The following is a 109,885-nucleotide window of genomic DNA, read 5'->3' as shown; positions in this document are numbered from 1 at the left end:
GACGCCGGACGGGATCACGGTCGCCGATCTCGTCGCCCGCGGACGCCATCCTCATGGCGGATTGTTCAAGCGCTGGTCGGCGGGTGATGAGACTGCCGTTGCCGGAGCCATGGCGGCCGCCGGCGTCACCGCTCTGGCAGCACGGCGCCTCGACGAACTGTCGGGCGGCCAGCGCCAGAAGGCCTGGATCGCCATGGCGCTCGCCCAGGAGACCGATCTGCTGCTGCTCGACGAGCCGACGACCTTCCTCGACCTCGCCCATCAGATCGAGGTGCTTGAGCTCTGCCGGGCCTTGAACCGGGCGGGCAAGACCATCATCGCCGTGCTGCACGACCTCAACCAGGCCTGCCGCTATGCCGGCCATCTCGTCGCGATGAAGGATGGGATGGTCCATGCCCAGGGCAGACCCAGCGAGATCGTCGACAGCGCCTTGATCGAGGCGGTCTTCGAGGTTCCGTGTGTGGTCATCCCGGATCCGGTCGCCGGGACGCCGATGATCGTGCCGGCGTTTGGCGGACATGCTCCGTCGCAACCGTAGACCCCGCTGATCTACAGCCGCTCCGCCGCGCCACGGCGCCAGGCGGCCGGCGTCTCGCCGACCATGCGGCGGAAGACGCGGGTGAAATGCGCCTGGTCGGAGAAGCCGGCATCGGCCGCGATCTCGGTCAAGGGCCGGTCGCCCGCTGCGAGCAGGCGCTGGCCACGCTCGATCCGCGCCTTGAGCTGCCATTGATGCGGCGGCAGGCCGGTCGAGGCCTTGAAGGCGTGGCTGAAATGCGATTGCGACATGCCGACGAGCTCGGCGAGATCCTGCAGCCGGATCGTGCCTGCCGCATGCTCGCTGATGTAATCGGTCACCGCCTTGAGCTGCCAGCTGCTCAGCGGCGTGCGCTGGCGTGGTGCGTTGGCGCGCACGCCGAAGAGATCGATCAGGATCGCGAGGACCAGACCGTCGCCATACAGATCGTGCCGTGCATCCGGTTCGGCGCATTCGCCGGCGATCAATCGCGCCAACGTCAGGATGCGCTCGTTCGAGAAGGCGATGCGCGGCTGCGCCAGCCGCTCGGGTGACAAGGCTTCCCCGAGCCGCTCGCTGACGGTGGCGGCATCGAAGTGCAGGTCGAGATGGCGGATGCGCATGCGCTGCTGCGTCCGTCCCCAGACCGGCAAGCCGGCCGGCATGAAGCTGATGGCGTTGGCGCGGGCCCGGCTGGAAATCCCCGGTTCGTTCGGGTTGAGCCGCGTCTCGAAATTGCCGCCGACCTTGTCGAGCACCACGAACAGGCGCGGGTGCTCGGAGACGTATTCGCCGCTGGCGCCGGCCTGGCATTCGGCCTGCCAGAGATCGGCGACGACGCCGTTCCAGACACGGTATTTGAGCGAGCCGATGACGCTGATGCCTTCGCGGACCGAGCGCATGCGCGGCTGGAAACCCATCTTTAGCCTCCGCAGTGCCGGATGACCGCGCCTCGACGCGTGTTCAAAATGCAACGTGATCAGCGCAATTGTAGACGCGCGCCCAAGAACGTTCAATGCATGACAGGAATGATCAATCCTGCCTCGCGCGATGCTGATATTGCCCAACGGAAAGCTGAGCGCTGCCTTTGAACAGTTCTAAATTTGATCAGTTCTGACGTGGCGGTAATTATTGGGGCCGGGATCGAAAATGTGCTACTCGCTGGTGATGAAGACTGGATTTCTTCTTGGCTCCACTGCGTCGCTCGCTCTGCTTTGCGCCGGGACTGCCTGGGCGCAAGGGCAGCCCGCTCCCACGGTCCAGCTCGACACGATCACGGTCGAGGGGGAGGGCGGCGCCACCGGGCCGGTCAACGGCTATGTCGCGACGCGCTCTACCGCAGGCTCGAAGGCGAACACGCCGATCACCGCGATCCCGCAGGCGGTCTCCGTGCTTGGCCGCGACGAGATCGACGACCGCAAGGCGCTCAAGGTCGACGAGGCGCTGCGCTATACCGCGGGCGTCGCTGCCCAGGCCTTCGGGCCCGATCCCGACACCGACTGGCTCTTCATCCGCGGCTTCCAGGCGACGCAGACCGGCGTCTTCATGGATGGACTGCAGCTCTACGGCTACGGCTTCGGCGGCTTCCAGATCGACCCCTTCCTGCTCGAGCGTGTCGAGGTGCTGAAAGGCCCCGCTTCGGTGCTCTATGGCGGCTCGACCCCCGGCGGCATCGTCAATCTCGTCAGCAGGCGCCCGAACGGTCGGAACTTCGGCTATGTCGAGGCCGGCATCAACAATTGGGGCAATGCCTATCTCGGCCTCGATGTCGGCGTCAGTGACAAGCAGGGCGTCTGGAGCACGCGCCTGACCGGCAAGCTTTCAGGCGGCGACCAGTACACCGACTATTCCAAGGATTTCCGCGGCGTGATCATGCCGCAGATCAGCTACCAGCCCAACGGTGCCACCCGGTTCACCGCCTATGGCATGTATGCGGCGCTCGACCAGGTCCATGTCGGCGGCGGCTTCCTGCCCTATGTCGGCACGGTGGCGAACGCGCCCTTCGGCAAGATCCGCCGCGAGGCCTTCCTCGGCGAGCCCTCGATCGACGATCAGGAGCGCACCGAGACGCTTCTCGGCTACGAGTTCCAGCATCAGTTCGCCAACAACTGGAACTTCAGCCAGAACCTGCGCTACGGCGTGATGAAGGGCTCGCAGCTCGGTCCCTATGGCTTCGGCTATGCCGGCCCCGATGCGCCCTTCGGCGACCGGCTGCAGCCGGTCGGACCCGACTACCAGCTCTACCGCATCGGCTTCCAGGAGAGGACGCGGGTCAGGACCTTCACGATCGACAACCGCATCGACGGCAAGGTCGTCACCGGCCCGCTAGAGCACTCGCTGCTGTTCGGCATCGACTACAAGTACTTCAATATCGACCACACCCAGGCCTCGGGCGGCGCGACCACGATCAGCGTCACCAATCCCGCCTATGGCGCGCAGCAGGGCCCGACCGGCGTCTATCTCAACCAGGACCTGAAGCATCACCAGATCGGTTTCTACGCCCAGGACCAGATCCGCTTCGGCGGCGGCTTCCTGCTGACGCTGAACGGCCGCTACGACTATGTCGACAAGAAGTCGGTCAGCCCGGACGGCCTGCTGTTCTCACCGACCTATGACAAGAAGGAAGCGTCGTGGAGCGGCCGCGCCGGCCTCGGCTACGAGTTCGCCAACGGGCTGACGCCCTATGTCAGCGCCGCGACCTTCTTCACCCCGGTCTTCGATGCCGTGCCCAACCTGCTCGGCGGACCCGGCCAACCCTTCCGGCCGGAGGAGGGCCGGCAGTTCGAGGCGGGCGTCAAGTACAAGCCGACCTTCATGGACGCGCTGCTGACGGCTTCGGTCTTCCACATCACCAAGCAGAACGTCCTGAACCCGGCCCCGACCGCGCTCAACCCGTTCGCGCAGCAGCAGCTCGGCGAGGTCACCTCGCGCGGCTTCGAGTTCGAGGCCAAGGCCAACATCACCAAGGATTTGAAGCTGCTCGCCTCCTTCACCGCCTTCGACCTGAAGACGACCAGGGATACCCGCCCGCTGCTGGTCGGCAGGACGCCGGTCGTCGTGCCTGAAGTCACCGCCTCGGCCTGGCTCGATTACACCGTGCCGGAAGGCGTCTTCAAAGGCGTCGGACTCGGTGCCGGCGTGCGCTATGTCGGCAGTTCCTATGCCAATGCGGAGAATACGTTGAAAGTGCCGTCGGCGACCGTCGTCGATGCCGCGATCCGCTATCAGATCGGCAATTGGGGCATGGCGCTCAACGTCACCAACCTCTTCGACAAGGCCTATGTGAAGAGCTGCAACGGCCAGTCCGGCTGTGGTTATGGCGATGCCCGCACCGTCACCGTCTCGGCCAATTATCGCTGGTAGAGGCGTTGCACCCAGTACGAAGGCCGAAGCGCCTGCTGCGGCCATCGCCTGTGATAGACCGCTGATATGACCGACCCGATGGCGTTCCCGACCCGACGCTCCGCGCTCGCCATGCTGGCGGCGGTGGCGCTGCCGCGACCGGCGCAGGCGGCGGGTCTTCGCATCGCGACCGTCGACTGGTCGGTACTGGAAACGCTGCTCGCGCTCGGCATAGCCCCCGTCGCCGCCCCTGAGCTCCTGCAGTTCCGCGAGGTCGCGGTCGAGCCGAAGGTGCCGGGAACGGTCACCGATCTCGGCCTGCGCGGCACGGTCAATTTCGAGTTGTTGCTGCTCTCCCGGCCGGAGCTGATCTATTCGTCGAGCTTCTATGCCAGCTCGGAGCCGCGGCTGCTGCGGATCGCGCCGGTGGAGCGCTTCTCGATCTATGCGCCGGGCCGGCCACCCTTCGAGCCGGCGGCCGCAATGATGCGCAGCATCGGCGCGCGCCTCGGCATCGTTGGTGTCGCCGAGCGCTATCTCGCCGAGACCGAAGCCGAGTTCGCTCTCCTGCGCGAACGCCTGAAGCTGCATGCGGGGCGCCCGGTGATCCCGATCAATCTCGGCGATGCCAGGCATTTCCGTGTCTTCGGCGCCGACAGCATGTTCGGCGAGGTGCTGACGCGGCTCGGCCTCGCCAATGCCTGGACCGACGATACCAGCTACTCCGCCATGGCGCCGGTCGGCCTCGAGGCGCTGGCGCGTGTGCCCGACGCCTGGATCGCCTTGATCCCGCCGGTGCCACCCGGCGCATTGGAGGTGCTCTCTGCCAGCGCCTTCTGGAACACGCTGCCCAATCTGCGCGGAGGCCGGCTGCTACGGCTCGCCTCGATCAATCCCTATGGCGGCCTGCCGGCGGCGCGGCGGTTCGCCCGGCTCCTGACCGAAGCATTGCTGGCGGCGGAGGCGAGCCGTGGCTGATACCGCTCTGCCGTTGCGGCGGCTGCCCCATCGCGATCTCGGCCTCTGGTTCCTCGCCGCGCTGGCGGCCGTGATGCTCTTTGCTGCCGTGGTGGCGACACGCCCGCCGCTGCCGGCTTCGGGCGAACTCGCCCGGACACTTGAATCCATCCTCCTTTGGCACAGCCTGGTGCCGCGCAGCGTCACCGCGCTGATCTGCGGTGCAACGCTCGGCCTCGCCGGTGTCCTGCTGCAGCGTGTCCTGCGCAACCCAGTCGCAGATGCGTCGACGCTCGGTATCGTCTCCGGCGCGCAGCTCGCCTTGACTGCCGCGACTGCCTACGCCCCGGCGCTGATCGTCTTGTCGCGCGAAGGTGTCGCGCTGGCGGGGGCCATCGCCGCGGTCGCGCTCGTGCTCGGACTGAGCTGGCGGCGTGGGCTCGATCCGATGACGGTGATCCTTTCCGGCATGGTCGTCGCGCTGATCGCGGCGGCGCTGAGCGCGACCGTCATCCTCGCCAAGGGCGACTATGTGCTCTCGCTCTTCATCTGGGGCGCCGGCTCGCTCAACCAGCAGAGCTGGGATGCCGCGCTGTCGCTCGGCCCGCGCCTGCTGCTCGGTGGCATCGCGGCAGCGCTGCTGCTGCGCCCGCTCGGCCTGCTCGGTCTCGGAGACGATGTCGCCCGCAGTCTCGGCCTTACCTTGCACGCCGTGCGCTTCGCCGTCCTCGGCGTCGCGGTCTGGCTTGCGGCCAGCGTCACCGCCGAGGTCGGCGTCATCGGTTTCGTCGGCCTTGCCGCGCCGACATTGGCGCGCGAGTTCGGCGCGCGCACGCAGCGCCAGCTGCTGCTGGCGGCACCGGCGCTCGGCGCGCTCCTGCTCTCGATTACCGACAGCGCGGTGCAACTGCTCGGATCCGGCTTCAACGACTTTGCTCCCACCGGCGCCGCCACCGCGCTGTTCGGCGGGCCGCTGCTGCTCTGGCTGATGCGCCGCGTGCCCCCGGCTCCGCCCGCGCAGACCGTCGATGCGATGGCCCTGACGCGCCGCATCGCATGGCCATTCCTGGCGCTTGCCGTGCTCGCGGTGGTGATTGCGATCGTGGCCATGCTCGGCCTTGTCCTCGGTCGCGGGCCGCAGGGCTGGGGGCTGGCGACCGGCGCGCTCTTCGCCGACCTGCTGCCCTTCCGCGGGCCGCGCCTCGTCGCAGCCGGCGCGGCCGGCGCCCTGCTCGGCGCCGCCGGCTGCCTGATGCAGCGCCTCACCGCCAACCCCTTGGCCGGGCCGGAAGTGCTCGGCGTCAGCGCCGGTGGCGGGGTCGGGCTGACGCTTGCGCTCGCATTATTGCCCTTCAGCCCGTTCTCGATGCTCGCCGGCATCGCCGGTGGCTCGCTCACCGTGCTCCTCGTCATGCTGATGCTGGCGGGCCGTCCGGGCATCGGCTCGCAACGCCTGCTGCTTGCCGGCATCGCCATGGGCGCGCTCTGCATGGCGCTGGTCTCGACCGCGCTCGCGAAGGGCGATCTGCGGGCCTATGTGCTGCTGACCTGGCTGTCGGGCTCGACCAACCGTGCCGGCGAGTTCGAGGTCTGGATCGGCCTGATCGGCGGCCTCGTCCTGATCGCGCCGCTGTTTCTCGCGGCTCGCTGGCTCGATCTGATGCCGCTTGGCGAGGCGACGAGCCGCGGCCTTGGCCTTGGCGTCGAGCGCAGCCGTCTCGTTCTCGCTGCCGTCGCGGCCTTGGCGACGGCGGTCGCGTCGCTGCTGACTGGGCCGCTCAGCCTGGTCGGGCTAGTCGCGCCGCATCTGTCTCGTCTCGTCGGCTTCGCGCGCGGCCGCGACCAGCTTGCCGCCTCGGCCCTGATCGGCTGCGGCGTCATGATTCTGGCCGATTGGCTCGCGCGCCTCGTCGCTTTCCCCTATCAGGTGCCGACGGGGCTGTTTGCGGCATTGATCGGCGGACCCTATCTGATCTGGCTCTTGAACCGCACAGGGAACCGGCATGGCTGACGAGACCGAGCTGCATCGCGCGGGCGCGCCGGCGGGCTCGACCGACCTGCTGACGCAGGCGGTGCGCGGCATCGCCCTGCCGGAGCATGGCAGCCCGTTCGTCTTCGCCGGCGGCGAGCAGGCGACTGCTCGCGCGATCCGCAAACACCTGCGCGGTGAGCGCCAGCTGCCGAAGGATCGGCATCTCGTCGCAGCCTACTGGCGCAAGGGCCACGCCGATGTGCACGACCATGGTGATTGATGCAGACTGATATCATGTCCAGCCCAGCCGACCTCATCGACATCGCATCGCCTGATCGCGCAGCCGACAACGCGCCTCGCGCAAGCGAGCCGCTCTTCACGCTGGAGGGCGTCGGCTTCTCTGTCGGCGACCGTGTCCTGCTCGAGCCGCTGACGCTCGATCTCGGCGCCGGCAAGGTGATCGGCATCCTCGGCCATAACGGCTCGGGCAAGTCGACGCTGCTGAAGCTGCTGGCACGCCAGCAGCGGCCCTCGCGCGGCGCGCTGAGTTTTGCCGGTCGCCCGATCGAGAGCTGGGACAGTCGCGCCTTCGCATGCAAGCTCGCCTACTTGCCGCAGCAGACGCCGCCCGCGGCCGGAATGCTGGTCAAGGAGCTGGTCGCGCTCGGCCGCTATCCCTGGCACGGCGCACTCGGCCGCTTCGGGCAGCGCGACCGCGACAAGGTCGTGCAGGCGATGGCGCTGACCGATATCGAGCCCTTCGCCGATCGCCTGGCCGACAGTCTCTCGGGCGGCGAGCGTCAGCGTGCCTGGCTGGCGATGCTCGTCGCGCAGGATGCGCAATGCCTCCTGCTCGACGAGCCGATCGCGGCGCTCGATCTCTCCCATCAGGTCGAGGTGCTGACGCTGGTGCGCCAGCTCTCGCATGAGGCGGGTCTCGGCATCGTCGTCGTGCTGCACGACGTCAACATGGCCGCCCGCTTCTGTGACGAGATCGTCGCGCTCCACTCCGGCCGGCTGGTGGCGCGGGGCACGCCCGAGCAGATCGTACGGCCCGATATCCTGCGTGCGATCTATGGCATCGAGGTCGGCGTGATGCCCCATCCCGATGGCGGCCGGCCGCTCGCCTTCGTGTGAGGTTGCGCTCAGAACCGTCCTGCGTAGCACTTCGTCGCTTGCAGGCTCACTCGAAGAAACAGCTCACGGTACCGAGCGGCCCGTAATCGGCCGTGATCGTGTCGCCATGGCGGGCTTCGACGGGCCGGATGAAGGACCCCGCCAGCACGATCTGCCCCGCCTTGATCTCACCGCCATAGCTCGCGAGCCGGTTGGCCAGCCAGGCGATGCCGCGCGTCGGGTCGTTGAGCACGCCGGCGCCGAGACCGGTCTCCTCGACCTGGCCGTTGCGCGAAACGATGGCGCCGACCCAGCGCAGATCGACTTGATCCGGGCGCATCGCGCGCCCGCCGGTGACGATGCCGGCATTGGCGGCATTGTCCGAAATCGTGTCGACGATGGTGCGGGCCTTCTTCGTCTGCGGATCGACGCGCAGGATGCGGGTGTCGAGGATCTCGAGCGCCGGGACGACGTAGTCGGTCGCGTTCAGCACGTCGAAGACCGTGACCTCCGGCCCTTTCAGGTCGCCCTTCATGACGAAGGCGATCTCGGCCTCGATACGCGGCTGGATGAAGCGGTCCTTGGGAATGTTGCTGCCGTCGTCGAAGCGCATGTCGTCGAACAGCACGCCGGAATCTGGCGTGTCGATGTCGAGCGCATACTGCATTGCCTTCGAGGTCAGGCCGATCTTCCAGCCGATGATCGTGCGACCGGCCGCGCGCTTGCGCTCGACCCAGGCGGCCTGGACCGCATAGGCGTCATCCATCGTCATCTGCGGAAAGCGCAGCGACATCAGGCCGGTCTGCTGGCGTGTCCTCTCGGCCTCGTCGAGGCTGAGGGCGGCAGCGGAGATTTCGTCGGGGGACAGCATCGCTCAGGCCTCGTCGGAAATGGTGTTGCGAAGGAGGCCGATACCCTCGGCCTCGACCTCGACGACGTCGCCCGGCTTCAGCCAGATCGGCGGGTCGAACCGCGCGCCCGCGCCGGTCGGGGTCCCGGTGATCAGGATGTCGCCCGGAACGAGCGTGGTGAAGGTCGAGATGTAGCTGATGATCTTCCTGAACGAGAAGATCATGCGGCTGGTCCGGTCGCTCTGGCGCAGCTCGCCATTGACCTTCGTGGTCAAGGCGATATCGGCGATCTGCGCCTCGTCGGTGAAGGGTACCAGCCAGGGGCCGATCGAGCCGGAGCGATCGAAGTTCTTGCCCTGGGTGACGTTGAACTTGGCATGGCGCACCCAGTCGCGGAGCGTCCCTTCATTCGATAGCGTCAGCGCCGCGATATGACCGAGCGCGTCACGCTCGGCGATGCGGCGCCCGGCCTTGCCGATCACGATCGCGATCTCGCCTTCATAGTCGAGCTGCTCGCTCTCCGGCGGCCTGATCAGCGGCTGCTCATGGGCTGTGAACGAGCGCAGGAACCGCGGAAACAGCGACGGGTTCGGCGGCGCTTCCTGCCCGTCCTTGTACTCGGCATTGCGGTCGGGGAAGTTCACGCCGACGCAGATGATCTTCTCGGGCGCGAGGCTCGGAATCTCGTAGCGGAGACCGTCGAGCGGCAGATCGGGGGGCAGCGCCGCGCCCTTCTCCGCCAGGGTCTCGAAAGCCCCGTCGACGACGACGTGCTGCAGCGTCGGCCACTGCGTCCGATATCGGGCAGACAGGTCGACGACGCCGTTCGGAACAACCAGGCCGTAACGCGCGTCGGCGTCATGACCGAAACTGACGAACTTCGGGATCAAGGATCGCGTCCTCATGTTTGGCGAGGCGATGAGCCGCTGAATTTACGCATGGCGCCCGCTCTCAGGGCTTTTGGATGGAAGCCCACGGGCGCTGCGCTATATCAATTAATTATCATGTTAATCAGTTTCCATGGCGCGGTGTCAATCGGCGGGCTCAAAGCCTCGGCAGCTCGACCCTGATGTGCTCGCCCAGGGCCTTCGCGGCCGCCGATGGTCGCTGATCCGCGAATTCAACTGCGATGCCGATCGAGGGAAGCGGTGGTAGCCCGGTGCGCACGACATGGAGATCGGGCGGCACGGCCGTCTCGGTCAGCACGCTGATGGCATGTCCGGAGCGGGCGATTGCGATCAGCCCGGCAAGGCTGTTGCTGGCGAAGGCGATCCGGTAGCGCCGGCCGACCGTTTCCATCGCGTCGCAGGCAGCCCGATGATCGAGGGTCATCGGCGCGGACAGCGCCAAAGGCAGGCTGGTGCTGTGGAGGATGGCGGGCTGCGCCTCATTGGCGACCCAGACGAAGCGCTCCTGCCGAATGACTTCCTTGCTTGTGGCATCGGCGAGCGAGACGAGCGCCATCTCGATCTGGCGGCGATGCAGCAGCGGCCGCAATTCCGAGGTCGGCGCACAAACCATGCGCAATTCGACATCCGGGTGAAGGGCGCAGAAGCCGCGCAGCAGATCCGGCAGGAAGGCGATCGAATAGTCCTCCGGGCAGCCCAGATTCAACGCGCCCTTGAGCCCTGTCCCGCGCATGTCGGCGAGAACGTCATCATGGGCGGCAAGCAGGGCTTCAGCCTGCGCCAGGAGCTTGTGGCCCGCTGTGGTCAGGTGCACGCCAGAGCCGCTTCGATGCAGAAGCGATTGGCCGATCTGATTTTCGAGGCGCTGCATCTGCATGCTCAGCGCCGACTGCGTGCGTCCGATCTGAAGCGAGGCGAGGCTGATCGAGCCGGTGCGCGCGATGACTGCGAAGTTCCTGAGCAATACGAGGTCGAGCATCGACGCACCATCAACTCAATCGATATCGGATTGAAGAAGTATCAATTTGCCTGCTGAGGCAAGCATCGGTAGCGCTCTGGAATGGCAATTGCTGGAAGACTGCCAAAAAGGGGAACCTGATGTCGCTCAATGCCGATCCCGCCTTCTGGGCTGTCGCGAACAAGCACCTGACGCGCTATGGGCCCAGCTTCGAATCGATCATCGTCGAACGGGCCGAGGGCTCCTTCGTCTACGATGCCGATGGTCGCGGCATTCTCGACTTCACCTCCGGCCAGATGAGCGCTGTGCTCGGCCATACTCATCCCGACATCGTCTCGACGGTTAACCGGCAGATGGCGTCGGTGGCGCATCTGTTCAGCGGCATGCTCTCGCGTCCGGTCGCGGCACTGGCCGAGCGGCTGGCTGCGCTCGCGCCCGGGCTCGACCGCGTGCAATTGCTGACCACGGGGGCCGAGTCGAACGAAGCCGCCATCCGCATGGCGAAATTGGTCACCGGCGGCCACGAGGTCGTCGCCTTCGCCCAGAGCTGGCATGGCATGACCGGTGCGGCGGCATCGGCGACCTACAGCGCCGGCCGACGCGGCTATGGGCCTGCCGCAGCGGGCTCCTTTGTCATCCCCGCGCCAAACTCCTACCGCCCGCGCTTCAAGCATCCTGACGGCAGCAATGACTGGCAGGCCGAGCTCGACGATGCCTTCGAGCTGATCGATCGGCAGTCGACGGGCAATCTGGCAGCCTTCATCGCCGAGCCGATTCTGTCGAGCGGCGGCATTCTCGAGCTGCCGCCCGGCTACCTCGCTGCGCTCAAGCGCAAATGCGAGGAGCGCGGCATGCTTCTGGTTCTCGACGAGGCGCAGACCGGTGTCGGCCGGACCGGGCACATGTTCGCCTTCCAGCGCGACGGGGTGACGCCGCACATCCTGACGCTGTCCAAGACACTCGGCTCCGGCCTGCCGCTGGCGGCGGTGATGACGACGGAGGCGATCGAGCAGAAAGCCTTCGAACGTGGCTTCCTGTTCTACACCACGCATGTCTCCGATCCGCTCACGGCGGCGGTCGGCGTTACGGTTCTCGATGTGGTCGAGCGCGACGGCCTCGTCGCCCAGGCCCGCGAGCGCGGCGAGCGGCTGAAGCAGGGGCTGCTCGCCCTCCAGCAGAAATACGAATGCGTCGGCGACGTGCGCGGGCGAGGGCTGCTGCTCGGGCTCGAGGTCGTGAGCGACCGGCAGACCAAGGCGCCGGGTTTCGAGCTGGGGGCGCGGATCATGGAAGAAGCCATGCAACGCGGCCTGAGCATGAACATCGTCAAGCTTCCCGGCATGGGCGGTGTCTTTCGCATCGCACCACCGCTGACGGTTTCGGACGCCGAGATCGACCACGGCCTCGCAATCATGTCGGATGCGATCGAGACCGCTGCCAGAGCGCAATGAGCCTGGCGGACTGTTCGGCCGCGTCGATTACCAGCGCAGGAAACGCGGCAGGACGAGTGCCGCCAGGCCTGAAACCAGGACCATCGCGATCGTGTACCAGGTCGCCAGGAACGGCGCCGCATCATCCGGGCAGTGCAGGGCATAGGCGACCGTCGCGAGCCCGGCTGAGGCAAGGCCGGCGGAGGCGCCGGTGAGCGTGCTGTCGACCGGGGCGCCGCGGCGCGCCAGCAGCAGCAAGCCGAGCAGTGGGATCATCGAATAGGCGAAGACATAGACTAGGCAGCTATCCCAGTAGCGACCGAAGGTCAGCGTGCCCCATTGTGCGGTCGGGGCCTGAGCCAGCGTGAAGGCCGCCCACGTCACGACCAACGCGACCGGGATAGCCACCGCAGGCAGCCGCCGCCTCGGCTTCAGCCCTGGCCGCAAGCTCTGCTGGAACAGGATGAGCGAGACGACGGCGATGCTGCCGCCGAACAGCAGTTTGGCGATGACCGGCATCGTCACGATCGCCTGCGCCAAGTCGGGGCGGGCGCCGAGCGTATTGACGAGCAGCACCGCGGTGGCGGCGAGCGCGACCAAGGTCGTCAGCCAGGTCGCGCGGCGCAGCTGGCCGGTGTCGACCGGCTGGTGGCCCGCGGCCATGAGGGTGATCAGCTCGTCGGTCTTCATGTCCAATTCCGCCCAGGGGCTGGTTCAGGGGAGTTCGTCGCAAGCCGGCGAAAGGTTACGCTGCCGCCGATCTTCGAGCCGGTCATGGCGAGCGCCCGCGTCGCGACAGGAACTTGGCCATCGCCTGAAGGCCGCGATGGATCGCGACCTTGGCGGCCGTCTCGGTCATCCCCTCGACACCCGCCGCCTCGGCGATGCTGGCGCCCTGGAGCTTGACCTGCTCGACCAAGCGGCGCGTGCGCTCCGGCAGCGCCTGCATGGCGCGTTCGAGATCGAGCCTGGCGTCGGCTGCACCGCTTTCCGGCGCTGCGAGCCGATAGACTTCGTCGTCGAGCGGCAGATTCCCGGCGTGGCGGCCGGTCCGGCGCAAATGGTCGACGAGCTTGTAGCGCGCGATCGCATGGGCCCAGGCCGTCACGGGGCTCGACGGCTCATAGGTATGGCGGGAGAGATGCAGCGCCAGTAGCGTTTCCTGCAGCACATCCTCGGCCTCGCTCGGCTCGCTGCGGCCGGCGCGCGCCAGCAGCCGGCGCAGGTAACCGCGCAGACGGGCGCTGATCGCATCGAGGAAGACCTTGTAGGCCGCGGCGTCGCCGGCGAGCGCGGCGAGGAAGATGGGCCGAAGCTCGGTTTCAAGGTCGTCCAGCGACAAGGCTTGCTTTTCCAGAATGGCGCGAACTCGCCAATGCGTGGCATGGCGCGGGCCGGCTCACAAGCCGTCGCCGCCTTTCGGCGCTTTGGCCGGGCCCCTATCCAAAGAGCCTGTAACCAAAACCCCTCCGATTGCGATCTCCTCTGCAAGCCGCTGCAGCGGCAGGCGGAGAGACCGTATGCGGCAGGACCTCGAGCGAAGCGAGACAAGGGCAAGCGATAGCCTGCAGCTCATGGTGACGGGTGCGGATCTGCTGGCGGCGCGGCTGCGGGCCGCCGGCGCGACCCATGCCTTCGGCATTCCCGGCGGCGAAGTGCTGGCCCTCGTCGATGCGCTGGAGCGGGCCGGCATCCGCTTCGAGCTCGCCAAGCACGAGAACGCCGCCGGCTTCATGGCCGAGGGGCTCTGGCATGCGACCGGCGCATTGCCCGTCCTGGTCGCGACGCTGGGGCCGGGCGTCGCCAATGCGGTCAACGTCGTCGCCAATGCCCAGCAGGACCGGGTACCGCTGATCTTCGTCACCGGCTGCGTCGATCAGGCCCTGGCCGAGAGCTACACCCATCAGGTCTTCGACCATCAGGCTGTGCTGCGCCCGCTGGTCAAGGCGAGCTTCCGTGCCGCGTCCGGCACCGAGGATCTGGTCGCCGAGAAGGCCGTCGCGCTCGCCAGACGCGGCCGCCCGGGCCCGGTGCATATCGACCTGCCGATCTCGGTCGCCGAAGCGCGCACGTCCTGGCGAACACCGCCGGTGACACCGGTCACACAGCCTTCAGTCCCGGCCGATCTGAGCTTCGCCCGGGGTTTGCTGGCGCAGGCGCAGAGGCCGCTGGTCATCGCCGGGCTCGACCTCGTCAATCAGGGTGGTGCCGCCGCGCTCGATCGCTGTCTTCAGCGGATCGGCGCGCCCCTGCTGACGACCTATAAGGCCAAGGGACTCGTGCCGGAGGACGACGCGCGCGTCATCGGCGGTGTCGGACTGTCCCCGAAAGCCGATGCGATCGTCCGGCCGCTGATCGACGCGGCCGACCTGATCGTGCTCGCCGGCTATGATCCGATCGAGATGCGGCAGGGCTGGCGCAATCCCTGGCCGGCCGGGAAATGCGTCATCGATATCGTCGCCGAGGACATGCCGCACGGCATGCATGCGGCGACGCTGCGGCTCGAAGGCGATGTCGGCGCGATCCTGGATGCGTTGACCGATGGCCACGCCGCCAGGGCGACATGGCCGGAGGGAGAGCCGGCGGAACACCGCTCGCGCTTTCGCGCCGCCTTCGCCGCGCCGTCCGCTTGGGGGCCGCATGCCGTCTTCGAGACCCTGCGCGAGGTCGCTCCGGCCGGCACCGTCGCGACCGCCGATTCCGGGGCTCACCGCATCCTGCTCAGCCAGATCTGGCGCTGCGACGGCCCGCGCCACCTGCTGCAATCGACCGGGCTGTGCACCATGGGCTGCGCGCTGCCGCTCGCCACTGGCGCGGCGCTCGGTTCGGACAAGCCGGTGCTCTGCTTCGTCGGCGACGCCGGGCTCGAGATGGCGCTCGGCGAACTCGCCACGCTGCGCGACCTGAAGCTTCCGGTGGTGATCATCGTCCTGGTCGATGAAAGCCTCGGCCTGATCGCGCTAAAGCAGCGCCAGCTCGGCCTGAAGCGCGCCGGAGTCGATTTCGGTGCGACCGATTTCGCTGCGGTCGCCCGGGCGATGGGCGGGCATGGCGTCACGGTCGGCGATCGCCAAGGCTTGCGGCGCGAAGCCGAAGCCGCCTTCGGGCGCGAAGGCTTCAGCCTGCTTGCCTGCCGCATCGACGCCACCAGCTATGACGGGGCGTTCTGATGAGACAGGCTCTCCAGCAACCGGAGAAGCGGCGGCGCGACGAACGGCTCGATGTCTTCCGCGGGCTGACCATGCTGATCATCTTCGTGGCGCATCTGCCGCAGAACAGCTGGAACGCCTTCATCCCGGCCCGCTTCGGCTTCTCCTCCGGGGCGGAGCTCTTCGTCTTTTGTTCGGGCTTTGCCAGTGCGCTCGCCTTCGGCAGCGTCTTCGTTCGGCGCGGCCTGCTGCTCGGCAGCGCGCGCATCGCCTACCGGATCTGGCAGGTCTACTGGGCCCAGCTCGGCCTCGTGCTGGCTGTCATCGCGCTCGCTGGCCTGCTGGACCATATCTTCGGGATGGCCGAGCTCCCCAAGCAGTTCGCGCCGCTCGTCGCCGATCCCGCCCGCGCGATCGTCGGTCTCGTCACCCTGACCTGGCAGCCGGACTATCTCGACATCCTGCCGATGTATCTCGTCATCCTGGCATTGGTGCCGGTGATGATGGCGCTGCGCCGCCTGCAACCCGCACTGCCCTTTGCGCTCTCCGGATTGCTCTATGCGCTGGCCTGGACCAGCGATCTCAACCTCACCGGCAATCCCTGGAATGGCGCCGGCTGGTTCCTCAATCCCTTCGCCTGGCAGCTGATCTTCTTCATCGGCTTCTTCCTCGGGATGGGCTGGCTGCCGGCGCCGCACCTGCGCGACCGGCGGCTGATGCTGGCTTGCGCAGCGATCCTGGCGCTCTCGGTGCCGCTGACCTTCTGGGGTGTCCTCGAACACTGGCCAGCCGCGCAGGCGCTGCGCGATCTCGTCCTGCCTGCGAGCGAGAAGAGCAATCTGCATCTCCTGCGTCCGCTGCACTTCCTCGCTCTGGCCTATCTCGTGCTGGGCCTGATCGAGCCGGTGCGTGACCGGCTGGACAAGGGCGTGGGCCATCTCCTCGTCCTGATCGGCCGGCAATCACTCGCCGCCTTCCTCGCCAGCGTCGTCCTCGCCCGGCTCGCCGGCAGCATCGCCGAACTCGCCGGGCACAGCGAGCCCGTGGTCGCGGCGCTCAACCTCGCCGGCTTCGCCCTGATCCTCGCCACGGCGGTGGTGGTCGGCTGGTTCAAGCGCGCGCCCTGGGCCGGGCCGGCACCCAAGCCCGAGGCCAAGCCGCTGCCCGAGCCGGCAATGACAGGTGTGCCCGTGCCTACACGCGTCCGTGAAGCGAGTTGATCGCCGTTTGATCGCCTGCCTGCGAACTCCCCGATGAGCGCTTGTCACAGGCGCTGCAAAGGAGCCTGCCATGTACCACGACCTTTCCGGCGACCGCGTCACCGTCGCGAACGATGCCGCCAGGCTCGCCTGGAACGACACGCTCGAAGCGGTGCTGGCGCATGCCGCTGCGGCGCCGGACCACCTTGCCCGCACGCTTGCCGCCGATTCCGATTTCGCGCTGGCCCATGCCGCCAAGGGGCTGATGCTGATGTCCCTCGCCCGCGCCGATCTGCTCGGCCCGGCGCGCGACTGTCTCGCCGAGGCGCGCGCTGCCATCGCGCAGCGGCCGGTGACGCCGCGTGAGCGCATGGTCATCGAGGCGCTTGCGCTTTGGCTTGGCGAAGCGCCGCGGCGAGCAGCCGAACAACTCGAAGCGATCCTGAAGAAGCACCCTCACGACGTGCTGGCGTTGAAGCTCTCGCATGGCATTCGCTTCATGCTCGGCGACCAGCGCGAGATGCTGGCGACCTTGCACCGCATCGCGCCTGGCTTCGGCGAGCACCACCCGCTCGCCGGCTATGTCCATGGTTGCTACGCCTTCGCCCTGGAGGAGCGCGGCCTCTACGCCGAGGCCGAACGGGTCGGCCGCCGCGCCGTTTCCCTGACCCCCCGCGACGCCTGGGGCCGCCATGCCGTCGCTCATGTCCTGGAGATGACGGGCCGCGTCGACGAGGGCATCGCCTGGCTCGGCGACAGCCGCACCTTCGCTCATGCCAACAATCTGCGCTTCCACATTTTCTGGCACCTCGCGCTGTTCCATCTCGAGCGCGGCGAGACCACCGAGGTGCTGCGCCTCTACGACGAGGAAATTCGGGCCGAGCAGACCGACGATTATCGCGACATCGCCAATGGCGCCTCGCTTCTCGCGCGGCTGACCTATGCCGGCGTCAATGTCGGCGCGCGCTGGGAGGAGCTTGCCGCCAAGGCGGAGGGCCACGCCCGGGACGGTCGCCTCGTCTTCGCCGACCTGCATTATGCGCTCTCGCTGCTTGGCGCCGGCCGTCCCGATGGCGCCGAGGCGATCGCCCGCAGCCTCGTTCTCGATGCGCGCTCCCATCCCAGTGAAGAGCGTGCCGAGGCCGCCTATGCCGGCGCGCTCGCCGCCCTGGGCCTGATCGCGTTCAACGAGGGTGACCATGCCGAAGCGGCTCGCCGTCTCGGCACCGCTCGCGATCATCTCCTGGCCATCGGCGGCAGCCACGCCCAGCGCGACCTGTTCGAACAGGCCTATGTCGAGAGCCTGATCCGCTCCGGCAATCACGATCGCGCTGCGGCCGTCCTGCGGCAACGCCTGGCTGGGCGTGGGGGCCATAACCGCTTCGCCAGCCGAAGGCTCGCAATACTCGGAAAGTCCGCAGGCAGTCTGATCGCCGCGCTCGCTGTCGCGTCGACCCCGCTCGCCATCGCCCATTGAACCCTGAAAACCAAGGAGCCCGACGTCATGACCACCACCGCCACTATGTCCCGCAGCCTCGCGCTACCCTCGGCCCGCACCGTGCTCAATCTCGCGCTTGGCGGCTTCGTCGGGCTCGGCTTCTGGGAGCTGTTCTCGGCCGTGCCGACCGCCTGGTTCGCCGAGTACCCGCTCGAGCCGCCGGAACTGGTCAAGTCGCTGTTCTCGCATCAGTTCGGCCTGGCGCTGTCGACGCCGGTCGCCAAGCTGCTGCATTTCCTCACCGGCTTCCTGTTCTACCCGCTCGGCTACTGGCTGCTGACCCGCTGGGTAAAGAGCTTTGGCATGCCGGCCGATGGCTGGATCTGGGGCGTGATCACCTATGTCATCGCGCTCGGCTTCTTCGCCCCGCTCGCCGGCCAGCAGTTCCTGCTCATCGACGTGCCGCGGCTCTCGCTGATGAGCCTGCTCGGCCACGCCATCTATGGCTATCTCGCAGCGTACGTCTTCGAAGCGCTCGAAGCGCGCTCGGCCTGACCGTCATCACAGGGAGAAACGCCATGTTCGACAGGCGCAGCCTCATCCTGACCGCTGCCGCGGCCCTCGCGACGACGGTCATCGCACATGATGTCCATGCCGACGCCCCCAGCCCCGTCAACACGCTCGGCTCATCCGACGGTACTGCGATCCGCGGCTACGACCCGGTTGCCTATTTCCGCCAGGGCGGTCCGCGCCTCGGCAAGGCGGAGTTCTCGGTCAGTCACGGCGGCGCGACTTGGCGCTTCGCCAGTGCGGATAACAAGGCGGCGTTCGAGGCCGAGCCGGCGCGCTACCTGCCGGCCTATGGCGGCTTCTGCGCCTATGGCACCTCGCGCGGCTACCTGGTCAAGATCGAGCCGGAGGCCTGGTCGATCGTCGATGGCAGGCTCTACCTCAACTACGACCTCGGCGTCCGCAAGACATGGCTCGGCAAGCCGAAGACCTACATCGCCCGCGCCGACGGCAACTGGCCGCGCCTGGACAAGGCGGATATTCGCTAGCGAGCAAGAGCGTCCGCCGGCGTTCGTTGCGTGCCAATTGCGGATACAGTCCGACGTGGGCCGGCGAACCCAAGCGTTGCACGAATTGACCGCTAGTCCCGCGGCAGGCTACGGGCGGTGAAATCGCAGGATTGCTGGGCGATCGTGGCGACGCGTTCGGCGAGCGGCGAGATGTCGCCCTTGCGGTGCACGGCATAGTAGCGCAGCGGCGGAATCGACGGCTCGGTCTTGATGACGCGCAGCCGGCCACGGGCGATTTCCGGCCCGAAATAGCTCGCCGTCAGGAAGGTGACCCCCAATCCGGCTGCGGCGAGGCCAGCCAGCACGTTCAGGCTGTTGCACTGGACGACACGGTTGATCTGGAGCCCGTTGGCGACCGCCCAGTCGAGCACCAGCTTCTGCAGGCCGGAGCCTTGGGTCTGGCTCAGGATCGGGTAGCGCGCCATCTCGCCAAGCGGAATCGTATCCAACTCAGGACCGAAGCCCGGCGCCGACACCCATTCGAGCTGAACCGTGTCGAGCGGCAAGCTCGCGAAATCGGCGCGCTGCGGTGGGTCCAGCCCGATGACGAGATCGAGTTCATTGGTGGCGAGCTTGCCGAACAGGTCGACGCTGGCCGCGACCTCCGGCACAGGCACGACGTTGGGATAGTCGCGCTTCATCGCGACGATCAGCTTGGGCAGCCAGGTCAGGGCGACGAGCTCCGTCGCGCCGAACCGGAACGGGCCTGCGAAGGTCGCGGCCCCGCCCGCTGCCTCGCGGAAGCGTGGCTCCAGCGCCAGCAACTCGGCTGCGATCGGCAGGCTCGCTTCTCCGGCCCGGGTCAGGCGCAAGGCGTGGTTGGAGCGGTCGAAGAGCGGGCCGGCGACGACGCTCTCGAGCTCGATGATCCGCTTCGACACTGTCGATTGCGCGAGGTTGAGATGGTGCGCAGCCTCGGTGAAGCCGCCGAGCCGGGCCGTCCAGTAGAATGCCTCGATCTGCTTGAGGCTGGCCGATCTCATGATGCGTTCCCCGCGCTCAGCAATCGGCTCACTATGAAAAAAAGCGATGACTAGCGAGAAATATATTCGCTTTCTGGCATCGACGCCATGTCACATAATTTTCGCAAAGGCGTCATCCGGGACAGAATCTTCCATGCCGTTGATCGGTCATCGCACTAATCCGAGCTCTCCTGCCGTTCCTGGCGCGGTCCTCGACGGGTTCCGCAACGCCGCAGTCTCGCTCATCTCCGATGTGATGAACCGGCTGCACGGGACGAAGGCGTTGCGGCCCTATCATCGCTCCGGCGTACTGGTCGGCACGGCGGTGACGGTCAAGACGCGCCCCGGCGACAACCAGACCCTGCACCGCGCCTATGAGCTGCTGCGCGCCGGCGATGTCCTCGTGGTCGATGGCGGCGGCGACCTGGCCCAGGCTCTGGTCGGCGAGATCATGATGAGCCGGGCTCGCGCCATGGGCGTGGCCGGCTTCGTCATCGACGGCGCAATCCGCGACGTCGATGCCTTCCTGCAGTCCGATTTCCCCTGCTACGCCCGCGGCGTCACCCATCGCGGCCCCTATAAGAGCGGGCCGGGCGAGATCAACGTGCCGGTCTCGATCGACGGCATGGTGGTGATGCCGGGCGACGTCGTGGTCGGCGATGCCGACGGCATCGTCGCCTTCGACCGCGCCGACGCCGCCGAGCTCCTCGCTTTGGTGCACCAGCAGGAAGAGCGCGAGGCGAACGCGCTCGCCGCGATCGCCGAGGGCCGGATCGACACGTTCTACATGGCTGCCGGAAAGGCTGCGTCGTGACCGTTTCCGCAATACCTCTCTCGGCCCGCGTCGGCCGGATCAAGCCTTCGCCCAGCATGATGGCACGCCTGCGCGCCCAGGAGCTCAAGGCGCAGGGTCGCGATATCATCGACCTCACCACCGGCGAGCCCGATTTCGACACGCCCGCCCATATCCGGGAGGCGACCACCGCGGCGATGGCCGCTGGCGAGACGCGTTATGCTCCCGTCAACGGCACGCCGCGGCTGCGCAAGGCGATCATCGCCAAACTCGCCCGCGAGAACGGCGTCATCTACACCGCCGACGAGATCGTCGTCGGCAGCGGCGCCAAGCAGGTGATCTTCAACGCCCTTGCAGCGACCGTGGGCGAGGGCGACGAGGTCATCGTGCCGGCGCCCTATTGGGTCTCCTACCCCGACATGGTGCTGGCCTGCGACGGCACGCCGGTGATCGTCGCTTGTGGGGAGAATGCCGGCTTCAAGCTCACCGCCGAGGCGCTCGAAGGCGCGATCACGCCGCGCACGCGCTGGCTAGTCCTGAATACGCCGTCGAACCCGACCGGCGCCTTCTATTCCGCTGCCGAGATGACGGCGCTGACCGAGGTCCTGAAGCGGCACCCGCAGGTGGCGCTGATGACCGACGACATCTACGAGCACATCCGCTTCGACGGCGGCGAGCCGGTCTGTCCGGTCGCGCTCGCCCCCGAGTTGCGCGAGCGCACCTTGCTCGTCAACGGCGTCTCCAAGACCTATGCGATGACCGGCTTCCGGATCGGCTATGGCGCCGGCCCCAAGGCCCTGGTCAAGGCGATCAACATCATCCAGTCACAGACGACGTCGGGCGCCGCCTCGATGTGCATGGCGGCGGCCGCGGCGGCGCTCGAAGGCGACCAGAGCTTCGTCGGCGAGGCGCGCGCCGCCTACCGCCAGCGGCGCGACCGCGCGGTCGAGCTGCTCGATGCCATCGACGGGATGAGCTGTCTCAAGCCCGACGGCGCCTTCTACGTCTATCCGAGCTGCGCCGGGCTGATCGGCCGGCGCCGGCCGGACGGGCGGATGCTCGAGAGCGACCTCGACGTCGCCCTCTATTTCCTCGAGGAGGCCGGCGTTGCCGTCCTCGACGGCTCGGCCTACGGGCTTTCGCCCTATCTGCGCCTGTCGATAGCGACCTCGCTCGGCGCGATCGAGGAGGCCTGCGCCCGCATCAGGCGGGCGAGCGAAGCACTGCAACGATCATAACAACAGGGGATGACGATGAAGCTCTTCTCGGTTCTCGGCCTGACGGCCGTTCTCGCCACCGGCCTCTCTTGCGCCGCTCATGCCGATCAGCTCGCCGACATCAAGGCGCGCGGCAAGCTGATCTGCGGCACGCTCGGCACCTCCGAGCCGTTCTCCTTCCAGCATCCGCAGACCCGCGAGATCGTCGGCTATGACGTCGACATCTGCAAGAAGGTCGCGGACGCGGTCGGGGTGCCGCTCGAGCTCAAGACCATCGCCGTCGAGGCTCGCATCCCGGAGCTGCTGCAGGGCCGCGTCGACATCCTCGCCGCCAATCTTGGCTACACGCCCGAGCGCGCTCAGCAGATCGACTTCTCCTACTCTTATTTCGTCAGCCAGCAGAAGCTGCTGACCACCAAGGAAGTGGGCATCACCACGGCCGAGGGGCTCGCCGGCAAGAAGATCACGGCGATCAAGGGGTCTTCATCCGAGCAGGGCGTGCGCCGGTTGATTCCGACGGCGGAGACCGTGACCTTCCAGGACACCTCCTCCGCCTTCCTCGCTTTGGCCCAGGACAAGGTCGACGCTTTCTGCGCCTCCGAGCTGATCCTGGTGAAGCTCGCCAAGCAGTCCAAGGTACCGATGGTCGTGATCGAGAAGTCGCTCTTCGTCGAGCCCTGGGGGCTCGGCCTGCGCAAGGGCGAGGCAGCCTTCAAGACGCTGGTCAACGAGACGCTGGCCAAGGCGGCCGGCTCGGGCGAGCTCGACAAGACCTTCTCGAAGTGGTTCGGCCCCGGCACGGCCTTCGACATCAAGCGCGACTACAAGATCGAAGAGATCAAGGGCTGATCTGAGGGCAGGGCATCGGGGGAGCCGGTCGATGGGTTATGTCTTCGATCTCGGCAGCGTGCTGAACGGGAAATATCTCGACTGGTTCCTGATCGGCCTGGCCACCACGCTGGCGCTGACGGCGGTGGCCTGGTGCCTCGCCATGGCGATGGGGATCATCCTGACGCTGGTCCGGATGATCCCGTTCCCGCCGCTCGGCTGGTTCGTGGCGCTCTATGTCGAATATCACCGCAACGTCCCGCTGCTGGTCCAGATCTTCATCTGGTATTTCGGCGTGCCCTCGCTGCTGCCGCGCCCGGCGCGGCAATGGCTCAACGCCCATCACGGCGAATTCCTGCTGGCGGCGATCGCCCTCGGCCTCGCCGCTGCGGCCTATGTCGCCGAGGACATCCGCAGCGGCATCCGCTCCATTCCCAAGGCCCAGTACGAGTCGGCCCGCTCGATCGGCTTCGGCTATCTCGGCGCCATGGGCTATGTCGTGCTGCCGCAAGCGATGCGCATCGCCGTGCCGCCGCTGATCAACCAGACCTTGCTGCTGTTCAAGAACACCAGCCTCGCCATGGCGATCGGCGTGGGCGAGCTGACCTACCGCACGCGCGAGGTCGAGAGCTACACCTTCAAGACCTTCGAGGCCTTCGCGGTCGCGACCGCGGTCTATCTCGCCATCTCCTTCGGCATCATGGCGATCGGCAGCTGGTCCGGCCACCGCCTCAAGCTCGAGACGCGCTGATGCTCGAGGTCCTGCAGGACAACTGGCTGCTCTTCCTCGTCGGGCAGTACCCGCACGGGCCGATCGGCGGCCTCGCCATGACGCTGTTCATGGCCTCGATCTCGCTGGCGCTGTGCTTCCCCTTCGCCATCGCGCTGGCGCTGGCGCGCCTCAGCCCCTATCGCTGGCTGCGGCTGCCGGCCACCGCGATCGTGCACACGGTGCGCGGCCTGCCGCTGATCATGTTCATCTTCTGGACCTATTTCTTCTCGCCACTGGTCATCGGCCGGGCGGTCGGCGGGGTCGAGACGCTGGTGATCGCCCTCGTCATCTACGAAGCGGCCTATCTCTCGGAGATCATCCGCGCCGGCATCGAGGGCCTGCCCAAGGGCCAGGTCGAGGCCGCGACCTCGCTCGGCCTGCGCTATTGGCCGACGACAATCAAGGTCGTGCTGCCGCAGGCGCTGCACAACATGCTGCCGAGCATGGTCAGCCAGTTCGTCTCGACCATCAAGGAAACCTCGCTCGGCTATGTCATCAGCGCCCATGAGCTGACCTTCGCCGCGGCCCAGGTCAACAATGTGCTGCTGACCCAGCCCTTCGAGGTCTACGGCATCCTGGCGCTGACCTATTTCGCGCTCTGCTTCGCGCTGACCTCGCTGGCCCGCTTCATCGAGCGGCGTATCTCGGGCGACCGTGGCGGCACGCCCGGCGTCACCATCGCGGCATGAGGTTGGCATGATCCGCTTCGAGAACGTCGACAAATGGTTTGGAACTCTGCAGGTGCTGGCCGACGTCTCCGGCGAGGTCCGGCGCGGCGAGGTCAAGGTCCTGGTCGGCCCCTCGGGCTCGGGCAAGTCGACCCTGATCCGCACCGTGACGCGGCTGGAGAAAATCCAAAGCGGGCGCGTCTCGGTTGACGGCGCTGACGTCGCCGCGCGCGGGCTCGACATCAACCGCCTGCGCCAGCGCGTCGGCTTCGTCTTCCAGGCCTATAACCTGTTTCCGCATCTCACCGCGCTCGACAACATCATGCTCGGCCTGACCAAGTTGCGCGGCCTGTCGAAGACGGCGGCGCGCGAGCGCGCCATGGAGGAACTCGCCCGCGTCGGGCTGACCGAGAAGGCGCACGAGATGCCCGGCCTGCTCTCCGGCGGCCAGCGGCAGCGTGTCGCCATCGCCCGCTCGCTGGCGATGGACCCCGAGGTGATGCTGTTCGACGAACCGACCTCGGCTCTCGATCCGGAGATGGTCGGCGAGGTTCTGGCTGCGATGAAACGGCTCGCCGCTGGCGGCATGACCATGATCTGCGTCACCCATGAGATCGGCTTCGCCCGCGAGGTCGCCGACGAGATCTGGTTCATGGAGGCGGGCAGGGTGATCGAGCGCGGCAAGCCGGCGGAGCTCGGCGATGGTGCGGCTTGTCCGCGACTTGCGGACTTCCTGCGCAGGGTCGGTCACCACCGGTAGGTTCTGGCAGAGAGACAAAGACCTTGTCGCGCACGACCGAGGCGTTGTCGGCACCAATCGGCAGCCTGACCTTCCGGCCGAAGGCGCAGGGGCGACGGCCTACGGAAGGCCGACGTCGAGGCCGTAGAATCCCAGCTTGGTAGCGATGGGAAGGGCATCGAAAGGGCCCGCAAGCCCTTGTCAATGCTGAACTCTTTGACGCAAAAGCGAGAAAGAGTGGTGCCCAGGAGAGGACTCGAACCTCCACGCCCTTGCGAGCGCCAGCACCTGAAGCTGGTGCGTCTACCAATTCCGCCACCTGGGCAACGGCGGTTCGTTTACGGGGGCCGAACGCACCTGTCAACGGGCGAAGCCGGCTTTATTGACAACACCGCCTCTGCCCGTCCTCCGGCGACGCCTCGCTGCCTTCACAGTCGCGTTGCGATGCACTAGGACAGGCGCAGAGATCCCAGTTTTCAGCGCTTCCAAACGGAGCTTTGCGTCATCATGACGGTCCTGCCTCCCGCTTCGCAACTCGTCACGGTCTTCGGCGGCTCGGGCTTCCTCGGGCGGCATGTCGTGCGGGCGCTGGCGCGGCGCGGCTATCGTGTCCGGGCCGCAGTTCGCCGCCCGGATCTCGCCGGCTTCCTGCAGCCGCTCGGCATCGTTGGCCAGGTCACCGCGGTGCAAGCCAATCTGCGCTATCCCGATTCGGTTGCGGCCGCGGTGAAGGGCGCCGATGCGGTGATCAACCTCGTCGGCATCATGCAGGAGAAGGGCCGGCAGAACTTCTCGTCCGCACAGGCGCAGGGCGCGCGCACGGTTGCACAGGCCTGCGCCAATTTCGGCGTCGACCGGCTGGTCCAGGTTTCCGCGCTCGGCGCCAGCGCCGATTCGAAGTCGGCCTATGCCCGCAGCAAGGCCGAGGGCGAGGCCGCGGTCCACGCCTTGGTCAGGCAGGCGGTCGTCATGCGCCCCTCGGTGATGTTCGGTCCGGAGGACACTTTCTTCAATCGGTTCGCCTCGCTGGTACGCATGCTGCCGGTGCTGCCGCTCGCCGGCGCACAAACGAAATTCCAGCCGGTCTTCGTCGGCGACGTCGCCGAGGCGATCGCCCGCGTCGTCGATGGCAAGGTCGAGGGCGGCAAGATCTATGAGCTCGGTGGTCCCGAGGTGAAGACGCTGCGGGAGCTGATCGACTATGTCTGCGAGGTCACCGGCCGCAAGCGCCTGATCGCGCCGGTGCCGTTCGGGCTCGCCCGCCTGCAGGGCCAAATCCTCGAGATCGCGGACATGCTGACGCTCGGCCTGTTGCCGAAGGAACTCATCCTGACGCGCGACCAGGTCAACCTGCTCGAGAGCGACAATATCGTGTCCGCGACTGCCGAGAAGGAAGGCCGGACCCTGCGCGGGCTCGGCATCGCTCCGGTCTCGGCCGAAGCCGAGGTGCCGGGCTATCTCTGGCGCTTCCGCAAGTCCGGCCAGTTCGACACCGCCCGCGCCGGCGGCTGAGCCCGGTCACGGCACCAGCACCAGCTTGCCGGCTGTCTGCCGACTTTCCAGCGCGGCATGGGCGGCGCTCGCCTGTGCCAGCGGGAAGCTGCCGCCGGGCAGGAGCTTGAGCTCGCCAGCGGTCGCCAGTGCGAACAGCTCGCCGAGATCCTGCGCGAGGCGCCCCGGCGTCAGATGCGGCAGCAGCGAGAAGCCGGCGATCGCGCGGTTGCCGAAGATCAGGGTCTTCAGCGCCTCGGCATCCGGCCGGAAATCGGCGATCGAGAGCGGGCCATAGAGCACGAGGCGGCCGAACGGGGCGAGCAAGGCGAGGCATTGCGCCGGGATGTCGCCGCCGGACGCATCGAAGATCAGGTCCGGACCTGCGCCATCGGTCAGGGCTCGGACCTGCTCCGGCCAGTCGGGGCGTGTGTAGTCGACTCCCGCATCGGCGCCGATGCCCTGTGCCAGCGCGAGTTTCTCGGGGGTACTCGCCATGGCGATGACCCGCTTCGCACCGGCCCGCTTCGCCAGCTGGACCAGAAAGCTGCCGACACCGCCGGCCGCGGCGCTGATCAGGACATTGCGCCCGGCCGCGGGATTGCTGCGCAGCAGGTGCAGCGCGGTCAGGCCCTGTACTTGCAGCGCGGTAGCGGCCGCGAAAGGTAGCGCTTCCGGCAGGCGCACGACCACATCGGCGCTGACCGCGACATATTCGGCATAGCCGCCGCTCTGCACGCCCGCGACATAGAGAGCCGCGGCGACGCGCTCGCCGACCGAAAACGCCGTGACGCCTTCCCCCAGCGCCGCGATCGTGCCGGCAATCTCGACACCGGGAACGAAGGGCAGTGCGGGTGTGACGACATAGCGATCCTGCCGCATCAGCACCTCGAAGAAATTGACGCCGACGGCGCCGACCGCGATCAGCACCTCACCCGGGCCGGGGGAGGGCTGGTCGGTTTCGATGATCTCGAGCACTTCGGGACCGCCGAAGCGGCTGTACTGGATGGCTTTCATGGCGGGCCTCACGCGAAGGGGATGAGCGTGAGGCGGGTTCTGGGCTAGGATGCCGGCTGGTGGCTACACACCGATTTGTTCGCTGCAGACCGAGAGGTGAGCATGGCCGACCCGATGAAGCGCTTGCCGATGCTGCCGGTCGAGCGGGCGCTCAAGGTGATCTCCGGCCGCTGGAAGGCCGTGATCCTCTATCAGCTCTTCGACGGCCCCAAGCGCCTGACCGAGCTGCAGAAGCGCATTCCGCCGATCACGCAGAAGGTGCTGATCCAGCAATTGCGCGAGATGGAGGAGCACGGCCTCGTCAGCCGCGAGATCTTCCGGCAGGTGCCGGCGCGCGTCGACTATGCCGCGACGCCGCTCGGCTTGAGCCTCGCCCCGGTGATCGCGACGCTCTGCGATTGGGGGCGCCGCCACGCCGCCGATCTCGGCGAGCTCGACACCCTGTCGGAGTGCCGTTACCGGCCCGGAGAGCAGTCCGAGGCGGCCTGAACGAGGATACGCCTGGCGGTGGAGACTTCGCCGGGGCGGGATGACTGACGTGGCCGTCGAGAACCGGAGCGGAGCATACATAAGGACGTGAGCACCAGAAGCGCAGACGGCCGCCCCGGTAGACGCCTCAGAGCATGCTGGGCAGGACGCGGTCCGGCGGCTTGTGCCCGTCCATGAAGGTCTTGATGTTGACGATGACCTTCTCGCCCATGTCGGCGCGGCCCTCATGGGTCGCCGAGCCCATATGCGGCAGCACGACGACGCGGTGCTGGCGCGCGAGCTTGAGCAGGCGCGGGTTGACCGCCGGCTCGTGCTCGAACACGTCGAGGCCGGCGCCGGCGAGCTCGCCGGCTTCCAGCATGCGCGACAGCGCCGTCTCGTCGACGATCTCGCCGCGCGCCGTGTTCACCAGGATGGCGTCCGGCTTCATCAGCTTGAGGCGGCGGGCCGAGAGCAGGTGATAGGTCGCCGGCGTATGCGGGCAGTTGACCGAGACGACGTCCATCCGCGCCAGCATCTGGTCGAGCGAATCCCAATAGGTCGCGTCGAGCGCCTCCTCGATACGAGCGTCGAGCCGGCGGCGGTTGTGGTAGTGGATCGAGAGGCCGAAGGCGGCGGCCCGCTTTGCCAGCGCCTGACCGATCCGGCCCATGCCGACGATGCCGAGGCGCTTGCCGGTGATGCGACGGCCGAGCATCCAGTTCGGCGACCAGCCACCCCATTCGTCGTCGGTGATGATGCGTGCGCCTTCGGCGATGCGGCGCGCCACGGCGAGGATCAGCGCCATCGTCATGTCGGCGGTGTCGTCGGTCAGCACGCCCGGCGTGTTGGTCACGGTGATGCCGCGCTGCACCGCGCTGGCGACGTCGATATTGTCGACGCCATTGCCGAAATTGGCGATCAGGCGCAGTTGCTCGCCGGCCTGGGCGATCAGCCCGGCATCGATCTTGTCGGTGACGGTCGGGACCAGCACGTCGGCGGTCTTCATCGCCTCGACCAGCGCGGCCTGGCTCATCGGCGTGTCGTCGAGATTGAGCCTCGCGTCGAAGAGCTCGCGCATCCGTGTCTCGACCACGGCCGGCAGCTTGCGCGTGACGACGACCAGGGGCTTCTTCTTCGACATGGACGGCTCCCTAACAGGCCCCTCGGGCTCCGATATTGCTGGCGTGCGCCGACTGGGCGCGACCAGAGCCGGATCTGATCAGGTTGAAGCAACCTGATCAGTGAATCCGTCTCTAACCCAATAATAGAGAACGCGTGATCCGATCAGATTGCGGTGCAATCTGATCGGCGCGTGCTCTAGTGGCCGCTTCGTCGCCATTCCGCCTCAACCCGCCATTAACCGAGGCGCTTCAGGAATGAGTCGGTTGGTTTCGGCGGTCAGCCGCCGTTTCGTTGTCTAGCAGCGTTGCGGCGGAACACAACCTGACCCATTGGCGTGTAGTGGCGCCGGGCAGGTCGAGGAGTAGGTTGAATGACGGTTCAGACGATGCGCGGCGCTGCCGGCGTTCTGCTCGCAGCGGGCCTGGCCCTGCTGGCGACGCGGAGCATGGCGCAGGAGGTCGCCGCCGGCCCCGTCTCCGGCTTGCCGTTGCCGCGTTATGTCAGCCTGAAGTCGGACCGGGTCAATCTGCGCGAGGGCCCGTCGAAGGAGCATCGCACCAGCTGGGTCTTCCAGCGCGCCGGCCTACCCGTCGAGATCACCGCCGAATTCGAGACCTGGCGACGCGTGCGCGACGCCGACGGCACCGAGGGCTGGGTGCTGCACAGCCTGCTCTCGGGACGGCGGACCGTGCTGGTCTCGCCCTGGTCGAAGAACAAGAGCGAGACCTTCTCGCTGCGCGATTCCGCGAACGAGAGCGGGGCCGTGATCGCGACACTCGAGCCCGGTGTCATCGCCAATGTACAGTCCTGCCAGAACGCCTGGTGCCGCGTCACGGTCAGCAAGATGTTGGGGTATATCCGGCAGGATCGACTCTGGGGGGTCTATCCAAACGAGACCGTGCAGTAGCGCTTCGATCCGCGAAGCGCCGAGCGGTCGGATCCGCCCTGAACGAGGAAGCTTCAGTCGGCGATCTTGCGCAGCCGGACGACGACATCGACCCGGCTGATCTCGTAGCCTTCGGGCGCGGGTGGCAGCTCGGCGACGTCGACCGCCGAAGCCGGGATGTCGATCACCTTGTCCTCGCCGTCGACGACGAAATGGTGATGGTCGCTGTTGTCGGTGTCGAAGAAGGTCTTGGCGCCGTCGATGGCGAGCTCGCGCAGCAGACCAGCCTCGGTGAACTGGTGCAGCGTGTTGTAGACGGTCGCGAGCGAAACCGGCACGCGCGCCTTCATCGCCTCCTCGTAGAGGATCTCGGCGCTGACATGCCGATCACCCTTGGCGAAGAGCAGCCAGCCGAGCGAGACGCGTTGGCGGGTCGGTCTCAGGCCAACCCGGCGCAGCTTCTGGCGCACATCGTGGAAGGGGCAGCCCTGCCGCGCATCCGCTCCATTGCCCTCGTCCTGCGTCAGGCGGTCCATACCTCGTGTCAGCTCCTCATGTCTTTCCCGGAATGGGAAAGCGCCAGCTTAGATTCGATGTAAGGCTTTGATCCCCTGGCCGCAAGCATCGCGCGCCGCCGCCAGGACTGCCAGAGACTAACACAATGTCGCCGGCTGACCATCCACGGCGCAGCCGGCCTTGCGCCCTTCCGTTCCGCAGCGACGCTGTGTTAGGCACATTGCATCGGGGGTTGGCCGCCGAACGTATGGCGGCCGGGATGGAGTAAAGTCGGATATGGAGCGGCAATCGTCATTCAGCTACGAGGAAATCCTCGCTTGCGGGCGCGGTGAACTCTTCGGGCCGGGCAATGCGCAGCTGCCGCTGCCGCCGATGCTGATGTTCGATCGCATCGCCGAAATCAGCGAGGATGGCGGTCCACACGGCAAGGGTCTCGTCCGTGCCGAGTTCGACATTCGGCCGGACCTCTGGTTCTTCGATTGCCATTTCAAGGGCGATCCGGTCATGCCGGGCTGCCTCGGGCTCGACGCGCTCTGGCAGCTCACCGGTTTCTTCCTGGGCTGGCTCGGCCTGCCGGGCCGGGGCCGAGCGCTGGGTGTCGGCGAGGTCAAGTTCGCCGACCAGGTGCTGCCATCGGTCAAGCGCGTCGTCTACGGCGTCGACTTCAAGCGCGTCTTCAAGTCCAAGCTCGTGCTCGGCATCGCCGATGGCTGGCTCGAAGCTGACGGCAAGCGTATCTATACGGTCTCGGATATGCGCGTCGGCTTGTTCAAGCCGGAGACGGCCTGAGCAAAACCAGCCCGAGCGGGATGCGAAAAAGTAGGAGCCGCTTTTCCGCAGGGATCCCGCTCTAAAATATTAGAATCGATCACGTTCATGGTTTTGGACCGTTTCCGTCCAGAACCTTCGTGACCGAGGTGCCTTGCGTTCGTCGTCGGCGCGGTCCATTTGCGCAGGAGTCGACTGAACGAAGGTCCGGGCTGGTCCTCCCTGCCCGTCACCAAAGAGCCGGAGAAGCAGCATGAGACGCGTTGTGGTCACAGGGATGGGCATTGTCTCGTCCATCGGCAACAATACGCAGGAAGTGCTGGCCTCGCTGCACGAAGCCAAGTCCGGCATCTCCTATGTGCCGGATTTCGCCGAACATGGCTTCCGCAGCCGGGTCGCCGGCGTGCCTTCGCTCGATCCCGCGACTGTGCTCGACCGCCGCGCCATGCGCTTCCATGGCGGTGGCTCGGCCTGGAACCAGGTCGCGATGGAGCAGGCCATCCGCGACGCCGGCCTGGAAGAAAAAGAAATCAGCCATGAGCGCACCGGCATCATCATGGGCTCGGGCGGCCCCTCGACCCGGGCGCTGATCGATGCCTATGACAAGGCCCGCGAGAGCGGTTCGTCCAAGAAGGTCGGCCCGTTCGCTGTGCCCAAGGGCATGTCCTCGACCGCCTCGGCGACGCTCGCGACCTGGTTCAAGATCAAGGGCGTCAATTATTCGATCTCCTCGGCCTGTGCGACCTCGAACCATTGCATCGGCAACGCCTATGAGCTGATCCAGTGGGGCAAGCAGGATGTGATCTTCGCCGGCGGCTGCGAGGAACTCGACTGGACGCTCTCCGTGCTGTTCGACGCGATGGGCGCGATGTCGTCCGACTTCAACGAGACGCCTGCTGTCGCCTCGCGCGCTTATGACGCGAAGCGCGACGGCTTCGTCATCGCCGGTGGCGCCGGCGTCGTCGTGCTCGAGGAACTGGAGCACGCCAAGGCCCGCGGCGCCCGCATCTATGGCGAGGTCGTCGGCTATGGCGCGACCTCGGACGGCTACGATATGGTCGCCCCCTCGGGCGAGGGTGCCGAGCGCTGCATGCGCATGGCGCTTGATGGCGTGAAGGCCAAGATCGACTACATCAACCCGCACGGCACCTCGACCCCGGTCGGCGACGCCAAGGAGATCGAGGCGATCCGCGCGGTCTTCGGCGCAGGCGAGAAGAGCCCGCCGATCTCAGCGACCAAGTCGCTGACCGGCCATTCGCTCGGTGCGACCGGCGTGCAGGAGGCGATCTATTCGCTGCTGATGCTCAACAACGACTTCATCGCCGAGAGCGCCCATATCGAGGAGCTCGACCCGGCCTTCGCCGACATGCCGATCGTGCGCAAGCGCATCGACAATGCCGGCCTCGGCTGCGTGCTCTCCAACTCGTTCGGCTTCGGCGGCACCAACGCGACCATCGTGATGAAGCGGCTGGAGGCCTGAGTCCGCCATGCTCTTCATGGTGATCGAACACTTCGATCAGGCGCGGGTGAAGGAGATCTATGCCCGCTTCCATGAGCGCGGCCGGATGATGCCGGACGGCCTGACCTATATCGATAGCTGGATCTCGGCCGATTTCGCGCGCTGTTTCCAGGTGATGCAGTGCGACGATGTCACCAAGCTGCAGGAATGGGTGCTGGCCTGGGGCGACCTCGCCCGCTTCGAGATCGTGCCGCTCGCGGCCTCGAAGGATACGGCGGCGGCGGTGAAGAAGCATTTGTAGCGTGACGGGTCGCGTCTAGACGGCTATACGGATCGTCTAGACTAAGGAGGCGGGCATGGCGTTCCATATTCGCGACGATCGCGCGGACGAGGCTGTCCGCAAGCTGGCCGCCCGGCGCAATCTGAGCATCACGGAGGCCGTGCGCATTGCCGCCGAGAATGAACTTAAGCGCGACGATGCGGAAGACGCAGCCTTCATGGATCGCATCCGTGAGATTCAACGGCAGGCTGCGGCCTACCCGAAGACCGGTTTGAAAGCCGACAAGGCCTTCTACGACGAATTATCGGGCGAGGCCTGATGTATATCGACGCTTCCGCGCTGGTGGCGATCATTGTCGACGAGCCAGATTCCGATGCTTTAGGGTTTGCCATGCGCGGCTCGAAGACGGGCCGGGTCACGTCGCCGGTCGCGATCTACGAAGCGACCCTGGGCGTCGCGCGTGTCTTGGCCTGTCCCGTGCCCCGGGCACGGCAATTGGTGGTCGGGCTTTTGAAGGCGACGTCGATCAGCGTCGCGGCTATCGGTGAGCGCCATGCCGATGCAGCTCTGGAAGCGTTTTCCCGGTTCGGCAAAGGATATCATGCCGCGAAATTGAACATGGGCGATTGCTTTGCCTATGCGGTAGCAGCCGAAGCAGCGCTGCCGATCCTGTTTAAGGGCGACGACTTCAGCCAGACTGACCTGCCCTCCGCCCTTTCAGCCCCTTGAACGACGAACCGAAACGGTCCTCATGCCCCCCCTGATGCACAACAAGCGCGGCCTCGTCATGGGCGTCGCCAATCAGAATTCGATCGCCTGGGGCATTGCCCGGACCCTGCATGCGCATGGGGCCGAGATGGCCTTCACCTATCAGGGCGAGGCCCTCGGCAAGCGCGTCAAGCCGCTCGCCGAGAGCATAGGTTCGAAGCTGGTGCTTCCCTGCGATGTGGAGGACGTCTCGACGCTCGACGCCACCTTCTCCGCGATCGACGAAGCCTGGGGCGGCGATCCAGAGCGCAACACGCTCGATTTCCTGATCCACGCCATCGGCTTCTCCGACAAGAACGAGCTCAAGGGACTCTATGCCGACACCACCCGCGAGAATTTTTCGCGGACCATGGTGATCTCGTGCTTCTCCTTCACCGAGGCGGCCAAGCGTGCCGCCGAGCGCATGCCGCAGGGCGGCAGCATGATCACACTGACCTATAGCGGCTCGACCCGCGTGATGCCGAACTACAACGTCATGGGTGTCGCCAAGGCGGCGCTGGAAGCGAGCATGCGTTATCTCGCCGCCGATTTCGGACCGAAGGGCATCCGTGTGAATGCGCTCTCGCCCGGACCCGTCCGCACCCTCGCCGGCGCCGGCATTTCCGATGCGCGGGCGATGTATTCCTGGCAGCGTGCCAACTCGCCGCTGCGCAAATCGGTGACGCTGGAGCAGATCGGCGGCTCGGCGCTCTATTATCTGTCCGACCTCTCGGGCGGGGTGACCGGCGAAGTCCACCATATCGATGCAGGCTATCACATCACCTCGATGCCGGTGCTGGAAGGCCTGCGCGCTGCCGATACCGGCAACGGCGACTGAGGTCAGCCGAGGTCTTCCGCCGACCGCGCGGCGGGGCTATCTTCCTGGGCGGTGGAACCCGGCGTGTGTCCCGCCGGTTCGACCATTGAGCCACGGAGGACGCTCATGGTCATGGTCAAATACGAAATCGTCCAGCACGATGGCGGCTGGGCCTACAAGGTCGGCGATGCCCTGTCCGAGACCTTCCGCTCGCATGATGCGGCGCTCAAGGCGGCCAACAAGGCTGCCGCTCGCCAGAAGCGGCCGGGTGTCACCGACGGCATCGTCTATCAGGATGCGAAGGGCGAGTGGCACGAAGAGCTCGCCGACGGCCGTGACCGGCCCAATACCCGCATCGTCGACGGCGGCTGAGGCTGCGCCTCACCTCTGCGTGAAGAAGGTCAGCAGCACTTTGCCTTTCTCGCCGATGAGGCAGAGGAAGCGGCGCGGCTTGTCGGATTTGTCGGTCTTCAGATAGGCCTCGCCCATCAGGATGCGCGTGATCGGCGTCGTCTCGACCTTCGTCTCCGCGACGGCGATCGTCAGCCCATCCTCGTCGATGAAGATGTCCTTGATCTCCGGCTCGCGTGCCGTCAGCGCCGCCATCGCGGTCGACTTGCAGGCGGCAAGCTCGGGTGAGGCCGGCTTCTCGACCGGCGTAGGAGAAGTCGGTGAGGCGTCCTGGGCGAGCGCCGGGGCGGCCAGGAAAGCGAGCAGCGCAGTCGTGCAGGCGGTTTTGCGGAGCATGTGAACCTCGGTTGTTGCCGAGGTTCAAACGCGCGGTCGCGGTTCTGGTTCAGATCAGGCCGCCAGCGCCTGCTTCAGGTCGGCGATCAGGTCGTCGGCATGCTCTAAGCCGATCGACAGGCGGATCAGCCCGTCGCTGACGCCCATGCTGGCGCGGACCTCCGGCGTGAAGCGCTGATGCGTCGTCGTCGCCGGATGCACGATCAGGCTCTTGGCGTCGCCGAGATTGTTGGAGATGCGGATCAGCTTGAGCTTATTGAGGAAGCGGAAGGCGCCGTCCTTGCCGCCCGCGGCCTCGAAGGCGATCAGCGTCGAGGGGCCGCTCATCTGCCTGGCGATGATCTCGGCCTGCGGATGATCGGAATCGCCCAGGAAGGCGACATGCGGCAGGTCGTTGCGGGCCTTCAGCCAAGTCGCGACGGTGGTGGCGCTCTCGGCCTGGCGGCGGATGCGCAGGGGCAGCGTTTCCAGCGCCTTCAGCATCACCCAGGCATTAAAGGGCGACATCGCCGGGCCGGTCTGGCGCAGGAAGGTCTGGATCTCGCCCTCGATCAGTTCCTTCGAGCCGAGCACCAGGCCGCCGAGGCAGCGGCCCTGGCCGTCGATGTGCTTGGTGGCGGAATAGGCGACGAGGTCGGCGCCGAGCTCGAGCGGACGTTGGAACAGCGGCGTCGCGAAGACATTGTCGACGATCAGCTTCGCCCCAACCTCTTTGGCGATCGCGGCGACGGCGGCGATGTCGATCACCTCCAGGGTCGGGTTCGCCGGGCTCTCCAGAAAGAACACCTTGGTGTTCGGCTGGACAGCGGCGCGCCAGGCGGCCAGGTCGGTGCCGTCGACCAGTGTCGATTGCACGCCATAGCGCGGCAGATGGTCTTCGACGATATAGCGACAGGAGCCGAACAGGGCGCGTGCCGCGACGACATGATCACCAGCCCGCACCAGGCTCGACAGCGCCGCGGTGACGGCGGCCATGCCGGTCGCAGTCGCCCGGCAGGCCTCTGCGCCCTCGAAGGCGGCCATGCGCTGCTCCAGCATGGTGACGCTGGGATTGGAGAAGCGCGCGTACTGGAAGCCCGGGTCCTTGTTCAGGAAGCGCGCCTCGCATTGTTCAGCCGAGTCGTAGACATGGCCCTGCGTCAGGAACAGCGCTTCCGAGGTCTCGCCGAACTGCGAGCGCAGCGTGCCGGCATGGACGAGCCGGGTTTCGGGGTGCAGCGCCGCCGCGCCTGTCGCATCGTTCGCCATGATATGTCGCCCGGTTCGTTCTATATAACGGACAAGGGGAATATCACCGTCGATTGCGTTCGTAAAGGCGAACGATTTTTCTGTGCGGGGAATGGGACTCGGTCGCAAATTCGACCGTAGTTATAGATGGTTTCCGAGCGGTCTGTTTTCAGACAGAAAGACAGCAAGATAGCTGCTGTGGCTGAACATGATCAAGCTTCCCGTCATCACCGATAAGGAGGCCTTCGCGAGTTGGCGCGCAAAGCCTGAAAACTGGCTCGCATGCGCCCATGACATCGCCCGGGCAGAGAATATCCTGGCGCACATACTCGTGCCCTATCGGACCGGAACGAACCTCGTTGTCGATCTGGACGGCGAGTTAGTGTTGAAGCTCTTCCCGCCTCTCTACAGGAGCCAGTTCGTTTCCGAGCGCGCTACCCTTCGTCTGCTGGGCGGAAAGCTATCGGTTCCCATTCCTCAGCTCATCGCTGAAGGGGAACGCGACGGCTGGTCTTACCTCATCATGACCCGCCTGTACGGCATTCTCGGATCGGAGGCTTGGCCAACCCTGGCTGAACCTCAGAAGGAGCGCGTACTCGGAGAGATCGGCAGGACGATAGCGGAAGTGCAATCGGTAACGCCCGGCGAGCTCTCGGCGATCGAACCCGCATGGCCAGATTTCATCGCAAGGCAGGTTGCGGGCTGTATCGAGCGGCATCGCCGGCAAGGCCTTGCACCAAACCTCCTGTCCGATCTCGAAGAGTTTCTCCAAAACGTGCCTTCAATCGTGCCGTTGTACGCCCCACCCGTAGTTCTGACTGGCGAGTGGATACCGGAGAACTTCCTGCTCACCGAGGAGCACGGGCAATGGCGCCTCGCGGCCCTCATCGATTTCGGCGATGTGATGACCGGCTGGCGCGAATATGACCTCCTCGGCCCGAGCGCCTTCATGTGCGCGGGTCTGCCCAATCGCGTCCGCAGCCTCCTGCAAGGGTATGGTCTGGAGCCAAAGGCGTTAGGGGCCGACATGCGGCGAAGACTGCTGACGCTGATGGTTTTGCATCGTGCCAGCGATCTGCGGCACATCTACATCGAAGGATGGGAGGCTCGGATCAGCAAACTGACCGATCTTGAGAATGTCATTTGGCCGATCGAAGGAATCCGCTGAGGGGTCGATTATTCAGATCGCCGCGCCGTCGTTGACCACATCCGCGCCCAGCCCGATCCGCACGGCCCGCACGATCTCGGCCTCCGCATCGGCGCCGCGCCGACGCGGGCGAGCGGCCTCGATGCGGTGCTCGGCGATGATCTGGCCCGGCGCGCCCGAGAGCACCACCACCCGGTCGGCGAGATAGGCAGCTTCGTCGATGTCATGGGTGACGAACAGCACGGTCTTGCCGGTACGCTGCCAGACCCGGATCAACTCGTCTTGCAGCGTTTCGCGCGTCAGCGCGTCGAGCGCCGAGAACGGCTCATCCATCAAGAGAATCTCGGGCTCGACCGCGAGCGCCCGCGCCAGCGAGACGCGCTGGCGCTGGCCGCCGGAGAGCTGGTGCGGCCAGCGTTGTGCGAGCTGCCCGAGGCCGACGAGGTCGAGTGTCTCCTGCGCCTTGGCGAGGCGCTCGGCGCGTGGCTTCTGGCCTTCGAGGCCGAAGCCGACATTCGAGATCACTTTCCGCCAGGGCAGCAGCCGCGAATCCTGGAAGACCAGCGCGACCGGGCGCCTCGTATTGTCCCTCGCGTTGATCACGACCTGGCCGCCACTCGGGCGGGCGAGGCCAGCGATGACGCGCAGCAGCGTCGACTTGCCGACGCCTGACGGGCCGACGATGGCGAGGAACTCGCCGCGCGCCACCTTGAGGTTCAGCTTGTGCAAAACCTCGGTCGCCTCGCCGTCGCGGGTGAAGGTGAGCGACAGCTCCTTGATGTCGATCACGCTTTCCAACGCAGCACCCATCCCTGGAAGGCGACGAACAGCGTGTCGAGCAGGCCGTAGAGCGCCGCCATGGTCAGCATGTAGATCACCACGAGGTCGGTCGCGAGCAGGCTGGAAGCCTGCATCATGCGCTGGCCGACGCCGGCGACGCCGAAGATCTCGGCCGCGACCACCGCCATCCAGGCCTGGCCGAGCGCGGTGCGCACGCCGACAAGAATGCCAGGCATCGCCGCCGGCAGCAGGATCTTGATGAGGCGCTGGAAGGGCGAACGGAAACCGAAGGCGTCGGCGACCTCGATCAGGTCGCGGTCGACGCCGCGGATCGCACCCTGTGCCGCGAAGAAGACGATCCAGAACACGCCGATCGCGATGATGAACACCGCTGCCTGCGGATTGACGCCGAACCAGATGATCGCGAACGGCACCCAGGCGAGACCGGGAATCGGCCGCAGCAACCTCACCACCCAGGCGGTTGTCTCCTCGGCGATCCTCGACATGCCGGTCAGCACGCCGAGCGCAATGCCGAGGCCCGCGCCGGTGAAGAGGCCGATGAAGTAATGGCCGAGCGAGCCCATGATGGCCGTGAGCCAGGCGCCGGACTTCACTTCGCGCAGGAAGGCGCTCGGCAGGGCGCTCGGCCCCGGCAGGAAGGCCGGGTTGACCAGGCCGAAATAGGGAATCGCCTCCCACAGCAAGAGGAAGGCGACGAGGCCCGTCAGGGCGAGGGCCGGAGCCCGCAGTGAACGCAAATGGATAGCCCCGTCAGCCCAGAGCCGGATTCACCGATCAGGCTGGAACGGCCTGATCGGTGAATCCGTCTCTTACTTTTAGTTTAGAGACCGTTTGCCGATCAGCTTGCAGTGCAAGCTGATCGGAACGGGCTCTAGATCGCGCGTTCGTAATACTGCGTCTCGAACAGGCCGTCGAACGGAAGTTCCTTCTCGAGCGAGCCGAGCTTGACCTGATAGGCCTGCATGGCGCGCGCCGGCTCGATGATCTTGCGCGGGTCGATCTCGAACCTGGTCGCCGGCGAGACCAGCGCCTTCTCGATCAAGGCGGGGTCGACGATGCCCTTGCCGAGCGCGGCGCCGACATGGGGCGCGGCCTTGGCGGGCGTCTTGATCAGGGCATCGGCGGCCTTGACCAGGCCGGAGACGAGCTTCTGCACCGCGTCGGGGTTCTTGGTGATGAAGGCGCCGGAGACGGCGACCACCGTGCCGGGTTGGCCGGGGAAGACGTCCTCGCCGCCGGCGATCAGCTTGATGCCGGGATTGCGGGTCTGGATGATGGTCAGCGCCGGCTCGCGCACGATCGCGCCTTCGACCGCACCGGCGAGCACCGCCTGCTGCGTCGCGTCGATGCCCATCGGCACCACCTCGACATCGGCCTTGTCAGCCTTGGCGACTTCCCAGAGCCAGTATTGCAGCACGGTATTGGGCACCGAGCCGGCCGGCTGGGTGGCGAGGCGCGCCGGCTTGCCGGTGGCGACCTTGTGCGCCTTGAAGGCGGCCGCGGCGCTCGTTCCGGCCGTGAAGAACTTCGCCAGAGCGGGGGCGGCGACGAAGACGTTCTCGCCGGTCGCGGTCGAGGCGACGACGCGGATGTCGACGCCGCGCGAGCGAGCCACAGCCAGGGGGGCGACGCCAGCGACATAGAGGTCGATCGTGCCCGAGGCGAGCGCCTGGATCATGTTCGGGCCGGATTCGAACACCGTGAACGTCGGCGTGATGCCGGCTTGTTTGAGCCAGCCCTCGCCATTGGCGACGAAGATCGGCGCCGTCCCGATGACGGGGATGTAGCCGATGCGGGCGGGGACGGCCTCCTGAGCGCGGGCCGCCGTGAAGGGCGCGGTGGCCAAGGGCAGCGCAGCGGCGAGCGAAGAGCCGGCAAGCAGGAACTGGCGGCGGTCCATAATCGTATTTTCCCAGATGGCGCGTGATATCTAGCCTATTGACGTTTGATAAAAGGATTTTCTATCTAAATACAAGCTGAGCCCCTTAAAAAGAAGGAAATTCTCCATTGCCTAATTTTGGCAAAAGGAATTTTCTTCATCATCATGGATCGAGAGATGGACGCCATTGATCGCAAGATTCTGACTGTGCTGCAGGCAGACTCCAATATCTCGATCGCGGAGCTCGCCGATCGGGTTGGGCTGTCGCAGACCCCGTGCTGGAAGCGGATTCAGAAGCTCGAGCAGACCGGTGTGATCTTGAAGCGGGTCGCCCTGGTGGCACCCGAGAAGATCGGGCTCGGCCTCACCGTCTTCGTCCAGATTGAGACGGCCGACCATTCCGGCCCCTGGCTGGAGAAGTTCGCCCAGAGCGCCGCGGCGATGCCGGAGGTGATGGAGTTTTACCGTATGGCCGGCGACGTCGACTACATGCTGCGCGTCGTCGTCGCCGACATGGCCGCCTATGACACCTTCTACAAGAAGCTGATCGAGACGATCCCGCTCAAGAACGTCACCTCGCGCTTCGCCATGGAGCGGATCAAGGCGACGACGGCCTACAAGGTGCCGGACCTGCCGAAGGCGTCCTGACGAGTATGGCGCGGGGAACCCCTCTCCTGGAAGGAGAGGGGCAGGGGTGAGGTGTTCGGACTGGAAACGTTAGCCTGAACCCAACCGCGCGGTCAGCGCTCGTGTACTGGTCGAACGGCCTACACCTCACCCTACCCTCTCCTTACAGGAGAGGGATCCCACGCCCGCGTCCCGACCGTTGCGGATGACCGCAACGCAGCCCCATCACGCGGCGCAAGACCCTTGCCGAAGCCGCCCCGCTCCCGCATGAACGCTCCCGCATTTCTCGAACGGGGCGCCGCCATGTCCAGCTATGTCATCGATCCGCCGAAGGTTGCCGTCATCCCGGTGGCCGGGGGTGGCTTGTTCCCGGTGCGCCGCATCTTCTGCGTCGGCCGCAACTACGCCGAGCACACCCGCGAGATGGGTGGCGATCCCGATCGCGAGGAGCCGTTCTTCTTCACCAAGCCGTCCGATGCCGTGCTGACCGGCGGCGCCGACATGCCCTATCCGCCGAAGACTGCCGATCTGCACCACGAGATGGAGCTCGTCGTCGCGATCGGGAAGGGCGGCAAGGACATCGCCGAGGCCGACGCGCTTTCCCATGTCTTCGGTTACGCCGCGGGCTTCGACATGACCCGCCGCGACCTGCAGGGAGCCGCCAAGAAGGCCGGCAAGCCCTGGGACATGGGCAAGGGCTTCGACGCGTCGGCGCCGATCGGTGAGGTCATCCCGGCCGCCAAGGCCGGACATCCCGACAAGGGGCTGATCGAGCTCAAGGTCAACGGCGCGGTCCGCCAGAGCTCCGACCTCGCCAAGATGATCTGGAACGTGCCGGAAACGATCGCCTACCTGTCCAATTTCGTCACGCTGGCCCCGGGCGACCTGATCATGACCGGTACGCCCGAGGGCGTCGCAGCCGTGGTCAAGGGCGATCTGCTCGAAGGCGCCATCGCGGGTGTCGGCACTGTCCGCACCAGGATCGTCTGAGCGGCTTGCCGCCATGGGGCATGAGTTGGCCGGACGTCTGGCTGCCCGCGCAATCCTGATTGCCCTTTTTGTCGTGACAGTCGTCTATTTCGACGGCTGGCGCGGTTTACTCGTCCTGGCGGCGCTGTCAGTCATCCCCGTCATCTATGTGAAGTACGTGAGAAAGCAGGGTTCCGCTCAACCCTGAAACAAGGAAGCCCACGATGCGCCTGACCCCCGACGCCTCCGGCGTCTTCCCGATCGCGCCGACGCCGTTCCATCCGGATGGCAGCGTCGACTGGACTTCGGCGGAGCGGCTCTTCGAGTTCTATGCCGGCATCGGCTCGGATGGCGTCACCGTGCTCGGCATCATGGGCGAGGCGCCCAAGCTCGAGCCCGAGGAATCGCTCGGCCTGGTCAAGCGCGCCGTGGCGAAGATGGGGGCCAAGCCGATCATCGTCGGCGTCTCCGCCCCGGGCTTCGCAGCGATGCGCTCGCTCGCCCGCCAGGTCATGGAGCTCGGCGCTGGCGGCGTGATGATCGCCCCGCCCACCTCGCTGCGCACCGACGACCAGATCACCGGCTATTACGCGCAGGCCGTCGAGGCGATCGGCACCGACATCCCTTTCGTCATCCAGGACTATCCGCTGACGCTCTCGGTGGTGATGACGCCGGCGGTGATCCGCAAGATCATCCAGGACAATCCGTCCTGCGTGATGCTGAAGCATGAGGACTGGCCGGGGCTGGAGAAGATTGCGACGCTGCGCAGGTTCGAGGCCGAGGGCTCGCTCCGGCGCGTCGCCATCCTCACCGGCAATGGCGGGCTCTTCCTCGATTTCGAGATGGAGCGCGGTGCCGACGGCGCCAATACCGGCTATGCCTTCCCGGAATTGCTGATCGACGTGGTCAACGCCAGCAAGGCCGGCCGCCGCGACGACGCACACGACATCTTCGACGCGCATCTGCCGTTGCTGCGCTATGAGCAGCAGCAGGGCGTCGGCCTGGCCGTCCGCAAATACGTGATGATGAAGCGCGGCATCCTGGCGAGCGACGCGCAGCGCAAGCCGGGCCCCGGCCTCACCGCCGCGGCCAAGGCCGAGGTCGACTACCTGCTCGGCCGCCTGGCGAAGCACGACCCGCGCGCGAAGCTCTGAGGCGCAGCAGCGGGCCAATTGGATTGCGGGGCCGCGCGTTCAAAATGCGGCTCTCGAAGACCATGGACGCAGGCCTCCAAGCCATGCAACCTTGAGCTGCGGCTTGGGGGATTTGATATGCGTCTTGCTCTTCTGCTCGGCGGTGCCGCGCTGATCGCTCTTGGTTCGTCGGGGCCCGTGTCGGCGCAAGGCGGCGGAATCCGGCCTGAATGCCGCAGCATGGGAAATCCGCACGCTTGCACCTGCGCGCTCAATAATGGCGGGCAGATCAAACACGATCCCGGCCGCAGCTCCGGGCGCCAACGCTGGACATGGGCCAAGCCGGGCACGGCGGCGCACATGGCTTACATGAATTGCGTGAACGGATCGGGGCGCTAGCCGCCCGACCTCTGGCAATGATCGTAAGCCGCTGCGGCGCAGGACGCCGCGGCCGCCTATTTGTCAGTTCGCCAGCTGCACCAGCCGGTCGAGCGCCGGGCCAAAACCGTTCAGCGCGATGTTGAACGAAACGACCTCGTTGTTCGCGAGATTGAGCGCGGCCGCTGTCAGCGTCTTGCCGCCCTTCATCGCGTCGGTGGCGACTGTCGGGAAGGAGACCGGCAGGAGGCAGCCTGCGGGCGAGCAGGTCGAGAAGCGCAAGCCCTGGCCGAGATCCCTGTCGTCGAGCTTGAGCACCGCGCCGTTTTCGAGCTTGAGCCAGAACGGCATCAGGATCGTGCCCTCGGCGCGGCCATCCTTCGGTGCGCGAAGTTCGATCGCGAAGACGCGCTGATTGGTACGGCTGTCGCCCTGCGACTGGGTCAGCACGCAAAGCTTCTGGCCGTCATTGATGCGGCAATCGACCGTCCAGTCGCCATAGACCTCGTTCACCGCCGTAGCGCCGTTCGGCAGCCGCGCAGCCGGCTGGCTGACGACGGGGGCTGCTGCAGGTGCCTGTGCCGTGGCGGGACGTGTGGGCGGGCTGGCGGGCCGGGCCGGCGGGTTCGTTGCTGCTGGACGGGCAGCAGGGGCAGGCCGTGCTGCATTCGGAGCGGGACGGGCGGCTGGCGCACGCGGCGCCGGCTCGGCCTGCGGCTCGGTGTCCTCGGGCTGCTCGATGGCGGGCGGCTCGCGCTGGGCGAGGGCGGGAGAGGTCAGCAATGCAAGGGCGAGGCCGCCGGCAAGGACCGCGGCGGGGAAAAGCGTGCTGGATTGGGTCATGATATCGAGTTTCGATAGAGGCTGAAGCATCGGTCGATTGTGCAAGCCGATGCTTCGGCTTTTATCGAAAAATCAGAGAGTGTCCACCGAGATGTGCTTGCCAAGAGCGCGGCATGCGTAGCTAGATATTAGTTTTATACTATAGTAATTCCAAATTCAGCGCAGCCCTCGACCTGATCCTTCAGGCAACGTCAGCCGCTTCGGTCCTCAGCTCTTCCACCGACGGAATGCGCCCTTCGAACCACCAGGCGGCGGCGGCGCGCGACATCGCCGCGCCGTCATGGCCGATGCCGGGCACGGTGATCAGCGCCCAGTTGCAGGGCAGGCCCCGCCTTGCCGCTTCCGCCTTGGCGAAGTCGAGCATGAAATGCGCGCGGGCATAGCGCATCGGCCCCTGCGCCAGGGCCTCAGCTTGCGCCGGCAGGTTCGGATCGCTTGTCACGATGTCCTGGTCGCCGGCGAAGATCACCATCGGCCAGGCCAGCCAGCGCGCCAGCTCCGCCACGCCGAGGCCAAGCCCTCCGAGCCCTTCCGGAAAACGCCGTTCCAGCGTCGGCAGCGTGTACCAGCCTGAATTGGCGGCGAAGGCGACCTCGTAGGGCGTCTCAGCCTGCGTCGCCAGCAGGCGATGGACGAACTGGCCGCCGGCGGAATGGCCGAACAGTTTGACCTTGTCGCGCCTGGTGACACCGGCCTGGCGCAGCGCCGCTAGCACGCGGGCGGGTACGGCATAGAGCCAATCATCCTCGGCGGCGATGTCGCCATCCTCTGCGACGACGAGGCCGTTATTGTAGCCCTCCGCCTTGGGGTAGTGCTCGTTGCCGAAGGTCGGGGCGACGATCAGCAGGTTGTGCCTCTCGGCGGCGTCGATCCAGAAATCGCGATAATCGTCGCCATTGCGCAGCATGCCGTGCTGGACGAAGACGACCTCGTCGTCCGGACCGTGCCTGGCTGGCCGATAGAAGTTGACCTCCAGCGGCCGCTCCGGATGGCGGGCGTCGATGAAGGGCAAGGCGCTGCGGCCCTGCGGCGGATCGAGTGTGAGCGTGGTCATGCGGCTTTCGCGATGCTGTGCAGGTGGCAGGCGGCGCTGCGGCCGGGGGCTATCTCGGCGAGTTCCGGACGGACCTCGCGGCAGACCGCCATGGCGTGCTCGCAGCGCGGGTGGAAGGGGCAGCCGGGGGGCGGGGCCAGCGGCGACGGCAACTCGCCCTTCAGCGGCTGGAAGCTGCTCTTGCGCCGCGCCGCCGATGGGATCGCCTTGATCAGCGCGGCGCTATAGGGATGCGCCGGCTCGGCGAAAATCGCCGTGGCGCTCCCGATCTCGACGATGCGGCCGAGATACATGATCGCGACGCGGTCGCTGATATGGCGGACCAGGCCGAGATCATGGCTGACGAAGAGATAGGTCAGCCCGTGCCGCGCGCGGATATCCATGAACAGGTTGATCACCTGCGCCTGGATCGAGACGTCGAGCGCCGAGACCGGCTCGTCGCAGACCAGGAAGTCGGGCTTCACTGCGAGCGCGCGGGCGATACCGATGCGCTGGCGCTGGCCGCCCGAGAACTGATGCGGGTAGCGCTCGCGATAGGCGAGATCGAGCCCGACTTCGGTCAGCGCCCGGTCGACCGTGCCGTCGAGCTCCGCCTTCGGCACGAGCTTGTGGACCGAGAGCGCCTCGCCGACGATGCGGCTCACCCGCATGCGCGGGTCGAGCGAGGCATAAGGGTCCTGGAAGATCATCTGCACCTTGAGCAGATAATCGAGGCGCTCCTTGCCCTTCAGACCGGCCGCCGAGCGGCCCTTGTAGAAGACTTCGCCTTCGGTCGGCGGCAGGATGCCGGTGGTGATGCGCGCAAGTGTCGACTTCCCGCAGCCGGATTCGCCGACAAGGCCGAGCACTTCGCCCTTCCTGACGCTGAGATCGACGCCGTCGACCGCGCGCAGCGTCGCAGGCGGCGCGTGCCGGCCGACGGCCGTCAGGATGCGCTCGGCGAGATTGGCCTTGCCGCGGAAATATTTGCGGATGCCGCGCAATTCGAACAGGAGCTCGCTCATGCCGCCACCAAGTTCGGCTTGGGGGCTGCCGGCACGGGGTTGTGGCAGCGCAAGGTGCGGCCGTCATAGGCCTGCGGCTGCGGATCGCTGTCAGCGCAGACCGGCAAAGCGCGCTCGCAGCGCGGCCGGAACGGGCAGCCGGAAGGGCGCGAGTCGATGCGCGGGGCGACGCCGTCGATCTGGTGCAGGCGCTCGCCGACTTCGACCATGGTGGCCGAGGAGTTGAGCAGGCCGAGCGTATAGGGGTGGCGCGGCCGGTCGAGCACGGTCTCGACCTCGCCGATCTCGACGATGCGGCCGGCATACATCACGGCCACCCGGTCGGCGAGCTCGGCGACCACGGCGAGGTCGTGGGTGATCCAGATCACTGCAGCCCCGGTCTCGCGCGAGAGCTTCTGCACCTCGTAGAGGATCTGCGCCTGGATGGTGACGTCGAGCGCGGTCGTCGGCTCGTCGGCGATGATCAGGTCTGGGTCGTTCAGGAGTGCGGTCGCGATCGCGACGCGCTGGCGCATGCCGCCGGAGAATTCATGCGGGAACTGCTTCAACCGGGTCTCCGGCGAGGAGATGCCGACCCGCGCCAGCGCCTTTGCCGCCTTGGCGAGCGCCTCGTCGCGGCTGCAGTCGCGATGCTCGAGGATCGCCTCGCTCATCTGCTCGCCGATGCTGAGCACCGGATTCAGCGTCATCAGCGGATCCTGGAAGATCATCGCAATCCGGTCGCCGCGCAATTGGCGCAGGCGCTCCTCGGAAGCGGCGCGCAGATCGGTGCCGTTGAACAGGATCTCGCCGGCGACGACCTCGCCCGGTGGGTCGATCAGTTGCACCAGCGAGAAGCCGGTCACCGACTTGCCCGAGCCGGACTCGCCGACGAGGCCGAGCACCTCGCCCTTGGCGACGCTGAAATCGACGCCATCGACCGCCGGCCAGGCGCCGTCCTGCGCATGGAACACGGTCTTGAGGCCGCGCACGGAAAGGAGGGGAGCTTGGCTCATGCGCGCACGTTGAAGCTGCGGCGCAGGCGATCGCCGACGAGGTTGAGCGACATGATCAGGAGCACGAGCGCGATGCCGGGGAAGACGGCGATCCAGTATTCGCCGGAGAGCAGGAATTCGAAGCCGTTGGCGATCAGGAGGCCGAGCGAGGGCTGCGTCACCGGCACGCCGACGCCGAGGAAGGAGAGCGTCGCCTCCAGCGTGATCGCCGAGGCGATGCTGATGCTGGCTACGACGAGCACCGCGCCGACCGAGTTCGGCAGCAGATGCGCCAGCATGATGTGGCGGGTCGGCAGGCCGAAATTCACGGCCGCCTCGATATATTCCTTGCGCCGCTCGACCAGCGCCGCCGCCCGCATCAGCCGGGCATATTGCGCCCATTGCACCAGCACGATGGCAAGGATGACCTTGTCGACGCCGCGCCCGATCGAGGCGAGCAGGACGAGCGCGACCAGGATCGAGGGAAAGCCGAGCATGAAGTCGACGATACGCATGATGACGGCGTCGACCGCGCCGCCGAACTGCGCTGCGGCGAGCCCGGCGAGAATGCCGATCGAGAGCGCGCCAACCGTCGAGGCGAGGCCGACGAGCAGGCTGGTGCGCAGGCCATAGAGGATGGCGCTGAGCATGTCGCGGCCCTGCGCATCGCTGCCGAGCCAGTAGCTGAAGCCGCTCATGCCCTGCTCACCGGGCGCCAGCCGGTTGTCCATCACGCTGAGCGAGCCGAGATCATGCGGGTTCTGCGGTGCGATCACCGGGGCGAGCAAAGCGAGCAGCACCATGATCCCGAGCAGGATCACGGCGCCACGCGTCGTCGGCCGGTTGCGCAGGCGGCGCAGCACCTTCTCGCGCAAGGGCGTATCGGCCTGCGCGGGGCCGGCGAGGCGGGGAGCGTCTAGGCTCATGCCTGTTCTCCGGCGAGCTTCACCCGCGGGTCGAGCGCGGCATAGAGCACGTCGACCAGGAAGTTGACGGTGACGAAGAGCAGCGTCGCCAGCAGGACGTAGGCGACGACGACCGGCCGGTCGAGCTGGTAGACCGAGTCGATCAGCAGCTTGCCCATGCCCGGCCAGGCGAACACGGTCTCGGTGATGGTCGAGAAGGCGACGAGGCTGCCGAACTCGACGCCGACCACGGTGACGACCGGGATCAGGATGTTGCGCAGCACATGCCGGTTGACGATGCGTCGCGGCCGCACGCCCTTGGCGCGGGCGTATTTGACGTAGTCCTGCGTCATCGTCTCGGCGGTCCCGGCCGCGACCAGGCGGACGATCAGCGCGAGGTTGGGGATCGCCAGGTTGAGTGCCGGCAGGGCGATGTGCTGCAGCCCGTCCAGCGTCAGCAGGCTGGACTGGACGCCGAGGAGCGAGACCGTCTCGCCGCGCCCGGCCGTCGGCAGCCAGCCGAGCAGCACGGCGAAGAGCAGGATCAGCATCATGCCTTTCCAGAAGCTCGGCAGCGAGAAGCCGAGCACGGTACCGGCCATGACGATGCGGGCGCGCCGGCTGTCCGGATTGAGGCCGACCATCAGCCCGAGCGGGATGCCCACGGTGAGCGCCAGCGTCATCGCCAGCAGTACCAGCTCGAAGGTCGCGGGCAGCCGCGCCAGGATCAGTTGCAGCGCCGGCACCCCATGCACGAAGGAGCGGCCGAGATCGCCCTTCAGCGCATTGGCCATGAAGGTCAGGTATTGCTGCCAGACCGGCAGGTCGAGCCCGAGCCGCCGGATCAGCGCCTGCCGCTCGGCCTCGCTGACCTGCGGCGAGACCAGGAGCTCGATCGGATCGCCGATGCCGTAGACGGCGAAGAAGACCACGACGGATACCGCGAGCAGCACGAGCACGCTCTGGATCAGCCGCTGCAGGACATAGGCGGTCATGGTGCGCCGTTGCGATACTCCCTCCCCCCGCTTGCGGTGGGGAGGGTTGGGGTGGGGGGCAGTGCCGCTTGGTGCTGATCTGACAAGACAACCTGCCCTGCTTTGCGGCCCCCCATCCCTAACCCTTCCCCACCGCAAGCGGGGGGAAGGGAATCGGGGCTGCCGCGCCGGATATCCACGATGTAAGACCGCGTCTTACTTCGCCGGCTTCACCGACATGGCGAGCATGAACTGGTCGGCACGACCGGCGACCGCGAGTTCGGACTTGAAGGCCCAGATGCCGCTTTCGAAATGGAGCGGGATGAAGGCGCCGTCGGCGAGGACCAGCGTCATCGCCTGCTGCAGCAGTTCGGTGCGCTTCTTGTCGTCGAGCGTCGTGACCGCGGCGCGGATCACCTTGTCGAACTCGTCGTTCTTGTAGCCGCCATAGTTCGAGCCGCCGAGCGTCTTGGCCTCGTTCGGGGTCGGCGGCCACTGGCGCAGGAAGGAGGCGGCCTCGCCGGTGGCAGAGCCCCAGCCGCCGAGTGCGACGCTGAATTCCTTCTTGGCCCGGCGCGGGAAGTAGATCGCCCGCGTCATCGCGTCGACCTCGGCCTTGATGCCGACCTGGGTCAGGTACTGCGCGACGGCCTGGGTGATCTGGCTGTCATTGATGTAACGGTCGTTCGTCGCCGAGAGCGTCAGCTGGAAGCCGTTGGGATAGCCGGCCTCGGCCAGCAGCTTCTTGGCCGCGGCGGGGTCGTAGGCGAGCTTGGGCGGGTTCGGCAATGTGCCGGACATGCCGGTCGGCAGGTACTGGTAGGCCGGCTCGGCGGCGCCATCCATGATGCGCTTGACGATCGCCTCGCGGTCGATGGCGAGCGACATCGCCTTGCGCACGCGTACGTCCTTCAGCGGGTTCTTGCCGTCGGGCGCCTTGACGAAGGGGCTCTGGTCGCGGGCGACGTCGAGCTGGAAATAGATCACCCGGGTCGAGGGCGTGATGACATGGCCGAAGCGCTTGTCGCCCTTGATCCGGCCGAGATCGCGCGCCGCCGGGTTCTCGATCACGTCGTAATCGCCGGCGAGCAGGCCGGCGAGGCGCGGGCCGGCATTGGTCACCGGCAGGAAACGCACGCTGGCCCAGGGCTGCTGGCCGCCCCAATGGTCCGGGTTGCGCTCGAGCTCGATCGAAGAGCCACGGACATAGGACTTCAGCTTGTACGGCCCGGTGCCGATCGCCATCGAGCCGTCATTGAAGTTGTTGACCGCCGGCCAGGGGCCGGTGACGCCGCAGTTCTTGGCGATATCGTAGCTGATGGTGTCGTGCTGCACGATCGAGGCGGAGAGGATCGGCAGGCCGGAGAGCAGGGTTGGCAGCAGCGGCTCCGGCTCCTTGGTCTCGATGATCAAGGTGCTGGCGTCGGGGGTCTCGACCTTGGCGAAGTTGCCGGTGATGTCGGCGAAGGAATCGGAGACCTTGGTCTCGTTCTTCAGCGTGCGGCAGAAGGTGAAGACCACGTCCTGCGCGCCGAAGGGCTGGCCATTGGTGAACTTGACGCCCTGGCGCAGCTTGAAGGTCCAGCGGTTCTTGCCGTCGTTCTCCCAGGAGGTGGCGAGACCCGGTTGCAGCGCCTGCTTCTCGTCCTGCCGCACGAGGTTGTCGAAGATGTGCTGGGCGAGCGCGTTGTTGGGGGTGAGGTCGTGATAATGCGGGTCGACGGCGGTCGGCTCGGAGGCGAGCGCGATGCGCAGGCTCTGTGCCATGGCCGGCGCGCTGAGCATGCTAGCGCCGAGCAGAATGGTGATGAGCACACGCTGTCGCATCGGTCGGTCTCCGTTCCCGTAGCTGGTCGTTTTTGACAGCTTTATTTTCACGCGTTAGCAAACATGAAAATGATCCGACGTCAATCAGCGGGAAAGCCATGTCACGCGCCCTGAAGCCGACGACGGACCTCGCCAACCGCATCGCCCAGGTCTACCCCTCGCTGAGCGAGGGCCATCGCAAGGCGGCCGACTTCGTCCTGCAGAGCCCGCTCGATTCCGCGACGGTGACGATCGAGGGGCTGGCCGAAAAGAGCGGCACGTCGACTGCGACCGTGACCCGCTTCGTCCGGGCGTTGGGCTACCGCAACTATGGCGATTTCCGCGCCGCCTTGTCGACGGCGCTCAAGGTCGCGATGAGACCGGTCGAAGGGCTCGCCGACGCCCGTGCCGCGGCCGGCTCGGTCTTCGCCACCATGACGACGACATTGAAGGGCGAGGCTGCCAATCTCGACGAGGCGATCGCGACCCTGGAAGAAGTAACGGTCAACCGCGCCATCGCCCTGCTCCTGAAGGCGCGCCGCATCTTCATCGTCGGCTCGGGCGCGAGCCATTATGTCGGCGCCTTCCTCGAGGACGGGCTGGCGCTCTATCTCGACGCCGACGTCGTCTTCGCCTCCTCGCGCGGCGGGCCGGAGCGCGCCGTCCGCCACATGCTCTCGGCCGGGCCGAAGGACGTCGTCATCGCGATCTCGCTGCCGCGCTATTCGCGCGCAACGCTGGAGCTCGCCAAGTTCGCCAAGAAGCGCGGCGCCGTCCTGATCGCACTCACCGACGGGCCGTCATCGCCTCTGGTTCCGCTGGCGGACATGACGTTGTACGCCCCGGCCCGCAACAGCTTCCTGCCCAACTCGCCGACCGCGGCCTTCGCCGTGGCCGACGCCTTGATCACCACGCTGGCGCGCGAGCGCCCCGATGCCGTCGAGGCGCTGAAGGGGCTGAGCGAGAGCCTGCTCTGGACCTTCCACTACTAGCTATTAGCTGAACTCGACCATCGCACCGGTCTCGGCCGAGCGCTGCACGGCGGCGATCACCTTCAGCGTGCTCAGGCCCTCGCGCCCCGAAGCGATCGGCACCGCGCCCTTGCGGATGACGTCGCAGAAATGCCGGACCTGGACTCGGAGCGGGTCCTCCTGCACGACATGAACCCGCTCGCGCACCAAAGGCTCCCACCAGCTGCGCTTGCCGCGATTCGACCAGATTTCGAGCTGTGGAATCGTGAGCGAACCATGCGTGCCGCCGATCTGGTAGCAGGACTGGTCCTGCTGCGGGTAGACCGGGTTCTCGCCCGTCGTCATCTCCCAGCTCCACGGTGCCACGATCGAGTCGGAGACGGTGACCGTGCCGAGCACGCCATTGGCGAAGCGCAGCAGGATCGCGGCGGTTTCCTCGACCGCATGGCCGCGCACGGCGTTCGATGCATGCGCCTGGACCGAGACGACCTCGCCGCAGAGATAGCGGAACAGGTCGACATCGTGGATCAGGTTGAGCAGGATCGGCCCTGCGCCCTTCTCGCGCCGCCAGTCGGCCTCGAAGTAATCGTCCGGCTTCATCAGCCAGAAATGTCCGCTGAGGGCCAGCACTCGGCCGAGCCGGCCGGAGTCGACGATCTCCTTGGCCTTGCGGATCATCGGATTGTAGCGCCGGTGATGGCCGGTGAGCAGCGGCACGCCCGCCTTCTCGGCCGCCGCGACCAGGCGTTCGCCCTCGGCGAGGTCATCCGCCAGCGGCTTCTCGACGATCGCCGGGATGCCGGCCTCGACCGCCTCCAGCCCGTTGCGGACATGGAGCTGGTTCGGCGTCGCGATGATCACGCCGTCGGGCCGATCCGCCGCCAGCATCTCGGTGAAGGACGGGAACCAGGGTGCGCCCAGCGCCGCCGCGACCGCGCGCCCTGCCGGTGTCGGATCGACGACCGCCGACAGCAGCGCACGCGACTCGGCAGCGACATGCTCGGCATGGCGCCGGCCGATCAGCCCGGCGCCGATGACGGCCAGCTTGACCGGAGTCATGAGCGGTTCAGACCTTCTTCTCGTCGGCGAGCTTGGCGACGCGACGCAGCGAGAGCAGGTAGCCCTGCGTGCCGAAGCCGGCGATGACGCCGTCGGCGCGCAGCGAGACATAGGAATGGTGCCGGAAGCTCTCGCGCTTGTGCACGTTCGAGATGTGGCACTCGATCACCGTGCCGTCGAAGGCGTTGAGCGCGTCGAGGATCGCGACCGAGGTGTGGGTGAAGGCGCCAGGGTTGATGACGATACCGGCCGCAGTCTCTCGCGCTTCGTGGATCCAGTCGATGATCTCGTATTCGCGGTTCGACTGGTGGAAGCGGATTTCGAGGTCGAGCTCCTTGCCCAGCGCCCGGCAGGCATCCTCGACATCGGCCAAGGTCTCCGAGCCGTAAATGTGCGGCTGGCGCTTGCCGAGCAGGTTCAGGTTCGGGCCGTTCAGGACGTAGACGAGGCGGGACATGGAGACTCCCCTGCGGGTTTTCGGTCGGCGGATGATCGAGCTGTCGGCTCTTCGCGCAGTCTGCGCACCGTTTCAAATGGATTTGCGCCATGGTCGATCGATAGCGCAGGGCACGGGGCTGCGTGAGGCGTTGTTAGTTTAGAATTTGACTAGAGAAATACTTGTGGTGCTAGAGAATTCGGCTGTTGACTGTCCGTATCGATCGGAGCGATGAGCGTCGCCTCTCCGATTTGCGTAGAAGACTGAAATAATGACAATGTATCGCCTTCGTCTGGCCGCCACGCTGCTGGCCTCGGTAGGGTCGCTCGCCCTCGAGTCCGCCGGAGCCATCGCTCAGCAACCGGTCGAGACTGAGCGGCGCGTCGCTCGCGCGGCGGGGGACGCGATCGAGCTTGGTACGATCGAGGTCCGGGGCGAGGGCGATGCGGCCATCGGCTATTACGCGCCTGTTGTGACGACGGGCGCTAAGGTGCCGATCCTGGCCCGCGACATACCGCAAACGGTCTATGCTGTGCCCCGTCAGCAGCTCGACGAGCAGAATGCGGTGAGCCTGCAGGACGCCCTGCGCTACACGCCCGGCGTCAGTGTCGCGGTCGGCGACGGTCAGCGCGACGAAGTCCGCATCCGCGGCTTCTCGGCGTTGGCCGATCAGTACGTCGACGGATTGCGGGACGATGCCTACTACTATCGCGACCTCTCGAACATCGAGCGGGTCGAGATTCTGGAAGGGCCGGCTTCCGTGCTTTATGGCCGCGGCTCGCCCGGCGGCCTGATCAATCGCATCACCAAGAAGCCCCAGGCCGAGCCGGTCAATACGATCGGCCTGACGCTCGGCTCGGGTGGGCAGCGCCGCACCGAGTTCGATTTTGGTACGAAGAGCGCCAATGACTTCGCCCGTTTTCGGCTGACCGGCGCGGTCGAGGATTCGGAGAGCTTCCGCAAGCAGTTCTTCCTGCAACGGCAGGCCGTGGCGCCATCGCTGCTACTGAACCTCACGCCGGACAGCAAGCTGACGATCCAGGGCGACTATCTGCACGATGATCGGCTTGCCGATCTCGGAATCCCGTCCCTCAACGGCAAGCCGGTCCGCGTATCGCGTTCAACCCTCTACGGTTCGGCGATCGGCGACAAGCAGACCAAGAACACCTTCGATGTCGGCGGCGTCACGCTCACCTTCGACCATCGCTTCAACGACAGCCTGTCCTGGCGCAGCGGCTTCCGCTTCTACGACTTCGCGCTCGACCGGAACTATGTGACCTGGAGCACGCCGACTGCCGGCGCGAATCCCATGATCACGCTCGATCTGGCGCATCGCACTCGCCGCGAGACCGGCGCCACCTGGCAGAACGAGTTGACGCAAAAGACGACCATTCTCGGCCTGAACCACACGCTGCTCTACGGCGTCGAAGTCAACGGCCAGGACAAGCGCGAGCAGAATTTCGGCCTGAATCGCGTCGCGACCTATTCGCTGTTCGCGCCGCAGCTCGTGCCGTTTCAGACGATCTCGCCAGCGACCTTGCCGGGGACCAATGCCCGCAATGAGTTCCGCACCGTCGGCCTCTATGTCCAGGATCTGGTCGAGCTGACCCCGCAGCTCAAGCTGATGCTCGGCGGCCGCCTCGATTGGATCAGCCAGAAGCGCAACGACAAGACTGCGAGCAACATCGACCTGGAGCGCACCGACCGGACCTTCAGCCCGCGCGCAGGCCTGGTCTACCAGCCCTGGCAGCAGCTCTCGCTCTACGCCTCCTACAGCCAGTCCTTCCAGCCGTTGGCGGATTTCGTCGCCTTCCGCCGCGGCGCCGACGCCTCTTCGCCACAACGGACGACGGGCTATGAGGTCGGCGCCAAATACGACCTCAACGACAAGGCCAATATCTCGCTCGCCCTCTTCGACGTGGAACAGAACCATGTCCAGGGCTCTGACCCGTCGAACCCGACCGTGGCGATCGATATCGGCACGCAGCGGGTACGCGGCCTCCAGCTCTCGGTCGCCGGCGAAATCCTGCCGAACTGGTCGGTCACCGGCGGCTACACCTATCTCGACGGCGAGATCAGGAATTTGGGCGATCGCGGCCCGACCGGCCTGCCGGTCAACGGCAACCGGCCAGCACTGCTGCCGCAGCACAGCGCCCATCTCTGGATCAAGCGCGAATTGCCGAAGGGATTCTACGTCGCAGCCGGCGTCCATGCCGAGAGCGAGCGCTTCGCCTCGCAGTACAACATCACCCGGCTGCCAGGCTATATGACCTTCGATCTCGGCGCCGGCTGGCGCAACGAGCGCTGGGACGTGACTGCCACCGTGCAGAACGTCCTCAACCGGCGCTACTTCGTCTCGGCGCTGGGCACGACCGAAGGCTACAACATGCCAGGCGCACTGACGACCTTCATGCTCTCGGCACGCATGAAGATCTTCTGATCATCTGACAGGGCCGGGCGCTGCGACCTACGGCGCCGCGACGCGCCGGCTGCTGGCGATGCCGAAATGGCAGATCGCCTCGCCGAGCTTGGGCGCGGTATTCGGGAAGATGATGTAGCCGTCTCGAGGTGCGGTCACCTTCGAACCGTCGGCGCGATGGGCGAGGGTGGCGCCGGCCTTGACCGTATCACCGGTGCGCCAGCCGGTTTCGGCGCGATCGCCTTCCGCCTCGCAGAGCAGCACCTCGACCATCTCGATCACGTCACTGAGCGCGGCCGGGGGCAGGGGCGCGTCGACCAGCTGCAATTGCGCCAGCGTGTTGCGGATCGCAGCATAGCCGATATCGGCGGCCTTGGGATCGTCATGCGTACCGCATTCCAGCGTCACCGCATAGCCGCCGCTAAAGCGCATGAACTCGGTGGTGCCATAGCCTTCGGTGACATTGAGCTTCGGCACCGGCAGGCGCGCGCGGGTATCGAGCAGCCGGGCGTAGTTGTCGAGCCAGCCATGGATCGCGGTGGACACGCCGAGGCAGGAGGCGAGCGCCATCTCCTCCTCCGCCCGGGCGAAGGGTTCGAGCTTGCCGCGATTGTTGGAGGGGCCGAAGAAGACGAAGGGCTCGCCCTCCTGCCGGAAGGAGTGGATGTCGAGCAGCGCATCGTGCTGGCGCAGCAGCGCGCAGACCGGATTGCCGATCCGGTCCTCGTAGTCGCCTGCGAGCGGACGCTCGCGCAGGTCGCGGTTGAAGTTGCGGTCGCCCTCGCGTGTCTTCTGGCGGAAGGCCTTGGGATTGGTGACGGGCAGGAAGGTGACCTCGCCGCGAAGGATCTTGATCCGGCCGCTGCGGCAATCCTCGATGGCACGGCGGATCGCGGTCGGCCCACAGGGCTCGTTGCCGTGGACGGCACCGGTCACGATCAGTTTCGGGCCGGGCCTCAGCCCGATGAAGCGGACGGTTTCGAGCGGGCCGTCGTCGAGGTCGGTGGTCGTCAAAGGCGTGGCCTTTCGTGAAGGGGGAGCTCAGGCCTTGCGGGTCTGCGAATGCGGGTCGAGGATGTCGCGCAGGCCGTCGCCGAGCAGGTTGAGGCCGAGCACGGTCAGGAAGATGGCGAGGCCCGGGAAGATCGAGATCCACGGCGCGGTCGAAATCTGGTCGCGCGCATCCGACAGCATCGAGCCCCAGCTCGGGAAGGGCGGGCGGATGCCGAGGCCGAGAAAGGAGAGCGAGGCTTCGGCGAGCACTGCGCCGCCCATGCCGAGCGTGCCGATCACGATGATCGGGCCGGCGATGTTCGGCAGGATCTGGGTGAACATGATCCGGAAGGTGCCGTAGCCGAGCGAGCGGGCCGCCTCGACATAGCCGAGCTGCTTGACCGAGAGCGTCGCCGCCCGCGTCAGCCGGCAGGTGAAGGACCAGTTGGTCAGGCCGAGCGCGATCAGCAGGCTGGTCAGGCCGGGCTGCAGGATGGCCATGATCGCCAGCGCGAAGATCAGCGATGGGATGGCGAGCATCATGTTGGTGAGGCCGTTGACGAAGTCGTCCCACCAGCCGCCCCAATAGCCGGCGGAGAGGCCGAGCGCGACGCCGATCAGCGTGTTGATCAATTGCGAGACGATGCCGACCGTCAGTGAAATGCGCGCGCCATGGAGCACACGGCTGTAGATGTCGCGGCCCTGCGCATCGGTGCCGAACCAGAATTCGGAGCCCGGTGGGACTTCGGCGTTCATCAGGTTGGCGTCCATGACCGGGTCGGTATGGGCGAGCCAGGGCGCGAAGACGCCGCCGGCGACGACGAGCGCAAAGCAGGTGGCGCCGATCCAGAGGTTGGCACGGAACTTCATCAGGGCGGCCTAGCTGTACTTGATGCGCGGATCGACGACGGCGCAGAGCACGTCGACGGCGATGTTCACGACGAGGAAGAAGAGCACGATCGTCAGGATGCAGCCCTGCACCGCCGGGATGTCGCGCCAGGTGACGCTGTCGACCAGCAGCGAGCCGAGGCCGGGCCAGGCGAACAGCTTCTCGACCACCACCGCCTGGCCGAGGACCGAGCCGAACTGCAGGCCGAGCGTGGTCAGCACGATGACGAGCGCATTGCGGGCGACATGCCAGCGCATCACCCGGTAGGCATTCGCGCCCTTGGCACGGGCCGTTCGGACAAAGTCGGCATGCAGGATCTCGAGCACGGCGGCGCGGGAGGTGCGGGCCAGAAGGGCTAGCGGCGAGACGCCGAGCGCGATCGCCGGCAGCACGATGTAGCGCGGATCGCCGTCGCCATAGCCGAAGCTCGGGAACCAGTTCAGCGTCAGCGCGAAGAAGTACATCAGGAGCAGGCCGAGCCAGAACATCGGTAGCGACAGGCCCGAGACGGCGAAGACCATCGAGAACATGTCGACCCAGCTCCCCGGCTTCAGCGCCGCCAGAAATCCGAGCGGGACGCCGATGACGATCGCGAAGAGCATCGCCGCGAGCGCAAGCTGCAGGCTCGGCCAGAGCCGCTCGCCGATCAGGTTGGTGACGGGCTGGCGGGTGCGGAAGGAATCGCCGAGATCGAAGGTCGCGAGCCCGCCGACATATTTGGCGAAGCGCAGCGGCAGCGAATCGTTGAGCCCGAACTGCTCGTTCATCCGCGCGATCGTCGCAGCGTCGATATTGCTGCGCCCGTCGGCCATCTGGCTGGTGGCGAAACTGCCGGGAATGACGCTGAACAGCACGAAGATCAGCGCCGCGACCGCCAGCAGGATCGGGATGGCCTGCAGGAGACGGCGAAAGACATAAGGCAACATGACAATGGCTCCTGACTGCGGCCGCGCAGGCGCTCGTCAATCAAATCCAGCAGGGCAGAACTGTGGAGATCAACCTGGCTCGCACACGCTGACAGAGGGAAACCTGATCCGTCATTCCGGGCTTGCCCCGGAATCCATCGTAGAGCGCCGAGCTTTATGATGGATTCCGGATCGGCGCCGCTGACGCGGCTTGTCCGGAATGACGGAGCTGTTTTCGCCGTCCGGGCCAGTGAGCCGGACGGCGAGGTTTGCGTCTCGCCTACTTCGCCGCGGGCGAGGTGGTGTCGACCCAGAGGTCCTCGTAGCGCTGCAGCGCGAGTTCGGTCGAGTTCGGCTGGAGCCCGTGCAGCCAAGGCTGATAGGCCAGCACTGCCTTGTTGTAGTTGAAGAACCAGACCGGTGCTTCTTCCTGCAGCAGGGCATTGGCCTTCTTCAAGAGGTCGAGCTGCTTGGCCGGATCGGCTTCGTTCGAGGCGTCGTCGATCAGCTTGTCGTAGCCTGCGTTCTTGAAGGTGGTGTAGTTGCAGGACGAGCGCGGCGTCGAGGAGTGGAAGCACTTCAGCGCCGTCAGCGTGTCCGGGCCGGAGGTGTTCGACCAGATATAGGCCTGGAAGTCGCCGCCCACGACGACGCCGCCGAGCGCCGAGGTCTCGACCGGCTTGACCTTCACCTTGATGCCGACCTTGGCGAGCATCGGGATCGTCGCCTCGACGATCGGAACGCCCCAGCTTTCGTTCGGCGTCGCGGTCCACTCGAACTCGAAGCCATCGGGATAGCCGGCCTCGACCAGGAGCTTCTTGGCCTTCTCCGGGTCGAAGGCGTAGGGCTTGGCGTCCTTGTCGAAGGCCGGCGAGGACAGCGGCAGCCAGCTCGATGCGCGATAGGCCTTGTCGCGAACCAGGCGCTTGATGATCAGCTCGCTGTCGATGGCGTGGTTGATCGCCTGGCGCACCCGCTTGTCCGAGAAGGGCTTGAAGGTCGGGTTCATGCCCATATTGCGGGTGAAGACCTCGGCGACCTCGAGAATGCCCTTCGACAGGTTGGGGTCGGCCTTGTAGGCGACGTACTGGGTCGAGCCCAGGATCGAGACGTCGACCTCCTTGTTGCGGAAGGCGACGTCACGCGCCGCCGCTTCGCCCATCGGCGAGATCACGAGCTTGTCGGCATAGGGCTTGCCGGCCAGGAAGTATTTGTCCCAGCGCTCGAAGGCCATGCGCGATCCCGGCACATGCTCGACGAACTTGAACGGCCCGAGGCCGATCGGCTTGTCGAAGAAGCCCGCTGCCTGCGCTTCCTTGGCCGGCAGGATCGCGGTCTGCGCCTGGAACAGGAAGTAGCCGGGATCGGCCTTGTCGGTCAGCGTCATCGAGAAGCTGGAATCGTCGATCTTCTTCAGGCCGGAGATCTCCTTGGCCTGGCCCTTCTGCACGTCGGTCGCGCCGACGATACGGGCGACATAGCGCGCGCCCGGATAGTTCTTCGAACCGTCCATGATGCGGGTGTAGGACCAGATGACGTCGTCGGCGGTCAGCTTGCGGCCGTTGTGGAAGAGCGCATTGTCGCGCAGCTTATAGGTATAGGTCTTGCCGTCGGCCGAGACCTGGACGCTCTCGGCGATGTCGAGCACCGGTTTGCCGTTCTTGGCGTCCCATTTGTAGAGCATGCCGTGCAGCGCATAGCCGTAGATCTCGTCCTGGATCTGGTTCGAGACATGGCTGTCATTGCTGACGAAGGACGCGCCGTAAGGCGCGGTGAAGCGGATGGTGCCGCCGCGGCGCGGCTCCTGGGCCTGCGCCTGCAGCGTGAAGGCCGCGAATGTCAGCGCGGTCGTGAAGGCAAGCTTTTTCAACACGTCGAAACCTCCCAATTTTTTGTTGGTGAACTTTTCAAGATCAGCGCCGTCGGCCGGCGCCGGTATTCGTTCCATCTGAGACTTTAGCGGGCTTTCACGCCCTGTCTTCTTGTTTCCATTGTGCACCGCGTCGTTCACGCGGCGCCCGAACGCTCGTACACGACCTTGCCGCCGCGAATGGTGAGATCGCAGCGCGTATCCCTGAGGATATCTTCCGGCGCGGCCGAGAGCAGGTCGCGCGAGAACACGGCGACGTCGGCGAGGAAGCCGGGCACGAGCTTGCCCTTCACCGCCTCCTGCTTCTGCGAGAAGGCGCCGTATTCGGTGTAGGCCTGCAGCGCCTCCTCGATCGAGACGCGCTGGCGTTCATCCATCACCGTGCCGCGCCAGGTCCGACGCGTCAGCATGGTGTGGAAGTTCGGGAACGGATCGGGATCGCAGACCGGCGCGTCGCTGCCGGTCGCCGGCTTCAGGCCAAGGTCGAACCAGGTCCGGAACGGATAGCTCGGCAGTGCCCGCTCCTCGCCCAGCACCTTGACGTAGGCGTCGCCGAAATCGTGGATGAAGACCTGCTGCGGGCAGGGATAGATTCCGGCCTTGACCATGCGCTCGTGCTGCTGCGGCGTCGAGAAGCCGCAATGCTCGATGCGGTGGCGCCGGTCGGGATCGGGATAGGCCGCCAGCGCCTTCTCATAGGCGGTGATCAACTGCTCGATCGCCGCGTCGCCGATGGCGTGGCAAGCGAGCTGATAGCCCCTGGCATGGGCGTCCAGCACCTGCCGTTCCAGATCCTCGTTCGAGAGCATCTGCACGCCGATGGTCTTGTCCTCGCCGAGATAGGGCTCGTTCATCCAGGCGGTGCGGCCGCCGGCCGAGCCGTCCAAGAAGATCTTGACCGCCCCGATCATCAGCATCTCGTCGCCGGTGCCGGAGATCAGCCCCGCATCATGGCACTGCGGCACGATCGAGCGGCCCTCGTCGCCGAGCAGGGCGAGCCAGGTGCGCACCGGCAAACGGCCCTCGCGCTTGGCCAGGTGGTAGGCCGCGATTTCATTGAAGCCGGTGACCATCCCGACCGCCGCATCCATGCAGCTGGTGATCCCGAGCGAGAGCAGATATTGCCCGCCGCGCTCGATCGCGGTGACGAGCTGCTCCTGGTTCGGGGCCGGAATCGCGGCCTTGACCGGGGCGCGGGCGTTCTCCGCCAGCATGCCGGTGAGCCGGCCGTTCTGCTGCTCGATCAGCCCGCCCGGTGGGGTCGGCGAAGTCTCGTCGATGCCGCCGAGCGCCAGCGCCTTCGAATTGCAGATCGAGATATGGCCGCAGGTCCGGACCAGCATCACCGGGTTGTTCGGGGAGGCGCGGTCGAGCTCCTCGCGGAACGGGTGCCGACCAGTGTCGAGCTTGGTCTGGTCATAGCCGCGCGCCAGCACCCACTCGCCGGGTTTCGACTGCGCCGCGCGGGCCGCGATCTGGCCGAGCAGCGCTTCCAGCGTCGGCGCCGCGGCGGGACGGGCGTCGACCCAGTCCATGGTCAGGCCGACCGAGATCAAATGCAGATGGGAATCGTTCAGGCCCGGCGTCGCCAGCCGGCCGGCGAGGTCGATGACGCGGGTCGATGGTCCGACCAGCTCGGCGATCTCTGCATCCTTGCCGGCGGCAAGCACTTTGTCGCCCCATAGCGCCAGCGCCTCGACCACGCCCTCCTCGCGGCCGCACCAGATCGGCCCGCCGCGCAGCACGATATCGGCCTTGACGCTCATACGCTCAGCTCCGTCGTCCCAACCATGGTCATCCTCTTTCATCTTGTCGCCGCCGGCGCTTGGCGGCCGGTCGTCTTGTCTGCGTCAGCCTTGCTCAGATATCGTCGAGCGGGAAGATCGGGCGGCGCACCTTCTCGTAAGGCCGCTCCTTGAAGTTCTTCGTCGAAAGCGCACCGGTGTCGACCTCGATCACCTCGCGCGCGATCGGCTCGAAGGCGGCGCGGAAATGCTGCATCGACTTGACGATGACAGTCGACTTCCGTGTGGGATCAACACCGAGCGAGGTGAACTGGGCAAGATCGGTCGCCTGGCCGTTATGGGTGATGACGATGATCTCGACATCGTCGACCCGCAGCAGGGCTGAGAGCCCGTAATTGCGCCAGACGCCGCCGGCCATCGGCCCGTAGCAGATGAAATGCCCGTCGGTCAGCGCCACGACATGGGCGTCGAGCTCGAGTGGACCGCCGCCCGTGTTGGGGTCGACCTTGCCGCCGAGCTTCAGCTTGACGCGGTTGCCGACGCCGGTGGCCTGCGCCGCGAGCGCCGCCTCGGGATCACGGATCGCATGGAAGCCGACATTCTTCAGGCCGGCGTCGAGTACGGCGCGCAGCAGGTTGGTCGCATCGCCATAGGCGCCGGAGCCGGGATTGTCGGAATAGTCCGAGATCACCAGCGGCTTGCCGCCGGCTTCGGGCCCGAGCGTGCCTTCACCCGCCTTGGCCCTGGCCATCGCCTCCTTCAGCGGGGTGAAGTGGATCGAGGAGAAGTGCCGCTGCTCCCAGGCATAGTCCATCAGCTCCTCGGCGATGGCCTGCGCCTTGCCGCGATCGTCATGGGTGACGGCGATGGAGGGGCCGATATCGTGCACATCGGCCGAGGAGAAGCCGGCCTGGACGCTGACCACGAGCGCATCGCCCGCCGCTTCCAGCACGTCGCCGCGACGCAATAGCTCCATGAACGGCGGCGAGGTCGTGCGCCCGCCATCGAGGGCGTAGAGGATCGGCCGGCGCGCCACCGCGACGCGCGGCCTGATCTCGCCCTTCATCGCCCGCTCGAGCAGCTCCGCCGCCTGCCAGGTCCGCTCGTACTGGTCGATATGCGGATAGGTTCGGTAGGAGATCAGCGCATTGGCGTTGTCGGCCATGAGCTGGGTCAATGTCGCGTGCAGGTCGAGCACCGCGACGACCGGCACGCCCTCTCCGACCTTGGCGCGGATGCGCTTCAGCAATTCGCCTTCGCCGTCATCGGAGCTTTCCGTCGCCATGGCGCCGTGCAGGTGCAGCAGCACGCCGTCGAGCCGGTCGCAGGCGGCAAGGATCATGTTAGCGAAGACGTCGAAGGCGGCGTCGGTGACGCGGCCGGATGGGTTGGCGCCGGTGACCAGCGGATGAACCAGGCTCCAGCCGAATTTCTCGGCCGCCTCGAAGGCCGCACCCATCGAGGTTCGCGTGCCCTGGAAGGCAGCCGGCACCTCGTTGTCGCGAAAGACGCCGTGATGGCGGAACACCGCCTCATCGGTGAGCTGAACACTGAACGTGTTCGTCTCATGCATGAATTCCGCGATCAGGACGCGTCTGGCCATCGTTCGGTCGTTCCCCCGGAAACGTTCCCTATGGAACCATTTTTCTTGTTCTAGCGCGGGAGCGGGCCACTGCCAGCCCGCACCCGCTCATGCACCCCTTGCGTTCGCCCGCTTGCGGGCAGGGGAGGATTATGCTTGGCGCGAGATCAGGCGGCGCGGGCCGCGTGACTCTCGCCGGGCGCGTTACCGAGATCCTCGGGCCGGGCATAAGCGCGGCCGAAGCGGTTGGCGAGGAAGGCATCGAAGCCGATATCCTCCTGCTTGACGAAGCCCCTTTGCGGCAGTTTGCCCTGGGCGAGCAGGTCGAGCACGGCGCAGATGCCGGACGCCGTGGTGATCTGGATGGCGCTGCGCATCACGCCACCGACAACGGCGCTGTAGACCTTGTTGGCATAGGTCTGCTGGGTCAGCCGCCCGTTCAGCCGCCCGCTGGCGGTGACGAAGATCACGACCACGTCCTGCAGCGTGCTCGGCAGGGCGTTCTCGAAGATGTCCTTCAGCACGTCGCGCCGCTCGGACAAGCGCAGATCCTGCAGCAGAGCCTTCATGATCGCGCAGTGGCCGGGGTAGCGGATCGTCCGGTAGTTCAGCGTGCGGACCTTGCCGGCGAGCGTGTCGCAGAGCGTGCCAAGCCCGCCCGAGGTGTTGAAAGCCTCGTAGGTGATGCCGTCGAGCGAGAACTCCTCGCGCTCTTCCATCGCCGGTACCAGCACGCGTTCGCCGCTGACGATCGCCTCGCAGGGCTCGCAATACTCGTTGATGACCCCGTCCGTGCTCCAGGTCAGGTTGTAATTCAGAGCATTGGACGGGTACTGCGGCAGCGCGCCCACCCTGAGCTTGAGGCTGTCCAGCTGGTCGAAATCGCGGGCGAGGTCGGCGGCGACGATCGAGATGAAGCCGGGCGCCAGCCCGCATTGCGGGATCAGTGCCGCTTTGGCGGTGAGCGCCAGTTCCTTGACGCGGCGGGTCGAGGCGACGTCCTCGGTCAGGTCGAGATAGTGCACGCCCTGCGCCGCGGCTGCCTCGGCGATGCGCGTCGTCAGATCGTAGGGCGCGGCCGAGAGGACGGCGAAGGCGCCGTTCAGGACCTGGGCGAGCTCGGCCGCGTCGGTGATGTCGACCCGGCGCGTCGAGATCGTCGGGCTGGTCTTGATCGCGGCGAGCTGCTCATTGGAACGGTCGGCGATCACCACCCGGTAATCCCCTGTGGTGCCGAGCAGGTCCGCGATGGTTGCGCCGATCTTGCCGGCGCCGATGACGACCACGGTTTTCATGGTTCCCCCGATGAATCTGTTTCTGGAGAACAGCTTCACCGAAGGCTTCGTCGGATAGAAGCCGGCGACACGACGATTCATATGGGATTTTTCAGCGAAACGCCGTAAGGTATCGGCGTTATGTCGATCGACCAGACTGACCGCCAGCTTCTGACCCTGCTAACCGAGAACGCTCGCGCGCCGGTGGCCGAGCTCGGCCGCAAGCTCGGCCTGTCGCGCACCACCGTGCAGAGCCGGATCGAGCGGCTCGAGCGCCGCAGCGTCATCGCCGGCTACACGGCGCGCCTCTCGGAGGATTACGAGAAGGGCCAGGTCAAGGCACATGTGCTGATCACCGCCCTGCCGAAGCTCGCGGCCCGGGTCGAGGCCGAACTGCGCCGGATCCCCGAGATCAGGACGCTGCACTCGGTCAGTGGCCAGTTCGACATGATCGCCGTGGTGGTCGCGCCCTCGATCGGTGAGCTCGACGGGCTGATCGATAGGATCGGCGCGCTCGAGGGCGTCGAGCGCACCATGTCGTCGATCATCCTCTCGACCCGGATCGAGCGGTAGTCCGCGCGTCTTTCCGGGGCAGGCCGAAGGCCTGAGCCCGGAACCCAGAACCGATGCGCTCGCTCATTGAGGCGATGCGATCAGCGGCTTTCTGGAGTTGGGCATCAGTTCTGGGTTCCGGGCTCGTTGCTTCGCAACGCCCCGGAATGACGGAGTGGTTCCGGCTCAAGCCGGCAGCACCCGCGCCCCGATCCGCGCTGCCGCGTCGCGCAGCGCGTCGAGATGCACCGGATGCCCTTCCGGTGCGACGATCGAGGTCAGCGAGGAGATGCTGAGCGCTCCGGCGAGCACGCCGGCGCGGTCGAAGATCGGTACGCCGACGCCGGTCAGCCCGATGAAGAAATCGTCGGCGGCGAGCTCCCAGCCTTGCGCCTTGATGCGGTCGGCCTCGTGCCAGAGGAGCTCCGGATCGGTCTGGCTCGCCGGCGCGCGCTTGGGCAGATCGAGCGAGAGGGCGAACCGGCGCTGGTCATCGTCGAGATAGGCCAGCAGCACCCTCGGACCACCGCCGCAGTTCAACGGTGCCTGCGCCCCGACCGCGAACCAGGTCGCGTCGACATGCGGCAGCGAGGCCCGCACCCGGTCGACGCAGAGGCCGCGCCCGGCGATATGCACCCAGAGGAAGGCGGTCGCACCGGTCTTTTCGGCGATCTCGGTCAGATAGGGCCCGGAGATGTCGCGCAATTCGCGGCCGGTCGTGACGGCGCTGCCGAGCTCGATCAGCCCGACCGCCAGCGCATAGCTTTGTGCGTGTTCGTCGTATTCGACGAGCTCGTTGAGCTGCAGCGTCAGCAGGAGGCGCCGCGTCGTGCCCTTGTCGAGGCCGACCTGCCGCGCCAGTTCGCTGAGGCCGAGCCGGGGGTGCTCCGGGCGGAAGGCTCTGAGCAAGGCGATGGCGCGATCGACCGCCCGGACGATCGGCACGCCCGGCGGCAGTTGCGCGGCCCTGGCCCGGTCATCCTGATTCATTGCACCTGAAGGCTGCGCCATGTTCGATTGCTGAGCGTGTCGCCTAATAACACGCCATGTCAAGCATTGACACGGATTTTGTCTCTCGCTTTCATTGCAGCGGAGCTTGCCAACCGGCGCATGATCGGGTGCGATCCGCCTGAGCTGGCCGGTGAATGAAAAACGGGGACGCTTGGGCCGCTGCGTGCTGCGGATCCCGGCGCTGGGAACGGAGAACGACGATGACCGGATTGAGATTTGGCCTGGCGCTCGCCGCCTCCGTCCTGGCGCTCGGAGTGGCGCAAGCTCAGACACCGACACCGACACCGAAGAAGGGCGGCACGGTCCATGTCGTCGTCCAGCCCGAGCCGCCGATGCTGATGCAGGGGCTCAATCAGAACGGCCCGACCAACATGGTCGCCGGCAACATCTACGAATCCCTGCTGCGCTATGACGAGAAGCTTAATCCGCAGCCCTCGCTGGCGAAGAGCTGGGAGATTTCGCCGGACGCCAAGGTCTACACCTTCAAGCTGCAGGAGGGCGTGACCTGGCATGACGGCAAGCCGTTCACGGCCGACGATGTCGTCTTCACGCTCGACAAGTTCTTGCGCGAGGTCCATCCGCGCTGGCGCCCGATCGTCAACGCCCAGGTCGAGAAGATCGAGAAGGTCGACGACCTCACCGTGAAGATCACGCTGAAGCAGCCCTTCGGCCCGATGATCATGACACAGGAGGTCGCCTCCGCGCCGATGATCCCCAAGCACATCTATGACGGCACCGATTACCGCGCCAACCCGGCCAACAACACGCCGATCGGCACCGGCCCCTTCAAGCTGAAGGAGTGGAAGAAGGGCTCCTATATCCACCTCGTCAAGAACGAGAACTACTGGCTGAAGGGCAAGCCGAACCTCGACGAGATCTACTGGCAGATCATCCCCGACGCGGCAGCGCGCGCCGTCGCCTACGAGACCGGCAAGGTCGATGTGCTGACCGGCGGCTCGGTCGATGTCTACGACGTGGCGCGGCTCTCCAAGCTGCCCAACACCTGCGTGACCACCAAGGGCTGGGAGATGTTCGCGCCCCATGCCTGGCTGACGCCCAATGTCCGCAACGGCATTCTCGGCAACAAGCAGTTCCGCCAGGGCCTGATGTACGCGATCGACCGCGAATTCGGCCGCGAGGTGGTCTGGGGCGGGCTCGGCAAGCTGCCGACCGGCCCGATCTCGTCGAAGACCAAGTTCTATTCGTCCGACGTGCCGCTCTACGCCTTCGACCCGAAGAAGGCGAAGGAGCTAATCAAGGCCTCCGGCTACAAGGGCGAGACGATCCGCCTGCTCAACCTGCCCTATGGCGAGACCTGGACGCGCTGGACCGAGGCGATCAAGCAGAACCTCGAGGATGTCGGGGTCAAGGTGCAGGTCGAGAACACCGACGTGCCCGGCTGGACCCAGAAGGCCAGCAACTGGGACTTCGATCTCAACTTCAACTTCCTCTACCAGCTCGGCGATCCCGCCATGGGCGTGGCGCGCAGCTACATCTCGACCAACATCGCCAAGGGCAATCCTTTCGCCAATGTCGGCGGCTATTCCAACCCCGAGGTCGACAAGCTCTTCGCCGAGGCGGCGATCGCGCCGACCGACAAGGAACGCCAGGACCTCTATACCAAGGTGCAGAAGCTCCTCGCCGACGAATTGCCGGTGCTCTGGCTGCTCGAGATGGATTTCCCGACGATCTATCGCTGCAACGTCAAGAACCTCGTCACCACCGGCATCGGCGTCGACGACGGCTTCCGCGATGCCTGGAAGGAGTGATGGGGCTTGCTCGCCTTCCCTTCTCCCCTTGCGGGAGAAGGTGGCGCGTAGCGCCGGATGAGGGGTCGCGCTGCCCTCTCCGAAGCTCGATCATGCCATCCGCCGACGCGGCAATCGTCGCGAGACCCCTCATCCGTCAGCGCTGCGCGCTGCCACCTTCTCCCGCATCAAAGTCGGCCGTCGCCGATTTTGACACCTTGGGTAGCCCATCTCGGGCAAGCCCGAGATGGGTGGGAGAAGGGTGCGCGCCCAGCCGGATCGTCTGAATGAACCTCGCGCAATTCCTCGCTGGCCGCCTCGCGAAGGGGATCGTCGTCCTCTTCGCCATCGCGGTGCTGAACTTCTTCCTGATCCGGGCCGCGCCCGGCGACCCGGCACAGGTGCTGGCCGGAGAGGCGGGCGCCGCCGACGAGCAACTGCTGATCCAGCTGCGCGAGCGCTTCGGCCTCGACCAGCCGCTGCTGACCCAGCTCTGGGTCTATCTCAAGGGCTATCTCACCTTCGACCTCGGCTTCAGTTACCGCCAGCAGCAGACGGTGCTGAGCCTGATCCTCGATCGTTTGCCGGCGACATTGCTGCTTACCGGCGCCGCTTTCCTGGTCTCGCTCGGCTTAGGCGTCCTGATGGGCGCGCTCGCCGCCCGCCGCGCCGGCCGCTGGCAGGACAGCGTCATCACCACGCTGGCGCTGGTCTTCTATGCGACCCCCCTGTTCTGGGTCGCGCTGATGAGCCAGATCGTCTTCTCGCTGAAACTCGGCCTCGTACCCAATGTCGGCTACGAGACCATCGGCGCGAACTATTCCGGCCTTGCCCGCGCGCTGGATATCACCAGCCATCTCGTCCTGCCGGCCCTGACGCTCGGCCTGTTCTTCACTGCGCTCTACGCCAGGATGATGCGAGCCTCGATGCTCGAGGTCGCCGGCGCCGATTTCGTCAAGACGGCCCGCGCCAAGGGCCTCAGTCCCGGCGTGATCTCGCGCCGCCATGTCGCCCGCAACGCGATCCTGCCGGTGGTGACGCTGGCGGGGCTCCAGGCCGGCCAGCTCGTCGGCGGCGCGGTGCTGACCGAGACCGTCTTTGCCTGGCCGGGGATCGGACGGCTGATGTTCGATGCCTTGGTGCAGCGTGATTATTCCGTGCTGCTCGGCGTCTTCTTCATCTCCTCGGCCATGGTCGTCGGCTTCAATATCCTGACCGATATCGTCTACCGGCTGGCTGATCCGCGCATCGAGGCGGTGTCATGAACTTCCTCAAGCGCTTCGCCCGCAATCGCGGCGCCCTGATCGGCCTCATCATTCTGGTCGCGGTGGTTCTCTTTGCCATCCTCGCGCCCTCGCTCTATCCGCAGTCGCCCTGGCGGACGGTGGCGCGGCCCTTTCTCGCCCCCTTCGTGATGGAGCGCTTCCCGCTCGGCACCGATACGCTCGGGCGCGACCTTGCCTCCGGCCTCGCGCATGGCGCCCGCGTCTCGCTGACGATCGGGCTGGTCTCGACGCTGGTCGCGCTGCTGATCGGCGTGCCGCTCGGCGCCATCGCCGGCTATGCCGGCGGGCTCATCGACGATGCGCTGATGCGCTTCACCGAATTCTTCCAGACCATTCCCTCCTTCGCTCTCGCCATCGTCCTGGTCGCGATCCTGCAGCCCAAGCTCGGCTCGATCGTGCTTGCGATCGGCGTGGTGTCGTGGCCGCCGGTGGCGCGATTGGTGCGCGGCGAGGTGCTCTCGCTGAAGACGCGCGAATATGTCCAGGCGGCGATCACCATCGGCCAGCCCACGTCGCGCATCATCTGGAGCCAGGTCCTGCCCAATACGATCGCGCCGATCATCGTCATGGGCTCGCTGATGATCGGCTCGGCGATCCTGCTCGAATCCTCGCTCTCCTTCCTCGGCCTCGGCGATCCCAACCTGATGAGCTGGGGCTACATGGTCGGCGCCGGCCGCACGCGCCTGCTCGATGCCTGGTGGATCAGCTTCTTCCCCGGCGTCGCGATCTTCCTGACCGTGCTGGCGCTCAATCTCGCCGGCGAGGGGCTGAACGACGCGCTGAACCCGCGCCTTGCCCGGGAGAGGGAATGATGGCCGCTCCCGTTCTTTCGATCGAAGGCCTGAAGCTCGCTCTGCCGTCGCTTGCCGACCGCGCCTTTGCGGTCGAAGACGTGACGCTGAGCATCGCCCCCGGCGAGACGCTCTGCGTCGTCGGCGAATCCGGCTCCGGCAAGTCGATGATCGCCCATGCGGTGATGGGCTTGCTGCCGCGCGCGGTGAAACCGGTCGCGGGCGCGATCAGGCTCGCCGGCCGCGACCTGCTCGCGCTCTCCGAAGACGCCATGCAGGACGTGCGCGGCCGCGAGGTCGGCATGATCTTCCAGGAGCCGATGACCTCGCTCAACCCGGTCATGCGCGTCGCCGACCAGATCGTCGAGACCTTCGAGGCGCATCGGCTGCTGAGCAAACCGGAACGCTATGCCCGCGCCGTCGCATTGCTGACCGAGGTCGGCCTGCCCGAGCCCGAACGGCTGGCGCGCGCCTATCCGCACGAGCTCTCGGGCGGCCAGCGCCAGCGCGTGATGATCGCGATGGCGCTGGCGCTCGAGCCCAAGCTGCTGATCGCCGACGAGCCGACCACCGCGCTCGACGTGACCACGCAGGCGCAGATCCTCAAGCTGCTCGACAATCTCCGCCACAAGCACGGCACGGCGGTCCTATTCATCACCCATGACATGGGCGTCGTCGCCGAGATCGCCGACCGGATCGCTGTGTTGGAAAAGGGCGTGCTGGTCGAGGAGGGCACGGTCGATCAGGTGCTGGGTTCGCCGCGCCATCCCTACACCCAGAAGCTGCTCGCCGCCGTGCCCTCGCTGACGCCGCCGGAGCGGCCGGCGCTGCCGGAGAGCAAGCCGGTGCTCACCGTCGAGAAGCTCGGCAAGGTCTATCGCAAGCGCGCCTTCTTCCGCCCCGGCCGCGAGGTCAGGGCCGCCGACGATGTCAGCTTCACGCTGGCGCGGGGCGAGACGCTCGGGCTCGTCGGTGAATCCGGTTCGGGCAAGTCGACGGTCGGGCGCTGCTGCCTGCGCCTGATCGAGCCGGATACAGGGCGCATCGTGCTCGGCGATCTCGCCATCACCGATCTCAGCGTCGCTGCGCTGCGCCCGCATCGCAAGCGCATCCAGATGGTCTTCCAGGACCCGTTCGCCTCGCTCAACCCGCGCCAGACCGTCGGCCGGATCATCTCGGACGGGCCGGTCGCGCATGGCGTCTCGCGCAAGGACGCGCTGGCGCGGGCGAAGGAGTTGCTCGAACTGGTCGGGCTCTCCGCCAACGCGATCGACCGCTACCCGCATGAATTCTCCGGCGGCCAGCGCCAGCGCATCGGCATCGCCCGGGCCCTCGCGCTGGAGCCCGATGTGCTCGTCGCCGACGAGGCGGTCTCGGCGCTCGACGTCTCCGTGCAGGCGCAGATCCTGACGCTGATCAAGGACATCCAGCAGCGGCTCGGCCTCGCCATCCTGTTCGTCACCCACGACCTGCGCGTCGCCGCCCAGATCTGCGACAAGATCGCGGTGATGCAGCGCGGCAGGATCGTCGAGAGCGGCCCGACCGCCGCGCTCTTCGCCGCCCCGCAGCACGCCTACACCCGCCAGCTCCTCGCCGCCGTCCCGGGCGGGCAATGGTTTGGGCGGTGAGCTATGCGTCATTCTCGGGCGCAGCGCAGCGGAGACCCGAGAATCTCAGGACCAGATAGCTGGTTTCCGAGATGGTCGGGTCAAGCCCGACCATGACGAGCCGGCCGAACGCTTGCCTATGTATCGGAGACCCTACCCATGCCGCTCGATCCCGCCCTTCGTGACCGCATCCTCGCTTCCGTCGAAGCGGGCTTTGTCGAACAGGTCGCCTTCACTCAGGAGATGATCCGCTTCCCCTCGACGCGCGGTGACGAGCATACCGTCCAGGACTTCGTCTTCCGTGCCCTCAAAGCACGCGGCTTCACCATGGATCGCTTCGCCATGGACCGCGAGGCGATCGGCCGCCACCCCGGCGGCGCGCCGTTCTCGGATACGCACTCGGAAGCGCCGATCGTCGTCGGCATCCACCATCCGCGCGAGGAGAAGGGGCGCTCGCTGATCCTGCAGGCCCATGTCGACGTGGTGCCGACCGGCCCGGCCGAGCTCTGGACCCACCCGCCCTTCGATCCGGTCATCGACGGCGACTGGCTCTATGGCCGCGGCGGCGCCGACATGAAGGCCGGGGGCGCCGCCAATCTCTTCTGCCTCGACGCACTCCGGCGCATCGGCCTGCAGCCGGCGGCGACCGTCTATGTCCAGTCGGTGGTCGAGGAGGAATCGACCGGCAACGGCGCGCTGATGACGCATCTGCGCGGCTACAAGGCCGACGCCGTGCTGATCCCCGAGCCGGAGGAGGAGATGCTCGTGCGTGCCAACACCGGCGTGCTCTGGTTCCAGTTCGAGGTCCGCGGCGAACCGGTGCATGTCCGCGAGATGGGCGTCGGCGCCAACGCCATCGATGCGGCCTATCGCGCCGTTGGCGCGCTGCGCGAGCTCGAGGAGGAACTCAATCGCGAGAAGTCCGGCCGGTCGCATTTCGAGGATGTCGCCCATCCGATCAACCTCAACATCGGCAAGATCGAGGGCGGTGACTGGGCCTCCTCGGTGCCGTGCTGGTGCAGGGTCGATTGCCGGATCGGGCTCTATCCCGGCATGTCCGCCGACGAGCTCGGCAAGCGCATCGAGGCCAAGGTGCTCGCCTTCGCGCGCACCGACAATTTCCTCGCGAACAACCCGCCCAAGGTGGTCTTCAACGGCTTCTGGTCGGAGGGCTATGTGCTGGAGCCCGGCAGCGAGGCGGAAGCCGTGCTCGACCGCGCCCATCAGGGCTCGACCGGCACGGCGCTGGAGAGCTTCATGACCCCAGGCTATCTCGATACCCGCGTCTACGCGCTCTACGACAAGGTGCCGGCGCTTTGCTACGGGCCGATCTCGCAGAACATCCACGCCTTCGATGAGCGCGTCAGCCTCGCCTCGCTGAAGCGCATCACCGGCACCATGGCGCTCTTCGTCGCCGAATGGTGCGGGGTGGAGCCGGTCGCCTGAGCTTCTCCCTTCCCCCTTGTGGGGAAGGGTTGGGGATGGGGGTGGTGCCGCCTGGTGACCCCTCAAAGAAAAAGGCTGGCAGCAGCGACAGCGCGATAGGGTTCAACCCGATCGCTCCAGCTTTGCGACCCCCACCCCTGCCCCTCCCCACAAGGGGGAGGGGTTTCCCGCCTGCCGTGCATCGAGCCTCCATCGAAATGGCATGACGCCGGCAACGCATCCTCCCGCATAGTCTGTTCATGCCGTCCGTTCCAGCCCGCTCGCTTCTGCTCGTCCCGTTGCTCGGGCTACTTTGGGGCTTCAACTGGCCGGCGGTCCGGATCTCGCTGACCGAGATCGCGCCCTGGACCTTGCGGGCCGGCGGCATGACCTTCGCCGGCCTCGCTCTGGTGGCGGTCGCGCTGGCACGCGGTGTCAGTCTCAAGGTGCTCGCGGCGCATTGGCCGAGGCTGATCGTCGCCGGCATCCTCTCGATCGCCGCCTTCAACATCCTGCTTGCCTTCGCGCAGTTGATGGCGCCGACCTCGCGCGCCGCCATCCTGACCTTCACCATGCCGGTCTGGGCGACGCTCATGGCCTGGCCGGTGCTTGGCGAGCGCTTCGACCGCCCGAGATTGATCGGCCTGGGGCTGGGCGTTGCCGGATTGCTCTGTCTCGGCCTGCCACTGATCCGGGCCGGGCAATTGTCGCCGGGGCTCGCGCTGGCTCTCCTTGCGAGCCTGAGTTGGGCGCTGGGTACGATCGTCACCAAGCGCTGGCCGGTCGCGGCACCGACACTGGCGATCGCCGCCTGGCAATTGCTGATCGGTGGCGCGGCCGCCGGTGTCGGCATGCTGATCTTCGAAGGCGTGCCGGTTCCGAAGGCCTTGTCGCCGCCGGTTGCGGCGGCGCTCGCCTTCCATATCCTCGGCGCGCAGGCACTCGCCTATTTCCTCTGGTTCACAGTGATCGCCCGGCTTCCGGCCGGTATTGCCAGCCTCGGCACTCTGATGGTCCCGGCGGTCGGCGCATTAGGCTCTGTCCTCTTGCTCGGCGAACGCCCGGCGGCGAGCGACTGGCTCGGGCTCGTGCTCGTCGTCGCAGCCTCCGGCGCGATTCTGGTCTCGCCGAAGCCGACGCGCTGACCTTGCGTCAATCTTTCTTTGTCCCAGCGGGAACCTTTTGCATGGCGCCGCGTTCAGGGCGTTCGACATGTCACATGCCAGGGTTCCAAACGTGCTCGAGATTGCGGAAGGTCCGATGACCGCCGAGCGCTATCGGCTGCTGGTGGAGTCCGTCACGGACTATGCCATCTACATGCTCGACCCGCAGGGAATGGTGATCAGCTGGAACCCGGGTGCCCGGCGCTTCAAGGGTTATGAGGATCACGAGATCATCGGCCAGTCCTTCTCCCGTTTCTACACCGAGGAGGATCGCGCTTCCGGCCTGCCGGAACGCGCTCTGAGCCAGGCCGCGGAGGAGGGCCGCTTCGAGAGCGAGGGCTGGCGAGTCCGCAAGGACGGCAGCCGCTTCTGGGCCCATGTGGTCATCGATCCGATTCTCGACCAGGCGAGCGGACGGGTGCTCGGCTACGCTAAGATCACGCGCGATCTGACCGAGCGGCGCAAGATCGAGGCCGATCTCGACGTCGCGCGCGAGGCGCTGTTCCAGGCACAGAAGATCGAGATGCTCGGCCAACTCACTGGCGGTGTCGCGCACGATTTCAACAATCTGCTGACCGCCATCCTCGGCAGCCTCGAACTGGTCCGCCGCCAGATCGCCGACGAGCGCCAGCTCACTCTGATCGACAATGCGATCCGCGGTGCGAGCCGTGGTGTCTCGCTGACACAGCGCATGCTCTCCTTTGCCCGCAAGCAGGAACTCGCCTCGCAGCCAGTGGCGATCGGGGGGCTCGTCGCCGGGATGAACGAATTGCTGCAAGGCTCGATCGGCCCGTTGATCCAGATCGAGACGCATTTCCCTGCCGATCTCGCGACGGCGACTGCCGATCCGAACCAGCTCGAAACCGCCCTGCTCAACCTCGCGGTCAATGCCCGGGATGCTATGCCCAGGGGTGGCGTACTGCATATCCGCGGCAGCAATGAACAGATCGGCGGCGGGCACCCGATCGGCTTGCCAGCCGGCGGCTATGTCCGCCTTTCGGTCGCCGATAATGGCATCGGCATGGACGCCAAAACGCTTGCCCAGGCGACCGAGCCGTTCTTCACCACCAAGGGGGTCGGCAAGGGCACGGGGCTTGGCCTCTCGATGGTGCACGGCATGGCCGAGCAACTCGGCGGCCGGCTGCAGCTCGACAGCTGTCCGGGGCAAGGCACGACGGTGGAGATCTGGCTGCCGGCTGCTGCGTCGGCGGCTATGGCTGAAACGGCCCGGCCGCCCGTGGAGCTCAAGACCGAGGTCGCTGCGGCGGCCCGCCCGCTCACCGTGCTCGCGGTCGACGATGACGCGCTCGTGCTGATGAACACCACCGCGCTGCTGGAGGATCTCGGCCACAGGGTCATCGAGGCGGTCTCGGGCAGGGAGGCGCTGGCGATCCTGGAGGATCACGGTGAGGTCGACCTGTTGATCACCGACCATGCCATGCCCCAAATGACTGGGGCGCAACTGATCGCTGTAGTCGGCGAACGCTGGCCGACCCTGCCGGTCATCCTCGCCACTGGCTATGCCGATCTGCCGGCCGGCGCGGGAGCTGGCGTGCTGCGCCTGAGCAAGCCGTTCTGGCAGGCGGATCTGGAAAAGGCGGTCGCTGGGGCAATGGCGCGACGCACCACGGCGGCGGCCTGAGGCTTATCCGGACTTTCCATCTTCGCTGCGCGGTGGCGCCGTCGAGGCGCGTTCGACGAGCCGCGTCGGTAGCATGAGGTCGGAGCGGTCGCCCTGTCCCGACAATTGCGCGATCAACAGCGCCATCGCCGCCTGCCCGATCTCGCGGCGCGGCTGATGCACGGTGGTGAGCTGCGGCTCGACCGCCTCCGCCAGCACGATATCGTCGAAGCCGACGACCGAGACGTCGTCGGGGACGTTGCGGCCCCGCGCACGCAACTCGCCCATCGCGCCGACCGCCATCTGGTCGCTGGCGGCGAAGACGGCGGTGTAGTCGACGCTGCCCGCGTCGAGCGTGCGGATCGCGGCGCGTCCGGCGGCGAGGCCGAAATCACCCTCGACGACGAGGCGCGGATCGGCCGCGATGCCGGCATCGGCGAGGCCGGCGAGGTAGCCGTCCCGGCGGTCGAGGCTCATCGGATCGGGCATCGGTCCGGCGATATGGGCGATACGGCGATGGCCGAGCCTGGCGAGATGGGCAACGGCGGCCCGTGCCGCAGCGTGGTTATCGACCTTGACCGTCGGCAGGTTCAGCCCGGGCAGCATTTCCAGCGCGACCACGATCGGCGGCAGCCGGCCGCGGGTGGCGAGCGCCTCGGGGAAGCGGCCGACCATCAGGATCAGCCCATCGGCATGACGCTCGTGCACCATGTCGACATAGCGCATGATGCGCTCGTCATCGTCGCGGGCATCGCCCATCAGCACCTTGTAGCCGGCGTCGATCGCCGCCTCTTCGACGCCCTTGTAGATCTCAAGATAGAACGGGTTGCTGATGTCGCGCACCAGCAGGATCACCGTGCGCGTCGCCTGGAGCCTGAGATTGCGGGCCTGGGCATTCGGGATGAAGCCTGTCGCCTTGACCGCCTCGATCACGCGCTCGCGGGTTCGCGCCTTGACCTTCTCCGGCTGCGCCAAAGCGCGCGATACCGTGGCCGTCGAGACGCCGGCGAGGCGCGCGACTTCCGCGATGGTCGGAGCGGTCAAGGATATGTCTTGCAAGGCCAATGGTCTGGAAAAGCGGCGGCGAATCGGCACGACGGAAGCAGGAGCTCCATCATGCCGCAATCGCTGCCGGCTGAGCAAAAGGCAGGGCGCCCGCGTCGCGCGGGCGCCCCATCGTCCTCGTTACTTGCCGCCCCAACGGGCCGGATAGTTCGTCATCTGCTCGCAGCCGCAGAGCGCATAGTGCAGCGGCGGCATCTTGTCGTTGACGTATTTGTCGAGCGTCTCGGTGGTGATCGCCGGTTGCGGCAGCTTCCAGGTCGGGCCGGTGACCGGCTCGCCCTTGAGGATGCGGATCGCCGCGATCACCGGAGTGCGCCATTGATAGGTCGGATAGGTCGGCGCGATCGCGGTGAGCTTGTTCTTCTTCCACTTCTGCAGGAAGTCCTGCTGGTCCTCGCCGTTGATCACCGGATAGGGCTTGCCGGCGTCCTCGAAGGCTTCGAGCGCCGCGACCGCGGTCGCGCCCGCATCCATCCAGACGCCGTCGATCTTGCCGAAGCGGTTGATGTAGTCCTCGACGATCGCCTTGGTCTTGGCGTTGTCGCCATTGGTGAACTCGGCGCCGACGACCTTGATGCCCTTCTCCTTGAAGATGCGCTCGGCCGCGGCCCAGCGGTTCTCCAACACGTCGACGCCTGGCAGGATGCGCAGCGCCAGCACCGAGCCGCCGGCCGGGATCTTCTCGGCGATGAAGCTCGCGCCCTGGATGCCGAAGCCGTAGCCGCCGATCGGGTTGATGAAGGTGACCGGCGCCTTGCTGTCGACGCCGCGGTCGAAGACCACGACGGGCAGCTTCTTCGCGGCAGCCTCGACCGCCGGCGTCAACGCCGCTGTGGTGTTCGGCGAGACGATCAGCGCGTCGCACTGGCCGCTGTTGACGAAGGCGTTGATGTCCGAGATTTGCTTGTCGTCCTTGCCCTCGGCATCGGCATGGGTGAACGAGGCGATGTCGGCCTTGTGGGCGTCGACCTCGGCCTGCATGTTGGTGAAGCCGACGACGCGCCAGGGGTTGTTAACGCCGGCATTGGAGAAACAGAGCTTGTAGGGGCCGGGCTTCTTGTACTTGGCGGTGTCGACCTTCTCGCCGCCGAGATTCTGCTCCCAGGGTTTGCCGTCCGGTCCCTGCGGGGCGACCGTGAGCAGGGCCTTCTGCCGCTCGAACTCGGCCGGATCGTTGAAGTTCTGTGCCAGCGCGGCACTCGACAGGCCTGCCAGTAATGCGGCCAAAGCGATATGCGTCTTCATCGTCACCTCCCTCTCTGTCGTGCCGCCTTGCCGGCGGCCTTTGGCGGAGCGCGTGGGGTCACGCGCTTCCGAAAATTCAGTCTTCACGCCCGCTTGCTGCGCCAGGCGCTCGACGCCACCGCGGCGATCAGGATCAGGCCCTGCACCGTCTCGCGCAGCGGCTGCGGCAATCCCATCAGGTTGAGCAGCGTGAACAGCGCGAACAGGCTGAGCGCACCGGCGACGGCGCCGGTCACGCTGGCGCGCCCGCCGAGCAATTGCGCCCCGCCGATGACGCAGGCGGCGATCGCCTGCAGCTCAAGTCCTTGGCCGACCGCGGTCGAGACCCCGGCGAAGCCGCCGAGCAGGATGCCCGCGGTCACCGCCGACAGCGCCGAGATGATGAAGACGAGGACGCGCGTCGCGCCGACCGGTACGCCGGAGAGCTCTGCTGCGCGCGGGTTGTCGCCAACCGCCAGCACCTGCCGGCCGAAGACGGTTGCGTGCAGCAGCCAGGCGGCGAGCGCGACGAAGACGGTGAGGACGATCACCGAGAGCGGCATGATCCCGGTGACCGGGACGTCGCGATAGACGAGGCGGCCGAGCGCCCGGAAATTCTCCGGCAGATAGCCGCGTGGCGCTCCGCCTGACCACATCAGCGCCGCGCCGTTGAGCGAGAGCAGCATGCCGAGTGTCGCGATGATCGAGGGCACTTTGAGCAAGGTCACGACCAGCCCGTTCACCAGCCCGACGCCGAGCCCGATCAGGTAGAGCACGCCGATCGTCCACCAGGTATTATCGGGATTGCCGCCGGCGAGCATCGAGCCGCCGAGCACGGTCAGCGTCACCAGCGAGCCCATCGACAAGTCGAAGCCGCCGCCGGCGATGACGAAGAGCTGGCCGCAGGCGAGGATGATCAGCGGCGCGGCCCGGCGCAGGAAATTGAGGAAGCCCTCGACCTCGAAATAGCTCGGCTGCAATACGGCGATCGTGCCGTAGAGCACGAGGAAGACGGCGAGACCGACATTGACGCCACGCGCGAAGCGCAGCGCTGCCGAGGGGCCAGACTGGGCGGCCGCGGCGCTCATGCGACATGCCCCCTGCTGCGCACCGCATAGACGGCGACAGCGAGGATCACGATGGCGCCGCGCAGCACCTGCTTCGGGAAGGCGTCGATGCCGGTCATGTTGAAGACGGCGTCGAGCGTGGCGAACAGGAAGACGCCGGCCATCGTGCCCCAGACGCCGCCGCGCCCACCGGCGAGCAGCGTGCCGCCTATCACCACGACGGCGATCGATTCCAGATCGTAAACGCCGTCGCGGCCAACCCAGGGCGCGCCGGCGCGCAGACGGCTGGCGAGATAGAGCCCAGTCAGCCCGGCCATGAGCGAGCACAGCACATGCGCGCCGATCATCACGCGCTCGGTGCGGATGCCGGCGAGTCGGGCGCCGTCGCGGTTGCCGCCGGTGGCGTAGAGATGGGCGCCGAAGCGCGTGCGGGTCAGCATCAACCAGATCGCCAGCGCGAGCAGGAACAGCAGCAGCACCGACCAGGGCAGGGGCCCGATCCGGCCATAGGCGAAGGCCTGGAAGGCTGATGGAACCGAGCCGGCGAAATTGCTGAAGCTCGCCGAGAGCAGGCCCTGCAGGATCAGCCCGACGCCGAGCGTCGCGATCAGCGGGTTGACGTCGAGCCGGGCGATGATCAGCCCGTTGACGAGGCCGACCGCCGCTGAGAGCGCCAGCACCGCCAGCACGGCGGGGGCGATCATTGCGGGCTCGCCCTTCATGATGAAGGAGGCGAGCACGGCCGAGACGCTGATCAGGTTGGCGACCGAGAGGTCGATCGAGCCAACCAGGATGGTCAGCGTCTGCCCGAGTGCGACGATACCGAGCGCGACCATGCGCTGCGTGAGGCCAACGAAGCCCTCGCCGGTGAGATAGGCGTGCTGCCCGGTGGCGAGCGCGGTCACGACATAGAGCATGAGCGAGCCGGCAAAAAGCAGCGGCGCCACCGGCCATTCGCGCGCCGGGCGGGCGGTTGCGATGTCGGCGCTCGCGCTCATGCCGCGGCCTCCGTCGTCCCGGTGCCCAGCGCAAGGTGCATCACGTCTTCTTCGCTCGCGCCGCGTGCGAGCTCGCCGGCGATGCGGCCCTCGTGCATGACGAGGATACGGTCGCTGACGCCGATGATCTCGGGCAGGTCGGAGGAGATCATCAGGATGGCGCGGCCGCGATCGGCGAGGCCGCGCATCAATTGGTAGATTGCCGCCTTGGCGGCGACGTCGATGCCGCGGGTCGGCTCAAGGAAAATCAGCACCTTGGGATCGCGCGCCAGCCAGCGGCCGATCACGACCTTCTGCTGGTTGCCGCCGGAGAGCTCGCGGATCTCCTGCGCGAAACCGGCGGCCCTGACATCGACCGCCGTCAATTGCCGGTCGGCGGCGGCACGCGCCATCGCGCCCGAGCCCGGCGGCAGCAGACGCCGCGCGAAGGCGCGCAGGGTCATCAGGACATTGTCGCGCAGTGATTGCTGCGGGGCGATGCCCTCCTTCTTGCGGTCGTCGGAGAGGAAGCCGATGCCGGCGGCGATGGCGGTACGCGGTGAGCTGATCAACCCCTCATTCCCGTCGATCATCATGCGACCGCGGGTGAAGGGTTCGTCGCCGAAGAGGGCACGCCCAAGCGCGCCCTTGCCCGAGCCTTCAAGCCCGGCAACGCCGACGATCTCGCCGGCCCGCAGCTCGAGAGCGATGTCGGAGAGCACGGCGTTGCCGGCATCTTTGACGGACAGGACGACCGGGCCGAGCCGAGCTGGATCACCGGGCGGCGGGAAGAAATCGGCAAGATCGCGCCCAACCATCAGCCGAACGATCATGTCCGAGGTCAACGCGGCCGCCGGGCGTGTCGCGACCAGCCTGCCGTCCTTCAGCACGGTGATGCGGTCGGCGATCGTCTTCAGCTCGGCCATGCGGTGCGAGATGTAGAGGACCGCAGCGCCCTCGCGCCTGAGCGTGCCGACCAGCTCGAGCAGCCGGCCGGCATCGCGGTCGTCGAGCGCGGCGGTGGGCTCGTCCATGACGATGATGCGTGCATCGAGCGCTAGCGCCTTGGCGATCTCGACCAACTGCTGCTCGGCGATCGAGAGCGATTTCACCAGCGCGTCGGGATGGACCCTGGCGCCGACGCGCTCCAGCAGCTTGCGGGCGCCGTCCTGCATGGCGACGCGGTCGAGCAGGCCGCCGCAGGTCGGCTCCAGGCCAAGGAAAATGTTGTCGGCGACGCTGCGCTCCGGGAGCAGGCTGAGCTCCTGGTGAATAATGCTGATCCCGGCCCGGCGCGCCTCGACCGGATGCCGGAAGGCGATCGGCTGCCCGCCGAGCAGAATCTCGCCTTCGTCGGGCCGATAGACCCCGCCGAGCACCTTCATCAGCGTTGACTTGCCGGCTCCGTTCTCGCCGCAAATGGCGTGGACCTCGCCGGCATGGCAGTCGAGGCTGACATCGTCGAGCGCCCGCACGCCGGTGAAGCTCTTGCCGATGCCGCGCATCGAAAGGACCGGCGTGCTCGCAGTCATGCGGCACCTGCCTTGACAGGCTCGCCAGCTTCCGCCCAGCCCCGCCGGATGAAGCCGTGGCACTCGACGAGCAGCGTATCGAGATCGGGGAAGAGATCGCGCCAGACCCGCGTCGCCGCCGCCAACGAGGGCAAGGCCCGGCCGAAGGCCTCGACCGTCAGCCAGCCATCATAGCCGGTGGCGCGGATGGCGCGGAATGTCTCGCGCCACGGCACATGACCGCGCCCGACGATGCCGCGGTCGTTTTCAGAGAGGTGGATATGGTTGATCTCGGGAGCGTAGCTTCTGTAGGCGCTGACCGGGTCCCGTTCCTCGATATTGGCGTGGAAGGTGTCGTACATGTAGCCGAAATTGGGATGCCCGACCCGCGCATGCAGCGCGCTCGCAGCCTCCATCGTGTTCAGCACGTAGCATTCGAAGCGGTTGATCGCCTCCAGCGAGAGCGCGATCCCTGCCTTGCCGGCATCATCCGCCATCGCATGCAGCGCCTCGACGAGATAAGCGAGCTCGTCCTCGCGCGGTCCCTCGCCGGTGAAGACCCCGACCGGCGAATGGTAGGGCCCGGCAATGACGGTGGCGCCCAGCGCCGCAGCGCAGTCGACCGCCCAGCGATGGCGCTCGCGCGCTTGTCGGCGGATGGCCTGATCGGGCGAGAGCGGGTTGCTGTCCTCGGCGACGATGGTGACGATGGTGCGAGCCAGGCCGATGTCGTCGAGGCGGCGGCCGAGCCGCTCATAGTGACCGACATTGCCCTCGAAGACCGGAATCTCGACCCCGTCATAACCGATCTGGCGGATGCGCTCGCACAAGGGCAGATGCGCCTCGTCGATGAAGCCGCCGACCGTCAGCAGGTTGAAGCCGATCTGGACCATGGCCCGGGCTTTCGCGGCAGCGCTCAGCGCAGCCGGGCGGCATCGCTGCCGGAAAAGACGGATGAACTGGTGGTGCTGACGCACATGGCCGGTACTCCTCCCTCGCACGGCTCATTCTGTGGAACCGCTTCGGAATGGATTATGTAATCGATTGCAAAACTGTCAACCGGCGAGTTTCGTGACTGTTCGCCAGTCGGGCGCCAGAGCGCGGCATCGCCCAGATGGCCGGACCTAATCCTCGTCCCGGCTCGGAAATTCCTCGTTTCCGGCGGCCCAGCCGTGTCTGCCGATCAGCGGCACGAAGCTGACGGGCGCGAGGCGTTCGCTGGCGAAGGCGCCTTCGGCCTGCCGCGTCAGCTTGGTCAGCATCTGGCCGTATCCGTTCAGCCCGACCGGGATGACGAGCCGCCCGCCGAGGGTGAGTTGCTGCTTCAAGGCTTCGGGGACGTCAGGGCTGCCGGCCGAGACGATGATCGCGTCGAACGGCGCCTCCGCGGGCAAGCCTTCAGTCCCGTCTGCGCAGAGGATCTCGGCATTGTCGTAGCCGAGCTGCTGCAGCCGCTTCGTGGCCTGGGCCGCCAAGATGGCATGCCGCTCGATCGCGAAGACCTTGCACGCCATGCGGCTGAGCAGAGCCACGACGTAGCCCGAGCCGGCGCCGATCTCGAGTACCTTGTCCTGCGCCGCGATGGCGCCCGCCTCCAGCATCAAGGCGACGACATAGGGTTGCGAGAGCGTCTGCCCTTCCCCGATCGGGATCGGGCCATCCTGGTAGGCGAATGGCGCGAGCTGGGCCGCGATGAAAGTCTCGCGCGGAACCAGTCGCATCGCGTCCAGCACTTTCCGGTCGCGAATTCCGCGACCGGCGAGCTGCTGCTCGACCATGCGCTGGCGGGCACGGGTGAAATCGGAGGGCTCCTGCATGACTGCCTCCACAGGCGGCCGCCTACCGAACGAATTGTCGCCCGCGAAGCCGCTGCTGGAGGTTCAACGTCAGGAGAAGGCACAGGTTCGCATGGACCGGGCGCTACGACGCGGCGTCCCTTCCGCCAGCGCCGCCACGGCCTGAAGCGGCACGGCATAATTGCCGCGCCCGCCCTCGTAACGCCGCCGCTCAGCCCCTCTGGCCGGCCAGCACCCGCTGCATGCCGCTGAGCACGGCCTTGAGCGAGGCCATGACGATGTTCGGGTCGATGCCGACTCCGTGCACGACCCGGCCCTTCTCGTCCTGGAGCTGGACATAACAGGCGGCGGTCGCATTGGCGCCGCGCCCGACCGCGTGCTCGTGATAGTCGAGGAAGGAGAACTCGACGCCATAGGTCGTCTTCAGCGCATCGACGAAGGCGTCGATCGGCCCGTTGCCGACGCCCTCGATCGTCCGGATTGCGCCGTCCTGTCTCAACTCCGCCGTCAGCGTGCGCGAGCCATGAGCGTCCGGGAAGGTCTTGTGCGTGATCAGCTCCAGCGGCGCGTCGGCGAGGAGGTAGGTCTTGCTGAACAGGGACCAGAGTACCGCACTGGTGAGCTCCTTGCCCTCCTCGTCCATCTGCTCCTGCGCGATCTTCGAGAACTCGATCTGCAGCGGGCGCGGCAGGTCGAGGCCGTGATCGGCCTGCAGGATGTAGGCGATGCCACCCTTGCCGGATTGCGAGTTGATCCGGATCACCGCCTCGTAGTCGCGGCCGACATCCTTGGGGTCGATCGGCAGATAGGGCACCTGGAAGATCGGATCGTTGCGCTTCTCCTGCGCGTCGAAGCCCTTCTTGATCGCGTCCTGATGCGAGCCGGAAAAGGCGGTGTAGACGAGCTCGCCGACATAAGGGTGGCGCTCGTGGACCGGCAGCTGCGTGCAGTATTCGGCGATGCTGCGGATCTCGTTGACATCGCGCAGGTCGAGCGCCGGGTCGATCCCTTGCGTGAACAGGTTCAGCGCCATGGTGACGATGTCGACATTGCCGGTGCGCTCGCCATTGCCGAACAGCGTGCCCTCGACACGGTCGGCGCCGGCCATCAGCGCGAGCTCGGCCGCCGCAACCGCCGTGCCGCGGTCATTGTGCGGATGGATCGAGAGCAGGACGCTGTCGCGGTCGGAGATATTGCGCCCGAACCATTCGAACTGATCGGCATAGACATTGGGCGTCGCCATCTCGACGGTCGCCGGCAGGTTGAGGATCAGCTTGTTCTGCGGCGTCGGCTTGATCACCGCCTTGACCGCCTCGCAGATCTCCAGGGCGTAGTCGAGCTCGGTGCCGGTGAAGCTCTCCGGCGAATACTCGAAGGTGAAATTGGTCTCCGGCGCCTGGGCGGCCAGCGCCTTGATCTGCGCCGCTGCATCGGTCGCGATCTTGACGATGCCCTTGCGGTCGGAGCGGAAGACCACGTCGCGCTGCAGCGTCGAGGTCGAGTTGTAGAAGTGCAGGATGACGTTCTTCGCGCCCTTCACCGCCTCGAAGGTGCGCTCGATCAGCTCGGAGCGGCACTGGGTCAGCACCTGGATCGCGACATCGTCCGGGATCGCGCCGCTCTCGATGATCGAGCGGACGAAGTCGAAATCAGTCTGCGACGCGGCGGGGAAGGCGACCTCGATCTCCTTGAACCCCATCTTCACCAGAAGGCTGAACATGCGGTCCTTGCGATCGACGCCCATCGGCTCGATCAGCGCCTGGTTGCCGTCGCGCAGATCGACGGAACACCAGACCGGCGCCTTGGTCAGCACCTGCGAGGGCCAGCGGCGATCGGGCAGGTTGACCGGCGCATAGGCGCGGTATTTGGAAATCGGCATCGTGGTCATGGAAGAACCCTTGCGAAGAATGCGGCGTCCGGCCTGCTCAGGGCTAGGCTGCGCCGCCATGCGATGGACAGGCCTTTTGTCCCGGCGCGCTCACGGCGCCGGGCGGCTAAGTCGCAGGGTCAGGCCCCGGATGGCGGACCGAAATCGCATGCTCGGACATAACCATCATGGCGGAGGAAGATCAATCCTGACGCCGCCCCGGAGTCCGGACCGCGTGGGTTGAAGACGAACTGTCATTCGTTTGTCGCGTAAGCATCTGCACAAGCTCGGTCTTCGAGTCACGAGCCCGGTGATGCTGCGTTTCCTCACCCTTCGCATTCTGCGCGCGCTGCTGACGGTCGCGATCTGCGTCTCGGCGGTGTTCCTTGCGTTGCGCCTGGCCGGCGATCCCGCCGACATCATGCTCTCGATCGAGACGCCGCCTGATGTGCGCGCGCATTACCGCGAGCTCTGGGGGCTCGACCGCCCGCTCGCCGAGCAGTATCTGCGCTATCTCGCCAGCGTGGTTCGGGGCGATTTCGGTCTCTCCTTCGCCGATGACCGGCCGGCTTTCGCCGCGGTCGTCGACGCCTTGCCGAAGACCTTCCTTCTTGGCGCCTGTGCGCTCATGCTCGCTTTGCTGATTGGCCTGCCGCTCGGTGTCCTGGCGGCACTGCGCCACAACAGCGCGGTCGACCGGCTCGCCATGGCGGTCGCCGTGCTCGGCTATGCGATCCCGATCTTCTTCCTCGGCATCCTCTTGATCCTGCTCTTCGCCCTCAAGCTGCGCGTGCTGCCTTCGGCCGGATCCGAGACACTGTGGCACCTGATCCTGCCGGTGGTGACGCTGGCCTTGCCGCTGTCGGGGCGGCTCGCCCGCTTCGCCCGCACCGCCACGCTCGAAGTGCTCGGCAAGCCGTTCATCCGGGCCGCCCGGGCCCGCGGGGTGATGCCGCTTTCCGTCATCCTGCGCCACGCTCTGCCCAACGCCGCTGTGCCGCTCTTGATGTTCATCGGCATCGAGATCGGCCACATCCTCGCCGGCAGCGCCGTGGTCGAGACGATCTTCGCCTGGCCCGGCATCGGCCGGCTGCTGGTCGATTCCGTCTCGTCGCGCGATCTCGCCGTCGTCCAGGCGGTGATCCTGACAGCCACCGTGGTCATGGTCGCCGCCAATCTCCTGGTCGACATCCTGCACATCCTGATCGATCCGCGGCTTGGCGGCTTCTCGCGCAGCCTGGGCAGGCCGGCATGACGGCGAGCCTCGATCTCGGCGCTGTTCCCGCCGCCCGTCCGCGCGGGCGCCGCATGTCGCCGGTGGTGAAGCTCTCGGCCGGGTTCCTGATCCTGGTCGTCCTTGTCGCGATCCTGGCGGACTGGCTGGCGCCGATCCACTACACCACCCAGAACCTGCTCGCGCGGCTGAAGCCGCCACTGACGCAGAGCGGGGGCACGACCTACTGGCTCGGCACCGACCAGCTCGGCCGCGATATCCTCAGCCGCATGATCTACGCGGTGCGCACCTCGATCCTGATCGCGGTGATGGGCACGCTGATCGGGGCGGTGTTCGGTACGCTGCTCGGCTTTGTCGCAGCAAGGATGCGCGGCATCGTCGACCAGACCATCATGATGCTGGTCGATGCGCAGGCGGCGATCCCGGCGCTGTTCCTGGCGCTGACCATGCTCGCCTTCTTCGGCAACAACATCGTGCTGTTCATCGTCTTGGTCAGCATCGACGGCTGGGACCGCTATACCCGCCTCGCCCGCGGCCTCGTCGCCTCCGAGCAGGAGAGTGACTACATCAATGCGGTCGAGGCGCTGGGCGCGCGCACCTCCCGCGTCGTCCTGCGCCATCTCCTGCCGAACATCGTCGCTGCACTCGTGGTGCAGGCGACGCTCAACTTTCCCGGCACGATCCTGCTGGAGACCTCGCTCTCCTTCCTCGGCCTCGGTGTCCAGCCGCCCGGCACCTCGCTCGGCCTGATGCTCGGCGAGGGCCGGCGCTATCTCCTGAACGCGTGGTGGATCGCGGTCTTTCCCGGGCTCATCATCTTCCTGACCACGCTGTCGATGAGCCTGTTCGGCGACTGGCTGCGCGACCGCCTCGATCCGACCAGCGAGCGGCACTGAGGCCATGGGTTTCGATATTCGCAGCAAGGCCCGCCCCCTCCCGCTCGCCATCGCCCATCGCGGCGGCGCGCTGCTTGGGCCGGAAAACAGCGCGGAAGCGTTCGAGCAGGCCAAGGCCGTCGGCGCCGAGATGGTCGAGACCGACGTTCGGCTGAGCGCCGACGGCATGCTGGTCTGCCTGCACGATGCCGACCTCCGGCGCATCGCCGGCGATCCGCGCCTCGTCGCCGAAACCGGGCTCGCGGAGCTGCGGGCGGTCCTGCCCGGCCTGCTGACGCTGGAGGACGCGCTCGCTGCCTCCGCGCCGATCGGATTGCTGCTCGATCTCAAGCTGACCGACCCGGCCGTGTTGCCGCGCATCCTCGACATTGTCGCAGCGGGCGGCGCCACGGAGCGCGTCTTGCTGGGCCTGCGCTCACTCGACCTGATCGCGGCCGCGCGTGCCTTGTCTGGGGAGATCGCGATCCTCGCGCTGGTCTCGGACCCGGAAAGCTTCGAGTGGGCAAAAACCCTCGGCGCCGGCTGGTTCCGCTTCTGGCAGGGCGAGGCGACGGCCGAGCGCATCGCTGCCGCAGGTGCCGTTGGTCTGCGCACCGTCGTCATGGTCGGTCAACCACGCTCTGCCGTCATAGCCGGCTATCCGCCGTTTCCGGTCGGGCGGATCGATGCCGACGGGATCGAACGTGTGCTGTCGCTCGCCCCCGATGCGGTGATGCTCGACGATCCCCGACAGCTGCTCTTAGCGCGCCCCGTCACGGCCCTGTCGTCTGGCTGAGGCATGGCAGCGCGATTGCGGCGAGCCGGTCCGGCATCGCCGCCGACATCGCTGCGAGACCTGCCATGACCCCGATTTCCCGCCGCCGCTTCCTGGAGGGGGCGTCCGCCGCCTCGGCGCTGCTGACCGCTCCGCAGGTCTTCGCCGCCGGCGAGACACGCCCGACCTTCACCGTCGCGGTCGCCGACCTGCCGGCGACGCTGGAGCCAGCGCGCGAGCTCTCCAATGTCGGCACACGCGTCACCTACTCGATCTTCGATACGCTGATCCGACGCGACTTCCTTGGCGCCAGCGATGGCGGCGGCTCGGAGCTGAAACCGCATCTGGCGATCAAATGGGAGCGCGTCTCGCCGCAGGAACTGGTCGTCACGCTGCGCCAGGGCGTCAAGTTCCACAATGGCGACGAGCTGACCTCGGAAGACGTCGCCTACACCTTCCGTGACGGCCGCCTCTGGGGCGACAAGGCCCAAATCCCGGGCGGCAAGCCCTATTTCGGCATCCTCGCCAGCGTCGAGCCGATCGACCGCTACAGCGTGCGCTTCCGCACCAAGGTCGCGGACGTGCTGCTGGAGCAGCGGCTCGCCTCCTGGTGCGCCTGGATCGTCAACAAGCGCGCCTATGAGGCGATGGGTTTCGAAGCCTATTCGCGCAAGCCCGTGGCGACCGGCCCCTATCGCGTCGTCTCGCATTCGGCTGCCGAGGCCACGGTGCTGGAGGCCTTCGACGACTATTTCATGGGCAAGCCGACGGCGAGGCGCGTCACCTTCCGGCGCGTGCCGGAGCTGGCCGCGCGAGTCGCCGGCCTGGTCGCGGGCGATTATGACCTGATCACCAATATCCCGCCGGACCAGATGAGCGTGGTCGGCGCCTACAAGGACATCGACGTCCGCTCCGTCGTGCTCGCGAACGTCCATGTCCTCGCCTATAACGAGCAGGACAAGGTGCTGGCCGACAAGCGGGTTCGGCAGGCGCTGAACTATGCGATCGACCGCCAGAAGCTGGTCGATGCGCTCTGGCAGGGCACGGCGCAGGTGCCGGCGAGCCACAATTTCCCCGAATATGGCCAGATGTTCGTCGAAGGCCGCAAGCTGCCTTTCGATCCGGCCAAGGCCAAGGCCCTGCTGCAGCAGGCCGGCTACAAGGGCGAGCCGATCGTCTACCGCACCATGGCGAACTACTACACCAATGCGCTCGAAGCGGCGCAGATTCTGGTCGAGCAGTGGAAAGCTGTCGGCATCAACGCCTCGCTGCAGGTGGTCGAGAACTCGACCCAGATGCGCGGCGCCGGTGCGCAGATCTTCAACTGGTCGAACTCGACGCGCCTGCCCGATCCGCTCGGCGCCATCTGGGTTGCCTGGGGCCCGGCCGGCGAACACCAGATCTCGAAATTCTGGACCTCGGCTGAGGGCTTCAACAAGGCCGGCACGGCGCTGGAGGCCGAGGTCGATCCAGCTAGGCGCAAGGCGCTGTTCACTGAGATGCTCGACATCTGGGAGGATGAGGCGCCGGCGACGATCCTCTACCAGCCGAGCGAGGCCTACGCGATCAAGAAGGCGATCGCCTGGCGGCCGACGACCTTCTATTTCATGGATCTGCGCCCGGACAACCTGTCCTTCGCCCGCAGCTGAAAGGGCAAAGCCGTATCGTCTTTCCGGGGCAGGCCGAAGGCCTGAGCCCGGAACCCAGAACCGACGCCGCCTCAGGAACAGTGCGTCGATCGCCGCGCCATCATCGTAACCGGCATCGCTTCTGGATTCCGGGCTCGACGCTGACGCGTCGCCCCGGAAAGACGATGTCGGTTCTGATGAGGCGACCAGATTCAGTGGCCGCCGAGGATGAAGCGGCGGCCGTCCTGCTCGGCGATCTCGACATGCTGGGTGAAGCCGCCCCGGCCGGTCGCGAAGCGCTGCGTGCGGGCCTCCTCCTGCGCCGGATGGGAGAGATCACGCCCGACCATGCTCGGCGCCTTGGCGAGGCCGGAGAAGCCGAGCACGGTCGGGCCGATATCGATGATCCCGGCCGGCTCCTGCGAGACGCCTCCGCCATCGGCCGCCCCGCCGGAGATGATCAGCACCGTATTGAGCTCGTGCGGGTTGATGCCGCCATGCATGCCGCCGCCGAGCGGCACGTCGCCCGGCGTCATCGCGCCGAGACCAGGCAATCCATATTGGTCGGCGTCGAGCGTCGATTTCAGGATGAACATCAAATCCGGCTGCCGCCCGGCATGGCCGGCGCCGACCAGATCGAGCGACAAGGTGCCGGGAACCTCGCCCTCGGGGCCGCTGCCGCCGCGCGAGAAGACATGGCCGATCGTCGGCTGCTCCATCAGCCAGCTGGCGATGCGCTCGAGCTCGATCCGGTCGCTTCCGCGCAGGCGGATCTCGCCGCCGATGCCGCCCGTTGCGAGGAAAGCGGCGCCATCGACGGACTTGGCGTTGCTGAGGTCGAAGCCAGCCTGGCGGGCCGCGTCGAACAGTGGCTCGATTGCGCCGGTCGAGATCTGCCCATGGTCGGAGGCGGCGATCACCGCGATGCGCTCGGCGTCGGGCTGGGCCTCGACCCAGTCGAGGATATCGCCGAAGGCGCGGTCGGCCTCCTTGAGTCCGGCCATCGCCTCGGGCGAGCCGAGCCCGCGATAGTGGAAGGTGGTATCGGGCTCGTTGAACCAGATCAGCGCGACATCGGGCTTCAGGTTCGGCAGCACGTGCTCGGTCATCACCCGGCCGCCATAGGCGACCTCGCCGATACGCGGCAGTTCGCGCTCCGGCAGCGGGCCGATCCGGGCGAGCGCCTCCTCGACCGCTTCCGGCGTCTGCGTCGCCCCAGTGCCGTGCATCGAGAAGGTCCAGTGCCCGTTGGCGCGGGCGCGCGGATTGATGAAATGAGCCGACCCAGCCGAGCCGGTATGGACCACGGCGAGCCTTTTGCCAGCCCGCGCCAGCACGTCGCCGAAAGTGTCGACCGCAACCAGCCGGCCGTCATGATGCGCCTCGGCCCGGCGGATCAGCGCGGCGTCGCTGGTGTCGAAGATGCGCTCGGGAATGGCGTGTTCGAGATAGAAGGCATTGCCGACGATGCCGTGCACGCCGGGCGGTGCACCGGTCGCGATCGAACTGGTCGCGACGCGGGTCACCGACGGGAAGACGCTGCGCGCCCGCCGGAACCAGGTGCCGCGCGCCGCCAGCCGCAGGATGTTGGGCGTCAGCTCCGGCGTGACGAGATCGGGCCTCAACCCGTCGAAGACCGCCACGATCACGCGTGTGGCTGGGGAGCGATCGTCTTGGGCCATGTCGAGTTCCGGTCGGTGGATGGATCAGGCAGCTGCCGCTTGGGCATCGGTCGCCACCGGTACCAGATGGCAGGCGGCAAGTCGCCCGTCGCTCGTGGGGCGCAGCATTGGCGCTTCCTCGCGGCAGCGGGCGACGGCGCGCGGGCAGCGCGGATGGAAGGCGCAGCCCGATGGCCGGTCGACCGGATTGGGCGGGTCACCGCGCAGGATGATGCGCTCGGCCGTGCCGCGCTGGAGCGTCGGCACGGCCGAGACCAGCGCCTCGGTGTAAGGATGGGCCGGCGTGTGGAACAGCGCGTCAGGAGGGCCCTGCTCGACGATCTTGCCGAGATACATCACCGCGACCTCGTCGGCGATCTGCCGGACCACCTTCAAATCGTGGCTGATGAACAGATAGGCCATGCCGAAGCGCCCCTGCAGATCCTGCAGGAGATTGATTACCTGGGCTGCGACCGAGACGTCGAGCGCCGAGATCGGCTCGTCACAGACCAATAGCTCCGGGCCGAGGATCAGGGCGCGGGCGAGCACGACGCGCTGGCGCTGGCCGCCGGAGAGTTCATGCGGATAGCGCTGGAACAGGTCCTGCCTTAAGCCGACCGCCTCGAACAGCGCGAGCGCCTTCTGCCGCCGTGCTTCAGCGCCGGCCTCAATCCCGTGAATGATCAGCGGCTCGACGATCTGCTCGCCGACGGGAAGGCGCCGGTCGAGCGCCGCCAGCGGATCCTGATGCACCAGCTGCATCCGCCGGCGCAGCAACCGCCAGCGACGATCACGCGTCGCGCTCACCTCCTCGCCGGCGAAGTCGATCCGTCCGCGCGTCGCCGGCAGCAGGCCGAGCACGAGTCTCGCAGTGGTCGACTTGCCGCAACCGGATTCGCCGACCACGCCGAGCGTCTTGCCGGCGGCGAGAGTGAAGCTCACCCCATCGACCGCGTGGAGCACCCGCTTCTGCCCCGCCGCGGTCGCGACCGGATAATGCCGTGCGAGATCGCTGACGCGAAGGAGCGGGCTCATACGAACGCTCCGGCGGGCGCAGGCTCGCGCGTCACCGGCGCCATGGCGGTCTCGGCGAGGCGCAGGCAGGCGGCGCGCTGGTCCTGCGCCGCCAGCACGAGAGGCGGTGTTTCGCGTTGGCAGGCCTCGATGGCCAATGAGCAGCGCGGTCCGAAGGCGCAGCCTGGCGGCATCCTGTCGGGCGCGGGAACGGTGCCGGCGATCGGCGTCAGCCGTTGGCGCGGGCCGCCGAGCGTCGGCAGGGCGGCGAGCAGGCCGCGTGTATAGGGATGGCGCGGCCGGCCGAGTAGATCTTGCGTCGCGGCGGTCTCGACGACGCGGCCGGCATACATCACCGCGACCCGGTCGCAGAGATCGGCAACGACACCGATATCGTGCGAGATCAGCACCAGCCCCATGCCGCTCTCGCGGCGGATATCGCGGATCAGGTCGAGGATCTGCGCCTGGATCGTCGCGTCGAGCGCCGTCGTCGGCTCGTCGGCGATCAGCACCTCGGGTTCGCCGGCGAGCGCCAGCGCGATCATGACGCGCTGGTTCATGCCACCTGAGAATTCGTGCGGATATTGCCGCAGCCGCCGCGGCGCATCGGCGATGCCGACGCGGTCGAGCAGGCGCAGCGCCTCGCGTTGCGCCCCGTCACCGCGCAATCCGCGATGCAGGCGCAGCACTTCCGTGAGCTGCGTGCCGATCCGCTGCACCGGATTGAGCGAACTGGTCGGATCCTGGAAGATCAGCCCGATGCGTCCGCCGCGTATGGTTGCCAAAGCGCGTTCCGGCAGGCGGGTGATATCCTGCCCCTTGAGCAGGACCTCGCCGGAGGTGACGACACCGCGGCCGAGCAGGCGCAAGGCTGCGAGCCAGGTCACGCTCTTGCCGCAGCCGGATTCCCCGACGATGCCGAGCGCTTCGCCGGGCGCGAGCGTGAGGTCGATGCCGCGCACGACCGGGACAGGCCCGTTGGCGCCCGGGAAGGCGACCGAGAAGTTGTTCAGCGCCAGCAGCGGCGGCGGATTCGCTTCCGCGCCGGGCAGCAGCGCCGCGATGCCAGGGCGATCTTTGTCGCGGGCGGTCAGGAACGTCATCGCAGCGGGATAGACGCGTTTCGGTGACCGTGATGTGACGGGCCGAACAGGCCGCGGCGCCTGGTCGATGCCATTCAACGCCTGGATGTCCGAACAGGTGAGAAATGCAGGCAAGAGTTGCTGATGTGAGGCGGGTTCGTCGTGGCAACGATCATGAATGCCGAGGCCGATTCTGCTGAGTTTAGAATGTCCGTAATCTGGGCGCCAAATCTTGAGGTCGGAAACGATTGAACTATGCTGCTCCGGTGAACGCGATGCAGACTTTTTCCGATCCCGAATCCTTGGTGGGCATTCCGCTGTTCTCGCGGCAGCTATCGCTGTCGGCGGGCTACTTTCCTGTCCCGGAAGGCGAACGGATCGTCGGACCGATGCGCCGGGGCCTCAAGATCGCTGTCATGCTCGACGGAAGGCAGTCGCTCGAGATCGATGACCGGCCCGCCGTCCTCGTCCGCGGTCCGGCCCTGCTGGTCGCCGCGAATGGCGGCGACCATGTCCAGCAGCGCACCGGCCTCAGCGGCGGCGTGGTCCGCTGCGTGCTGATGCAGTTCAACCTCGATTTCGTCGAGCGGGAATTCGAGGCCCCGATGCAGCAATTGTTTGCGCTTGCCGGAGCCGAAGATGCCGGGATCTGGGTGCGGCCTGCCGATGCCGATCTGTGCGCGCTCGCGCTCCAGATCGCCGAATGCCCGGTGGCCAAGCCGCTGCGGCGACTCTATCTTGCCGGAAAGGCGCTGGAGCTTACCGCTATGGCGCTCGACCGGATCGTCGGCCAGCCGCCCCTGCGCCCTGCGCGTCTCCCGGCCCGGACGCGCGAGCAGGTCCATGCTGTCAGGGACATGCTCGTCGCGGCGATGCAGGAGCCGCCGAGCCTCGCCGAGCTTGCCCGCGCGACTGGCCTCAACCCGACAAAACTGACATCTGCCTTCCGCGCCGAATTCGGCGACAGCGTCTTCGGCTATCTGCAGGAACTGCGGCTGCAGCAGGCGCATGCGCTGATCGCTCAAGGCGAGGCCAGTATCGCCGAGGCCGCCTTCCGTGTCGGTTACACGCCAGCGCATTTCTCCGGTTTGTTCCGCAAGCGCTTCGGCATGTCGCCAAGCGCGCTGCGTTGAGGGACGCCTCCTGTTTCCGAGCTGGAAAGGCTCGAAACTGCAGCGAAAGAAATACTGCCGCGATCGAAAGCCGACAGCGTTGCCGGCCAAGCATGCTTCCTGAAAGAACCCTGCCAACGGGTCGCCAGAACGGCGAAGGGGCAAGGGCGCAGGCATGACTGGGGTTTTCATCACCGGCAATCGCGCGGCATTGGCTGCAGGCGTGGCGTTCGGTGCCATCATCGCAGCCTGGTCCGGCGAAGCGCTGGCGCAGGCTGGCGGCGGGATCAGTCTCGATACCATCGAGGTCCAGGGCGAGCGTGCCAGCGGGCCGGTCAATGGCTATGTCGCCCGGCGCAGCGAGAGCGCGACGAAGACCGACACACCGCTGATCGAGACACCGCAATCGGTCACCGTCGTCACCCGCGATCAGATGGACGATCAGGGCGTCCAGAGCGTCAGCCAGGCGCTGCGCTATTCGTCGAGCGTGCTCGGCGAGACGCGGCTGTCGATGGGCCGCTATGACAGCGTCTTCATCCGCGGCTTCGGCGGTGCCGGCACCGGCGCCGGATTCGTCAACTTCCTCGACAGCCTGCGCCTGCAGCGCGGCGTCAACTTCCTGGTGCCGAGCGTGGATCCCTGGGGTCTGGAGCGCGTCGAGGTGATCCGCGGCCCGGCCTCGGTGGTCTTCGGCCAGGTCAAGCCGGGCGGCCTGATCGAGATGGTCAGCAAGCGCCCGCGCGACGCGGCGCATGGCGAGGTGCAGGTCCAGCTCGGCAGTTTCGAGCGCAAGCAGCTCGCCTTCGACATCGGCGGGCCGGTGACGCCGGACAAGACGGTGCTCTATCGCATCGTCGGGCTTGGCCGCACCGCCGACACCCAGGTCGACTTCACCAAGGAAGAGCGCCTCTACATCGCGCCCTCCGTCACCTTCCAGCCCAATGCCGCGACGAGCCTGACGCTGCTGACCTCGTTCCAGCGCGATCCCGAGACCGGGTTCTACGGCTTCATCCCGTCGATCGGTACCGCGCTGCCGAACCGCAACGGCCGCATCCGCAGCAACTTCTTCCCCGGCGAGCCGGGATATGAGGGCTATAGCCGCAACCACCTGACGCTCGGCTACGCCTTCGAGCATCGCTTCAACGAGGTCTTCAGCTTCCGCCAGAACGTCCGCTATTCGGATCTGGAATCGCGCTTCCGCACGGTTGCCACGGCTTCGCTCGGGGCCGACCAGCGCACCCTGACGCGCCGCGTCACCGCCTCCAACGAGAAGGCCAAGACTTTTGGCATCGACAACCAGCTCCAGGCCGATTTCCGCACGGGGGCGCTGACACACAAAGTGCTGTTCGGCGTCGACGGCTATTGGAGCGACGGCACGGCCTATACTGGCGCTGGCGGCACGGTGCAGACGCTCGACGCCTTTAACCCGGTCTATGGCCGCTTGCCCTTCGCGGTACCGGCGACGCCTGGCACCGGGCAGATCGCACAGCAATACGGCGTCTACATCCAGGATCAGATCAAGTTCGACCGGCTCTCGCTGGTGGTCGGCGGCCGATTCGACCGGGCGATGGCGCGCACGCGCAATCTGACCAATGGCGTGCTGACCAAGCAGGACGACTTCGCCAATACCGGCCGCGTCGCGTTGATGTACAATTTCGACAACGGCTTTGCGCCCTATGCCAGTTATTCAACCTCGTTCGAGCCGGTCCCGGGTACGACTTTCCGCGGCGTCGCCTTCAAGCCGACCGAGGGCGAGCAGTACGAGGCCGGCTTCAAGTACCAGCCGCCCGGCACCAACGCCTTCCTGCAGGCGGCGGTCTACCAACTGACCCAGACCAATGTGCAGACCGCCGACCTCGCCAATCCCGGCTTCCAGATCCAGACTGGCGAGGTCCGGGCGCGTGGCGTCGAGGTCGAAGCGAGGGCGACGGTTTTCGACGATCTCGATCTCGTCGCGGCCTATACCTTTACCGACGCCGAGGTGACCAGGAGCACGGGCGCTGATCTCGGCAAGCGGCCGACCGTGGTGCCGCGCCACATGGCCTCGCTCTGGGCCCACTACACCTTCAAGACCGGCCTGTTCTCCGGGCTCGGCCTTGGGGCCGGCGTGCGCTATGTCGGCAAAGGCGCGGGCGACCCAGGCAACACCTTCTTCACCGACGACTACACGCTGGTCGATGCTGCGATCAGCTATGACCTCGGCGCTGCCAATGCCGCGATGAAGGGTTGGAAGGTGCAGGTCAACGCCCAGAACCTGTTCGACAAGGAGTATGTCGCCGGTTGCTACGGCGCCGTGCAGTGCTCCTTCGGTATGCGCCGCACCGTGCTCGCCACCCTGTCCTATCGCTGGTGAGGGCAGGCGGGATGCTGCGGCCGGAGCGAGTTGCGTTCGAGGGAGACTTGGCTCCGGCTCTCCGGCCGGTCGAGTTGCCGCACACGCACAGCCTTGCAGTCACATCGCCGGGAGGAGCCGAGTACCGGCTGCTGATCGCGGTCCCGCCCGAGCCGGCGCCGGCCGACGGCTTTCCGGTTCTGGTCCTTGTCGACGGCGATGCGCTGTTCCCGACCGCGCTATCCGCTGCACGGCTGCAGGCCGGGCGTCCCGAGGTTTCTGGCGTCGGCCCGGCTGTTATCCTCGGCGTCGGCTATCCGGGAGCGGCGCCCTTCGATGCCGAGCGGCGCCGGCAGGATCTTTTGCCGGCGGATGGCGGCGCCGATCGCTGCCTCGATCTGATCGCCGGCGCAATGCTGACACAGGTCGAGAGGCTGGCGCCGATCGACCGGGCTCGAATGTCGCTGGTCGGCCATTCCTTCGGCGGGCTGTTCGCGCTGCACGCGCTGTTCGCACGCCCCGGCCTGTTCCGTAGCCATGTCGCCGGCAGCCCGTCGATCTGGTGGGACGAGCGCGCCATCCTCGCGACGCGCGAACGCTTCCTGACCTCGCCCGCGGCGGCGATCTTGCCACGTCTGCTGATCACCGTCGGTGGCGAGGAGCAGACCGGCGACGAGCGGCGCGATCCGCAGCGCGCGGCGCGCCTGCGCATGGCGCAGATGCTCGACAACGCTGCCGAGATGGCACAGGCGCTGACGACGTCCGGGCGAGTCAGATGCGAGCACGTCGTCTTCGTCGGCGAGAACCATATCTCGGTCCTCCCGGCCATGCTGTCGCGGGCGATCGCCTTCGCGCTGGGCACACAGGAAAAGGTCTCGCCATGACTGCTTCGCCGCTGCGGTTCCTGGCGCCGCTGCTGCTTGCCGTAGCCGTTCTGCTTCCGATCCTGTCGGTTCCAGCCAGCGCTGAATCGGTCACGGTCACTGACCTGCTCGGGCGCAATGTGACTTTGTCCGGTCCGGCGAAGCGGATCGTGCTGGCGCAGGGGCGCCAGCTCAATGCGCTTGGCCTGATCCATCCCGCCCCGATCAGCCTGCTGGCCGGCTGGGGTGCTGACCACCGCCGCCAGAACCCCGACGCCTATACCCGTTACCTCGCCAAGTTTCCGGCGATAGAGACCGTGCCGACCGTCGGCGACGGCGCGACGCCGGACGGCTTCTCCTTCGAGAAGGCGGTATCGCTGTCGCCTGATCTCGTGATCCTCAGCCTGTCGCTCGCCGGGACGCGGCGTGGCCCGGGCGATCTCGTTGAGCGTTTCGAAGCCGCCGGCATCAAGGTCGCCGTCGTCGATTTCTACCTGCAGCCGATGCGCGACACGCTGCCGAGCCTGCGCATTCTCGGCAGGTTGATCGGCCGTGAGGAGCAGGCCGAGGCCTATATCCGCTTCTACGAGGAACGCCGGCGGCTGATCGAGGAGCGCGTGCGTGGCGCGGAGCGTCCTTCGGTGTTCATGCATGCCCATGCCGGCGGCTTCGACTGCTGCCAGACGCCGGGCAAGGGCACTTTCGACGATTTCATCACCGCTGCCGGCGGACGCAACATCGCCGCCGCGATCCTGCCGGGCGCGACCGGACAGATCAGCCTCGAGCAGTTGCTGGCCGCCGATCCGGCGATCTATGTCGCGACCGGCGGCACACATCTGGCAAAGAACGGCGGCCTCGTTCTCGGGCTGGGTGTGCCGCGCGAGACCGCCGCGCAGAGCTTCGCCGCGCTGCTCGGCCGGCCCGGCATCGTCGCGCTCGCTGCGGTGCGCAATGGCCGCGCCTATGGTCTCTGGCACCTCTTCAACGACACCCCGCTCCATATCGTCGCCATCGAGCGGCTGGCGAAATGGTTCCACCCCGACCGCTTCGCCGATGTCGACCCACAGGCGACGCTGGACGAGATCTCCAGCCGTTTCTCGGCGATCCCCCTCGACGGCCCGCTCTGGATCGAGAGCGCCGGACCGGCGAGGCCCTGAGCCTCCAGGGCCATGACAGGACAACTCCCATGACCATGCTTCGCGCCGAAACGCGTATCGCCTTGCCCGATCCCGCTGCCGTGCTGCGGCTGCTTTGCGCGCACCTTCTTGAGCACGAGGCCGATGTCAGCGAGACAGATGGCGTGACGATGATCGGCCTCGGTGACAGCCGGGCCGAGCTGGTCGCGGTGCCCGGCGCATTGTCCGTCGTCGTCGAGGCGGTCGACCTTGCCGGCGTGCAGGGCCTGAAGCTCGTGATCGCGAGTCATGTCGTCGAGTTTGCGCCGGAAGGCGTCGCGCCGGCGATCCGCTGGAGCGGCGACGGCGCTGAACCGATGCTGCCGCCGGACTTCCGGGTGCTGACCGTGACCGGCGTCGAGCAGTTGACGCCGCATATGCGCCGCATCCGCTTCCGCGGCGACGACCTCGCCCGCTACGACTCGCTGGAGGCGCTGCATGTGCGCTTGTTCATCCCGCCGGCGGGCCTGGCCGAGCCGGTCTGGCCGATGATCGGGGCTGATGGCCTGCTGCAATCGCCGCCTCCGGAGCAGCGGCCGGCGATCCGCAAATACACGATTCGCGAGATCGACGTGGCGGCCGGCACGCTCGCCCTCGATTTCGTGCTGCATGACGATGCCGGCCCAGGCTCGGCCTTCGCGGCGAGCGTGCAGATCGGTGACCGCATCGGCATGGCTGGCCCGGGTGGGCGTGGCCTGAAGCAGGCAGAGCGCTACCTCTTCGTCGCCGACGAGACCGGCCTGCCGGCGCTCGCCCGCATGCTGGCGCACCTTCCGGCGCAGGCTCGCGGGCTGGCGCTGATCGAGATCGCCGACGTGAACGAGCGCCAGCCCCTGCCTTTGCCGGAAGGGTTCGATGTCCGCTGGCTCCATCGCGATGGCGCTGCGCCCGGCTCCACCACCCTGCTGACGGACGCCCTGGGCACGCTCGACTGGCCGCCGGGCGAGGGCAGTCTCTATCTCTGGGCTGCGGCCGAGCACACCGCCTTCCGCGATATCCGTGCTGTGGCGCGCCGGCATCTGCGCCCCGGCGTCGACGAGCATCTCGTCGTCAGCTATTGGCGCGCCGGCCTCGCCGAGGAGCAGCATATGGCGGAGAAGAAGCAGGCCGCAAAGGCTGCTTGAGCGCGTCTGGCGACAAGGTCGACGGTGGCTTCAAGCTTTCAGATGTAGCGTCACCAGCACAGTGATCTCGGCGCCTTCTGGCAGCGTCGCGGCGACGCGCACGAAATTGCCGAAATGGGCGAGGCGTTGGAAGGTCACCGCGTTCTTGGCGGCCGGCAGCGCGAATTCCGAACCTTCATGGCACCAGTGCATGCCGTCGGCGGAGATTTCGATGCGCGCCTTCGGCAGCGATCCTTTCGGCTGCTTCAGGGCGCGAACGAAGACGATGGCTTCCTTGGCCCAGCCGGCCTCGTAGGGCTCGGTCGCGCTCGTCCCGGTCCAGCTCTCGTTGCGGGCGACGACGGCGGTCAGGTTCTCGGGCAGCATCAGAACTCTCCCGACAGGCAGACGGAATCGAGATAGGCGAAGGCGCGCTTGTCGGTGTCGGTCTCGGCGAAGAAGGCGAGGTTGAGCATGCACCAGAGGTTCTTCATCGCGGGGATGCGGATGCAGTCGAAGCCCTCCATGGCGAAGACGCGGTCATTGACCTGGAAACGCGTGGCCTGCATCGAGGCGAGGTCGAAATCGAAGCGCAGATAGTGCCAGTTAACCTTGGTTGGGATCTCGTTGTAGCAGAGCCGCTGCTCGCCGCCGGCTAAGTCCTCCCAGTCATCGGGCGCGAGGTGATAATGCGTGATCGTCTTGCCGGCATTGCCGATCGGCTTGATCGGCGTCGTCTTGCGCTTGAACTGCCATTTTTGCAGGTGCTTGCCGTCCTGCGCGTTGAGGAAGCGCAAATGCGGCATCACCCGGTCGCCCGGCCCTGAGGTATCGCCGATCTGGAGATCGTAGAGGAAGCCGAAGGAACGGATATCGGTCTCCGAGAGCTGCAGATCGGTCGCCTCGGGCTTGAAGGTGAAATAGGCCTCGAGCCGGATCGGCCCCGGCTTGCGGAAGGTCAGGCGCTTGATCGCGACGTTCTGGGCGCCCTTCTTCGGCCGCGTCGCGATCTTCAGCGCATAGGAGCCGTCGACGCCGCCATGCGAGCCGAAATCCCAGTTCGGCAAGGTCGAGAGCATGGCATGGCTGTGCTGGGCATAGCCCGGCAGCATGGCGTCGAGGCTGTCCTCGTAATTGCCGACGAGTTGGGTCCAGCCGCACATGCCCCGGTCGAAATCGTCGAGGCAGATGATGCGGGGCAGCGGGTCGAAGCGGCTTAGCTGCGGGTCGGCCTCGCGGATGGCGCGGCGCAGGGCATCGATGTCGGTCATGGCGATTACCCTTTCACCGCGCCGGCGGTCAGGCCCGCGACGAGGTGCTTCTGCATGAGGATGACGAAGGCAAGCACCGGCACGAGTTGCACGGTCGAGGCGGCGAAGAGCACGCCCCATTCGACGCCTTCGACGGCGCCGATCATCTCGGAGATCACCAGCGGCGCGGTCTTCGCCTTGGTCGTCGTGAAGATGAAGGCGAAGAGGAACTCGTTCCAGGCGTAGACGATGACGAAGACCGAGACCGCCAGCATGCCCTGCGCCGCCATCGGCAGGATGACGCGCATGATGATCTGGAATTGCGAGGCGCCGTCCATCATCGCGGCCTCATCGAGCTCGCGCGGGATCTGGTCGATGAAGGTGCGCATCACCACCGTCCCGAGCGAGACGAAGAAGGTGGCGTAGAGCACGATCAGGACGAAATGCGTGTCGTTGAGGCCGAGCCAGTTCACCACCGGAAAGAGCGGCAGCGTGATCACGATCGGCGGGACCAGCCGGATGAAGATCAGGAAGAAGGCCGAGGCCTGCAGCCCCTTCGAGGCGAAGCGCGAATAGGCGAAGCCTGCGAGCAGCGAGACACCGACGGCGAGCACGGTCGCGCCGACCGTGACCAGGAAGCTGTTCCACAGGCCGAAGAAGAAATCGCCCCAGCGGCTCCAGAGCGCCTCGTAGTTCGCCAGCGTGGGCGTGAACGAGAAGGTGCTGGAGGTCGAGAAGATGTCGCGATCGGCCTTGAAGGACGACATCGCGATCAGGCCGATCGGAACGAGCGACCAGGCGACGATGGCCGCGACGCCGACGAGCTTGAGGAGGGAGCGCAGGAGCTTAGGCATGCTTGCCGAACATCTCCCTGTAGAGCCCACGCAGGTAGAACAGCGCGAGCAGGAGCGAGGCGAGCACCAGGAGCCAGCCTGTGGCGGCGGCTGGGCCGAAGGCGTTGTAGCGGAAGGCCTCGAGATAGAGATAGACCGCCATCACCTCGGTCGAGCGCGCCGGACCGCCGCCGGTCATCAGCCAGACCTCGGAGAACAGGCGGAAGGCGAAGATGTAGCGGAACAGCGCCGCGATCAGCAGCGCGGGCATCAGCAGCGGCAGCGTGATCCGGCGAAACGAGGTCCAGGGCGAGGCGCCGTCGATCGCAGCTGCCTCGTAGAGATCGCTGGGGATCGAGAGCCGGGCCGCATAGAGGATGATGAAGCTGAAAGGCAAATGCAGCCAGATCGAGAGCAGGCTGACCATGGCGAGCCCGTGGCTCGGGTTCACCGCCCATTCGATCGGCGGCAGGCCGAGCGTCATCAGGAGCCGGCTCATCATCCCGACATCAGGCTCGAACAGAAAGCGCCACATCACCACCGCCGAGACCTCGCTGACGGCGTAAGGCGCGAGCACAATCGCGAGCAGGAGCGGCCGGAACGGCACCCCCGAGGCGAAGAACAGCGCCATGCCGAGGCCGAGCAGCAATTCGACATGCACCACCACGGCGACGACGATCACCGTGTTGAGGAGCGCCTTCCAGAAATAGGCATCGCCCAACACCTTGGCGTAGTTGGCGAAGCCGACGAAGCTCGCCGCCTGGCCGAAGGAGGACTGGTTGAGGCTCAGCCAGAACACATAGATCGCCGGCAGGAAAATGATGCCGCCGATCATCAATTGGACCGGCGTGACCAGCGCGATGGCGGACAGGGGCGTGCGGGTGGTCATGGGCGCACTCGCGATTCAATCGCAACCCACACCCCTAGTTCAAACCGCGCCGTCATCCCGGGCAAGCGAAGCGCAGACCCGGGATCCATCGTAGAGTTCGGCGCCCTTCGATGGATCCCGGATCGGCGCCGCTTCGCGGCTTGTCCGGGATGACGGGGAGGTTCGGACGCTACCTTCTGTAGCAAAGAGCGTGAAAGCCGTTTCATTCTCAGCCTCATGCGATCCTGAAGCGCGCGAGCGCGTCGCGATCGATCTCGATGCCGAGCCCCGGCCCCTGCGGCACGGAAAGCTTGCCGTCGACAAGCTGCGATCCCTCGCCGACGATCGGGTGGGTGAAGGCGTCGCGCAGCGGGTTCTGGTAGACCATGCACTCGAAGGTGCGGAAGGTCTCGGCCGCGGCGGCGAGCTGCAGACTGGCGGCGACGCAGATCGCGCCCGACCAGCCGACATGCGGGGCATAGGCCGTGTTGAAGGCGGCGGCGAGCTCGGCGATGCGCCAGGTCTCGCTGATGCCGCCCGAGCGCGTCACATCCGGCTGGATCAGCCCGAGCGAGCGGTCCTGCAGCGAGATCAGCGCGTCCGAGGCGACGAAGTCGCTCTCGCCCGCAGCGAGCCTGATCGGCAGATGCTGGGCGAGACGGCGATAGCCCTCGCGATCCTGCGGCGCGATCGGCTCCTCGAAGAAGCCGTAGCCGAGATCGGCCAGCGCCCGGCCGACGATCAGCGCATCGTCGACGTCATAGGCCCAGTTGGCATCGACATAGAGGGCAATGTCGTCGCCGGCGAGCTTGCGGACGAGTTTCGCGCGAGCGATCGCATCCCGGAGCGGATGGCCGAGCTTGACCTTGATCTCGCGGAAGCCGGCCTGCAGCACGGCGGCGACCTCGGCCTCGACCGTCGCATCGTCGAGCCAGTTGATCGAGGAGGCATAGGCAGCGAGCTCGGTGCGGCCCATGCCGCCGAGCAGCTTGTGGATCGGCTGGCCGGCCTGCTTCCCGGCAATGTCCCAGAGCGCGATGTCGACCGCCGCGATCACCTCGACGATCTGGCCGCCGGGGCGTCCGGACAGGGCGGCGCGCATCGACTTCCACAGCGCGCGCCGATCGGCTGCATCACGGCCGAGCAGGCGCGGCACCAGCGCCTCCTCGATGAAGCGGGCATAGCCGGCGGCGCCGCGGCGGCAGAGGCCCTCGCCGAAGCCGACGACACCGTCCTGCGTCTCGACCTCGACCACGACGATCTCGATCGCCGGATAGTCGCCCTGCGACGTCCGCTGGACCTTGGGCAGCGTCGCCCGCAAGGGATGTGCGACGACCTTTGAGATGCGGCTGGCCGACATGAAGCGGCGTCCTCTTGAGTGCTTAACTTATCTGATAGGTTGAACAGTTGCCAAGCTAAGCGGCATCTGTCAATGATCATCGAACGGAGGTGATCGATGAGCGATGCCGCTTCATCCCTGCTGGGTGGCGACGACCCATTCGCCGGCGGCGACGTTGTGCCGATGCGGCTGGGCGACGCCGTGATCCAGCGCATCACCCAGGCGATCCAGGACGGCAGATTGAAACCCGGCGACGCCTTGCCCTCGGAAGCGCGGATCGCCGCCTCCTTCGGAGTCAGCAAGCCGATCGCCCGCGAGGCCATCCGCCAGCTGGCGGCGATGGGCGTCGTGCATATCCAGCAGGGCAAGCCGACCCGCATTCAGGCGCTCGACGCCGCGCCGCTCGACCGCTTCTATCGTTTCGCCGTTCGCGGCCGTGCCAACGGCCTGACCGAGGCGGTCGAGCTGCGCCGCATCCTCGAGCCGCCGATCGCGGCCCACAGTGCTGCGCGTCGCTCTGCCGAGGATGTCGAGAAGCTCGCGCTGATTCTCGCCCGCATGGAGGATGCGCTCGGCCATGTGCCGCGCTGGATCGAGGCCGATCTCGATTTCCACGAGGCCATCGCTGCCTCCTCGGGCAATCGTCTGCTCGACTTCCAGATCAGAGGCCTCCGGCCGGTGATCCGCGAGGTGATGGAGATCTTCAATTCGCGCGAGAAGCGCACCAGGGACGACTGGCGCCGCACTTTCGAGCGGCATGTGCGCGTCGTCGAGGCGATCCGTGCCGGCGACCCGGCCGCGGCCTTCGCCGCCATGAACAAGCATTTCGAAGCGGCAGAAGCCGCCATCGCGGAACTCGCGAACCATCGGGAGGACAGGCATGAGCACGGAGACAGGACTGAACCGTAGGCAGTTCGGCGCTGGTATTCTCGGGCTGAGCTTCGCGACGCTGGGCGCAGGCGCGGCCCGTGCGCAGCAAGGCGGGCCGTTCAACGTCTTCACCCATCGCGTCATGCAGACGGTTGCGACCGGCGCACAGGGCGGCGACATCACCAAGGACTGGGCTAAGGCGAACGGCGTCGCCGTCCAGTGGACGACCTTCGACACCGGCCCGCTGCAGGAGCGGCTCTTCCGCGAGGCGAGCCTCGGCGAGACCTCGGTCGATGTCGGCTTTGTCCTCAATACCCAGGTCGTGCCGCGCGCCGCGAACCTGTTCGAGCCGCTCGACGACTATCTCAAGCGCGATCCGATCGAGGATCTCGCCGACATCTTCCCGGGATTGATGAAAGGCATGAATGTCGGCGGCAAGCAGCTTGCCGTGCCGTTCCGCCACGCCTCCTCTGGCCTGCACTACAATGAGGAGATCCTGGCCGAGAAGGGCTTCTCCAAGCCGCCGGCGACGATCGAGGAGATGATCGAGATCGCCAAGGCCTGCAGCTATCGCCGCTCCGACGGCACGCAGGTCGTCGGGCTGTGCACGCCGGGCGTGACTTATCCGAACGTGATCGATCTCGCTCGCGCCTGGGACGGTGAGTTCATCACGCCCGACTTCAAATGCGCCGCCGATCAGCCGCCGATGCTGACCGCGATCAGGACCTTGCGCGAGCTCTTCCAGGCGGGCGCCTTCCCGCGCAATTTCGCGACGCTCTCGCCCGAGGACGTCAATGTCTGGATGCAGCAGGGCCGGGCTGCGATGAGCCTGCAGAGCATGGGCCGCAACCGCATCTACAACGATCCGCAGAAGTCGAAATTCTCCGGCAAGATCAAGACGATCGCCGTGCCGGCCTCGAAGACGCTGGCGGGCAAGTACGATGCCGCCCCGGCCAAGGTCGAGTTCTGGGGCATGGTCATCCCGAAAAACGCCAAGCGCAAGGACCTCGCCTGGAGCTTCATCAAGGCGATGGCCTCGAAGGAGGCGACGCTGAAGGCTGCGCTCAACGGCAACGGGCCAGTGCGCGCCTCGACCTATGCCGACCAGAGCTTCGCCGGGACCGTGCCCTATGCGGTCGAGGAGCTGAAGGTGCTGAAGGTGGCGCGCGTGCCGCTGCCGGCCTTCGACGAGGCCGCCCGCGCCGGCGACCTCTTCAAGGAGGAGGCCGAGGCCGCGGTGCTCGGCATGAAGACGCCCGAGGAGGCGATGGCCTCGCTGGTCAAGCGCGTGCAGCCGCTGCTGCCCGCCTGAGGCCCACGCGACAAGGCGCGACGACAGCGCCCGACGAGCTTATGGAGGAAGTTCATGTCACAATCGATCTCGCGCCGCCGGTTCGGTGCTCTCGCCGGCGCGGCTGCGCTCGCAACGGCCTTGCCCGGCCGGGTCTTCGCGCAGGCGAAGACGCTGACCGCGCTCGGCCATCGTGTCCACCAGACCGCAGCCACGACCGGGCCGGGCGGCGATGCGACCGAAGCCTTCCGCAAGGCGAGTGGGGCGAACCTGAACTGGGTCACCTTCGGCGACGTCAACGCCGTGCATGAGCGGCTATTGCGCGAGGCCTCGCTCGCCGAGACCTCGCTCGATGTCGCCTATCTGGTCAACGGCCGCGCCGTGCCGCGCAATCTCAAGCTGTTCGAACCGCTCGACGCGCTCCAGAAGGAGGCACCGATCGAGGCCTTCGACGATTTCGCACCGGGGCTGATCGCACCGCTGAAGGTCGACGGCGCGCTGCACGGCGTCCCGGTTCGGCATGCGACCAACGCGCTGATCTACAACGAGGCGCTGCTGGAGGAACGCGGCGTCAGCAAGCTGCCGGCGACCTTCGAGGAGCTGATTGAAGCCGCGCGCAAGTTGACCTTCAAGCGCGAGGACGGAACCCAGGTCCACGGCCTTGCCTTCACGGCGGTCTTCGCCTCGAACTTCCTGACGGTCTCGCGTTGCCTCGGCGGCGACTACATGACCGCCGACGGCAAGCTGACCGCCAACGAGCCGGCGATGGTCAAGGCGCTGACCATCCTGGCCGATCTCTACAAGGCCGGCGTGCTGCCGCGGAACTTCGCCACGGTGAACAATGAAGAGATCACCACCTGGATGCAGCAGGGCAGGGCGGCGATGACGATCAATCCGTTCGCCCGGCTGGTCTCCTACAATGATCCGGCCAAGGGCAAATATGGCGGGCGCTTCAAGTCGCTGCTGCCGCCGATGGCGGCCGATCTCGCCGGCAAGATGGCGTTCGCTCCGACGGTCGAATTCTGGTCGCTGATGATCCCGAAGAACGCCAAGCAGAAGCCGCTCGCCTGGGAATTCATCCGCGCGCTGTCCTCGAAGGCCGGCACGACGGCGATGGCGCTGAACGGCAACGGGCCGACCCGCATCTCGACCTATGCCGACGACAAGCTCAAGGCGGCGATGCCCTACGCGGCCGACGAGGCGGCTGCGCTGAAGGCCTCGCGCATCCATCTGCCGGCCTTCGACGAGCAGGCGCGCGCCCACGACATCTTCATCGAGGAAACGCAGGCCGCCGTGCTCGGCCGCAAGCCGCCGCAGCAGGCGATGGACGATGCCGTCGCTCGCGTGAAGCCGCTGCTCGGCTGATGGCGGGCCAACTTTCGGGCCGCGTCGCCCTCGTCACTGGCGCGGCACGCGGGATCGGGCTTGCGATCGCGACGCGGCTCGCCGAGGCCGGCGCGCATGCGATCATCCATGACAGGGATGAAGCAGCCGCCCACGCGGCAGCGATCGATCTGCAAGCACGAAACCTCGCGGCATCGCCCTTGATCGGTGATCTCGCCGAGGCCGCGGCCCCGTCCGTCATGGCGGCGGAGCTGAAGGCGAACGGCACCGAACCCGACATCCTCGTGCTCTGCGCTTCGGTCGAAACCCTCGAGGCCTGGGGTGCGGTCTCCGAAGCCGCGATGGCGGCCCAGACGCAGATCAATCTTCACGCCACGGTGCGGCTGCTGCAGGCCTTCCTGCCGGGCATGCTGGCCCGCGGCTTCGGCCGGGTCATCGCGATTGGCAGCGTCCAGGAGGCGCGCCCCAATCCGACGCATTTCTATTACGCCGCCACCAAGGCCGCGCAGACCAACATGATCCTCAATCTGGCGCGGACCCTGCGTGCCCCGGATGTCACCTGCAACATCATCCAGCCCGGCGCGATTCTGACGGACCGCAACCGCAATGTGCTGGCTCAGCCAGGGCGAGAGGAACAGGTGCTGGCACGCATTCCGCTCGGCAGGCTCGGCCGGGCCGATGACTGTGCCGGGCTGGCGCTGCTGCTCTGCTCGCCCGAGGGCTCCTACATCAATGGCGCCGAGATCGCCGTCGATGGCGGGATGCGGCTCTGAATTGCGTTCAAGCTGAAGAAGCTTCGCCGCGCCCTGATGCGGAAAGCTTCGGCAGGGAGAGTGTCACCCGTAGGCCACCTTCGGCCCGGTTCTCCAGCGCGATCGAACCATCATGCGAACGGGCGATGGCCAGCGCGATCGTCAGGCCGAGGCCCGAGCCGCCGGTCTGGCGGCCGCGCGATTCCTCGAGCCGCACGAACGGCTGGAACACCCGCTCCCTATCGGCCTCCGCGATGCCGGGCCCCTCATCCTCGACGATGACGGCGAAGCTGTCGCCGGCATCGGCGATGGTGACGTTGGCCGCGGTTCCATATTTCACGGCATTGCCGATGATGTTCGAGGCGGCGCGCTTCAGGGAGAGAACCCCGCTTCGGACGGGGGCCGAGCTCAGCCCGATCAGCGAGACGCGGTGGCCCTGGTCGACATGCTCGTCGACGATCGTCTCGATCACCGAAGCGAGATCGACCGGGCGTAGCGGCTCGCTGGAGGTTCCGCCGCGCAGATAATCCAGGGTCGAGTCGATCATCGCCTCCATCTCGCTGAGATCGGCGTCGATCAAGGTTCGGGTTGCGTCGTCGTCCAGGAATTCGGAGCGGAGCCGGAGGCGCGTGATCGGGGTGCGCAGATCGTGCGAGACTGCGGCCATGGCTTGCGTCCGTTCGGCGACGAGAT

General features: G+C 66.7%; 106 protein-coding genes and 1 tRNA gene (2 of these 107 running past the window's edge). 57 read left to right on the top strand and 50 right to left on the bottom strand.

Going from position 1 to position 109,885, the window contains the following annotated elements:
- Positions 1–538: the 3' portion of an ABC transporter ATP-binding protein gene (locus tag ACSQ24_RS23570; protein ID WP_436097035.1), read on the top strand. It extends 269 nt beyond the left edge of the window; 538 of the gene's 807 nt are visible here — the last part of the coding sequence; its start codon lies beyond the left edge, outside the window; its stop codon occupies positions 536–538.
- 11 nt (positions 539–549) lie between these two features.
- Here the strand turns inward: ACSQ24_RS23570 and ACSQ24_RS23565 are convergent, their stop codons facing one another.
- Positions 550–1,437: a helix-turn-helix domain-containing protein gene (locus tag ACSQ24_RS23565; protein WP_436097034.1), complete on the bottom strand. Its 888-nt coding sequence runs from the start codon at positions 1,435–1,437 to the stop codon at positions 550–552.
- 229 nt (positions 1,438–1,666) lie between these two features.
- Here ACSQ24_RS23565 and ACSQ24_RS23560 point away from each other — a divergent pair, with 229 nt between their 5' ends.
- The 5 genes from ACSQ24_RS23560 to ACSQ24_RS23540 all read left to right on the top strand — a co-directional run bounded on the left by ACSQ24_RS23560 (position 1,667) and on the right by ACSQ24_RS23540 (position 7,925).
- Entirely contained in the window at positions 1,667–3,880 is a 2,214-nt protein-coding gene (locus ACSQ24_RS23560; RefSeq protein ID WP_436097033.1) for a TonB-dependent siderophore receptor, read from the top strand.
- Positions 3,881–3,958: 78 nt separating this feature from the next.
- Positions 3,959–4,837: an ABC transporter substrate-binding protein gene (locus ACSQ24_RS23555; RefSeq protein WP_436097032.1), complete on the top strand. Its 879-nt coding sequence runs from the start codon at positions 3,959–3,961 to the stop codon at positions 4,835–4,837.
- On the top strand, positions 4,830–6,827 hold the full coding sequence (gene fhuB, locus ACSQ24_RS23550) for a Fe(3+)-hydroxamate ABC transporter permease FhuB (protein ID WP_436097031.1): 1,998 nt from the start codon (positions 4,830–4,832) through the stop codon (positions 6,825–6,827). Before ACSQ24_RS23555 ends, fhuB begins: the two co-directional genes overlap by 8 nt.
- Entirely contained in the window at positions 6,820–7,068 is a 249-nt protein-coding gene (locus tag ACSQ24_RS23545) for an SIP domain-containing protein (protein ID WP_436097030.1), read from the top strand. The genes fhuB and ACSQ24_RS23545 overlap by 8 nt, the downstream gene beginning before the upstream one ends.
- A gap of 14 nt (positions 7,069–7,082) precedes the next feature.
- A complete protein-coding gene (locus ACSQ24_RS23540; protein ID WP_436097029.1) occupies positions 7,083–7,925 on the top strand; it encodes an ATP-binding cassette domain-containing protein in 843 nt (280 codons plus the stop codon).
- A 46-nt stretch (positions 7,926–7,971) separates the two neighbouring features.
- Here ACSQ24_RS23540 and hpaH read toward each other — a convergent pair whose 3' ends face one another.
- The 3 genes from hpaH to ACSQ24_RS23525 all read right to left on the bottom strand — a co-directional run bounded on the left by hpaH (position 7,972) and on the right by ACSQ24_RS23525 (position 10,642).
- A complete protein-coding gene (gene hpaH / locus ACSQ24_RS23535; protein ID WP_436097028.1) occupies positions 7,972–8,775 on the bottom strand; it encodes a 2-oxo-hept-4-ene-1,7-dioate hydratase in 804 nt (267 codons plus the stop codon).
- 3 nt (positions 8,776–8,778) lie between these two features.
- On the bottom strand, positions 8,779–9,642 hold the full coding sequence (locus tag ACSQ24_RS23530) for a fumarylacetoacetate hydrolase family protein (RefSeq protein WP_436097955.1): 864 nt from the start codon (positions 9,640–9,642) through the stop codon (positions 8,779–8,781).
- A gap of 157 nt (positions 9,643–9,799) precedes the next feature.
- On the bottom strand, positions 9,800–10,642 hold the full coding sequence (locus tag ACSQ24_RS23525; RefSeq protein WP_436097027.1) for a LysR family transcriptional regulator: 843 nt from the start codon (positions 10,640–10,642) through the stop codon (positions 9,800–9,802).
- Between the two features lie 119 nt (positions 10,643–10,761).
- Between ACSQ24_RS23525 and ACSQ24_RS23520 the strand changes: the two genes are divergently transcribed.
- Positions 10,762–12,072: an aspartate aminotransferase family protein gene (locus ACSQ24_RS23520; RefSeq protein WP_436097026.1), complete on the top strand. Its 1,311-nt coding sequence runs from the start codon at positions 10,762–10,764 to the stop codon at positions 12,070–12,072.
- A gap of 27 nt (positions 12,073–12,099) precedes the next feature.
- Here ACSQ24_RS23520 and ACSQ24_RS23515 read toward each other — a convergent pair whose 3' ends face one another.
- Together ACSQ24_RS23515 and ACSQ24_RS23510 are read right to left on the bottom strand one after the other, a co-directional pair.
- Positions 12,100–12,741 (bottom strand): NrsF family protein, encoded by a 642-nt coding sequence (locus tag ACSQ24_RS23515; protein WP_436097025.1) that lies wholly within the window; start codon positions 12,739–12,741, stop codon positions 12,100–12,102.
- Positions 12,742–12,823: 82 nt separating this feature from the next.
- A complete protein-coding gene (locus ACSQ24_RS23510) occupies positions 12,824–13,393 on the bottom strand; it encodes a sigma-70 family RNA polymerase sigma factor (protein ID WP_436097024.1) in 570 nt (189 codons plus the stop codon).
- Between the two features lie 178 nt (positions 13,394–13,571).
- Here ACSQ24_RS23510 and ACSQ24_RS23505 point away from each other — a divergent pair, with 178 nt between their 5' ends.
- From ACSQ24_RS23505 to ACSQ24_RS23485, 5 genes are all read left to right on the top strand, one after another.
- Positions 13,572–15,221 (top strand): thiamine pyrophosphate-binding protein, encoded by a 1,650-nt coding sequence (locus ACSQ24_RS23505; RefSeq protein WP_436097023.1) that lies wholly within the window; start codon positions 13,572–13,574, stop codon positions 15,219–15,221.
- Positions 15,221–16,420, top strand: coding sequence for an OpgC family protein (locus ACSQ24_RS23500; protein WP_436097022.1), 1,200 nt, complete (start codon positions 15,221–15,223; stop codon positions 16,418–16,420). The genes ACSQ24_RS23505 and ACSQ24_RS23500 overlap by 1 nt, the downstream gene beginning before the upstream one ends.
- 70 nt (positions 16,421–16,490) lie before the next feature.
- On the top strand, positions 16,491–17,876 hold the full coding sequence (locus tag ACSQ24_RS23495) for a tetratricopeptide repeat protein (RefSeq protein ID WP_436097021.1): 1,386 nt from the start codon (positions 16,491–16,493) through the stop codon (positions 17,874–17,876).
- A 27-nt stretch (positions 17,877–17,903) separates the two neighbouring features.
- Entirely contained in the window at positions 17,904–18,392 is a 489-nt protein-coding gene (locus ACSQ24_RS23490; protein ID WP_436097020.1) for a hypothetical protein, read from the top strand.
- 23 nt (positions 18,393–18,415) lie between these two features.
- On the top strand, positions 18,416–18,895 hold the full coding sequence (locus ACSQ24_RS23485; RefSeq protein WP_436097019.1) for a YHS domain-containing (seleno)protein: 480 nt from the start codon (positions 18,416–18,418) through the stop codon (positions 18,893–18,895).
- Between the two features lie 92 nt (positions 18,896–18,987).
- On the opposite strand, the gene ACSQ24_RS23480 is transcribed toward ACSQ24_RS23485, so the two are convergent.
- Positions 18,988–19,899 carry a LysR family transcriptional regulator gene (locus ACSQ24_RS23480; RefSeq protein WP_436097018.1) on the bottom strand — a complete coding sequence of 304 codons (912 nt, stop codon included), beginning with the start codon at positions 19,897–19,899 and terminating at the stop codon, positions 18,988–18,990.
- A gap of 133 nt (positions 19,900–20,032) precedes the next feature.
- Here ACSQ24_RS23480 and ACSQ24_RS23475 point away from each other — a divergent pair, with 133 nt between their 5' ends.
- From ACSQ24_RS23475 to ACSQ24_RS23450, 6 genes are read left to right on the top strand one after another with little or no spacing between them, the layout of a single operon-like run.
- Positions 20,033–20,692 carry an RraA family protein gene (locus ACSQ24_RS23475; RefSeq protein ID WP_436097017.1) on the top strand — a complete coding sequence of 220 codons (660 nt, stop codon included), beginning with the start codon at positions 20,033–20,035 and terminating at the stop codon, positions 20,690–20,692.
- Positions 20,689–21,909: an aspartate transaminase gene (locus tag ACSQ24_RS23470; RefSeq protein WP_436097016.1), complete on the top strand. Its 1,221-nt coding sequence runs from the start codon at positions 20,689–20,691 to the stop codon at positions 21,907–21,909. Before ACSQ24_RS23475 ends, ACSQ24_RS23470 begins: the two co-directional genes overlap by 4 nt.
- A gap of 15 nt (positions 21,910–21,924) precedes the next feature.
- Positions 21,925–22,737: an ABC transporter substrate-binding protein gene (locus ACSQ24_RS23465; protein ID WP_436097015.1), complete on the top strand. Its 813-nt coding sequence runs from the start codon at positions 21,925–21,927 to the stop codon at positions 22,735–22,737.
- 31 nt (positions 22,738–22,768) lie between these two features.
- Positions 22,769–23,467: an amino acid ABC transporter permease gene (locus ACSQ24_RS23460; protein WP_436097014.1), complete on the top strand. Its 699-nt coding sequence runs from the start codon at positions 22,769–22,771 to the stop codon at positions 23,465–23,467.
- On the top strand, positions 23,467–24,177 hold the full coding sequence (locus tag ACSQ24_RS23455) for an amino acid ABC transporter permease (protein WP_436097013.1): 711 nt from the start codon (positions 23,467–23,469) through the stop codon (positions 24,175–24,177). Before ACSQ24_RS23460 ends, ACSQ24_RS23455 begins: the two co-directional genes overlap by 1 nt.
- A gap of 7 nt (positions 24,178–24,184) precedes the next feature.
- Positions 24,185–24,916, top strand: coding sequence for an amino acid ABC transporter ATP-binding protein (locus ACSQ24_RS23450; protein ID WP_436097012.1), 732 nt, complete (start codon positions 24,185–24,187; stop codon positions 24,914–24,916).
- Positions 24,917–25,133: 217 nt separating this feature from the next.
- On the opposite strand, the gene ACSQ24_RS23445 is transcribed toward ACSQ24_RS23450, so the two are convergent.
- A tRNA-Leu gene (locus ACSQ24_RS23445) sits at positions 25,134–25,220 on the bottom strand.
- A 182-nt stretch (positions 25,221–25,402) separates the two neighbouring features.
- Between ACSQ24_RS23445 and ACSQ24_RS23440 the strand changes: the two genes are divergently transcribed.
- A complete protein-coding gene (locus ACSQ24_RS23440; protein WP_436097011.1) occupies positions 25,403–26,407 on the top strand; it encodes a complex I NDUFA9 subunit family protein in 1,005 nt (334 codons plus the stop codon).
- 6 nt (positions 26,408–26,413) lie between these two features.
- Here ACSQ24_RS23440 and ACSQ24_RS23435 read toward each other — a convergent pair whose 3' ends face one another.
- Positions 26,414–27,403, bottom strand: coding sequence for a quinone oxidoreductase family protein (locus tag ACSQ24_RS23435; protein WP_436097010.1), 990 nt, complete (start codon positions 27,401–27,403; stop codon positions 26,414–26,416).
- Positions 27,404–27,505: 102 nt separating this feature from the next.
- On the opposite strand from ACSQ24_RS23435, the gene ACSQ24_RS23430 reads away from it, so the two are divergent.
- Positions 27,506–27,892 (top strand): winged helix-turn-helix transcriptional regulator, encoded by a 387-nt coding sequence (locus tag ACSQ24_RS23430; RefSeq protein ID WP_436097009.1) that lies wholly within the window; start codon positions 27,506–27,508, stop codon positions 27,890–27,892.
- Positions 27,893–28,019: 127 nt separating this feature from the next.
- On the opposite strand, the gene ACSQ24_RS23425 is transcribed toward ACSQ24_RS23430, so the two are convergent.
- Positions 28,020–29,015 (bottom strand): 2-hydroxyacid dehydrogenase, encoded by a 996-nt coding sequence (locus ACSQ24_RS23425; protein WP_436097008.1) that lies wholly within the window; start codon positions 29,013–29,015, stop codon positions 28,020–28,022.
- A 351-nt stretch (positions 29,016–29,366) separates the two neighbouring features.
- Here ACSQ24_RS23425 and ACSQ24_RS23420 point away from each other — a divergent pair, with 351 nt between their 5' ends.
- A complete protein-coding gene (locus ACSQ24_RS23420; RefSeq protein WP_436097007.1) occupies positions 29,367–29,903 on the top strand; it encodes an SH3 domain-containing protein in 537 nt (178 codons plus the stop codon).
- Between the two features lie 53 nt (positions 29,904–29,956).
- On the opposite strand, the gene irrA is transcribed toward ACSQ24_RS23420, so the two are convergent.
- Entirely contained in the window at positions 29,957–30,418 is a 462-nt protein-coding gene (irrA, locus tag ACSQ24_RS23415) for an iron response transcriptional regulator IrrA (protein ID WP_284167929.1), read from the bottom strand.
- A gap of 256 nt (positions 30,419–30,674) precedes the next feature.
- On the opposite strand from irrA, the gene fabA reads away from it, so the two are divergent.
- From fabA to ACSQ24_RS23380, 7 genes are all read left to right on the top strand, one after another.
- Positions 30,675–31,187, top strand: coding sequence for a 3-hydroxyacyl-[acyl-carrier-protein] dehydratase FabA (fabA, locus tag ACSQ24_RS23410; RefSeq protein WP_436097006.1), 513 nt, complete (start codon positions 30,675–30,677; stop codon positions 31,185–31,187).
- 232 nt (positions 31,188–31,419) lie between these two features.
- Positions 31,420–32,646 (top strand): beta-ketoacyl-ACP synthase I, encoded by a 1,227-nt coding sequence (gene fabB, locus ACSQ24_RS23405; protein ID WP_436097005.1) that lies wholly within the window; start codon positions 31,420–31,422, stop codon positions 32,644–32,646.
- Between the two features lie 7 nt (positions 32,647–32,653).
- The gene (locus ACSQ24_RS23400) at positions 32,654–32,926 is read left to right on the top strand and encodes a DUF3303 domain-containing protein (protein ID WP_129156485.1); all 273 of its coding nucleotides are present in this window, start codon (positions 32,654–32,656) and stop codon (positions 32,924–32,926) included.
- A gap of 55 nt (positions 32,927–32,981) precedes the next feature.
- The gene (locus tag ACSQ24_RS23395) at positions 32,982–33,224 is read left to right on the top strand and encodes a type II toxin-antitoxin system VapB family antitoxin (RefSeq protein WP_436097004.1); all 243 of its coding nucleotides are present in this window, start codon (positions 32,982–32,984) and stop codon (positions 33,222–33,224) included.
- Entirely contained in the window at positions 33,224–33,634 is a 411-nt protein-coding gene (locus tag ACSQ24_RS23390) for a type II toxin-antitoxin system VapC family toxin (protein WP_436097003.1), read from the top strand. The genes ACSQ24_RS23395 and ACSQ24_RS23390 overlap by 1 nt, the downstream gene beginning before the upstream one ends.
- A gap of 22 nt (positions 33,635–33,656) precedes the next feature.
- Positions 33,657–34,490: an enoyl-ACP reductase FabI gene (gene fabI, locus ACSQ24_RS23385; protein WP_436097002.1), complete on the top strand. Its 834-nt coding sequence runs from the start codon at positions 33,657–33,659 to the stop codon at positions 34,488–34,490.
- Between the two features lie 105 nt (positions 34,491–34,595).
- The gene (locus tag ACSQ24_RS23380; RefSeq protein WP_126113984.1) at positions 34,596–34,841 is read left to right on the top strand and encodes a DUF2188 domain-containing protein; all 246 of its coding nucleotides are present in this window, start codon (positions 34,596–34,598) and stop codon (positions 34,839–34,841) included.
- A gap of 9 nt (positions 34,842–34,850) precedes the next feature.
- On the opposite strand, the gene ACSQ24_RS23375 is transcribed toward ACSQ24_RS23380, so the two are convergent.
- The gene (locus tag ACSQ24_RS23375) at positions 34,851–35,216 is read right to left on the bottom strand and encodes a hypothetical protein (RefSeq protein WP_436097001.1); all 366 of its coding nucleotides are present in this window, start codon (positions 35,214–35,216) and stop codon (positions 34,851–34,853) included.
- Positions 35,217–35,270: 54 nt separating this feature from the next.
- The gene (gene metZ, locus ACSQ24_RS23370; protein ID WP_436097000.1) at positions 35,271–36,464 is read right to left on the bottom strand and encodes an O-succinylhomoserine sulfhydrylase; all 1,194 of its coding nucleotides are present in this window, start codon (positions 36,462–36,464) and stop codon (positions 35,271–35,273) included.
- Between the two features lie 187 nt (positions 36,465–36,651).
- Here metZ and ACSQ24_RS23365 point away from each other — a divergent pair, with 187 nt between their 5' ends.
- A complete protein-coding gene (locus ACSQ24_RS23365; protein ID WP_436096999.1) occupies positions 36,652–37,611 on the top strand; it encodes an aminoglycoside phosphotransferase family protein in 960 nt (319 codons plus the stop codon).
- A gap of 12 nt (positions 37,612–37,623) precedes the next feature.
- Here ACSQ24_RS23365 and ACSQ24_RS23360 read toward each other — a convergent pair whose 3' ends face one another.
- The 3 genes from ACSQ24_RS23360 to ACSQ24_RS23350 all read right to left on the bottom strand — a co-directional run bounded on the left by ACSQ24_RS23360 (position 37,624) and on the right by ACSQ24_RS23350 (position 40,291).
- A complete protein-coding gene (locus tag ACSQ24_RS23360) occupies positions 37,624–38,400 on the bottom strand; it encodes an ABC transporter ATP-binding protein (RefSeq protein WP_436096998.1) in 777 nt (258 codons plus the stop codon).
- On the bottom strand, positions 38,376–39,128 hold the full coding sequence (locus tag ACSQ24_RS23355) for an ABC transporter permease (protein WP_436096997.1): 753 nt from the start codon (positions 39,126–39,128) through the stop codon (positions 38,376–38,378). The genes ACSQ24_RS23360 and ACSQ24_RS23355 overlap by 25 nt, the downstream gene beginning before the upstream one ends.
- A gap of 134 nt (positions 39,129–39,262) precedes the next feature.
- Positions 39,263–40,291: an ABC transporter substrate-binding protein gene (locus ACSQ24_RS23350; protein WP_436096996.1), complete on the bottom strand. Its 1,029-nt coding sequence runs from the start codon at positions 40,289–40,291 to the stop codon at positions 39,263–39,265.
- A 144-nt stretch (positions 40,292–40,435) separates the two neighbouring features.
- Between ACSQ24_RS23350 and ACSQ24_RS23345 the strand changes: the two genes are divergently transcribed.
- The 4 genes from ACSQ24_RS23345 to ACSQ24_RS23330 all read left to right on the top strand — a co-directional run bounded on the left by ACSQ24_RS23345 (position 40,436) and on the right by ACSQ24_RS23330 (position 43,020).
- Positions 40,436–40,918: an Lrp/AsnC family transcriptional regulator gene (locus ACSQ24_RS23345; protein ID WP_436096995.1), complete on the top strand. Its 483-nt coding sequence runs from the start codon at positions 40,436–40,438 to the stop codon at positions 40,916–40,918.
- A gap of 282 nt (positions 40,919–41,200) precedes the next feature.
- Positions 41,201–41,887 carry a fumarylacetoacetate hydrolase family protein gene (locus ACSQ24_RS23340; protein WP_436096994.1) on the top strand — a complete coding sequence of 229 codons (687 nt, stop codon included), beginning with the start codon at positions 41,201–41,203 and terminating at the stop codon, positions 41,885–41,887.
- 25 nt (positions 41,888–41,912) lie between these two features.
- A complete protein-coding gene (locus ACSQ24_RS23335) occupies positions 41,913–42,074 on the top strand; it encodes a hypothetical protein (protein ID WP_436096993.1) in 162 nt (53 codons plus the stop codon).
- 16 nt (positions 42,075–42,090) lie between these two features.
- On the top strand, positions 42,091–43,020 hold the full coding sequence (locus tag ACSQ24_RS23330) for a dihydrodipicolinate synthase family protein (RefSeq protein ID WP_436096992.1): 930 nt from the start codon (positions 42,091–42,093) through the stop codon (positions 43,018–43,020).
- Between the two features lie 441 nt (positions 43,021–43,461).
- Here the strand turns inward: ACSQ24_RS23330 and ACSQ24_RS23325 are convergent, their stop codons facing one another.
- The 7 genes from ACSQ24_RS23325 to ACSQ24_RS23295 form a co-directional block, all read right to left on the bottom strand.
- On the bottom strand, positions 43,462–44,220 hold the full coding sequence (locus ACSQ24_RS23325) for an invasion associated locus B family protein (RefSeq protein WP_436096991.1): 759 nt from the start codon (positions 44,218–44,220) through the stop codon (positions 43,462–43,464).
- A 181-nt stretch (positions 44,221–44,401) separates the two neighbouring features.
- The gene (locus ACSQ24_RS23320; RefSeq protein WP_436096990.1) at positions 44,402–45,274 is read right to left on the bottom strand and encodes an alpha/beta hydrolase; all 873 of its coding nucleotides are present in this window, start codon (positions 45,272–45,274) and stop codon (positions 44,402–44,404) included.
- Positions 45,271–46,278 carry an ABC transporter ATP-binding protein gene (locus ACSQ24_RS23315; RefSeq protein WP_436096989.1) on the bottom strand — a complete coding sequence of 336 codons (1,008 nt, stop codon included), beginning with the start codon at positions 46,276–46,278 and terminating at the stop codon, positions 45,271–45,273. The genes ACSQ24_RS23320 and ACSQ24_RS23315 overlap by 4 nt, the downstream gene beginning before the upstream one ends.
- Positions 46,275–47,273, bottom strand: a complete 999-nt coding sequence (locus ACSQ24_RS23310) for an ABC transporter ATP-binding protein (RefSeq protein WP_436096988.1) — start codon at positions 47,271–47,273, stop codon at positions 46,275–46,277. The genes ACSQ24_RS23315 and ACSQ24_RS23310 overlap by 4 nt, the downstream gene beginning before the upstream one ends.
- On the bottom strand, positions 47,270–48,178 hold the full coding sequence (locus ACSQ24_RS23305) for an ABC transporter permease (protein WP_436096987.1): 909 nt from the start codon (positions 48,176–48,178) through the stop codon (positions 47,270–47,272). The genes ACSQ24_RS23310 and ACSQ24_RS23305 overlap by 4 nt, the downstream gene beginning before the upstream one ends.
- Complete coding sequence (locus ACSQ24_RS23300; RefSeq protein WP_436096986.1) at positions 48,175–49,152, bottom strand: ABC transporter permease; 978 nt, start codon at positions 49,150–49,152, stop codon at positions 48,175–48,177. The genes ACSQ24_RS23305 and ACSQ24_RS23300 overlap by 4 nt, the downstream gene beginning before the upstream one ends.
- Before the next feature lie 195 nt (positions 49,153–49,347).
- The gene (locus ACSQ24_RS23295) at positions 49,348–50,958 is read right to left on the bottom strand and encodes an ABC transporter substrate-binding protein (protein ID WP_436096985.1); all 1,611 of its coding nucleotides are present in this window, start codon (positions 50,956–50,958) and stop codon (positions 49,348–49,350) included.
- Between the two features lie 98 nt (positions 50,959–51,056).
- On the opposite strand from ACSQ24_RS23295, the gene ACSQ24_RS23290 reads away from it, so the two are divergent.
- Complete coding sequence (locus ACSQ24_RS23290) at positions 51,057–51,929, top strand: MurR/RpiR family transcriptional regulator (RefSeq protein WP_436096984.1); 873 nt, start codon at positions 51,057–51,059, stop codon at positions 51,927–51,929.
- 3 nt (positions 51,930–51,932) lie between these two features.
- On the opposite strand, the gene ACSQ24_RS23285 is transcribed toward ACSQ24_RS23290, so the two are convergent.
- On the bottom strand, positions 51,933–52,967 hold the full coding sequence (locus ACSQ24_RS23285; protein ID WP_436096983.1) for a Gfo/Idh/MocA family protein: 1,035 nt from the start codon (positions 52,965–52,967) through the stop codon (positions 51,933–51,935).
- Between the two features lie 7 nt (positions 52,968–52,974).
- Complete coding sequence (gene aroQ / locus ACSQ24_RS23280) at positions 52,975–53,424, bottom strand: type II 3-dehydroquinate dehydratase (protein ID WP_436096982.1); 450 nt, start codon at positions 53,422–53,424, stop codon at positions 52,975–52,977.
- Positions 53,425–53,680: 256 nt separating this feature from the next.
- Between aroQ and ACSQ24_RS23275 the strand changes: the two genes are divergently transcribed.
- Positions 53,681–55,843 (top strand): TonB-dependent receptor, encoded by a 2,163-nt coding sequence (locus ACSQ24_RS23275; RefSeq protein ID WP_436096981.1) that lies wholly within the window; start codon positions 53,681–53,683, stop codon positions 55,841–55,843.
- 27 nt (positions 55,844–55,870) lie between these two features.
- On the opposite strand, the gene ACSQ24_RS23270 is transcribed toward ACSQ24_RS23275, so the two are convergent.
- The 7 genes from ACSQ24_RS23270 to ACSQ24_RS23240 all read right to left on the bottom strand — a co-directional run bounded on the left by ACSQ24_RS23270 (position 55,871) and on the right by ACSQ24_RS23240 (position 65,101).
- Complete coding sequence (locus ACSQ24_RS23270; RefSeq protein ID WP_436096980.1) at positions 55,871–56,836, bottom strand: succinylglutamate desuccinylase/aspartoacylase family protein; 966 nt, start codon at positions 56,834–56,836, stop codon at positions 55,871–55,873.
- A 27-nt stretch (positions 56,837–56,863) separates the two neighbouring features.
- Positions 56,864–57,685 carry an ABC transporter permease gene (locus ACSQ24_RS23265; protein WP_436096979.1) on the bottom strand — a complete coding sequence of 274 codons (822 nt, stop codon included), beginning with the start codon at positions 57,683–57,685 and terminating at the stop codon, positions 56,864–56,866.
- Positions 57,686–57,694: 9 nt separating this feature from the next.
- The gene (locus ACSQ24_RS23260) at positions 57,695–58,630 is read right to left on the bottom strand and encodes an ABC transporter permease (protein WP_436096978.1); all 936 of its coding nucleotides are present in this window, start codon (positions 58,628–58,630) and stop codon (positions 57,695–57,697) included.
- Positions 58,631–58,889: 259 nt separating this feature from the next.
- A complete protein-coding gene (locus ACSQ24_RS23255) occupies positions 58,890–60,479 on the bottom strand; it encodes an ABC transporter substrate-binding protein (RefSeq protein WP_436097954.1) in 1,590 nt (529 codons plus the stop codon).
- A 137-nt stretch (positions 60,480–60,616) separates the two neighbouring features.
- Positions 60,617–62,245, bottom strand: a complete 1,629-nt coding sequence (locus tag ACSQ24_RS23250; RefSeq protein WP_436096977.1) for an amidohydrolase — start codon at positions 62,243–62,245, stop codon at positions 60,617–60,619.
- A 94-nt stretch (positions 62,246–62,339) separates the two neighbouring features.
- Complete coding sequence (locus tag ACSQ24_RS23245) at positions 62,340–63,827, bottom strand: M81 family metallopeptidase (protein WP_436096976.1); 1,488 nt, start codon at positions 63,825–63,827, stop codon at positions 62,340–62,342.
- Positions 63,828–63,973: 146 nt separating this feature from the next.
- Complete coding sequence (locus tag ACSQ24_RS23240) at positions 63,974–65,101, bottom strand: saccharopine dehydrogenase C-terminal domain-containing protein (RefSeq protein ID WP_436096975.1); 1,128 nt, start codon at positions 65,099–65,101, stop codon at positions 63,974–63,976.
- Positions 65,102–65,221: 120 nt separating this feature from the next.
- Here ACSQ24_RS23240 and ACSQ24_RS23235 point away from each other — a divergent pair, with 120 nt between their 5' ends.
- On the top strand, positions 65,222–65,653 hold the full coding sequence (locus tag ACSQ24_RS23235; RefSeq protein ID WP_436096974.1) for an Lrp/AsnC family transcriptional regulator: 432 nt from the start codon (positions 65,222–65,224) through the stop codon (positions 65,651–65,653).
- Between the two features lie 165 nt (positions 65,654–65,818).
- Here the strand turns inward: ACSQ24_RS23235 and ACSQ24_RS23230 are convergent, their stop codons facing one another.
- Positions 65,819–66,622 carry an IclR family transcriptional regulator gene (locus ACSQ24_RS23230; protein WP_436096973.1) on the bottom strand — a complete coding sequence of 268 codons (804 nt, stop codon included), beginning with the start codon at positions 66,620–66,622 and terminating at the stop codon, positions 65,819–65,821.
- 221 nt (positions 66,623–66,843) lie between these two features.
- Here ACSQ24_RS23230 and ACSQ24_RS23225 point away from each other — a divergent pair, with 221 nt between their 5' ends.
- The 7 genes from ACSQ24_RS23225 to ACSQ24_RS23195 all read left to right on the top strand — a co-directional run bounded on the left by ACSQ24_RS23225 (position 66,844) and on the right by ACSQ24_RS23195 (position 76,305).
- Complete coding sequence (locus ACSQ24_RS23225; protein WP_436096972.1) at positions 66,844–68,412, top strand: ABC transporter substrate-binding protein; 1,569 nt, start codon at positions 66,844–66,846, stop codon at positions 68,410–68,412.
- A gap of 266 nt (positions 68,413–68,678) precedes the next feature.
- Complete coding sequence (locus tag ACSQ24_RS23220; RefSeq protein ID WP_436096971.1) at positions 68,679–69,656, top strand: ABC transporter permease; 978 nt, start codon at positions 68,679–68,681, stop codon at positions 69,654–69,656.
- Positions 69,653–70,489, top strand: a complete 837-nt coding sequence (locus ACSQ24_RS23215; RefSeq protein ID WP_436096970.1) for an ABC transporter permease — start codon at positions 69,653–69,655, stop codon at positions 70,487–70,489. The genes ACSQ24_RS23220 and ACSQ24_RS23215 overlap by 4 nt, the downstream gene beginning before the upstream one ends.
- On the top strand, positions 70,489–72,096 hold the full coding sequence (locus ACSQ24_RS23210; protein ID WP_436096969.1) for an ABC transporter ATP-binding protein: 1,608 nt from the start codon (positions 70,489–70,491) through the stop codon (positions 72,094–72,096). Before ACSQ24_RS23215 ends, ACSQ24_RS23210 begins: the two co-directional genes overlap by 1 nt.
- A 138-nt stretch (positions 72,097–72,234) precedes the next feature.
- Positions 72,235–73,521 (top strand): ArgE/DapE family deacylase, encoded by a 1,287-nt coding sequence (locus ACSQ24_RS23205; protein WP_436096968.1) that lies wholly within the window; start codon positions 72,235–72,237, stop codon positions 73,519–73,521.
- A gap of 239 nt (positions 73,522–73,760) precedes the next feature.
- A complete protein-coding gene (locus tag ACSQ24_RS23200; RefSeq protein ID WP_436096967.1) occupies positions 73,761–74,645 on the top strand; it encodes a DMT family transporter in 885 nt (294 codons plus the stop codon).
- 115 nt (positions 74,646–74,760) lie between these two features.
- Complete coding sequence (locus ACSQ24_RS23195) at positions 74,761–76,305, top strand: ATP-binding protein (protein ID WP_436096966.1); 1,545 nt, start codon at positions 74,761–74,763, stop codon at positions 76,303–76,305.
- A 3-nt stretch (positions 76,306–76,308) separates the two neighbouring features.
- Here the strand turns inward: ACSQ24_RS23195 and ACSQ24_RS23190 are convergent, their stop codons facing one another.
- From ACSQ24_RS23190 to ACSQ24_RS23160, 7 genes are all read right to left on the bottom strand, one after another.
- Positions 76,309–77,328 (bottom strand): LacI family DNA-binding transcriptional regulator, encoded by a 1,020-nt coding sequence (locus ACSQ24_RS23190; protein ID WP_436096965.1) that lies wholly within the window; start codon positions 77,326–77,328, stop codon positions 76,309–76,311.
- Between the two features lie 141 nt (positions 77,329–77,469).
- Positions 77,470–78,594, bottom strand: a complete 1,125-nt coding sequence (locus ACSQ24_RS23185) for an ABC transporter substrate-binding protein (protein ID WP_436096964.1) — start codon at positions 78,592–78,594, stop codon at positions 77,470–77,472.
- Positions 78,595–78,677: 83 nt separating this feature from the next.
- Positions 78,678–79,661: an ABC transporter permease gene (locus ACSQ24_RS23180; RefSeq protein ID WP_436096963.1), complete on the bottom strand. Its 984-nt coding sequence runs from the start codon at positions 79,659–79,661 to the stop codon at positions 78,678–78,680.
- On the bottom strand, positions 79,658–80,638 hold the full coding sequence (locus ACSQ24_RS23175) for an ABC transporter permease (protein ID WP_436096962.1): 981 nt from the start codon (positions 80,636–80,638) through the stop codon (positions 79,658–79,660). Before ACSQ24_RS23175 ends, ACSQ24_RS23180 begins: the two co-directional genes overlap by 4 nt.
- Positions 80,635–82,149 (bottom strand): sugar ABC transporter ATP-binding protein, encoded by a 1,515-nt coding sequence (locus tag ACSQ24_RS23170; protein ID WP_436096961.1) that lies wholly within the window; start codon positions 82,147–82,149, stop codon positions 80,635–80,637. Before ACSQ24_RS23170 ends, ACSQ24_RS23175 begins: the two co-directional genes overlap by 4 nt.
- The gene (locus ACSQ24_RS23165) at positions 82,146–83,021 is read right to left on the bottom strand and encodes a sugar phosphate isomerase/epimerase family protein (RefSeq protein WP_436096960.1); all 876 of its coding nucleotides are present in this window, start codon (positions 83,019–83,021) and stop codon (positions 82,146–82,148) included. The genes ACSQ24_RS23170 and ACSQ24_RS23165 overlap by 4 nt, the downstream gene beginning before the upstream one ends.
- A gap of 231 nt (positions 83,022–83,252) precedes the next feature.
- A complete protein-coding gene (locus ACSQ24_RS23160; protein ID WP_436096959.1) occupies positions 83,253–83,945 on the bottom strand; it encodes a protein-L-isoaspartate(D-aspartate) O-methyltransferase in 693 nt (230 codons plus the stop codon).
- Between ACSQ24_RS23160 and ACSQ24_RS23155 the strand changes: the two genes are divergently transcribed.
- Positions 83,944–84,090, top strand: coding sequence for a hypothetical protein (locus ACSQ24_RS23155; protein WP_436096958.1), 147 nt, complete (start codon positions 83,944–83,946; stop codon positions 84,088–84,090). The genes ACSQ24_RS23160 and ACSQ24_RS23155 overlap by 2 nt on opposite strands.
- 45 nt (positions 84,091–84,135) lie before the next feature.
- On the opposite strand, the gene leuA is transcribed toward ACSQ24_RS23155, so the two are convergent.
- The gene (gene leuA, locus ACSQ24_RS23150) at positions 84,136–85,803 is read right to left on the bottom strand and encodes a 2-isopropylmalate synthase (protein WP_436097953.1); all 1,668 of its coding nucleotides are present in this window, start codon (positions 85,801–85,803) and stop codon (positions 84,136–84,138) included.
- 301 nt (positions 85,804–86,104) lie between these two features.
- Here leuA and ACSQ24_RS23145 point away from each other — a divergent pair, with 301 nt between their 5' ends.
- From ACSQ24_RS23145 to ACSQ24_RS23130, 4 genes are all read left to right on the top strand, one after another.
- Positions 86,105–87,046: an ABC transporter permease gene (locus ACSQ24_RS23145; protein ID WP_436096957.1), complete on the top strand. Its 942-nt coding sequence runs from the start codon at positions 86,105–86,107 to the stop codon at positions 87,044–87,046.
- Entirely contained in the window at positions 87,043–87,921 is an 879-nt protein-coding gene (locus ACSQ24_RS23140) for an ABC transporter permease (RefSeq protein ID WP_436096956.1), read from the top strand. The genes ACSQ24_RS23145 and ACSQ24_RS23140 overlap by 4 nt, the downstream gene beginning before the upstream one ends.
- Before the next feature lie 4 nt (positions 87,922–87,925).
- Complete coding sequence (locus ACSQ24_RS23135; RefSeq protein ID WP_436096955.1) at positions 87,926–88,696, top strand: glycerophosphodiester phosphodiesterase; 771 nt, start codon at positions 87,926–87,928, stop codon at positions 88,694–88,696.
- Positions 88,697–88,761: 65 nt separating this feature from the next.
- A complete protein-coding gene (locus tag ACSQ24_RS23130) occupies positions 88,762–90,324 on the top strand; it encodes an ABC transporter substrate-binding protein (protein WP_436096954.1) in 1,563 nt (520 codons plus the stop codon).
- Positions 90,325–90,515: 191 nt separating this feature from the next.
- Here ACSQ24_RS23130 and ACSQ24_RS23125 read toward each other — a convergent pair whose 3' ends face one another.
- Genes ACSQ24_RS23125 through ACSQ24_RS23115 form a run of 3 tightly spaced genes read right to left on the bottom strand, consistent with a single transcriptional unit; the run spans position 90,516 to position 94,081 of the window.
- Positions 90,516–91,985, bottom strand: a complete 1,470-nt coding sequence (locus tag ACSQ24_RS23125) for an alkaline phosphatase family protein (RefSeq protein ID WP_436096953.1) — start codon at positions 91,983–91,985, stop codon at positions 90,516–90,518.
- A gap of 24 nt (positions 91,986–92,009) precedes the next feature.
- The gene (locus ACSQ24_RS23120) at positions 92,010–92,999 is read right to left on the bottom strand and encodes an ABC transporter ATP-binding protein (RefSeq protein ID WP_436096952.1); all 990 of its coding nucleotides are present in this window, start codon (positions 92,997–92,999) and stop codon (positions 92,010–92,012) included.
- The gene (locus tag ACSQ24_RS23115; RefSeq protein ID WP_436096951.1) at positions 92,996–94,081 is read right to left on the bottom strand and encodes an ABC transporter ATP-binding protein; all 1,086 of its coding nucleotides are present in this window, start codon (positions 94,079–94,081) and stop codon (positions 92,996–92,998) included. Before ACSQ24_RS23115 ends, ACSQ24_RS23120 begins: the two co-directional genes overlap by 4 nt.
- A gap of 254 nt (positions 94,082–94,335) precedes the next feature.
- Between ACSQ24_RS23115 and ACSQ24_RS23110 the strand changes: the two genes are divergently transcribed.
- The 5 genes from ACSQ24_RS23110 to ACSQ24_RS23090 all read left to right on the top strand — a co-directional run bounded on the left by ACSQ24_RS23110 (position 94,336) and on the right by ACSQ24_RS23090 (position 100,666).
- Positions 94,336–95,193 carry a helix-turn-helix transcriptional regulator gene (locus ACSQ24_RS23110; protein ID WP_436096950.1) on the top strand — a complete coding sequence of 286 codons (858 nt, stop codon included), beginning with the start codon at positions 94,336–94,338 and terminating at the stop codon, positions 95,191–95,193.
- A 154-nt stretch (positions 95,194–95,347) separates the two neighbouring features.
- A complete protein-coding gene (locus ACSQ24_RS23105; RefSeq protein ID WP_436096949.1) occupies positions 95,348–97,525 on the top strand; it encodes a TonB-dependent siderophore receptor in 2,178 nt (725 codons plus the stop codon).
- A gap of 47 nt (positions 97,526–97,572) precedes the next feature.
- Entirely contained in the window at positions 97,573–98,388 is an 816-nt protein-coding gene (locus tag ACSQ24_RS23100; RefSeq protein WP_436096948.1) for an alpha/beta hydrolase, read from the top strand.
- Positions 98,385–99,524 carry an ABC transporter substrate-binding protein gene (locus tag ACSQ24_RS23095; RefSeq protein ID WP_436096947.1) on the top strand — a complete coding sequence of 380 codons (1,140 nt, stop codon included), beginning with the start codon at positions 98,385–98,387 and terminating at the stop codon, positions 99,522–99,524. Before ACSQ24_RS23100 ends, ACSQ24_RS23095 begins: the two co-directional genes overlap by 4 nt.
- Before the next feature lie 29 nt (positions 99,525–99,553).
- A complete protein-coding gene (locus tag ACSQ24_RS23090; protein ID WP_436096946.1) occupies positions 99,554–100,666 on the top strand; it encodes a DUF2218 domain-containing protein in 1,113 nt (370 codons plus the stop codon).
- A 30-nt stretch (positions 100,667–100,696) separates the two neighbouring features.
- Here ACSQ24_RS23090 and ACSQ24_RS23085 read toward each other — a convergent pair whose 3' ends face one another.
- From ACSQ24_RS23085 to ACSQ24_RS23065, 5 genes are all read right to left on the bottom strand, one after another.
- Positions 100,697–101,032 (bottom strand): hypothetical protein, encoded by a 336-nt coding sequence (locus tag ACSQ24_RS23085; protein WP_436096945.1) that lies wholly within the window; start codon positions 101,030–101,032, stop codon positions 100,697–100,699.
- Positions 101,032–101,916, bottom strand: a complete 885-nt coding sequence (locus tag ACSQ24_RS23080) for a DUF6772 family protein (protein ID WP_436096944.1) — start codon at positions 101,914–101,916, stop codon at positions 101,032–101,034. The genes ACSQ24_RS23085 and ACSQ24_RS23080 overlap by 1 nt, the downstream gene beginning before the upstream one ends.
- Before the next feature lie 5 nt (positions 101,917–101,921).
- Positions 101,922–102,749 (bottom strand): carbohydrate ABC transporter permease, encoded by an 828-nt coding sequence (locus tag ACSQ24_RS23075; RefSeq protein WP_436096943.1) that lies wholly within the window; start codon positions 102,747–102,749, stop codon positions 101,922–101,924.
- Complete coding sequence (locus tag ACSQ24_RS23070) at positions 102,742–103,617, bottom strand: carbohydrate ABC transporter permease (protein WP_436096942.1); 876 nt, start codon at positions 103,615–103,617, stop codon at positions 102,742–102,744. The genes ACSQ24_RS23075 and ACSQ24_RS23070 overlap by 8 nt, the downstream gene beginning before the upstream one ends.
- Positions 103,618–103,831: 214 nt before the next feature.
- A complete protein-coding gene (locus tag ACSQ24_RS23065; RefSeq protein WP_436096941.1) occupies positions 103,832–104,956 on the bottom strand; it encodes a mandelate racemase/muconate lactonizing enzyme family protein in 1,125 nt (374 codons plus the stop codon).
- Positions 104,957–105,052: 96 nt separating this feature from the next.
- On the opposite strand from ACSQ24_RS23065, the gene ACSQ24_RS23060 reads away from it, so the two are divergent.
- The 4 genes from ACSQ24_RS23060 to ACSQ24_RS23045 are packed head-to-tail and all read left to right on the top strand — an operon-like array spanning position 105,053 to position 109,213.
- Complete coding sequence (locus ACSQ24_RS23060; protein ID WP_436096940.1) at positions 105,053–105,844, top strand: FadR/GntR family transcriptional regulator; 792 nt, start codon at positions 105,053–105,055, stop codon at positions 105,842–105,844.
- A complete protein-coding gene (locus tag ACSQ24_RS23055) occupies positions 105,816–107,117 on the top strand; it encodes an ABC transporter substrate-binding protein (RefSeq protein WP_436096939.1) in 1,302 nt (433 codons plus the stop codon). Before ACSQ24_RS23060 ends, ACSQ24_RS23055 begins: the two co-directional genes overlap by 29 nt.
- A gap of 54 nt (positions 107,118–107,171) precedes the next feature.
- On the top strand, positions 107,172–108,461 hold the full coding sequence (locus ACSQ24_RS23050) for an ABC transporter substrate-binding protein (protein WP_436096938.1): 1,290 nt from the start codon (positions 107,172–107,174) through the stop codon (positions 108,459–108,461).
- On the top strand, positions 108,461–109,213 hold the full coding sequence (locus tag ACSQ24_RS23045; protein WP_436096937.1) for an SDR family NAD(P)-dependent oxidoreductase: 753 nt from the start codon (positions 108,461–108,463) through the stop codon (positions 109,211–109,213). Before ACSQ24_RS23050 ends, ACSQ24_RS23045 begins: the two co-directional genes overlap by 1 nt.
- Positions 109,214–109,220: 7 nt before the next feature.
- On the opposite strand, the gene ACSQ24_RS23040 is transcribed toward ACSQ24_RS23045, so the two are convergent.
- A protein-coding gene (locus ACSQ24_RS23040; RefSeq protein ID WP_436096936.1) for an ATP-binding protein crosses the window boundary here: on the bottom strand, positions 109,221–109,885 show its 3' end. Its footprint extends 727 nt past the window's final position; 665 of the gene's 1,392 nt are visible here — the last part of the coding sequence; its start codon lies beyond the right edge, outside the window; it ends in the stop codon at positions 109,221–109,223.

The sequence above is a fragment of the Allobosea sp. LjRoot237 genome (genome assembly GCF_964253285.1).
Taxonomy (GTDB): Bacteria; Pseudomonadota; Alphaproteobacteria; order Rhizobiales; family Beijerinckiaceae; genus Allobosea.
This window is presented reverse-complemented; position numbering and strand designations above follow the sequence as displayed.

Excerpts from the sequence above, each read along its gene's own strand:
- ACSQ24_RS23125 (WP_436096953.1), bottom strand. The coding sequence starts at position 91,985 with ATGGCCCAAGACGATCGCTCCCCAGCCACACGCGTGATCGTGGCGGTC.
- ACSQ24_RS23350 (WP_436096996.1), bottom strand. The coding sequence starts at position 40,291 with ATGGACCGCCGCCAGTTCCTGCTTGCCGGCTCTTCGCTCGCCGCTGCG.
- fabB (WP_436097005.1), top strand. The coding sequence starts at position 31,420 with ATGAGACGCGTTGTGGTCACAGGGATGGGCATTGTCTCGTCCATCGGC.
- ACSQ24_RS23435 (WP_436097010.1), bottom strand. The coding sequence starts at position 27,403 with ATGAAAGCCATCCAGTACAGCCGCTTCGGCGGTCCCGAAGTGCTCGAG.
- ACSQ24_RS23330 (WP_436096992.1), top strand. The coding sequence starts at position 42,091 with ATGCGCCTGACCCCCGACGCCTCCGGCGTCTTCCCGATCGCGCCGACG.
- ACSQ24_RS23055 (WP_436096939.1), top strand. The coding sequence starts at position 105,816 with ATGAGCACGGAGACAGGACTGAACCGTAGGCAGTTCGGCGCTGGTATT.
- ACSQ24_RS23070 (WP_436096942.1), bottom strand. The coding sequence starts at position 103,617 with ATGACCACCCGCACGCCCCTGTCCGCCATCGCGCTGGTCACGCCGGTC.
- ACSQ24_RS23260 (WP_436096978.1), bottom strand. The coding sequence starts at position 58,630 with ATGTTGCCTTATGTCTTTCGCCGTCTCCTGCAGGCCATCCCGATCCTG.
- ACSQ24_RS23325 (WP_436096991.1), bottom strand. The coding sequence starts at position 44,220 with ATGACCCAATCCAGCACGCTTTTCCCCGCCGCGGTCCTTGCCGGCGGC.
- ACSQ24_RS23505 (WP_436097023.1), top strand. The coding sequence starts at position 13,572 with ATGCGGCAGGACCTCGAGCGAAGCGAGACAAGGGCAAGCGATAGCCTG.
- ACSQ24_RS23285 (WP_436096983.1), bottom strand. The coding sequence starts at position 52,967 with ATGACTCCGGTCAAGCTGGCCGTCATCGGCGCCGGGCTGATCGGCCGG.
- ACSQ24_RS23240 (WP_436096975.1), bottom strand. The coding sequence starts at position 65,101 with ATGAAAACCGTGGTCGTCATCGGCGCCGGCAAGATCGGCGCAACCATC.
- ACSQ24_RS23485 (WP_436097019.1), top strand. The coding sequence starts at position 18,416 with ATGTTCGACAGGCGCAGCCTCATCCTGACCGCTGCCGCGGCCCTCGCG.
- ACSQ24_RS23090 (WP_436096946.1), top strand. The coding sequence starts at position 99,554 with ATGACCATGCTTCGCGCCGAAACGCGTATCGCCTTGCCCGATCCCGCT.
- ACSQ24_RS23145 (WP_436096957.1), top strand. The coding sequence starts at position 86,105 with ATGCTGCGTTTCCTCACCCTTCGCATTCTGCGCGCGCTGCTGACGGTC.
- ACSQ24_RS23375 (WP_436097001.1), bottom strand. The coding sequence starts at position 35,216 with ATGCTCCGCAAAACCGCCTGCACGACTGCGCTGCTCGCTTTCCTGGCC.
- irrA (WP_284167929.1), bottom strand. The coding sequence starts at position 30,418 with ATGGACCGCCTGACGCAGGACGAGGGCAATGGAGCGGATGCGCGGCAG.
- ACSQ24_RS23185 (WP_436096964.1), bottom strand. The coding sequence starts at position 78,594 with ATGAAGACGCATATCGCTTTGGCCGCATTACTGGCAGGCCTGTCGAGT.
- ACSQ24_RS23230 (WP_436096973.1), bottom strand. The coding sequence starts at position 66,622 with ATGAATCAGGATGACCGGGCCAGGGCCGCGCAACTGCCGCCGGGCGTG.
- ACSQ24_RS23480 (WP_436097018.1), bottom strand. The coding sequence starts at position 19,899 with ATGAGATCGGCCAGCCTCAAGCAGATCGAGGCATTCTACTGGACGGCC.
- ACSQ24_RS23050 (WP_436096938.1), top strand. The coding sequence starts at position 107,172 with ATGTCACAATCGATCTCGCGCCGCCGGTTCGGTGCTCTCGCCGGCGCG.
- ACSQ24_RS23170 (WP_436096961.1), bottom strand. The coding sequence starts at position 82,149 with ATGACTGCGAGCACGCCGGTCCTTTCGATGCGCGGCATCGGCAAGAGC.
- ACSQ24_RS23065 (WP_436096941.1), bottom strand. The coding sequence starts at position 104,956 with ATGTCGGCCAGCCGCATCTCAAAGGTCGTCGCACATCCCTTGCGGGCG.
- ACSQ24_RS23525 (WP_436097027.1), bottom strand. The coding sequence starts at position 10,642 with ATGCTCGACCTCGTATTGCTCAGGAACTTCGCAGTCATCGCGCGCACC.
- ACSQ24_RS23400 (WP_129156485.1), top strand. The coding sequence starts at position 32,654 with ATGCTCTTCATGGTGATCGAACACTTCGATCAGGCGCGGGTGAAGGAG.
- ACSQ24_RS23490 (WP_436097020.1), top strand. The coding sequence starts at position 17,904 with ATGACCACCACCGCCACTATGTCCCGCAGCCTCGCGCTACCCTCGGCC.
- hpaH (WP_436097028.1), bottom strand. The coding sequence starts at position 8,775 with ATGCTGTCCCCCGACGAAATCTCCGCTGCCGCCCTCAGCCTCGACGAG.
- ACSQ24_RS23565 (WP_436097034.1), bottom strand. The coding sequence starts at position 1,437 with ATGGGTTTCCAGCCGCGCATGCGCTCGGTCCGCGAAGGCATCAGCGTC.
- ACSQ24_RS23450 (WP_436097012.1), top strand. The coding sequence starts at position 24,185 with ATGATCCGCTTCGAGAACGTCGACAAATGGTTTGGAACTCTGCAGGTG.
- ACSQ24_RS23305 (WP_436096987.1), bottom strand. The coding sequence starts at position 48,178 with ATGAGCCTAGACGCTCCCCGCCTCGCCGGCCCCGCGCAGGCCGATACG.
- fabI (WP_436097002.1), top strand. The coding sequence starts at position 33,657 with ATGCCCCCCCTGATGCACAACAAGCGCGGCCTCGTCATGGGCGTCGCC.
- ACSQ24_RS23275 (WP_436096981.1), top strand. The coding sequence starts at position 53,681 with ATGTATCGCCTTCGTCTGGCCGCCACGCTGCTGGCCTCGGTAGGGTCG.
- ACSQ24_RS23245 (WP_436096976.1), bottom strand. The coding sequence starts at position 63,827 with ATGGCCAGACGCGTCCTGATCGCGGAATTCATGCATGAGACGAACACG.
- ACSQ24_RS23195 (WP_436096966.1), top strand. The coding sequence starts at position 74,761 with ATGACCGCCGAGCGCTATCGGCTGCTGGTGGAGTCCGTCACGGACTAT.
- ACSQ24_RS23360 (WP_436096998.1), bottom strand. The coding sequence starts at position 38,400 with ATGGGTGCTGCGTTGGAAAGCGTGATCGACATCAAGGAGCTGTCGCTC.
- ACSQ24_RS23315 (WP_436096989.1), bottom strand. The coding sequence starts at position 46,278 with ATGAGCGAGCTCCTGTTCGAATTGCGCGGCATCCGCAAATATTTCCGC.
- ACSQ24_RS23115 (WP_436096951.1), bottom strand. The coding sequence starts at position 94,081 with ATGACGTTCCTGACCGCCCGCGACAAAGATCGCCCTGGCATCGCGGCG.
- ACSQ24_RS23320 (WP_436096990.1), bottom strand. The coding sequence starts at position 45,274 with ATGACCACGCTCACACTCGATCCGCCGCAGGGCCGCAGCGCCTTGCCC.
- ACSQ24_RS23205 (WP_436096968.1), top strand. The coding sequence starts at position 72,235 with ATGCCGCTCGATCCCGCCCTTCGTGACCGCATCCTCGCTTCCGTCGAA.
- ACSQ24_RS23130 (WP_436096954.1), top strand. The coding sequence starts at position 88,762 with ATGACCCCGATTTCCCGCCGCCGCTTCCTGGAGGGGGCGTCCGCCGCC.
- ACSQ24_RS23180 (WP_436096963.1), bottom strand. The coding sequence starts at position 79,661 with ATGAGCGCCGCGGCCGCCCAGTCTGGCCCCTCGGCAGCGCTGCGCTTC.
- ACSQ24_RS23475 (WP_436097017.1), top strand. The coding sequence starts at position 20,033 with ATGCCGTTGATCGGTCATCGCACTAATCCGAGCTCTCCTGCCGTTCCT.
- ACSQ24_RS23140 (WP_436096956.1), top strand. The coding sequence starts at position 87,043 with ATGACGGCGAGCCTCGATCTCGGCGCTGTTCCCGCCGCCCGTCCGCGC.
- ACSQ24_RS23300 (WP_436096986.1), bottom strand. The coding sequence starts at position 49,152 with ATGACCGCCTATGTCCTGCAGCGGCTGATCCAGAGCGTGCTCGTGCTG.
- ACSQ24_RS23555 (WP_436097032.1), top strand. The coding sequence starts at position 3,959 with ATGGCGTTCCCGACCCGACGCTCCGCGCTCGCCATGCTGGCGGCGGTG.
- ACSQ24_RS23560 (WP_436097033.1), top strand. The coding sequence starts at position 1,667 with ATGTGCTACTCGCTGGTGATGAAGACTGGATTTCTTCTTGGCTCCACT.
- ACSQ24_RS23095 (WP_436096947.1), top strand. The coding sequence starts at position 98,385 with ATGACTGCTTCGCCGCTGCGGTTCCTGGCGCCGCTGCTGCTTGCCGTA.
- leuA (WP_436097953.1), bottom strand. The coding sequence starts at position 85,803 with ATGCCGATTTCCAAATACCGCGCCTATGCGCCGGTCAACCTGCCCGAT.
- ACSQ24_RS23500 (WP_436097022.1), top strand. The coding sequence starts at position 15,221 with ATGAGACAGGCTCTCCAGCAACCGGAGAAGCGGCGGCGCGACGAACGG.
- ACSQ24_RS23390 (WP_436097003.1), top strand. The coding sequence starts at position 33,224 with ATGTATATCGACGCTTCCGCGCTGGTGGCGATCATTGTCGACGAGCCA.
- ACSQ24_RS23250 (WP_436096977.1), bottom strand. The coding sequence starts at position 62,245 with ATGAGCGTCAAGGCCGATATCGTGCTGCGCGGCGGGCCGATCTGGTGC.
- ACSQ24_RS23220 (WP_436096971.1), top strand. The coding sequence starts at position 68,679 with ATGAACCTCGCGCAATTCCTCGCTGGCCGCCTCGCGAAGGGGATCGTC.
- ACSQ24_RS23075 (WP_436096943.1), bottom strand. The coding sequence starts at position 102,749 with ATGCCTAAGCTCCTGCGCTCCCTCCTCAAGCTCGTCGGCGTCGCGGCC.
- ACSQ24_RS23135 (WP_436096955.1), top strand. The coding sequence starts at position 87,926 with ATGGGTTTCGATATTCGCAGCAAGGCCCGCCCCCTCCCGCTCGCCATC.
- ACSQ24_RS23215 (WP_436096970.1), top strand. The coding sequence starts at position 69,653 with ATGAACTTCCTCAAGCGCTTCGCCCGCAATCGCGGCGCCCTGATCGGC.
- ACSQ24_RS23545 (WP_436097030.1), top strand. The coding sequence starts at position 6,820 with ATGGCTGACGAGACCGAGCTGCATCGCGCGGGCGCGCCGGCGGGCTCG.
- ACSQ24_RS23455 (WP_436097013.1), top strand. The coding sequence starts at position 23,467 with ATGCTCGAGGTCCTGCAGGACAACTGGCTGCTCTTCCTCGTCGGGCAG.
- ACSQ24_RS23295 (WP_436096985.1), bottom strand. The coding sequence starts at position 50,958 with ATGCGACAGCGTGTGCTCATCACCATTCTGCTCGGCGCTAGCATGCTC.
- ACSQ24_RS23120 (WP_436096952.1), bottom strand. The coding sequence starts at position 92,999 with ATGAGCCCGCTCCTTCGCGTCAGCGATCTCGCACGGCATTATCCGGTC.
- ACSQ24_RS23290 (WP_436096984.1), top strand. The coding sequence starts at position 51,057 with ATGTCACGCGCCCTGAAGCCGACGACGGACCTCGCCAACCGCATCGCC.
- ACSQ24_RS23440 (WP_436097011.1), top strand. The coding sequence starts at position 25,403 with ATGACGGTCCTGCCTCCCGCTTCGCAACTCGTCACGGTCTTCGGCGGC.
- ACSQ24_RS23175 (WP_436096962.1), bottom strand. The coding sequence starts at position 80,638 with ATGAGCGCGAGCGCCGACATCGCAACCGCCCGCCCGGCGCGCGAATGG.
- ACSQ24_RS23045 (WP_436096937.1), top strand. The coding sequence starts at position 108,461 with ATGGCGGGCCAACTTTCGGGCCGCGTCGCCCTCGTCACTGGCGCGGCA.
- ACSQ24_RS23200 (WP_436096967.1), top strand. The coding sequence starts at position 73,761 with ATGCCGTCCGTTCCAGCCCGCTCGCTTCTGCTCGTCCCGTTGCTCGGG.
- ACSQ24_RS23225 (WP_436096972.1), top strand. The coding sequence starts at position 66,844 with ATGACCGGATTGAGATTTGGCCTGGCGCTCGCCGCCTCCGTCCTGGCG.
- aroQ (WP_436096982.1), bottom strand. The coding sequence starts at position 53,424 with ATGTCCCGCCTCGTCTACGTCCTGAACGGCCCGAACCTGAACCTGCTC.
- ACSQ24_RS23155 (WP_436096958.1), top strand. The coding sequence starts at position 83,944 with ATGACTGCCTCCACAGGCGGCCGCCTACCGAACGAATTGTCGCCCGCG.
- ACSQ24_RS23395 (WP_436097004.1), top strand. The coding sequence starts at position 32,982 with ATGGCGTTCCATATTCGCGACGATCGCGCGGACGAGGCTGTCCGCAAG.
- ACSQ24_RS23310 (WP_436096988.1), bottom strand. The coding sequence starts at position 47,273 with ATGAGCCAAGCTCCCCTCCTTTCCGTGCGCGGCCTCAAGACCGTGTTC.
- ACSQ24_RS23345 (WP_436096995.1), top strand. The coding sequence starts at position 40,436 with ATGGATCGAGAGATGGACGCCATTGATCGCAAGATTCTGACTGTGCTG.
- ACSQ24_RS23235 (WP_436096974.1), top strand. The coding sequence starts at position 65,222 with ATGTCGATCGACCAGACTGACCGCCAGCTTCTGACCCTGCTAACCGAG.
- ACSQ24_RS23110 (WP_436096950.1), top strand. The coding sequence starts at position 94,336 with ATGCAGACTTTTTCCGATCCCGAATCCTTGGTGGGCATTCCGCTGTTC.
- ACSQ24_RS23365 (WP_436096999.1), top strand. The coding sequence starts at position 36,652 with ATGATCAAGCTTCCCGTCATCACCGATAAGGAGGCCTTCGCGAGTTGG.
- ACSQ24_RS23495 (WP_436097021.1), top strand. The coding sequence starts at position 16,491 with ATGTACCACGACCTTTCCGGCGACCGCGTCACCGTCGCGAACGATGCC.
- ACSQ24_RS23380 (WP_126113984.1), top strand. The coding sequence starts at position 34,596 with ATGGTCATGGTCAAATACGAAATCGTCCAGCACGATGGCGGCTGGGCC.
- fabA (WP_436097006.1), top strand. The coding sequence starts at position 30,675 with ATGGAGCGGCAATCGTCATTCAGCTACGAGGAAATCCTCGCTTGCGGG.
- ACSQ24_RS23265 (WP_436096979.1), bottom strand. The coding sequence starts at position 57,685 with ATGAAGTTCCGTGCCAACCTCTGGATCGGCGCCACCTGCTTTGCGCTC.
- ACSQ24_RS23430 (WP_436097009.1), top strand. The coding sequence starts at position 27,506 with ATGGCCGACCCGATGAAGCGCTTGCCGATGCTGCCGGTCGAGCGGGCG.
- ACSQ24_RS23540 (WP_436097029.1), top strand. The coding sequence starts at position 7,083 with ATGTCCAGCCCAGCCGACCTCATCGACATCGCATCGCCTGATCGCGCA.
- ACSQ24_RS23085 (WP_436096945.1), bottom strand. The coding sequence starts at position 101,032 with ATGCTGCCCGAGAACCTGACCGCCGTCGTCGCCCGCAACGAGAGCTGG.
- ACSQ24_RS23210 (WP_436096969.1), top strand. The coding sequence starts at position 70,489 with ATGGCCGCTCCCGTTCTTTCGATCGAAGGCCTGAAGCTCGCTCTGCCG.
- ACSQ24_RS23060 (WP_436096940.1), top strand. The coding sequence starts at position 105,053 with ATGAGCGATGCCGCTTCATCCCTGCTGGGTGGCGACGACCCATTCGCC.
- ACSQ24_RS23160 (WP_436096959.1), bottom strand. The coding sequence starts at position 83,945 with ATGCAGGAGCCCTCCGATTTCACCCGTGCCCGCCAGCGCATGGTCGAG.
- ACSQ24_RS23420 (WP_436097007.1), top strand. The coding sequence starts at position 29,367 with ATGACGGTTCAGACGATGCGCGGCGCTGCCGGCGTTCTGCTCGCAGCG.
- ACSQ24_RS23080 (WP_436096944.1), bottom strand. The coding sequence starts at position 101,916 with ATGACCGACATCGATGCCCTGCGCCGCGCCATCCGCGAGGCCGACCCG.
- ACSQ24_RS23460 (WP_436097014.1), top strand. The coding sequence starts at position 22,769 with ATGGGTTATGTCTTCGATCTCGGCAGCGTGCTGAACGGGAAATATCTC.
- ACSQ24_RS23340 (WP_436096994.1), top strand. The coding sequence starts at position 41,201 with ATGTCCAGCTATGTCATCGATCCGCCGAAGGTTGCCGTCATCCCGGTG.
- ACSQ24_RS23105 (WP_436096949.1), top strand. The coding sequence starts at position 95,348 with ATGACTGGGGTTTTCATCACCGGCAATCGCGCGGCATTGGCTGCAGGC.
- metZ (WP_436097000.1), bottom strand. The coding sequence starts at position 36,464 with ATGGCGAACGATGCGACAGGCGCGGCGGCGCTGCACCCCGAAACCCGG.
- ACSQ24_RS23515 (WP_436097025.1), bottom strand. The coding sequence starts at position 12,741 with ATGAAGACCGACGAGCTGATCACCCTCATGGCCGCGGGCCACCAGCCG.
- ACSQ24_RS23165 (WP_436096960.1), bottom strand. The coding sequence starts at position 83,021 with ATGGTCCAGATCGGCTTCAACCTGCTGACGGTCGGCGGCTTCATCGAC.
- ACSQ24_RS23425 (WP_436097008.1), bottom strand. The coding sequence starts at position 29,015 with ATGTCGAAGAAGAAGCCCCTGGTCGTCGTCACGCGCAAGCTGCCGGCC.
- ACSQ24_RS23520 (WP_436097026.1), top strand. The coding sequence starts at position 10,762 with ATGTCGCTCAATGCCGATCCCGCCTTCTGGGCTGTCGCGAACAAGCAC.
- ACSQ24_RS23465 (WP_436097015.1), top strand. The coding sequence starts at position 21,925 with ATGAAGCTCTTCTCGGTTCTCGGCCTGACGGCCGTTCTCGCCACCGGC.